The sequence below is a fragment of the Micromonospora craniellae genome, from assembly GCF_014764405.1.
In the GTDB taxonomy this organism is placed as follows: Bacteria; Actinomycetota; Actinomycetes; order Mycobacteriales; family Micromonosporaceae; genus Micromonospora; species Micromonospora craniellae.
Window position 1 is genome coordinate 5,164,171 of the sequence record NZ_CP061725.1, and the last position, 115,343, is coordinate 5,279,513.

Genomic DNA, 115,343 nt, shown 5'->3' on the forward strand with positions numbered 1-115,343 from the left:
CCGTCGAGCCGACCTGGTCGGCCGCGTTGACCACCTCGTGCCGGCACTCCGGGTGCACCAGCACGTTCACGCCGGGCACCCGATCGCGGACGTCGTTGACGCTGTCGAGGGTGAACCGGCCGTGCACCGAACAGTGCCCCCGCCAGAGGATCATCCGCGCGTCGCGCAACTGCTCGGGCGTCAGCCCGCCGCCCGGCTTGTGCGGGTCGTAGAGCACGCAGTCGTCCAGCGAGAAGCCCATCTCCAGCACCGCCGTGTTGCGGCCCAGGTGCTGGTCGGGCAGGAAGAGCACCTTCTCGCCCTGCTGGTACGCCCACTCCAGGGCCCGCTTGGCGTTCGACGAGGTGCAGACCACCCCGCCGTTGCGGCCGACGAAGCCCTTGATGTCGGCCGACGAGTTCATGTAGGTGACCGGGACGGTCCGGGCGGCGATGCGCAGCTCGGTCAGGACGTCCCACGCGCTCTCGACCTGCGGCAGCGCGGCCATGTCCGCCATCGAGCAGCCGGCCGCCAGATCCGGCAGGATCACCTGCTGCTTGTTCGAGGTGAGGATGTCGGCGCTCTCGGCCATGAAGTGCACGCCGCAGAAGACGATGTACTCCGCGTCCGGCCGCGCGGCGGCCTCGCGGGCCAGCTTGAACGAATCACCGGTCACGTCGGCGAACTGGATCACCTCGTCGCGCTGGTAGTGGTGGCCCAGCACGAAGACCCGGTCACCGAGCGCCGCCTTGGCCGCCGCCGCCCGGGACACCAGATCGGGGTCGCTCGGTGCCGGCAGGTCACCCGGACACTCCACGCCACGCTCGGTGGCGGGGTCGCTGCCACGGCCGAGAAGCAGCAGCGCAGTCGCGGTGTTGGAGGGCTCAACCCAGGTCGACGTCACGCCCACCATGGTCCCACAGCATGACCGGCGCGCCGCCCGTGCCGGTGTGGGCTGCCACACTGCCAGGCATGCGCGTACTGCTCTGTCCGGACAAGTTCGCCGGCACGCTGCCGGCACCCGAGGTCGCCGCTGCGGTGGCCGACGGCTGGCGGGAGATCGCGCCCGGCGACGATCTGCTGGTCAGGCCGCTGGCCGACGGCGGGCCGGGTTTCCTCGACGTGCTCGCCGGAGCACTGCCCGGCACGCGGGTGCCGGTGCCGACGACCGACCCGCTGGGCCGCCCGGCGGCCGGTGAGATCCTGCTCACCGACGACGGCGCGACCGCCTGGCTGGAGAGCGCCCAGGCGTGCGGACTGCACCTGCTCGACGCGGCCGAACGCGACCCCAGGGCCACCACGTCGTACGGGCTGGGCCAGTTGATCGCCGCCGCGGTCGAGGCGGGCGCCCGGACGGTGGTCGTCGGACTGGGCGGCTCGGGCACCAACGACGGCGGCGCCGGGATGATCACCGCGCTGGGCGCGGTCCCGCTGGACGACACCGGCAACGCCCTGCCGTACGGCGGTGCCGCGCTGGCAGCGGTCGCCACGCTCGAAGGGGCACCCCGGCTGCGCGAGGCCCGCCTGATCGCCGCCACCGACGTCGACAACCCGCTGCTCGGGCTGCACGGGGCGAGCAACGTCTTCGGGCCGCAGAAGGGCGCCGACCGCGCCGACGTGCTGCTGCTCGACGCCGCGCTCGGACGCTGGGCCGAGGTGCTCGAACGCGACCTGCCGGGCTGCCCGAGCGGACTCGGCGCGCTGCCGGGCGGGGGCGCGGCTGGTGGCGTCGGTGCCGCGCTCCTGGCGCTCGGCGGGCGGTGCGAGTCCGGCATCGGTCTGGTCAGCCGGGCGATCGGGTTGGAGGCGGTGCTCGACGAGGTCGACCTGGTGGTCACCGGCGAGGGCAAGTTCGACCACCAGTCGCTGCGTGGCAAGGTGGTGGCCGGGGTGGCGGGCGCCGCCCGGGACCGGGGCGTACCGTGCGTCGTGCTCGCCGGTCAGGTCAGCACCGGGCGGCGGGAGGCGGCCTCGGTCGGCGTGACCGACGCGTACAGCCTGGTGGAGCACTTCGGCGGCGAGGAGCACGGCGGGCTGACGGTGGCGATGGAACGTCCGGCGCAGGGGCTGCGGGAGCTCGGCTCCCGGCTGGCCCGGCAGTGGAGCCGCTGACCCCGGGGCGTCCCCGGACCGCCCCGGTGTCCGGGGTGCGCCGGAGTGGCTGGTCACGCTGCCGGGTCACCCGGCGATCGGCGGCCTACAATCAGAAGCTGGACCGCTGTGGGAATCGCTGACCGGCGACTGACGTTGGCCAGGGGAAGACCACTTCGAACGCGCAGGGAGAATTCCACGTGACCACGCCAGCGCAGACCGAGTCGACCGAGGCCAAGGCCCCCACGTCCGTCGTCCTCACCGACGTCGCGGCGGAGAAGGTCAAGGCCCTGATCGAGCAGGAAGGCCGCGACGACCTGCGGCTCCGCGTCGCCGTGCAGCCGGGTGGCTGCTCCGGCCTGCGGTATCAGCTCTTCTTCGACGAGCGTTCGCTCGACGGTGACGTCGTCACCGACTACGACGGTGTCGAGGTGGTCGTCGACCGGATGAGCGCCCCCTACCTGGCCGGCGCCACCATCGACTTCGCCGACCGGATCGACGCCAACGGCTTCACCATCGACAACCCCAACGCAGGCAACTCCTGCGCCTGCGGCGACTCCTTCAGCTGAGTCTCCAACCTCCGACGGCGGAACGGCCCCCCAGCCGTTCCGCCGTCGCGCGTTCCACCCCCACCAACCCCCACCCCCACCCCCACCCCCGCTCCGCGCTCCCGCCCACCCCCGCCTGCCGGCGGTGATCAAGAGGTTTTGGTTACTTAAGGGCGGCCGGGAGGGCGAGAACTCCTTGATCAACCTTGCGGGCCGGGGTGGGTACGGGGGTGTGGTTGGTGGGTTGACCGGGGCGGGATGGTTTGGGGTGATGGGTGGGTAACTGGGCGGTGGGGGAGGTTGGGCGGGCTGGTCGCTCGGTGAGCGTGGTGCCGGTAGGCTGACCGCGCCCCGCTCCCGACCCCGAGGGTTGCCATGAAGATCGCCGTGACCGGCTCGATCGCCACCGACCATCTGATGAGCTTCCCGGGCCGGTTCGCCGACCAGCTCATCGCCGACCAGCTGCACAAGGTCTCGCTCTCCTTCCTGGTGGACGATCTGGTGCTGCGCCGGGGCGGAGTGGCGGCGAACATCGCGTTCGGCATGGGGCAGCTCGGTCTGCGCCCGGTGCTGCTCGGCGCCGTCGGCGCCGACTTCGCCGACTACCGCTCCTGGCTGGAGCGGCACGGGGTGGACTGCGACTCGGTGCACGTCAGCGAGGTGGCGCACACCGCCCGCTTCGTCTGCACCACCGACACGGACATGTGCCAGATCGCCTCTTTCTACGCGGGCGCGATGAGCGAGGCACGCAACATCGAGCTGCACCCCGTCGCGCAGCGGCTCGGCGGGCTGGACCTGGTCCTGGTCGGCGCCAACGACCCGGAGGCGATGCTGCGCCACTCCGCCGAGTGCCGCGAGCGCGGTTACCGGTTCGCAGCCGACCCGTCTCAGCAGCTCGCCCGCATGGAGGGCGAGGACGTGGTGGCGCTCATCGACGGCGCCGAGTACCTGATGACCAACGACTACGAGAAGTCGCTGCTGCAGAGCAAGGCCGGGCTGAGTGACGCGCAGTTGTTGGACCGGGTCCGGATCCGGGTCACCACGCTGGGCAAGCACGGGGTGGAGATCGCCGGGCGGGACTTCGCCCCGATCCACGTGCCGATCGCCCGGGAGGCTCAGGCGATCGACCCCACCGGCGTCGGCGACGGCTTCCGCGCCGGCTTCTTCACCGCGCTCTCCTGGGGCGTCGGGCTGGAGCGTGCCGCGCAGGTCGGCTCGCTGCTGGCCGCCCTGGTGCTGGAGACCGTCGGCACCCAGGAGTACCAGGTACGCCGCGACCTGTTCGTCAAGCGCCTCGCCGAGTCGTACGGCGACGAGGCCGCCGACGAGGTCCGCCCGCACCTGCTGCCCTGACCACTGCACCGTCGGTATGGCGTCCCGGCTCTCGGTCCTGAGCGGTTCCGCTGCGGCGGGCGGGATCGAGAGCCGATCGTCGTGGCGGTTACCCGAGATCAGCCGGCTGGCGATGCGTGGTGATGTCGGTGACGAAGACCGACCATTGGCTGTGCGAGAAGACGAGCACCGGGCCGGAGCGATCCTTGCTGTCCCGTACCGCCATCGCGGCGGGCAGGATCGCGCACTCGACGCAGTCGCCGTTGTTGGCGCTGCGGCTGCTGGTGAACCAACGGGCGGCGGAGAGGTCGCGGGTGGACACGGTGGCCTCCGGGGGCTAGGCCGCGCCGGCCAACTCCCTGATCAATGCGCGCGACTCGGCGGGCGAGAGGGCGACCTGGCGCAGGTTGTCGGCCACCATTCTATAAGTCCGTACGCCGTCCGGGTCCTGCACGTACATCGCCCCGTCGAGGACCTCGGTGTAGGCGATCGGCCGGACGTGGGCGAAGTCCAGCAGGACGAACTTGCCCAACGGAGTCGCGGCATGCGGGCCGTCCTCGGGGCGCAGCACCTGCACCGTCACGTTCGGCAGCTCCGACATGGCCGCCAGGTGGGCGAGCTGGGCCTGCCGCGTCTCGTCCCCGTTGACCCGCAGGCGTTGCGCGGCCTCGCCGAGCACCGCGTGCAGGGTCAGCGGATCGTCGTCGGTCAACCGCTGCGCCCGCGTCTGCCGGAACGACACGAAACGCTCGGCGTGATCGGGACGGACGAAGCCGGTGCCGAGAGTCAGGGCCTGGGCGTAGCTCTCGGTCTGAAGCAGGCCGGGGATCACCATCGACTCGGAGACGAAGGCGCCGTCGGCGAGACCTTCCAGGCCGACGTACGTCTTGAACCAGTCCGGCATCACGTTGGCCCACGGTGCCCACCAGGTCTTGGCGTCCGACCGGGTGGCGAGCGCGGTGAGCCGGTCGATGGCGGGCTGGTCCCCGCCGCAGGCGCTCAACACGGCCGCGATGTCGTCGGGGAACTGCTGGTAGCGCCCGGTCTCCATGTGGCCGAGCTTCGGCTTGCCGATGCCGGTGCGGTCCGGAGCCCGGACACCGCCGTACGCATCTCTTCCCGTGCCGGTCGTCGGGCTGCGACTGCTCTGGGTCGACGCGCCGTCGCGGTGTTAGGTGCGGTGTTAGTAGGGGGCCCTTCCTATGCACGAGGCGTTAATAAGGTGCCCTTCCTTTCACCGCGTCCGGCGGACGTCGCCTTTCACGCCGACCGGCGGACGTCGTAGCCGGGGCCGGGTGCGGCGCCCAGGAACTCCTGCTGGCGCATCCGGCACCAGGCCGGGATGTCGACCGCCGCCGCCGGGTCGTCGGCGAGCACCCGGATCACCGCGCCGACCGGGAGTTCGGGCAGTCGGCGGGCCAGTGCGATCACCGGCAGTGGGCACCGCTGACCGAGGCAGTCGAGGACCTCGTCGGGGGTCGTCACAGCCCCACCACCCCCGCCTCGGCCCGCAGATCGGCCACGATCTGCGGCAACTCGGCGAGGAACCGCTCCACGTCCGCCTCGGTGGTGTTCCGGTGCAGCGAGACGCGGACGTTGCCGTGCGACAGCGCCCCCATCGCCTCCAGCACGTGCGACGGGCGCAACGTCGACGAGGTGCAGGAGGAGCCCGACGACACCGCGAAACCCCGCCGGTCCAACGCGTGCAGCAACGCCTCGCCGTCGACATAGAGGCAGGAGAAGGTGACCAGGTGCGGCAGCCGCCGCTCGGGATCGCCCACCACCTCCACGTCCGGCACGTCGGCCGCCACCCGGGTCCGGATCCGGTCCACCAGCGGCGTCAGCCGGACCGCCTCGGCGTCGGCGTCGGCCGCCGCCGCGCGCAGGCTCGCCGCCGCCGCGACCACCGCCGGCAGGTTGACCGTGCCGGGCGTACGCCCCGACTCGTGCTCGTCCGCCGGCCATGGCGACTCCCAGCGGGTGCCCTTGCGTACCACCAGCAGCCCGACCCCGGGCGGCCCGCCCCACTTGCGGGCGCTCGCGGTCAACACCGACCAGCCGGCCGGCACCGGTACCCGGCCCACGACCTGGGCGGCGTCGACGTGCAGCGGCACCCCCGCCTCGGCACAGTCGGCCGCAGCGGCCTCGACCGGCTGGACGGTGCCCACCTCGTGGCTGGCGGCGATCAGCGCGGCCAGCGCCACCCCGGGTTCCGCCACCGCCGCCGACCAGGCGTCCAGATCCAGCCGGCCGGACCGGTCGACCGGCACCTCGGTCGCGGTACCGCCCCGCGCCACGTGCTGCTCGGCGGCGTGCAGCACGGCCGAGTGCTCGATCGCCGAGTGCACCAGCCTCGCCCCGGCACGTCGGCGACCGGCCAGGCCACCCAGCACGGCGGCGTGCGAGGCGGTCGTACCGCTGGAGGTGAAGGAGAGTTCGTCGGGGCGTACGCCGAGGGTGTCCGCCGCCGCCTCGCGGGCGGCGTCGAGCAACTGGCGGGCGCGGCGGGCCTGGGTGTAGAGCCGGCCGGGGTCGGACCAACCGTCGTCGAGGGCGGCCAGCAGCGCCTGCCGGGCGACCGGATGCAGCGGCGCGGCGGTGGCCGCGTCCAGGTAGACCGGGGAAGGAATCACGTCTGCCCACGCTATCGCCTCGGTCGGCGCAAGATCCCCCGTCCAGGGCGGAGACTGACCCCAACCGGGTCGAGCCCGTCATAGTCGAGTAATCTGCGACCGTCGGTGACGCCTTTGCCGCTGGTGCGGTGGCTCCGCCCGGCGGAGCCGGCCGGATCGAGGAAGCACCGCGGCGCGCTAGGGAGGCAGGACCAGGTGGTCGCAAGGAGTTCGGAGGTACGGCCGACGGCCGTACGGCGCAGCGCATCCCCAGGAGCCGTCGGGCGTCGGGGGCGTCGCGCCGGGCGTCTTACCGGGCTCGGCTTCGGTGGGGCGGCGCTGCTGGTCCTGCTCACGGGTTGTGACGTCGGCGCGGCGTTCGGCGGCTTCGGCTGGCCCCAGGGCGGCATCACGCCGGAGTCCCGGCGGATGTACGACCTGTGGATCGCCTCGTGCATCGCCGCGCTGGTGGTCGGCGTCTTCGTCTGGGGCCTGATCTTCTGGTGCGTGGTGCGCTACCGCAAGCGCGGCAACGAGCTGCCCGTGCAGACCCGCTACAACCTGCCGATGGAGTTTCTCTACACCATCGCGCCGGTGCTGGTGGTGGCCGTGCTCTTCTACTACACCGCGGTCGTGCAGACCGACGTGGTGAAGACCACCAACAACCCCGACGTGACCGTCGAGGTGGTCGCCTTCAAGTGGAACTGGCAGTTCAACTACCGCGACGGCCAGGGTGTGGACGCCAACACCACCGCCTCGGTGCTGGGCACCAGTGAGGTCATCCCGATCCTGGTGCTGCCGAGCAACCGGTCCATCCGGTTCGAGGAGACCAGCAAGGACGTCATCCACTCGTTCTGGGTGCCGGAGATGCTGTTCAAGCGGGACGTGATGCCGGGCAGCATCCGCAACGTCTTCGAAGTTTCCTCGCTGGAGTCCGAGGGCGCGTACGTGGGCCGTTGCGCCGAGCTGTGCGGCAGCTACCACGCCTTTATGAACTTCGAGCTGCGGGTCGTCTCGCCGGAGAACTTCGCCCGTTTCCTCGCCGCCAAGCAGGACGGCGCGTCGACGCAGGACGCGCTGACCTCGATCGGTGAGGACCCGTACGCGGTGACCACCAAGCCGTTCGAGACGCGCCGTACCCAGGACAACTTCAACCAGGCCAGCACCACGGCCGGCGCGGGAAGCTGAGGTAACGCCGGATGAAGACCGAGTGGCGCATCTTCCTCATCATCGCCGCGTTCCTGCTCTTCGCGACCGCCCTCTACGGTGGCTGGACCTATGCCGAATCGGGCGGTCGGGTCGAGTGGATCGGTACCGTGGCCCTGCTGCTGTCGTTCCTGCTCTGCTCGATGTGCGGCGGCTTCTTCTGGTTCGTCTCCCGCCGGATCGACCTGCGTCCGGAGGACCGGCCCGACGGTGAGATCGCCGACGGCGCGGGCGAGATCGGCTTCTTCAGCCCCGGCAGCTACTGGCCGTTCGGGCTGGCCCTGGCCGCCGCGATCGCCGGCCTCGGCCTGGTGTTCTGGCAGCTCTGGCTGCTCGTGCTCGGCATGGTGGCAGTGGTCTCCGCCACCTGCGGCCTGCTGTTCGAGTACTACAGCGGCACCCGGCGCACCGCCGAGCACTGACCCGCATCACGACCTGGTGAATGGGCTGGGTCAGGCGGTGGCGACCTCGATCCAGCGGTCGAGCGTGCGGGCGGCGTTGCCGGAGTCGATCGACTCGGCGGCCCGGTGCAAACCGGCGCGCAGGGCGGTGGGCAGGTCACCGTCCAACGGGCCCTGGGTGGCCAGCGCCGCAGCGGCGTTGACCAGCACGGCGTCGCGTACCGGGCCGGGTTCGCCGGCGAGTAGCCGACGGGCCACGGCGGCGTTGTAGGCGGCGTCTCCGCCACGCAGGTCGCTGAGGGTGGAGCGGGGCACCCCGAGGTCAGTGGCGTCCACCACGGTCTCCCTGACGGTGCCGCCCTGCGCGATCCAGAAGCGGGTGGGCGCGGCGGTGGTGAACTCGTCGAGCCCGTCCTCGCCGCGCATCACGACGACCGAGTCGCCCCGGGCGGCGAAGACGGCGGCCATCACCGGTGCCATGGTCGAGTCGAAGCAGCCGACGGCACCGGCAGGGGGACGGGCCGGGTTGGTGAGCGGGCCGAGGAAGTTGAAGGCGGTGGGTACGCCCAGCTCACGGCGGACCGGACCGGCGTGCCGCATGCCGGGGTGGAAGCGGGCGGCGAAGCAGAAGCCGATGCCGGCCGCCTCGACGCACCGGGCCACCCCCTCGGGACCGAGGTCCAGCGGGATGCCGAGGAATTCCAGCAGGTCGGCCGTGCCGCAGGAGGACGAGGCGGCCCGGTTGCCGTGCTTGACCACGCGTACACCCGCCCCGGCTACCACCAGCGCGGTCATCGTGGAGATGTTCACGGTGTGCGCCAGGTCGCCACCGGTGCCGACCACGTCCAGCGCGGTGGCGCGTACCTCCTCGGGCAGCTCGACCGGGACGGCCTGGCCGAGCATCGCCTCCACCAGCCCGGTCACCTCGGCCGGGGTCTCGCCCTTGGCGCGCAGCGCCACGGCGAAGCCGGCGATCTGGGCGGGCGCGGCCGAGCCGGACATGATCTCGCCCATCGCCCAGGCGGTGTCGGCGGCGGAGAGTTCCTCGCCGCGCAGCAGCGCGGTGAGCAGGTGTGGCCAGGTCCGATCGCCCATGACGGGCCTCCCGAGCAGACGAGTGCGGGTGGGACGGGACCGGCGCCGGCTCGCCCGGCGCCGTGGCGGTGCCGGAGTCGGGCGAGCGTCAGGCGGGTGCGTGCGTCCGCAGGACCTCGGCCACCGTGGCGGCGGTGGTCACCGGGTCGAGCGGGTGGACCAGGGTGGCGTCGACCTCGGCGTACGCGGCCAGCCATCGGTCGGCGGCGCGGGCGATCACCACGCAGGTCGGCGGGGCGTTCTCGTAGTCGTCCTTGACCTGCCGGGCGATGCCGAGACCGCCACCGGGGCTGGCCTCACCGTCGAGCAGCATCAGGTCGATCTCGTAGTCGTCGACCACGCGGACGCACTCGGCGTAGGTGGACGCCTCGACGAACTCGACGCGCAGGTCGGACGCGGGGCGGGTGCCCACGGCGAGCCGCATCCTGTCCCGCACCTGCGGGTCGTCGCTGTAGAGCAGGACGGTGCACAGACGCTCACTCATGCCGACACTCCGCTTCGCTCCGTGCCGTCCGCTGGCACCACCGCACCGAGTCCGATGACTCGCTCGCCACGCTCGCTCATGGTCAGACTTGCTCCCACCTCGTAGCTGCGCCGCCGATCGTACCGGTCGTGCCGACGCCCGGGACACGCCGCCCCGCGCGCCCCGCCGACCGGCTCAGGTGGGGGAGCCGGCGGCGGACTCCGCGGCGCGTTGCCGGGCCTCCTGGCGGTCCAGCTCGCGGTCGACCCGGCGGGCCTCCCGCTCGGCCGAGCGCATCCACTGCACCACCAGGACGCCGAGCATCGTCACGCTGACGAACTCGCCGCCGGCCCAGAGGATGCCACCGGCGAGGACCTGGTCGTCCCACGGGTCGGCCCAGGTCAGCCCGAGCGAGGGGTACCAGTCGCCGCCGAAGAGCGTGCTGCTCTGCATGACGGTCAGCCCGAGCACGGTGTGGAACGGCACCGACAGCAGCATCAGCAGGGCGCGGCCCGGGTACGGCCAGCGCCCGGGCAGCGGGTCCAGGCCGACCAGGGGCCAGAAGAACAGGCAGCCGGTCATGATGAAGTGCGCGTGCACCACCTCGTGCGCCCAGACGTGTTCCAGGGTGTAGCGGTACAGGTCGGTGAAGTACAGCGCGAACGGGTTCACCACGAAGATGGCGAACGCCACCAGCGGGAACGTCCAGATCCGCACGATCCGGCTGTGCAGCACCGCCAGCAGCCGCTTGCGGGGGCGGGTCGGCAGCGTACGCAGGGCCAGCGTCACCGGCGCGCCCAGCGCCAGGAAGATCGGCGCGATCATGGAGAGCGCCATGTGCTGCACCATGTGCACCGACAGCAGCGTGGTGTCGTACGCGTGCAGCCCGCTGACCGTGACCGAGGCGATGCCGCCCAGGCCGGGCCCGAGGAAGAAGACCGTCCGGGCGATCGGCCAGCGGTCCCCGCGCAGCCGCAGCCGGTGCACTCCGTAGAGGTAGAGGGCGGCGGCGACGACCAGGACGACGGCGAGCCAATTGTCCAGCCTGGCCTCGGTGACCACGGCGGTGATCTGGAAGGGCGGCAGGCCGGCGTCGGCCGCGAGCCACCCGGCACCGCCGGTCACCGGGACCGTCGCCGGGCTGATCGCGCCCGCCGTCAGCTGCGGCGCGGCCGATGCGGCCAGCGTGATCGGGTCGGTTTCCAGCACGCCAATCAGCCTAGGCCAGGCGAACCGGACGGTACCGATCGGGCCACTCCGACCACGGGTTTCACCCCCCGCTGATCGCCGGCCGTGGTCAACGGCAATAATGACCGCGTGACTGCGGCCCCAGCCATTGACAAGAGCCGGATCCACTCTCTGACGCGGCCCAACATGGTCAGCGTCGGGACGATCGTCTGGCTCTCCAGCGAGCTCATGTTCTTCGCGGCGCTGTTCGCCATGTACTTCTCCATCCGCGCGGCGGCGCCGGAGCAGTGGGCGATGCACACCGAGGTCCTGAACGTCCCGTACGCGACGACGTTCACGACGATCCTGGTGCTGTCCTCGGTGACCTGCCAGATCGGCGTGTTCGCCGCCGAGCGGGGCGACGTGCACGCGCTGCGGCGCTGGTTCACGATCACCTTCGTGATGGGCCTGATCTTCATGCTCGGCCAGCTCTACGAGTACCGGGAACTGGTCAGCCACGGTGTCAAGATCAATGCCGATGGCTACGGGTCGATGTTCTACCTGACCACCGGTTTCCACGGCCTGCACGTGGCCGGAGGTCTGGTCGCCTTCGTGATCTTCATGATCCGCAGCACCATGGGCCGGTTCACGCCGGCCCAGGCCACCTCGGCGATCGTCGTGTCGTACTACTGGCACTTCGTCGACGTGGTCTGGATCGGGCTCTACGCCATGATCTACTGGCTTCAGTGATCTTGGCGCGTCTCGCGCCGTGCCGCTGCTTCACCCCCGCAGACAAGGTCCAACCGGTTAAGGACACAGGTCATGACTTCTGACAACGACCGCCGACGCGGCCTGCTCGCGCGGCTGCGCGGGCGGCCCGTGGCGCCCAGCAGGGGCCGCCGCCGGCTGGGTGCCGCGGTCCGGCTGGTCGCCGCGCTGATGCTGGCCGGCGGTGCCTACACCGTCCTCGCCCCGAGTGCGTCGGCGCAGGAAAACCCGCCGCTGAGCAGCGCCGCCGCCGACGGCAAGGCGCTGTTCGACGTGAGCTGTGTGACCTGTCACGGTCGCAACGCGCAGGGGGTCGAGGGGCGCGGGCCGAGCCTCATCGGCGTCGGCGCGGCCTCGGTCGAGTTCCAGGTCAGCTCGGGCCGGATGCCGATGGCCCGGCAGGAGGCCCAGGCGGCACGCAAACCCGTGGTGTTCAGCCCGGACGAGATCGACCAGCTCGCCGCGTACGTCCAGGAGCTCGGTGGCGGCCCGGTCGTGCCCGCCGGCGACAATCTCCACGAGGACGGGAACGTCGCGATCGGCGGCGAGCTGTACCGGATCAACTGCTCGCAGTGCCACGCCTTCAGCGGCGGTGGCGGCGCCCTCTCCTCCGGCAAGTACGCGCCGAGCCTCGCGCCGGCCACCGACCGGCAGATCTACGCCGCGATGCTGAGCGGCCCGCAGAACATGCCGGTCTTCGGTGACAACCAGATCACGCCGGAGCAGAAGGCCGACATCATCGCCTACATCCAGCAGACCCTGAATTCGGACGGCGACCCGGGAGGGTTCAACCTGGGCCGGTACGGACCCTCCACCGAGGGGATTGCGATCTTCCTGGTCGGCATCGTCGCGCTCGTCTTCGCCAGCCTGTGGATTGCGGGCAAGTCGTGACCGAGCGAACGAGCACCCACACCGAGCAGCCGGCCCGCTCGGGCCACGACACGGTGGACGTGAACGACCCGGCGCTGAGCCGGTTCGACATCGTCCGCGAGGGCGCCCGCCGGGACGACATCGAGATCGTCCACTACGAGGAGCAGGTGGTCCCGGGCAGCAAGGCCGAGCGCCGGCTGGTCCGTACGGTGGCCGCGATGTTCCTGATCACCGGCCTGGCCGCGACGGCCTTCCTGGTGGTCTACATCTGGTGGCCCTGGGAGTACCAGCCGGGTCGCGGCGGGGACAAGTACTTCACCCCGCTGCTCGGCACGACCCTCGGCATCGCCCTGCTCGGTATCGGCTTCGGCATCCTCACCTGGGGCAAGAAGCTGCTGCCCAAGGAGGTGTCGATCCAGGACCGGCACGAGGGCGTCTCCGCCGAGGACCAGAAGATCACCGGCCAGACCATGCTCTACATGGCCGACGAGCTGGGCGTGAAGCGCCGCCCACTGCTCGGCATGTCGCTGCTGGCCGGTCTGGTGCCGGTCGGCGCGGTCGCCGCGGCGCCGCTGGTCGGTGGCCTGATCTCCGACCCGCACGCGAACGACCAGATGATGACCACCGGCTTCGCCCCGCAGGACGGCCAGAAGATCCGGCTGGTCCGCGAGGACGGCCGGCCGATCCGCCCCGCCGACATCAGCGTCGGCGGCCAGATCACCGTCTTCCCGGGCATCGAGCACGGGGTGAGCAACCGGTACGCCGACTCGCCGACCCTGCTGATCCACCTGCGGGACGCCGACGCCGAGATCTCGCGCCGCAACAACGAGCGCGAGGGCCACGGCGACTACATGTGGGGCAACTACGCCGCCTACTCGAAGATCTGCACGCACGCCGGCTGCCCGGCGAGCCTCTACGAGCAGCAGACCAACCGCCTGCTCTGCCCGTGCCACCAGTCGCAGTTCCTGATCACCGACAACGCCAAGCCCATCTTCGGTCCGGCCAGCCGGCGGCTGCCACAGCTGCCGATCGAGGTGGACTCCGAGGGCTACTTCGTGGCGACGTCCGACTACACCGAACCCGTCGGGCCCGACTTCTGGGAGCGGCCGTGAAGCGGCGCAAGTTTGACGTAGCAGCGGTGCCGGGCAACACCGCCCGGGCGGTCGACGACCGCTTCCAGGCGGCCACCCCCCTGCGTAAGCTGCTCAACAAGGTCTTCCCCGACCACTGGTCGTTCCTGCTGGGCGAGATTGCGCTGTTCTCGTTCATCGTCCTGCTGCTGACCGGTGTCTTCCTGACGTTCTTCTTCGAGCCGACGATGACCGAGGTCATCTACAACGGCAGCTACGCCCCGCTGCGGGGTACGCCGATGTCGGCCGCGTACGCCTCGACGCTGGACATCTCGTTCGACGTCCGGGGCGGCCTGATCATGCGGCAGATGCACCACTGGGCCGCGCTGCTGTTCATGGCGGCGATCGTGGTGCACATGCTCCGGATCTTCTTCACCGGTGCGTTCCGCAAGCCGCGTGAGACCAACTGGATCATCGGTTCGCTGCTGTTCTGGGTGGGCTTCCTCGCCGGCTTCACCGGCTACTCGCTGCCGGACGACGGCCTCTCCGGCACCGGTCTGCGGATCGCTTCGGCGATCATGCTGTCCATCCCGGTGATCGGCACCTGGGTGACTGCGGCGGTCTTCGACGGCGAGTTCCCCGGCACGATCATCATCAGCCGGTTCTTCATCGCCCACGTGCTGCTCATCCCGGCTCTGCTCGTCGCGCTGATCAGCGTCCACCTGGGGCTGGTCTTCAAGCAGAAGCACACCCAGTGGCCCGGCCCGGGCCGGACCAACAACAATGTCGTGGGCGAGCGGATGTTCCCCCGGTACGCGATCAAGCAGGGCGGCTTCTTCATGGTCGTCTTCGGCGTGATCGCGCTGATGGGTGGCCTGATCCAGATCAACCCGCTCTGGCTGTTCGGACCGTACGAGGCGTGGGTGGTCTCGGCGGCCAGCCAGCCCGACTGGTATGTCATGTTCCTGGACGGTTCGACCCGGTTGATGCCGGACTGGGAGATCACCCTACCCATCGGCGACGGATACGTGATCCCGCCGCTGTTCTGGCCGACAGTGGTGCTACCGGGCATCCTGGTCGGGCTCTCCATGCTCTATCCGTTCATGGAGGCCCGCTACCTCAAGGACTACCGGAGCCACAACCTGCTCCAGCGTCCCCGCGACGTGCCGTTCCGGACCGGCCTGGGCGCCATGGCCATCACCTTCTACGTGATCCTGACGCTCTCCGGTGCGAACGACGTCATCGCCGACAAGTTCCATATCAGCCTGAACGCGATGACCTGGGGGGGCCGGATCGGTCTGCTGCTCCTCCCACCGCTGGCGTACTACGTGACCTACCGGATCTGCCTCGGTCTGCAGCAGCACGATCGGGAGGTGCTGGCCCACGGCGTGGAGACCGGCATCATCCGGCGCCTGCCGGACGGTCGGTTCGTCGAGGTGCACCAGCCGCTGACCACGCCCGACGAGCACGGGCACACCGAGCTGGAGTACGCGGGCTGGGTGGTGCCGAAGAAGATGAACCGGCTCGGAGCCCTCGGCCCGGCGATCCGGGGCTTCTTCTACCCGATCGAGAAGCCGGCCGAGGCGCCGGTCTCGCCGGGCCACCCGCCCGTCGAGCCGCGCGCCGAGCGCGAGGAGATCGGCAGCGGCGAGTCCCGCCGCTGAGGTCCGTCACCGTGACGTGGCGCCCGCCGGAGTCCTCCGGCGGGCGCCACGCCCGTTGTGGGCCTTCCGCACCCCCGGCAGGGCTTCCCGCCCGTCGTCGGATCGCAGGAATAACCCCGGCCAGCCGGGTATCCGTGCGGTCCAACGTCTCAACGGGGAGGAAGCATGTTGGGTATCAAACGCCTCGGCCTGCTGGCCGCACTGGTGCTGGTGGGCGTCGCGCCCGCCGCGGCAGCGCAGGCGGCGGCGCAGCCTTCGGAGCAGGACACGCAGTACCTGCAGGCGATTCACCAGGTCAATCTGTACGAGATCGCGGCTGGTGAGCTGGCTCAGCAGAAGGGCCAGAACCAGCAGGTCAAGGACCTGGCGCAGCAGTTCGTCACGGACCACACCGAGCTGGACCAGTCGGTGCAGGACGTGGCCGGACAGCTCAACGTCCAGTTGCCGAACGAGCCCACCCCTGATCAGCGGACGGCTCTCGACCAGCTGAACAACGCCAGTGGTGAGGAGTTCGACCGGCTCTGGGTGACCCAGGGCCTGGCCGGTCACCTGCAGGCCATCCAGGCGACCCAGACGGAGATCTCGCAGGGCACCGAGACGCAGGTGGTCCAGCTCGCGCAGACCGCGCTGCCGGTGTTGCAGGCGCACTACGACGCCCTGGTGACGCTGGCGGAGGAACTGGGCATCCCGGTCCCGGAGGCCAGCGCCAGCGGCACACCGAGCCCGGGTGGCACGGCACCGGCTCCAGGTGGCACCACCCCGGCTCCGGGCGTCACCGAGCAGGCCCCGGGCGGCACGGAGTCGCCGGTGCCGGGTGGCACCGAGGTTCCGGTGCCGCAGCAGAGCTGATCCGGCGGTGAACGCGGCGAGTCGGTCCGTCCCATGGATGGACCGGCTCGCCCCGTCGTGGCAGGAAGCGGACCGCGTCCTCACCTCGGCGTCGGGGCCGGGAGCGGTGTGGTGACGCCTCAGTCGGTGGCGCCCAGACCGATCGCGAACGCCTCCTCCAGGTCGTGCCGGGAGTACGCGCGGAACGCGATGTGCGACTCGGTGTTGAGCACTCCGGGCACCTTGGAGATGCTGCCGGCGATGATCTGCGCGATCTCCTCGAACTCGCGGACCCGGACCATGGCGATCAGGTCGACGTGCCCGGCCACCGAGTAGACCTCGCTGACCCCGGGCAGGTCGGCCAGCGCCTCGGCCACCTCGGGGATCGAGTCGGTGGCGCAGTCGATCAGGACGATCGCGGTGATCACGGCAGGTCTCTCCGTTCGTCGGCGTCGCTGCCCATGCTATGGCCTGCCCACCGGACCCGCGCCGGAGTGCCGGACCCGCTCCCGAGTGCCGGACCAGCCCCCGGAGTGCCGGACCAGCCCCCGGAGTGCTGGAGCCTCGCCGGGTGTCAGGCGGCCGGGACGGTGAGGCCGGTGGCGGTGCGGATCACCTCGTGCAGCCGTTCGCCGGTCTCGACGGTGGCCCCCGGCCAGACGACGCTGCGGGTCACCTTGCCGGCCACGGTGGCGCCCGCGCCGACGACGCTGCGGTGGCAGCCGCCGGTGACGGTGGCGGTCGGGTCGACCAGGCTGCCGTCGCCGGCCGCGTGCAGGTTGGCGGCGAGGTAGTCGGCCGGGGTGCCGGTGTCGACGAAGGTTCCCCGGTAGGGGACCACGGTCAGTCGGCCGTCGGCCTCGGCCGGCCGCCAGACCGTCCGGACCAGGTCGCCGAAGACCGCGGGCAGGTCGCGGACCAGCCGCCAGGGGAGCAGCGAGAACCCGGTGAAGACGTGACCGTCGAAGGTGCCCGGTGCGGTGGGGTCCGGTGCGGGCTGGCCGAGCAGGCGTACCGAGTCGCCGTCCCAGCCCCGCAGCAGCGCGGCGATGTCCGGCCCGGGCGGTGCCGCCGGGTCGGCCAGGTACGCGTCGGCGTTGCCGACCAGTACGCCCCGCCCGGCGATCCAGTCCCGCAGCTTCCCCACCCCACCGGCGGTGCCGAGCGGGCCGTCCGGTTCGACGGAGAGGTGGGCGCGCGTACCGACCCGCTCGACGACCTGCTCGCCGAGGTAGCTGGCGTTGACGGCGACCGCCTTCGGCCCGGTCAGGTCGAGATTGGCGAGCCGGGCCAGGGCCCGGTCGAGCAGCGACACGTTGCCCACCGGGCAGAGCGCCTTGGGTACCCGCTCGGTCAGCGGGCGCAGCCGGGTGCCCTCCCCGGCGGCGAGCACCACCGCGCAGATCCCGCCGGCAGGTGGGTCGGTGCGGCCGGAGTCGGGGCCGCTCATGGCGCGGTGTCCGGCAGTGGCGGCGGGAACTGCCCGGTCAGCGGGCCGATGCCGTAGTAGGCGAGCAGTCGGGCGGTGGGCCAGGTCAGCTTGGGCAGGTCGTCCAGCGGGTGCCAGACGGCCTCGAAGACCTCCGCCCCGTCCACCTTCAGCTTGGTGGTCGAGGCCGGCACCTCGGCGGTGAAGACCATGTCGACCCAGCCCTTGGCGTGCACGATCGCGTTCGGCGTGGCCGGGGTCAGCCGGGCCGGAGCGAGCCGGACGCCGGTCTCCTCGTGCAGCTCACGGGCCGCGCCGACCGCCGGGTTCTCGCCGCGTTGCAGCAGCCCGGCGGGGAGCGTCCACCCCCGACCCGGCGGCTGGCGCAGCAGCAGCAGCCGACCGGCACCCTCGGCCTCGCTGTCGCGCAGCAGCGTGACGGCGCCGACGATGTACTTGGGTACCGCCATCCGGACCAGTTGACGACGTAGCGGCAGGGGCAGCCGATAGAAGACCTGGTACGCGACGGCGCGTGCGGCGCGGCGCGAGCGGGGGATCATGGTTCCAGGCTAGTGGCCGTACGCCGGGCGCGCGTCGCGGGACGGCCGGCCGGTCACTGCCGGTGGTCGACCAGGTCGATGAGCTGGCGTACCACGGCGTCCGGCTCGATCACCCGGTCGAAGACCGCGACCAGCAGGGTCTCCAGGTCCGGGTAGCCGAGCTCCTCCGACAGCCGCAGCAGCGGCAGGTCACTGGCCAGACCCCGGTTGTGCTGGCGCAGGGCCAGCCCGATGGTGGCCCGGCCGAGGCGCACCTTGTCGCTGATCGAGATGCCCGGCTCGCTGTGGTCGGCGAACCACCTGTTGATCTGCATCTGCGCGTGCGGCGACTTGACGAAGCCGAGCCACTCCCGGCGGGGGCCGCGCGGGGCGACCTCGGCGTCCAGGCCGCTTTCCGCGTCGGTCTCGGTGAAGATCTCGACCACGTCGCCCTCCTCCAACTCGGAGGAGAGCGGCACCAGCCGGCCGTTGATCCGGGCGGCAAGACAACGGTCACCCCGGTCGGTGCCCAGCTCGTACGCCAGGTCGACCGGGGTGGCCCCGGCGGGCAGGACGATCTGCCGGCCGTCGGCGACCACCTGGATCTGCGCCTCGGACAGGTCGCAGCGCAGCGACTGGAGGAACTGCGCCGGGTCGGCGGCGTCCTGCTCCCAGTCGAGCACCCGGCGCAGCCAGTCGAGTTGCTCGGCGCGGGCGGTGGCACCGCCGGAGCGCGGGAAGCGGAAGTCGGCGACCACGCCGTACTCGGCGGAGCGGTTCATCTCCACGGTGCGGATCAGCACCTCGACGGTGCGGTTCTTGGGGCCGCAGACGGTGGTGTGCAGTGAGCGGTACAGGTTGTTCTTCGGCGAGGCGATGAAGTCCTTGAAGCGGCCCGGCACCGGCCGCCACAGCCCGTGGATCGCGCCGAGGGCGGCGTAACAGTCGGTGGGCGGGCCGTCCACCACGACGGTGATCCGGGGCAGGTCGTACGGCACGGTGTGCGCGCCGGCGACGGTGTCCTTCCAGATCGAGTAGAGGTGCCGGGGGCGGGGGGCCACCGTGGCGTCCACCCGGCCCCGGCGCAACGCCACTCGGGCCTGGGCCACCACCTCGGCGAGGTAGCCGTCCCACCCGGGGCGGTCGTGCACGTGACGGGCGATGCGGGCGTGCTCGTCCGGCTCCAGGTGCAGCAGCACCACGTCGTCCAGTTCCCGTTTGAGGGTCTGGATGCCGAGCCGGTCGCAGAGGGGCACCAGCACCTCCTGCGTCTTGCGGGCGATCCGCTCTCGTGACGCCGCCGAGCGCACGCCCAGGGTACGCATGTTGTGCAGGCGGTCGGCGAGCTTGATGACCAGCACCCGGACGTCCTTGCCGGCCGCGATGATCATCTTGCGGATGGTCTCCGCCTCGGCGGCCTTGCCGTAGAACGCCTTGTCGAACTTGGTCACCCCGTCGACCAGGTGCGCCACCTCGTGACCGAAGTCCTCGGCCAGCGCCTGCAGCGTGTAGCGGGTGTCCTCCACCGTGTCGTGCAGCAGTGCCGCGACCAGGGTGGTGCTGTCCATGCCCAGCTCGGCGCAGATCTCGGCGACCGCGAGCGGGTGCGTGATGAACGGCTCCCCGCTCTTGCGGAACTGCCCCCGGTGCATGTTCTCGGCGATGGTGTACGCCCGGCGCAGCACCGCCGGGTCGGTGCCGGTGTGGATGGCACGGTGCGTGCGGACCAGTTGGCCGACCGGTTCGGTCTCGGCGGTGGGCCAGGTCAGCAGCGAGCGGAGCCGGCGGGTCAGGGGCAGTTCACCCGGCTGTGTCGGAAGCGCACCGCCCAGGGCGGCGCCGTGTCCGGCGTCGACGTCCACCTGGGACACCCCCTCACGCCCGCCCCGCGAGCGCCGGGAGACCGGCAACCGGGAACAGACCCTCGAAACGGGCAGGACTGCACTCCCTTAACAGAGTAAGTGAGCCGACGTAGTCCGATCGGTCAGTTGCTCATGAGCGTTCGGACCGGAGTTGGTGGGAAGCGCCGCTCTCGGCCTTCTCCAGCAGGTCGCGGAACCGGCCCGCGCCGGCCACCGGGGAGGCCCAACCGTCCGACATCTCGACCAGCCGGGTCTCCGGTCGTTCCAACCAGGACAGGATCCGTTCCGACTCCTCCGGGCTGGCCGCCGGGACCGGACCGTGACCGGGCGGCACCGTCTCGGCGGTCGCCCGGATCGCGGAGAGCGTCGGTCGAGGGTGGACGCCGGCCGGGGAGACCCCGGCACCGGCCAGCCGGCCGTGCCGCACCAGCGCCAGCTCCCAGCCGCCCCCGGCGGCCGGTCGGGCGGCGGCCAGCTCGGCGATCCCGCTCAGCGCGGCGAGCCGCTGCATGCGGACGGTGGCCCGCAGCACCGCGGCCAGCCGGGACCGCAGCGTCGCGGCCTCCTCGTAGCGCTGGGCGGCGGCGAGCGCCTCGATCCGGGCGAGCAGGGCGTCCACTACCGGCTGCGGGTCACCGGTGGTGGCGGTGGCGAACGGCTGCACCGCGCGGGCGTCGTACTCCTGCGGGGTGATCCGGTGCTCGCAGGGCGCCGGGCAGCGACCGAGCTCGGCAAGGGCGCAGGCGGGGGTGACCGTGCGCAGCGACAGCCGGTGGGTGCACTGGCGCAGCGGCACCGCGTCGTGGAAACCGGCGGCGGCCAGCTCGGCGACGCGCCGAGAGGTGAACGGACCGAGGTAGGCGCGGTCGTCGGGGGAGATCTCCCGGACCACCGACAGCCGGGGGTACGGCCCGTCGGTCAGCTTCAGCCAGACCACCCGCTCCGGGAACTTCGACCGCCGGTTGTACGGCGGCGCGTGCGCCCCGATCAGCCGCAGCTCGCGCACCTCGGCCTCCAGCGAGTGCGCGCACTCGACCGCCTCGACGCGCTCGGCGGCGGCCAGCATCTCCGACATCCGGGCGCGTTTCTCGGCGGCGGTGAAGTAGCTGCGTACCCGGGTGGCGATGTCCCGGGACGTGCCCACATAGAGTGGCCGGTCGTCGGCGGCCCGGAAGATGTAGACGCCGGGGGACCGGGGCAGCCCCTCGGCGAGGTGTCGCTTGCGACGCTGGGTCGGGGTGACCGCGCGGGAGAACTCGATGGCGTCGCCGATGGTGTCGACCCGGTGGCCGCCGAGCCGGCCGATGAGCCCGTGCAGGACGTCCACGGTGGCCCGCGCGTCGTCCAGCGCCCGGTGGGTCGGCTGGGTGCCGGCCCGGAAGTACGCGGCCAGGGTGGCGAGCTTGCGGTTGGGCACCTCGTCACGCAGTAGCACCCGCCGGGCCAGCGCGGCGGTGTCCAACACCCGCGGGTTCGGCCAGCGGTGACCGTGCTCGGCACAGGCGGCCTTGAGGAAACCGACGTCGTACGGCGCGTTGTGGGCGACCAGGACGGCGTCCGCGACGAACTCCAGGAAGCTCGGCAGCACCTGCTCGATCGGTGGCGCGGGCAGCAGCATCGCCTGCGTGATGCCGGTCAGCACGGTGATGAACGGCGGAATCGGCACCCCGGGATTGACCAGGGTCCCGAGCACCCCCAACTCCTCGCCACCCCGGACCTTGACCGCGCCGATCTCGGTGATCCCGCCGCCGTCCGGGGCCCCGCCGGTGGTCTCCAGGTCGACCACCACGAACGTCGTCGCGTACAGGGGCAGCGCCGGGTCGATGCCGTCGACGGTCGGGTTGAGCCCGGCCAGCGCCGGCTGGAGGTACTCCTGCTGTGCCATCGCGGGCACGCTAACCGGACGGTGCGACACTCCCGTCCCGGGCGTCCCAGCGGCTCCGCGCGCCACCCCCGGTCTAGGATGAGAGATCGGCTCACTCACCAGGCGGTGGGCCCGGTCGCGGTGGGAGACTTGCCACATGCCCCTCACCGAGCCGTCCGACGACAACCTCCCGCAGGAGGAGCAGGTCGTCGAGGTGACGGCGGCTGGTGAGGCGGGTTCGGCCGACGGGGCGGCGACCACCGACGAACCGGTGGAGCCGGAGCCGAGCCTGCCTGAGCCGGTCCGGCAACGGATCGTCTCGCTCACCGCCGCCGTGCTGCCCAGCCTGCCCGCCGACGAGGTGCCCGTGCCGCTGCGCCGGGTCGCCAAATTCGCCCCCAACCGCCGGGCCCGACTCGGCGCGCCCGTGATCGCCGCCCAGCTAACGGCCGATCCGCTGTTCCGGCAGCGGGTCACCGCCCGGGTTCTGGCCGACGCCGGTGACCTCGGCACCGCCGTGGTGGAGGGGACCGCACCCGCCGCCGCCGACCCGGTCGAGGTGGCGGCCCTCGCCTACCTGGCCCGACCCCGTGGCTGGCGGGAGTTGATCGACGCCAGCGGCGCGGCGGTCCGGGCCGAGGCGGACAGCGCGGTGGTGGCCGAGCTGGTCCGCCTGGCCGAGCAACGGGCCACCCGCGCCGAGCACGACCGGGCGGTGGCCCGGGTCGAGGCCGACAAGCTGCGCGACGAGCTGGCCCGGGTCCGCGAGGAGCTGGGCCAGCTTCGGGAAGAGGCCCGCCAACTGGCCCGTACGCTCCGGGAGACCCAGGCCCGCGAGCGCCGGGCGGGCGAACTGCTCGCCACCGAGCGGGGCCGGGCCGCCCGCGCGACGGCCGACGTCGACGCCGAGCTGCGCCGGGCCCGGGCCCGGCTGGCCGAGGCCGAGGCGGCGGCCGGGGTGGCCCGCGCCAGCGCCAAGGAGGCCCGCTCGGTCGACGACGCGCGGCTGTGGCTGCTGCTGGAGACCATCGGTCAGGCCGCCCTCGGGCTGCGCCGCGAGCTGGCCCTGGACCCGGTCGACAAGCTGCCGGCCGACTTCGTCGCGGACGCCTACGCCGACTCGTCGACGGTCACCGCCGCCGGTGCCGCCGCCCGCGCCCAGGACACCGACGACCCGGGCCGGTTGGACCAACTGCTCGCGCTGCCCCGGGCGCACCTGGTGGTCGACGGGTACAACGTGACAAAGCGCGGCTTCGGCGAGATGTCCCTGGAGCAGCAGCGCAAGCGCCTGATCACCGGGCTCGGCGGCATCGCGGCACAGACCGGTGACGAGGTCACCGTCGTCTTCGACGGCGCCGAACGAATGCACGGCCTGCCGCCCACCCCACGCGGGGTGCGGGTGCTGTTCTCCCGTAAGGGGGAGACCGCCGACGAACTGATCCGCAGGCTGGTACGCGCCGAGCCGCCCGGCCGGGCGGTGGTGGTGGTGTCCTCCGACCGCGAGGTCGCCGACGGGGTACGCCGCCACGGCGCGTACCCGCTGGGAGCGGATTCGCTGCTGCGGCGGCTGTCCCGCTCCTGACCGGGCCGGATGTGCTCGGCCGGGGCGGTGCGATCGGCTGGGGCGGGCCCCGGTCGCGGCGGGCAATAGGATGAGCGCCCATGGCGACAGGAGGGGCGAGATGAGGCGCACGGCGGGCGTCGTACCCGGTGCCGGCCGTGATCACGGCGGGGTGACGCGGTGAGTCCACGCGGCTGGGCGGTGCTCACTCTGGCCTTCCTCGGCGTCGCCGTGGTGCTGGCCGCGCTGGTGCTGATCCCGTGGCACCGCCCGCCAGCGCCCCGGGCCGACCAGCTCGCGGCGCTGCGTGACCTGCCCGCCGAGCAGGTCGAGCGGGCCCGCGAGTTCCGCGCGGCGTTGCGCCCCGGCCGTTGGGCGGCGCTGGGCATCGGGCTGCTGGTGGCGCTGGCGCTCGGGCTGACCCCGCTGGGCAGTCGCCTGGTCGAGCTGGCCGGGCGCCCCTTCGGTGACCACTGGATCGCCCAGGCGATCCTCGGCGGGCTGGCCGTGGTCCTCGTCGCCGACCTGTTGACGCTGCCGTTCTCCGCCTGGCGGCACAGCGTGTTCACCCGCTACGGGCTGGCCACCAACGGGTGGGGCGGCTGGACGGTGGACCTGCTCAAGTCGTACGCGGTCAGCGCGGTGATCGGCGCAGTGGCCCTGCTCGGCTTCTACACCGTGATCCGGCTGGCACCCCGCTGGTGGTGGGCGTTCGGCGCGGTCGGCGCGGCCACCCTGGTGGTGCTGCTCTCCTTCGTGCTGCCGGTGCTCGTCGAACCGGTGTTCAACCGGTTCAGCCCGATGGAACCGGGCCCGTTGCGTACCGAGCTGATGGAACTGGCCGAACGCGACGGCGTGCCGGTGCGCGACGTGCTGGTGGCCGACGCGTCCCGCCGCACCAGCGCGGTGAACGCGTACGTCTCCGGGCTCGGCCCGACCCGGCGGGTGGTGGTCTACGACACGCTGCTGCGCGAGGCGACCCCGGCCGAGGTGAAGGCCGTCGTGGCGCACGAACTGGGCCACGCCCGCGACCGGGACGTACCGATCTTCACGAGCACCGGTGCGCTGGGCGCGGCAGCCGCCGTGGTGGCGCTCCACCTGATCGGCTCCTGGCCGCCGCTGCTGCGCATGGCCGGAGTCGACTCGGTCGCCCAGCCCCGCGCGTTCCCGCTGCTGCTCGCCCTGGCCACGGTGGCCGGACTGGTGTTCACACCGGTGCAGGCGCTGATGTCGCGGCGACTGGAGGCACGCGCCGACGCGCACGCGTTGGCGCTGACCGGCGACCCGGCCGCGTTCGAGGCGATGCAACGCCGCATCTCCTCGGTCAACCTCGGCGACCCGGACCCGCCCCGCTGGGAGTACCTCTACTCCGCCACGCACCCGTCCACCGTGGAGCGGATCGCCGCCGCCCGCGCCCACGCCCGAGAGGCCGGCCGATGAGCCGCACATTGTTGATCACGAACGACTTCCCGCCCCGGCCGGGCGGGATCCAGTCCTTCGTGCACAACCTCGCGGTGCACCAGCGGGCCGGCTCGGTGGTGGTCTACGCGTCGAGCTGGCCCGACGCCGACAAGTTCGACGCCGACCAGCCGTTCGAGGTGGTGCGCGAACGTACCAAGGTGCTGCTGCCCACCCCGCTGATCGCCCGGCGGGCGGCGCGGCTGGCCCGCACGTACGACTGCGACACGGTCTGGTTCGGCGCGGCGGCCCCGCTCGGCCTGCTCGCGCACGGACTGCGCCGCCGGGCCGACGTCCGGCGGGTCGTCGCCCTCACCCACGGGCACGAGGTGGGCTGGGCGGCACTGCCGGTGGCCCGGGCCGCACTGCGACGCATCGGCCGGGACTCCGACGTGGTGACCTACCTCGGCGAGTACACCCGCACCCGGTTGGCGCGGGCTCTGGACGGGCTGACCGACCTGCGCCGGCTCGCTCCCGGGGTGGACGTCGACCTCTACCACCCGGCGGTCGACGGCAGCGCGGTACGGCACCGGTTGGGGCTGTCCGACCGGCCGGCGGTGGTCTGCGTGTCCCGGCTCGTGCCGCGCAAGGGGCAGGACATGCTGATCCGGGCGCTGCCGCTGATCCGCCGCCGGGTGCCCGACGCCGCGCTGCTGGTGGTCGGCGGTGGCCCGTACCGGGCGGCGCTGGCCCGGCTGGCCCGCCAGTCCGGGGTGGAGCGGGACGTGGTCTTCACCGGTTCCGTCCCGGCGGCCGAGCTGCCGGCGCACTACGCGGCCGGCGACGTCTACGCGATGCCCTGCCGCACCCGCAACCGTGGGCTGGACGTCGAGGGACTCGGCATCGTCTACCTGGAGGCGTCGGCGGCCGGCCTGCCGGTGGTGGCCGGCGACTCCGGCGGCGCGCCCGACGCGGTCCGTGCCGGGGAGACCGGGTACGTGGTGGACGGTCGGGACCTCGTCGACCTGACCGACCGGTTGGTCACCCTGCTCACCGACCGGGATCTGGCCCGCCAGTTCGGCGCGGCCGGTCGGGCCTGGGTGGAACGGGAGTGGCGCTGGCAGACCCAGGCCCGCCGCCTGTCCGACCTGCTCACCGGCTCGGTGTAAGGAAGGGCCCCCTACTAACGCCTGGTGTATAGCAGGGGACCCCTCCTAACACCCCAGCGCATGCGGGAGAGACACCTCAGCGCATGCGGGCGAGGACGTTCTCGGCGGGGGCGGGACGGCCGAAGTGCCAGCCCTGGCCGGCGTCGCACCCGATCGCGCGCAGCCGTTCGGCCTGCCCGACGGTCTCCACGCCCTCGGCGGTCACCGTCAGGTCCAGCGCGTGCGCCAGCGAGACCAGCGAGGCGAGGATGCGCTCGTTGGCCCGATCGTCCGGGTCGCGCAGGCCCCGGACGAACTCGCCGGCCACCTTCAGCTCGGTCACCGGCAGGTCGCGCAGGTACGCCAGGTTGCTGTAACCGGTGCCGAAGTCGTCGATGGCGATGCGTACGCCCAGGTCGGCCAGGGTCCGTAGGGCGCGTACCGGCTCCTCGGCGCTGCTCATCATGGTGCTCTCGGTGATCTCCAGTTGCAGCCGGTGCGCCGGCAGCCCGGTGCGCCGCAGCAGGGCGCGTACCTCCTCCACCAGGCCGGGCCGGCGGACCTGGCGTACCGCGAGGTTGACGCTGACGTACGGCGGTTCGCCGGTGGCGGCCGTCCAGCCGACCGCCTCCCGACACGCCTCGGCGAGGACCCAGGTGCCCAGCGGCACGATCAGCCCGGTCTCCTCGGCCAGCCCGATGAAGCTGTTCGGCCGCAGCACCCCCAGCTCCGGGTGGCGCCAGCGCACCAGCGCCTCGACGCCGAGCATCGAACCGTCGTGCAGCGACGTCAACGGCTGGTAGTCGAGGTAGAACTCGCCGCGCTCCAGGCCGGCGGGGATCGCCGCACTCAACGCCTGGCGGGCCTGTTCGCGGCTGTCGCGCTCGGCGTCGTACAGCGCCCAGCCCCCGCCACCGGCCGTCTTGGCCCAGTGCAGGGTGCTGCCGGCGGCCCGCAGCAGGTCGTCGGGGGAGGTGTCGGCGGCCCGCCGCTCCACGACCCCGACGCTGGCGGTGACCGTAACGTCGTGCCCGCCGACCACCACCGGCTCGGAGAGCGCGCCGAGGGCCGCCTCGGCGACCGCGACCACGTCACCGGTGCCGGTGGAGCGCTCCACCAGCACCACGAACGCGTCTCCGCCGAGCCGGGCGACCAGGTGCGGCTCCACCGCCCGGGACAGCCGCCGGGCCGCCGCCACCAGCGCCCGGTCGCCGATCGAGTGGCCGTACGAGTCGTTGACCCGCTTGAAGCGGTCCAGGTCCAGGAAGCACAGCCCGACGCGCCGGCCACCGCCGGACGTACCGTCGAGCGCGGCGTCCAGCCGTTCGGCGAACAGTGTGCGGTTGGGCAGGCCGGTGAGCGGGTCGTGGGTGGCCTGGTGGCGGAACCGGGCCTCGCTGGCCCGCAACGCCCGTTCCGCGTCGACCCGGGCGGTCAGCGCGGCGCGGCGGATCGACTCCTGCTCGTCCAGCGTCCGGTCGTGCAGTGCCCGGGCGTAGCCGGTGGCGATGGCGGCCAGCAGCCGGGCCATCCGGTCCTCGATGTCGTCGGCGGCCAGGTCGAGGTCGCGGACCAGCCGGAGCTGGATCACCTCCACGGTACGGCCGAGCGCCTCGGCGGAGGCGATGTGCGCGGCGACCAGCTCGTTGGCTACCCGGTGGCCCACCCGCAGGTCGAGCGGCTCCGCCCGCAGCGCCTCGGCGAGCTGGTCGGTGAGCCGCTGCAACACCAGTTCCAGCTGGGCGTGGGGCATCGGCAGGTAGCTGGTGCCGGAGACCGCCTTGGCCCAGGCACGGGCGAACGTGCCGGCGCAGGATCGGCCGTCCGGCGGCTCAACCACCGAGCCGCCCGACCCCACCCAGGAAGACCGCCTGCTCGGCGTTCTCGGCGCTCTCCGGCGTCTCCGGGCGCCACTGCGGCACCCACACCACGCCGGGCTCGACCAGCTCGAAGCCGTCGAAGAACGCGGTCAGCTCGGCCCGGCTGCGCACCCACAGCGGATTGTCGGTGCGCTGGTAGACATCCTCGGCCTCGGCCCGCTGGGCCTCGTCGCGGCCGTCGTCGCTGGCCTGCGAGATCATCAGGTGACTGCCGGGGGCCAGCGCCTCGCGCAGCGTACGCAGCACGTCGGCGGGGCGGTCGTCGTCCGGCACGAAGTGCAGCACCGCGACCACCAGCACGGCGACCGGCCGGGAGAAGTCGAGCAGAGCGTTGACGTCGGGATGCGCGAGGATCCGCTCGGGATTGCGGAAGTCCTCCTGCACGACCGTCGCCTGCTCGTTGCCGGCCAGGATCTCCCGGCTGTGCGCCACCGCCACCGGGTCGACGTCGACGTAGACCACCCGGGAGTCGGGAGCGTGCCGCTGGGCGATCTCGTGCACGTTGCCGACGGTCGGGATGCCCGACCCGATGTCCAGGAACTGCCGGATCCCGGCGGTGGTGAGGTACTGCACGGCCCGGCGCAGGAAGGCGCGGTTGGCCTGGGCCATCAGCGGCGCCTCCGGCACCGCCGCCATCATCGCCCGGGCCGCTGCCCGGTCGGCGGCGAAGTTGTGCGAGCCGCCGAGATAGTAGTCGTACATGCGGGCGACGCTCGGTCGTTCGACGTCGATCGTCTCGGGTGACCAGTCCGGCCGCTGCATGCCACACCCCTTCGCGCCAGCCGGGGCGACACCGCCCCGGCCGGTATTCTGCCCCGCCTGGGCGCGGGAGGCCATAGCGCGATCACCGATGCGGCCATTGACGTGCAGAAATGTAATTTCGATCGAGGGTGGACGCGGAGACCCGGCGGTGAGGACGTGCCTCGACGCCGGGTGCTACGACGGTCGGTCAGAACTTCGGGGCGTCCGGGGCCTCGAGCAGACCGAGCCGCAACGCGGTCATCAGCGCCTGGGCCCGGTTGGCCGCACCCAGCTTCTCGTACAGCTTGGAGATGTGGGTCTTGGCGGTGGACTCGCTGACGAAGAGCTGCTTGGCGATGCCGGCGACGCTCATCCCGTCGGCGAGCAGGCGCAGCACCTGACCCTCGCGGGGGGAGAGCTGCGGACCGGACGGCGCGAGCCGCCGCTTCATCGCCTCGGCCAGGTCGGCGGCGGTGAAGGCGCTGGGGGAGGAGGCGGCGTGCCGGGCGGCGGCGACCACCTCGTCGGCGGGCGCGGTCTTCGGCACGAACGCGCTGGCACCGGCCTCCAGCGCGCCGAAGAGCTGGTCGTCGCCCGCATACATGGTGAGCACCACGATGCCCATGGTGGCGCTGGACTTGCGCAGCGCGCGGGTGGCCTCCAGGCCGCTGCCGTCGGGTAGCCGCAGATCCATGATCACAACGTCCGGCTGCAACGCGCCGGCCTGTCGCACGCCCTCGGCCGCGGTCGCCGCCTCGCCGACGACCTCGAACTGCCGGTCACGCTCGAAGGCGTGGCGCAGTCCCTTACGGATCAAGTCGTGATCGTCGACAAGGAGGACCTTGGTACGTGTGGCCGGTGTCGGGCTTGTGGTCATCCTCGGGTTACTCCCCTTCTGCTGCTACGGCGCTACCGCGAACGTTATCGCGCCGGGGCGACGAACCGACCACAACCGCTACGGTCGTCCCGCTCGGCTGTCGCGGCCTGATCTCCAACCGGCCTCGGATACGTTCCGCTCTCTCGGCCATGATCGCAAGACCATAGTGCCCGTCCGAGCGCTGGTCACCCATGCCGTGACCGTCATCCGACACTTCGATCTGTGCGTACGGGGGATCCACCTCACAGGTGACCCAGAGGTTGGACGCCCCCGCGTGCTTGCGCGCGTTGGTGACCGCCTCCTGGGCGATGCGCAGCAACTCCGCCTCGGTGGCGGCGGGCAGCCGCGCGGTCGACTCGTCCAGCGACAGGTGCACCCGCAGCCCGCCAGATGCGCCGACGGTCCGGGCGTACTCGGCGATGGCCGCGGCCAGGCCACCGTGCCGGTCCACCTCGCTGCGCAGCTCGAACAGGCTCAGCCGCAGCTCGGTGATCACCCGGGTGACCTCCTGGCGCAGCGTCTGCAGCGAGTCGGCGGTCTCCTCGGCGTCGTCGTGCACGGTGGCGAGGGCGTTGTCGATGCCGTAGCCGACCATCACGAGTTCCTGGGCCACCCCGTCGTGGATCTCGCGGGCCAGCCGCTGCCGTTCCTCGTTGGTGGCCAGCGAGCGCACCTCGTCGAAGAGCAGCGCCGCCTCCAGGCGCAGCGCCGCCGGGCCGGTCAGCGCGGTCACCCGGGCCACCACCGACGGCGGGTACGCCTGCCCGGCGTCGGCCTCCAACACCACCAGCCCGACCGTACGCAGCCCGGCGACCAGCGGCACGATCAGCGCGGAGACGTCCCCGCCGGTGTGCGAACGCGACTGAGAGCGGGCCGCGGTCTGCGGCTGCTGGCTGGCCCAGGCGTCGGCGATGGCCGAGTCGGCGTCGAGCGTGGTCTCCCAGTCGACGCGGTCGGCGCCGATCTGGGCGAGCACCACCAGCCGCCCGCCACCGCTGGCGGAGAGCACCGCACCCCGGTCGGTGCGGGCCACCGTGCGCAACTCCTCCAGCAGGTGCTCGGAGATGCCACCGGGGTCCAGGGTCGCCCCGGGCAGCTGCCGGGCCACCGTACGGAGCTGGGTCAGCAGGCGGGTCGCCTCGGCGTACGGCTGCGGCTTGCCCTCCTGCCGGATCTGCATCACCCGGTGCAGGGTGCTGGCCGCGTACAGGCCGAGCGCGGCCAGGATCAGCCACTGGGCGCAGACCGCCAGGTAACCGGGCTGGGCCAGTTGCCGTACCCCGCCGACCTCGGTGAGCGCCCCGGCGACCAGCAGGGTCCCGGCGACGACGGCGATCAGCGTGGCGCCCTCGCGGAAACGCCGCCGCAGCGCGGTCACGGTGACCGGCACGGCGAGGTAGGGCAGCACAGCGGAGGCGCCCAGCCCACCGATGTGACCACCGACGGTGGCGACCGCCGCGACCTGGCTGGCGGCCAGGCCGAGCACCATCACCTCGGCCACCCGGCTCAGCGGCCCGACCAGGCGGTGCTGCGGCGCCAGCAACGCGGGCAGCCCGGCGGCCGCCAGCAGGGCGATCCACCACAGTTGCGCCACGTCGTGGGTGGCGAGCAGGGTGAGGACGGCGACCAGCGCGAGCACGACCACCCGCGCCGCCGCAGCGAGCGGGTGGGAGCGGGCCGGGGCCGATGTCGAGGCGGGCACGTGACGGATGGTAGTCAGGCGCCGTAGATGTCGGCGATCTCCGCCGCGTACGTCTTGTGGACGACCTGGCGCTTGACCTTCATCGACGGGGTCAGTTCGCCGGTGGCCTCGGTGAAGTCGCGGGGCAGGACCCGGAACACCTTGATCGCCTCGGCCTTGGAGACCGACTGGTTGGCCTTGTCCACCGCGGTCTGGATCTCCGCCCGCAACGCCTCGTTGCCGCGCAGCGAGTCGACGTCGGTGTCGGCCGGCAGCCCGGCCGACTCCAGCCAGGCCGGCAGGGCCTCCTCGTCGAGGGTGACCAGGGCGGCGATGAACGGCTGCCGGTCGCCGACCACCAGACACTGGCTGACCAGGCGGTGCGCCCGGACCTGGTCCTCCAGCACGGCCGGGGCGACGTTCTTGCCGCCGGCCGTCACGATGATCTCCTTCTTCCGGCCGGTGATGGTCAGGTAGCCGTCGCCGTCGAGCGAGCCGAGGTCGCCGGTGTGGAACCAGCCGTCGGCGGTGATCGCCTCGGTGGTGGCCGCCTCGTTGTGCCAGTACCCCTGGAAGACGAGGTCGCCGGCGATGAGGACCTCGCCGTCGTCGGCGATCCGGATGGTCACGCCGGGCAGCGGGCGACCGACGGTGCCGATCCGGGTGTAGTCCGGCAGGTTCGCCGAGGCGGCGGGGGAGGTCTCGGTCAGGCCGTACCCCTCGCAGACGGTCACCCCGACGCCCCGGAAGAAGTGCCCCAGCCGGGCGCCGAGCGGCGCGCCACCGGAGATCGCGTCCCGGCACCGGCCGCCCAGCGCCGCCCGCAGCTTGGCGTAGACCAGCTTGTCGAAGAGGGCGTGCTGGGCGCGCAGGCCCAGGCCCGGACCGGACGAGGTCTCCAACGCCTCGCTGTACGCGATGGCGACCGCCTCGGCCCGGGCGAAGATCTTGCCCTTGCCGGCGGCCTCGGCCTTCTGCTTCGCGCCGTTGTAGACCTTCTCGAAGACCCGTGGCACGGAGAGCACGAAGGTCGGCTTGACCTCCTGCAACTCGGCGACCAGGTGCTTGGGGTCGGCGCAGTGCGCCATGGTCACCCGGGCGTGCACCACACCGATCTGGATGAGCCGGGCGAAGGAGTGCGCCAGTGGCAGGAACAGCAGGGTCGACGCGTTCGGGCGGAACAGGTTCGGCAGCACCGGCACCGCGTTGGCGATGTCGGCGTACATGTTGCGGTGGGTCAGCACGCAGCCCTTGGGCCGGCCGGTGGTGCCGCTGGTGTAGATGATGGTGGCGACGTCCGAGGAGCCCAGGTCGGCGCGTCGCCGGTCGATCTCCGCCGGTTCCGCCGCCGCGCCCGCGGCGACCAGCTCGTCCACGCCGCCGAGGTCGATCTGCCAGAGGTGGGCCAGGTCGGGCAGATCGTCGCGGACGCCGGCCACCAGCGTGGCGTGCGCGGTGGTCTCCACCACGGCGCCCACCGCACCGGAGTCGGCCAGGATCCAGGCGGCCTGCTCGGTGCTGGAGGTCTCGTAGATCGGCACGGTGACCGCGCCGGCCGCCCAGACGGCGTAGTCGACCAGGGTCCACTCGTAGCGGGTACGGCTCATCAGCGCGACCCGGTCACCGGGCCGTACCCCGGCCGCTACCAGGCCCCGGGCCACCGCCACCACCTCGTCGCGGAACTGCCGGCAGGTCACGTCTACCCAGCCGCCGGAGTCGTCGCGCCGGATGAACTGGACCGAGTCGGGGGCGGCCTCGGCGTTGTCCCAGACCGGGTCGGTGAGGTTGGCGGAATCGCCGACCGTGACGATCGGCGGGACGGAGAACTCGCGCACCTGCACTCCCTCGTGCTCGCTGGCCGGATCGGCCGCCCTCGCGGCTGGTGTGAAACCTACCGTCTGACCGGCGTACGAGCACATCTCAGGTGGGGCGGCGCGGCGCGGCGCCCGCCACTGGACGGGTAGCCTCCCCCCATGGCGGACTCCTCCACCCAGTCGATCACCATCGGCGCGCCACCGGACCGGGTGGCGGCGGTGATCTGTGACTTTCCGAGCTATCCCGAGTGGGCCGAGGCGGTGCGGCGGGCCGAGGTCGTCGAGGAGTACGAGGACGGCTACGCCAGCCAGGTCCGGTTCGTCCTCGACGCCGGGGTGATAGCCGACGAGTACGTGCTCGCCTACGGCTACTCCGAGGACCTGTCCCACATCGAGTGGCAGCTGGTGGCGCCCTCGAAGATGCAGAAGGCCCAGCGCGGCTCGTACGACCTGGTGGCCGATGCCGACGGGGGCACCACCGTGACGTACACGCTGGAGGTGGAGCTCGCGGTCGGGATGCTCGGCATGTTCCGTCGCAAGGCCGAGAAAATGATCATGGACGCCGCGTTGAAGGAGCTCAAGCGCCGGGTAGAAACCCTCGGTTCGGCGCAGTGACGCATCCGGCGACCCGGTCGCCACGGTAGAGGAGCCCAGCATGGGTGCGACAGGTCCGGGTTCGGCCCGGGAAGAGGCGGAGCGGCTGGTCGCCACTCTGCTGGCCGGCGTACGGCTGGCCGCCGCGAATCCCGGCGCCGGGCCGTTCGGCCCGCTCGGTGGGATGGTGACCAGTGTCCTCGGTCACAAGGACGCCCCCGCCGGCCGGGGTGGTCACGCCGAACCCGTCGGCGCCGGTTTCGCCACCGGTGCTGCGGAATGCTGTGTCTGTCCGGTCTGTCGAGGTATCGCCGCCTTGCGTGACCCGAGTCCGGAGTTCGCCGAACGGCTGGCCACCGGCGCCGGTGACCTGGCCGCCGGTCTGGCCAGCTTCCTGCGGGCCTTCAACACGGCCGACCCGCACGCCGACCCCGCCGCACCTCCCTCCGCCCCGCCCCGGCCCGATCCCGGCCACGCCGGGTCCCCGTCCAGCCCTTCCGCGCCCACCGGCGGCCCGTCCGAGCCGACCGGACACAGGCCGGACGGCGATCACGTGTGGCGCGAGGCGACCCGTACCGGGCATGATTCTCAGCCGGCACCGGAGCGGGACGTCTGGTCCGCCGCCACGCGGGCGGAGGACGACGCCGCGCCGGAGGCGGAGGCCGTGCCCGGCGGCGGGCAGTAGGGCGAGCCAGGCGACGGGGCCTGACCAGGGAGGACCCGTGCCACCGGCGAGGGCAGGTGCGCGGGGTGGCACAGCAGAGGGGAGTGGCAGCGGTGACGCTGACCATCGGAGTCGACGTCGGTGGCACGAAGGTGGCCGGCGGTGTCGTCGACGACACCGGCAGGGTTCTCGTGCAGACCCGACGGGACACCCCCGCCGACGACGTCGGCAAGACCCGGGACGTCATCATCGAACTGGTCACCGAACTCGCCTCCGGATACGAGATCCAGGCGGTCGGCGTCGGCGCGGCGGGCTGGATCGACGCCGGTCGCTCGACTGTCCTGTTCGCCCCCAACCTGGCCTGGCGCGACGAGCCGCTGCGGGCGTACGTCAGCGCGGCCGTCGGGCTGCCGGTGATCGTGGAGAACGACGGGAACGTGGCCGCCTGGGCCGAGTTCCGGTACGGCGCCGCCCGGCAGGCCGACGACTCGATGGTCATGTTCACCATCGGCACCGGCGTCGGCGGCGGCATCGTGCTCGGCGGTGAACTCGTCCGGGGCGCCAACGGCATCGCCGCCGAACTGGGTCACATGCTCACCGTGCCGGACGGCCACCAGTGCGGCTGCGGGCGGCTGGGCTGCATCGAGCAGTATGCCAGCGGCAGCGCCCTGGTCCGCTTCGCCCGCGCCGCCGCCCGGCAGGAACCGCAGCGCGCCACCGCGCTGCTGGAACTGGCCGACGGCGAGGCCGAGGCGATCACCGGCCCGATGGTGACGGCTGCGGCCAAGGGCGGTGACCCGGTGTCGGCCGAGGCGTTCGCCCAGGTCGGACGCTGGCTCGGCACCAGCCTGGCGGACATGGCGCAGATCCTCGACCCGCAGGTCCTGGTCGTCGGCGGTGGCGTCATCGACGCCGGTGAGCTGCTGATGGGCCCGACCCGTCGCTCGTTCGCCGAGGCGCTCGCGCAGCGCAGCCGGCTGCCGGTGGCCGACATCCGCCCGGCCGAGCTGGGCAACTCCGCCGGTGTCATCGGCGCGGCCGACCTGGCCCGACGGATCTGAGGATGAGCGGTTCGGGCGTGCCGCTACGCGTCGTGTCGTACAACGTGCACGGCCAGCGCGACGACACCGCCGCGCTGGCCGAGGTGGTCCGCGCGACGGCACCGGACGTGGTGGTGGTCCAGGAGGGCCCGCGTCGCTTCCGGTGGCGGGAGAAGTCGGCGGCGCTGGCCGAGTCGTTCGGCCTGGTGGTCGCCGCCGGTGGGCTGCCCGCCCTGGGCAACCTGGTCCTGACCGACCTGCGGGTCCGGGTGACCGGCGCCCGCTGCCGGCGGTTCCCGCTCACCCCGGGGCGGCACCTGCGCGGCGCCGCGTACGCGGACTGCGTGGTGGGTCGGTCCGCCCGCTTCACCGTGGCCGGCTCGCACCTGTCCACCGACCCGGCCGAGCGGCCCGGCCAGGCGGAGCTGTTCCGGCGGGACCTGGCCGCCGCGCCGTACCCGGTGATCGCCGCCGCCGACCTCAACGAGGAGCCGGGCGACCCGGCCTGGCGCACGGTGGCGGAGGGGCTGACCGACACGGCGGTGGCCGCGGACCGGGCCGACCGGCTGACCTACTCCTGCGCGAACCCCCGGCGGCGCATCGACGCCCTCTTCGTCGACCCCCGGATCTCCGTGGTCGACTACGACGTGCTCGACACCCCGTTGACCCGCAGGGCCAGCGATCATTTTCCGCTCCTGGTCGACCTGCTGATTCCCGCCGCAGGCTGACCTGCGGCGGCTCCGACGGGCTGGACATCCCGCTCCGTTGTGGAGAGGATTTCGCCCGACCCGGCACCCGTGCCGAGACGAAGGAGACCCCGGTGCCCACCCCCACCGAGCACCACGGTCGGTCCGAACCGGAGACGACCCCCCTCGCCCGCAGCCGTGACGGCCGCCCCGTCTCCGACCGGGGCGACACCGTCTGCGTCATCGGCGCGGGCGCCAGCGGCCTGACCGCCGTCAAGAACCTCGCCGAGCACGGCTTCGGTGTGGACTGCTACGAGCGCGAGACCGGCATCGGCGGCGCCTGGAACTGGCGGCACGACCGCAGCCCGGTGTACGCCAGCACACACCTGATCTCGTCGCGGCCGTTCACCCAGTTCCCCGACTTCCCGATGCCCGACGACTGGCCCGACTACCCGCACCACAGCCAGTTGCTGTCCTACTTCGAGCGGTACGCCGACCACTTCGACCTGCGCCGGCACATCTGGTTCGGCACGGAGGTGGTGCGGGTCGAGCCGGTCGACGACGACCGCTGGGACGTCACCACCCGCAGCACCGGCGGGTACGGCCCGGAGCGCACCTCCCGGTACGCCGCCGTGGTGATCGCCAACGGACACAACTGGTCGCCGAAGCTGCCCCGGTACGAGGGACTGGAACAGTTCCGGGGCGAGGTGATGCACGCCTCGTCCTACAAGGACCCGGCCCAGTTGCGCGGCAAACGGGTGCTGGTGGTGGGCGCCGGCAACACCGGGTGCGACATCGCGGTGGAGGCCGCGCAGCAGGCGGCACGCTGCTGGCACTCCACCCGCCGGGGCTACTGGTACGCCCCGAAGTACGTCTTCGGCCGTCCCGCCGACCAGGTCAACGACACTCTGCTGGCGTTGCGGGTGCCGCTGCGGGTACGGCAGTGGCTCTATCACCGGACGCTGCGGCTGACCGTCGGCGACCTGACCCGTTTCGGCCTGCCCCGGCCCGACCACCGGGTGTACGAGACGCACCCGATCGCCAACAGCCAGCTGGTCTACTACGTCGGCCACGGCGCGATCACCCCGGTGCCGGACGTGACCCGGCTCCACTCGCACTCGGTGGAGCTGACCGACGGCCGGCAGATCGACCCGGAGGTGGTCGTCTTCGCCACCGGCTACCTGCCGCGCTTCGATTTCCTGGACGCGAAGATCCTCGGCGACGACGAGGGCGTCGGCCGTCCCCGGCTGTGGCTCAACGCCTTCGTGCCGGAGCACCCCACCCTCGCGGTGACCGGCCTGGTCCAACCGGACTCCGGTGTGTTCACCCTGTCGCACTGGCAGGCGGTGCTCTTCGCCCGGCTGCTGCGGCTGCGGACCACCCGGCCGGACCGGGTGACGGCGTTCGCGGCACGGGTCCGTGCCGGCGCCGGTGAGCGCTATTCGGGTCAGGTCAAGGACTCGACCCGGCACTGGTTCGAGGTGGGCCACGCCGACTACCTGCGTGTGCTGGAACGCGCGCTGCGCGACCTGGAGGGCAAGTGAGCGAGCGGGGCAGCGGCGTGAGCGAGCGAAGCGAGGCGACGGCGTGAGCGAGCTCGTACGTGTGATGCGGGCCTGGGAATGGGCACGTCCGGTGCGCCCGGTCCGCCGTGAGGTGCTCAGCGCCACGCCCGAGCTGGAGGAGGGGCGGCCACCCCTGCTGTTCGTGCCCGGGTATGGACACGGCGCCTGGGTGTACGCCGAACACTGGCTCGGGCACGCCGCCGCGCGCGGTTTCCCCGCGTACGCGGTGAGCCTGCGCGGGCACGGCGGCAGCGGCCCGGCGCCGGACGCGACGCTGCGCGCGTACGCCCACGACGTGGTGCAGGTGGCGGCGGGCCTGCCGCGCCAGGCGGTGCTGGTGGGGCACGGGGCCGGGGCCCTGGTGGTCGCGCACGCCCTGGCCCGGTATCCGGCCCGGGCGGCGGTGCTGGTGGCGCCGGTCCTCGGTGGGTGGGCGACGTTCGGTGCCGCGATGCGACGCAACCCGTTCGGCACCCTGCCGGCGGTGTTCGGCGGCGGGCTACGCCTGCACCGCCGCCAGTTGTTCAGCCGCGAGCTGCCCGAGGCCGACGCACGGCGCTACACCGGCCGGCTGGGGCGGGCGGCCCGGCGGGCCCAGTGGCGGCTGCTGACCGGGGCCGAGCCGGAGCCGCCGGTGGGGCGCCCGCCGGTGCTGGTGCTGGGCAGCCCGGACGACCTGGTGGTGCCGCCGTCGGCGCTGACCGGCGCGGCCCGCCGGTACGACTCGGCCCCGCTGCTCTTTCCCGGCATGGGACACGACCTGATGCTCGACGCGCGCTGGCAGGAGCCGATCGACGCGATCCTGGACTGGCTGGACAAGGGCCCGGCCCGCGACGACCGCCCCTGATGCGCGCGATCCCGGCCCGGTCCGCGTGGTCCGGGCCGGGGCCACCCACCTCAGCCGGTGGTGAGGTGGGTGACCAGCTCGCCGTTCTGGTCCAGGGTGGACAGGTAGGACCGGGCCCAGGCCCGGATGTCGTGTCGGTGCAGGTGCTCGCGCATGGCCCGCATCCGCGTCCGGACGTCCGCCGGGTCGGCCCGCAGCGCCGCGAGCAGGCCCTGCTTGAGCCCCTCCAGGTCGTGCGGGTTGACCAGGTACGCCTGCGGCAGCTCGGCCGCCGCCCCGGCGAACTCGCTGAGCAGCAGCGCGCCCGCGTCGTCCACCCGGGCGGCGACGTACTCCTTGGCGACCAGGTTCATCCCGTCCCGCAGCGGCGTCACCGCCATCACGTCGGCGACCCGGTAGAGCGCGGCCAGTTCGGCCCGGTCGAACGGCTGGGTCAGGTAGTGGATCGCCGGCTCGCCGACCCGACCGAACTCGCCGTTGATCCGTCCGACCTCGCGTTCGACCCGGTCACGGAGGATCTGGTACTGGCCGACCCGCTCCCGGCTGGGCACCGCGACCTGCACCAGCACGGTGTCGCGGACCTTGACGTGCCCTCCGGCCAGCAGCTCGCTGTACGCCTTGAGCCGCTGCTCGATGCCCTTGGTGTAGTCCATCCGGTCGACACTGAGGATCACGTGGTCCGGGCTGCCGAGGTCGTGTCGCAGCCGCCGGGCCCGGTCCGCAACCGCCGGTCGGCCGGCCAGCGCGGCCATCTCGGCGGTGTCGATGGAGACCGGGAACGCGCCGATCCGGACCACCCGGTCCGCGACCGCGATCCGCCGGTCGGTGGCCGGCAGGTCCAGCACCTTGGAGACCAGTTGGGCGAAGTTGTGCGCGGCCTGGGCCCGCTGGAAACCGACCAGGTCCGCGCCGAGCATGCCCTGTAGCAGTTCGGCGCGGCGGGGCAGCTGCATGAACAGCTCCGGCGGCGGGAACGGCACGTGCAGGAAGAAGCCGATGCGCAGGTCGGGCCGGAGCGTGCGGAGCAGCCCCGGCACCAGTTGCAGGTGGTAGTCCTGCACCCAGACCACCGCGCCGGTCTCGGCGACCTCGGCGGTGGCCTCCGCGAACCGCTGGTTGACCCGCTGGTACGCGTCCCACCAGCGCCGGTGGTGCTGCGGCTGCTCGACCGCGTCGTGGTAGATCGGCCAGAGAGTCGCGTTGGCGAACCCCTCGTAGTGGTCGCGCAGGTCCTCGCCGGTCAGCGGCACGGCGTGCATCCGCACCCCGTCGACATCCGGCAGGCTGGGCGCGGGACCTGTCCCGCCCGCCCAACCGACCCACGTGGCCGGGGTGTGTCGCAGTAGCGGGTGTAGCGCACTCACCAGCCCGCCTGGGCTGCGGCGCCACTCACAGGCGCCGTCGAGCGCCACGTTGTCGTCGATGGGGAGGCGGTTGGCCACCACCACGAGAGAACTCTGTCGCATCTCGGGCATTCCGATCAGCAGGGGAGTGACCGCCACGAGAAAGGAACAACCGGGCAGTCGGCGGGTGACGTGACGTACTGCGGTATTCCTACTGACAGTAAGTTACACCACTGTTACGCCCCCCTGGTGCGGGCGGTGCGCGTCCCGGTATCCGGGCGGCTACGGTGCGCGGTGGGTGGAAGGCGCCGGGGCGACCTGCACCGGCTCAGACGACCGCGCCGTCGTCCGGACCGCGGTCCTCGGCGTCACCGGGGCGCAGCCGCCAGACCAGCGTGACGAATCCGGCCAGGATGCTGGTGAAGCCGAGCAGCGTCACGATGCTCGGGTCGGCGGGGAGCAGGTCCGGGAAGAGGAACAGCACGAAGCCGAGCATCACGGCGAGGACGCCCGCCACGGCGTACTTCGACACCCGGGGCAGGGGCGGGGGCGGCGGCGGGACGTAGCGTTCGTCGTCGTCGGGGTGGTCGGGCAGGTCGGCGCCGAAGGTGTCCAGGCCCTCCAGCAGCGACGGGCCGTCGCCGTCACGAGGGCCCCGCCCCACCGAGATGCCGGAGACGTCGGCCGCGTAGGGCAGCCGGCGCACGTCGGTGGCGGTCGGGCCGGACGGCTCCTCGGGCGTCGGCCGGGGTGCGGTCATCGTGCCGCCGCCGTCGGGCTGGTCGTCCACGTTCTCCGCGGCGGGCCACGGGTGGTCCCCGCTGCCCGGCGAGCGGTGGAAACCGGCGACGATCCGTTCCCACTCGGCGTCGATGTCCGGTTCCTCGTCGGCCCGGGCGGGGGTGCCGGACTCGTCGGCGAGCTGGCTGAGGTAGTCCCGAGCGGTGCTCAGATGAGAGCGGTCCACGTAGAGCCGGTCGACCGGCCGGGCCGGGACCGTGGTGGTGCGGGTGACCGGGTTCAGGTCGGCCGAGGGTTGCAGATAGGCGGCGATACCGCCGGCGGCCAGCACGTCGAGCAGGTGCTCGCCGACGCGCGGGTCGACGTCGCCGGCGATGGCGTACTCGCTGGCGTCGAGCCCGTTGTCCCGCCGTCCCCGGCGGGCCCCACCCGCTGACACCGGACCATCCTCCTCATCGCGCCCGCCGGCGCGCGCCCGCTCCAGCCCCTCGGCGCGCCCCCGCACGCCGTGCTCTGAATCGTGACACGTCCAGGGTCGGTTCGGGGAGTGCCTTGTGGCGTGGGGTATGAAGTCGGTGTCCGTGCCGCTGGTCGCGGCCGTGCCCCTATGTCCGTTCTTGCTCGGTGCGTGCCAGGGGACACGGTGGTCACGACGCCCCGGCCGGGAGGCGGGTCGGCCCGCCCGGACGTTGTGGCGGGCGGTGGAGGTTCGTAGGCTTCCTGCCATGACCGCCCGGCCAGGCCGTGCCGTCGCGACGACCGCCTCGCCGAAAGGACGCCGGTGCTGTACTGGCTCTTGAAGTACGTGTTCCTCGGCCCGCTGCTGAGAGTCATCTTCCGGCCGCAGGTGGAGGGCCTGCACCACGTACCGGCGACCGGCCCGGTGATCCTGGCCAGCAACCATCTCTCCTTCTCGGACTCGATCTTCACCCCGCTGATCGTGCCGCGGAAGGTCACCTTCGTGGCCAAGGCGGAGTACTTCACCGGCAAGGGCGTCAAGGGCTGGTTGACGAAGATGTTCTTCGTCGGCACCGGCACCATCCCGGTGGACCGCTCCGGCGGCCAGGCCGCCCGCGCCGCGCTGGACACCCAGCTCACGGTGCTGCGTGCCGGTGGCATCGCGGGCATCTACCCGGAGGGCACCCGGTCACCCGACGGGCGGCTCTATCGGGGCAAGACCGGTGTGGCCCGGCTGGCGCTGGAGAGCGGCGCGCCGGTGGTGCCGGTGGTGATGCTCAACCTGGACGAGATCCAGCCGCCGGGCACGATCATCCCGAAGCTCGCGCGGGTGCGGATCCGCTTCGGCCCGCCGCTGGACTTCTCCCGGTACGCAGGCCTGTCCGGTGGCCGGTTCGTCGAGCGCGCCGTCACCGACGAGATCATGTACGAGCTGATGGAGCTCTCCGGCCGCGAGTACGTCGACGTGTACGCGCAGAAGCTCAAGACCCCACCCACCCCGGCGGCGTCGGTCGCGGCCTGATCCGCACCGGCGCCGGTCAGGAGGCCAGCGTCCGGGCGCCGGCGTCCGGCGGGTTAGCCAGGCGGAGCAGGCCGGGCGCGCCGTTGCGGTGCGCGAACGCGCGTACCTCGGTCAGCGGCCCGCTGCTCGCCGCCGGGTCCTCCGCCGCCGCCGACTCCCGCACCGCGAAGGTCAACGCCAGCATCCGGTCGGTGACGTCGGGGATCCCGGCGTAGATCTCGGCGGCGGCCAGGTGCAGCTCGGCGGCGCGCCGATGGTCGCCGTCGGCACCGGCCACCGCGCCGGCCACGGTCCGCAGCGCCGCCTCCGACCAGGGGGTACGGTGCCCCACCTGGTCCAGCATCGCGCGGACCCGGGCGGCCGGCTTCCGCCCGGCCAGGGTGGCCGCCCAGCCGGCGGCGGCGATCCACTCGCCGCTGGCCAAGGCGGGCACCGCCGTCCACGCCTCGGCCAACTCGTCGACGAGCGCGGCGGCCTCCTCGGTGCGCCCCTGCAACGCCCGGCACAGCGCGCCCATCGCCACCATCGTCCAGTGCAGCCGGTGGAAGCCGCTACGTCGGGCGGTGTCCAACGCCGCCGCCACGTCGTCACCGGGCGCCTGGGCGGCGGCGCCCGGGTGGCCGGGCGGCCCGGCGGCCGTCGGCACCGGCTGGCCCCGCAGCACCAACAGGCACGACCGCAGCCCGCGTACCTGCATGTCCCAGCTGCCGGTGGGGGTGTCGACGAACGCCTCGGCGGCGGCGAGCAGGCGCGGGAAGTCCCCCTCGAACCAGGCCCGCATCGCCTCACCGGAGTAGCTGGTGGTCAACGTCTGCCCGCTGGCGGTGCGGGCCGGCGCCGCCGAGAGCAGCGCGTCGGAACGTAGCCAGTCGCCCTCCTCACGGACCGCGTACGCGAGGTTCTGGGTGGCTCGGGGCAGCGCCAGGAGCTGGCCCGCGCGGCTGAACTCGACGAGCGCGTGCAACTCGTCCAGGCCGGCCCGGTCACCGGCCTGGTACCGGGCGGTCGCCGCGGTGATCCGCGCGTTGGTGCGGATCTCGGTCAGCCCGAGCCGCTCGCCGATCTCGGCGGCGGCGGCCGCCGCCGTCACCGCCGGATCGCGCTCGTAGTTGAGCATGTGCAGCCGACCCAACTCGGCGAAGGCGTCGGCCTTCTGGGCGCTGTCCGGCAGCGGCTCGAACAGCCGGACCGCCCGGTCCAGGCAGACCAGCGCCGCCTGCCGGTCGGCCCGCAGCCAGGCCGCCTGGCCGAGCAGCGTCCAGGCCCGTGCCGCGCACGCCTCGTCACCGCAGGCCAGCAGCCGGTCGGCCAGCGTCTGCACCTGCTCCGGCCCGCCGCCGGCGAGGAACGCGTTGCCGTCCCGGTAGAACGAGATCTCGGTGCTGAGCAGCTCCAGTTGCAGCCGGCCCACCGGGTCGGAGTCGTCGGCGAGGCCGAGCGCGCGGGCCGCGTGGCTGGCGGCGGCGTCCAACCCGTGCAGGGCGTACGCCCTGCGGGCGGCCCGGTGCAGCGCGGCCCGGGCCGGACCGGCGTAGCGACGGGTCTCCAGGTCCAGTGACCGGGCGATCTCGTGTGCCGCCCAGCGGTGGTGGGCCAGCACCTCGGCCAGGTCGGTGTCCCGGCTCTGCGACAGGGTGTCCAGCCAGTCGGCCGTCCGGTCGTGCCGGGCCACCCGCTCGGTACGCGGCAGCCGCTGGTAGCACACGTCGCGGACCAGCACGTGCCGGAAGCGGTACTCCGGCTGGCCGGCCATCGTGGACGCGGCCTGCTCGTGCACGAAGTCCCGCTGCTCCAGCCGGCGCAGCGCGCGTTCGACCGCCTCCACCGGCTGCCCGACGGCGGCGGCCACCGCACCGGGCCAGAACTGCACGCCGACCACCGCCGCGGCCAGCAGCACCGCCCGGTCCTTCGGGTCGAGCAGGTCGACCCGGTTGGCGATGACCGCGTGCACGCTCTCCGGCATCGGCAGGTCCAGGTGCTTCTCCAGCGACCAGCCCCGCCCCGACTGCCGCAACGCGCCCTGCTCGATTAGCATCCGGACGTACTCGTGCGCGTAGAGCGGGTTGCCGCCGGCCACCTCGATCAGCGGGGTCAACAGGTCGGCCGAGAAGGCGGCCTGGCCGAACATGTGCGCGTACAGCGCGGCGATGCCGGTGTCCCGCAGCGGCGGCAGGGTGATGGTCACCGAGCCGGTGATCGTCCCCGCCCAGCTCGGGTCGCGGTCGACCAGCTCGGGACGGGCGGTGCAGAGCAGCAACAGCGGCACGTCCCGGGCCGCCGCCCCCAACAGCTCCACGAACCGCAGCATGGCGTCGTCGGCCCAGTGCAGGTCCTCGAAGACCAGCACGGTCGGTCGGCGTGCGGCCAGCGCCAGCAGGAAGCGTCGCCAGGCCGACTCGGCCTCCTCGGCGGGCAGCGGCGTACCGGCCAGACCGACCAGGGGACGCAACGCGTCGGCGACCCGGTCGCGCTCGCCGGGCCCGACCAACTCGGCGACCGCCCCGGCGAGCCGCTGCGCGGCACTGGTGGCCGGATCGGTGTCCAGGATGCCCGCCTCGGCCTTGACGATGTCGGCCAGCGCGGCGAACGTGACGTTCTCCCCGAACGGCGGGCAGCGCCCGATCCGCCAGGTCAGCGGCTCGTCCACCAGCCGGCCGGTGTGCCGGTGCAGTTCGCGTACCAGCCGGCTCTTGCCGATGCCGGCCCGGCCGAAGACGGTGACCACCTGCGGGCGGCGGTCGCGCAGGCTGCGGTGCAGCGCGTTGACCAGCATGCCCAGCTCGTGCTCGCGGTCGATCAGCGGAGTGGTGTCCGGCTCCCGGTCGGTGGCCTGCTGGCGTACCGCGGACAGGGCCAGCCACACCTCCGTCGGCGCGGACCGGCCGCGCAGGGTGACCGGGGGCTGCTCGTCGTAGCGGATGGTCTCCCGGGTGAGCGCGTGCGTGGTCCCGTCCACCAGCACCCCGCCGGGCGGTGCCACGGACTGCAACCGGGAGGCGGTGTTCACCACGTCGCCGGCGACGATCGCCTGCCCGCCGTCGCGGGCGGCGGCCACGTCGACGAGCGCCTCGCCGGTCGCCACGCCGACCCGGAAGCGCAGCCCGTCGGTGCCGGTGGGGGTGAACCGGGTCAGCACCCGTTGCAGCTCCAGACCGGCGCGGACACAGCGCAACGCGTCCGTCTCGGTGGCCACCGGCGCGCCGAACAACGCCATCACCGCGTCGCCGATGTACTTCTCGACCACCCCGCCGTACTGCCCGACCACCCGGCGGGCGGCGGAGAAGAAGCCGGTCTGCATGCCCCGGACCAGCTCCGGGTCGGCCCGCTCGACGTACGGCGTGAAGTCGATCAGGTCGACGAAGAGGACGCTGACCCGACGCCGGTCCTCCTGCGGAATGGCCGCGGGACGGTCGCTGCCGGCCCGGGGGGTGCCGCAGGAGGTGCAGAAGGCGATGTCGGCGGCGAGTGGGTGGAGGCAGTGCGGGCAGACGGCACCGAGCTCCCTGCCGCAGCCACCGCAGAAGCGGTCGCCGTCGGCGGCGGTGCGTCCACAGCGATCACACTGTGCGGTGATGACACCCTCCACTGGCGAGCCCCCGACGCCCGGGGGCGCAGGTCCGAGTATCGCTGCCCGGCGGACTGTCGGGTACCGGGCTGTTGGCTTGTGGACACTCCTCCGGGCGGTCCGACGTGTGTCGAACGGCTAGATTCAGGCAGCCGATCTCATGGAACACGCTGATCAGGGGGACAGCCTCATGGTGTACGTCATGTTGAAGAGTGACTGGACCGACGGTAACGGAACCACCCACCCCGCCGGTGACTCGGTGGACGTGGACGCCGCCACCCTCGCGCTCCTGCAGGCGCAGGGCATCGTCGGTGAGGTGCCGGGGTCGGGCAAGGACGGCACCGACTGGGCCGGTCCGGGCGGTACGGACTGGGCCGGTCCGGGCAGCACCAAGCCCTGACCTGGAGGGTGCGCGGGCGGGGCCGGGGACGATCGTCCCCGGCCCCGCCCGTTCGTCGTTTCCGCCTCGGCGCGGTGGGTCAGCGGTCGCTCATGCCCGCCCGGCGGCGTAGCGCCGGCACGTCGGTGACCACGATCCGGCGACCCTCGGTGCGCAGCCAGCCCCGGTTGGCGAACGACCCGATCGCCTGGTTGACGCTCTGCCGCGAGCCGCCGGCCATCTCGGCGAGCTGGCTCTGGTTCAGCTCGATGGTGATCATCGGAGCCTGGCTCTCACCGGCGAGCCGGACCAGTGTCTTGGCGACCCGACCGGGCAGGTCGAGGAAGACGTGGTCGGCGTTCTGCTCGGTGAGCCGGCGGATGAGCGCGCCCAGGGAACGCATCACCGCGTCCAGGATGCGCGGATTGGAGTGCACCAGCTCCATGAAGGCGCCCCGGGACAGCGCGAGGGCGGTGCAGTCCTCGATCGCCTCCGCCGAGGCGGACCTCGTGGAGGCGTCCAGCAACGAGACCTCACCGAGGACGTCCGGCGGTCGGATCACCGACAGCACGGCCCGTTCGCCGGTCGGCGCGGTGCGGAACACGGCCACGGCTCCCCGTCGCAGCACGATCAGCGACTCGCCGGGGTCGTTCTCCACGAACAGCAGCTGACCCTTGCGGTACGTCCGGGGCACCGCAGCGGCGATGACCCGCTGACGCACCTCCGGCTCCAGCCCGGCGAACATCTCCACACCCGTGAGCGCGTCGCCCGGCTCCGGCAGGCGCATCTCCACGGCCCCACCCCTCCCCCGGTAAAGGACCCCACTCGCTCACCGGGTGAGCCTGGCGGCCCCTGACGAGGTGGTCTGACACCCGTGCGGCGTCCGGCAGCGGTACACATCAGATCATGACGGTCCGGTCGCTTGCTGTACACCCCTCAAATCACTTCCGTGACAGCTTCGAGCTGCGGTGATCTTCCCACAGGGTTCTTGGAAGCGCTCCCGGGTAGGTGACCCGGGCGTGACGCCCCGGCGGGCGTCGGCGAGGATGGCCGGGATGGCCTACCGCTACTTCTACGACTGCGAATTCATCGAGGACGGCCGGACCGTCGAGCTGGTCTCGATCGGCGTCGTCGACGAGTACGACCGCGAGTTCTACGCGGTCTCCACCGAGTTCGACGCGACCCGCGCCGTGCCCTGGGTACGTCGCCACGTGCTGGACAAGCTGCCCTCTCCGGCGGACCGGGCGTGGCGCTCGCGGGAGCGCATCCGCGACGAGCTGTACGACTTCCTGGTCGAGCCGATCCGCGACCGGCCCGGTGAGGAACTGGAGCTGTGGGCCTGGTACGCCGCGTACGACCACGTGGCGCTGGCGCAGCTCTGGGGGGCCATGCCGGCCCTGCCCCGGGAGATCCCCCGTTACACCAAGGAGTTGCGGCAGCTCTGGGAGGAGCGGGGGCGGCCACGGCTGCCGAACGCCGACGCGGCCCGCCACGACGCCCTGGTCGACGCCCGGCACAACCTGGCCCGGTGGCGGGCGATCACCGGTTCGTAGCGCCGGTGTCCGGTATCGCCTGGGACGGTCGCACCACCGGTCTGCTCGGGTCGGCGGGTCCGGCGGCGGGCGGCGGCCCGGTGGGTGCCGGTGACGGCGGCTACTGACTGGTAACCGGGGCGCGGTGTGAGGTGGACCGGCACGGCGACTACAGTTTGCCGGGACGGCCCGCCCCGGGCCGGCAACGGTGCCGAGGTCTGACCTGACACGTATCCTGGGGCTTGATCGGGCTTGACCGAATTGCTCCCCAGGAGGATGAGCGGATCATGCGTATCGGCGTGCTCACCGGCGGCGGCGACTGCCCGGGTCTCAACGCGGTCATCCGGGCGGTGGTCCGTAAGGGCGTCGCCAGCTACGGCCATGAGTTCGTAGGGTTCCGGGACGGCTGGAAGGGCCCGCTGGAGGGTCTGTCCCGTCCGCTGGGCATCGCGGAGGTCCGTGGGATCCTGCCGCGCGGCGGCACCATCCTCGGCTCCTCGCGGACCAACCCCTTCAAGATCGAGAACGGCGTCGAGCGGATCAAGGAGAACCTGGCCGCGCAGGGCGTCGACGCGCTGATCGCCATCGGCGGCGAGGACACCCTCGGTGTCGCCACCAAGCTGCACGAGCTGGACGTCAAGGTCATCGGCGTGCCGAAGACCATCGACAACGACCTCGGCGCCACCGACTACACCTTCGGCTTCGACACCGCGGTCAACATCGCGATGGAGGCGATCGACCGGCTGCACACCACCGCCGAGAGCCACCACCGCACCCTGGTCGTCGAGGTGATGGGCCGGCACGCCGGCTGGATCGCTTTGCACGCCGGCCTGGCCGGTGGCGCCAACGTGATCCTGCTGCCGGAGCGGCAGTTCGACGTCGAGCAGGTCGCCGGCTACGTCGAGAAGCGCTTCCAGCACCAGTACGCCCCGATCGTCGTGGTCGCCGAGGGCGCCCAGCCGCTGGAGGGCCAGATGGTCCTGCAGAACCAGGAACTGGACTCGTTCGGCCACGTCCGGCTCGGTGGCATCGGCCAGTGGCTGGCCGAGCAGCTGGAGGCCAAGACCGGCAAGGAGGCTCGCACCGTCGTGCTCGGGCACATCCAGCGCGGTGGCACCCCGACCGCGTTCGACCGGGTGCTCGCCACCCGGCTCGGCCTGCAGGCGATCGATGCCGTGCACGAGGGCGACTGGGGCAAGATGGTCGCGATGCAGAGCACGGACATCGTCCGCGTCCCGCTCGCCGACGCCACCCGCGAGCTGAAGACCGTGCCGCTGGAGCGGTACGCCGAGGCCGAGGTCTTCTTCGGCAGCTGATCGTCGTCCCGGTGTCGCGGCGGGCCACCCGGTCCGCCGCGACACCGGCACCCGAAGGGGGTACGTCAGGTGTCAGCCGGGGTGCACACCGTCGCCGTGATCGGCGCGGGCAAGATCGGCGAGCTGATGCTCTCCGGCCTGCTGCGGTCCGGCTGGCCGGTGGACCGGCTGCTGGCCACCGCCCGCCGGCCGGCACGCGCCGAAGAACTCGCCGCCCGCTACGGCGTCCGGGTGGTGGACAACCTCACCGCCGTCGACGAGGCCGACGTGCTCGCCGTCTCGGTGAAGCCGCAGGACGCCGCCGCCCTGCTGGACGAGATCGGGCCCAAGGTGCCCGCCGACAAGCTGGTCATCTCGCTCTGCGCGGGCCTGCCCAGCGGCTTCTTCAGCCGCCGGCTGCCCGAGGGCACCCCGGTGGTCCGGGTGATGACCAACACCCCGGCCCTGGTGGACCAGGCGATGACCGCCATCTCCGCAGGGGCACATGCCACCGGTGCACACCTGGCGCTGGCCGAGGAGATGTTCAAGCCGCTCGGCGCGACGATCCGGGTCCCCGAGACCCAGCAGGACGCCGTCACCGCGCTCTCCGGCTCCGGCCCGGCGTACTTCTATCTGCTGGTCGAGGCGATGACCGACGCCGGCATCCTGCTCGGCCTGCCCCGGCAGGTGGCGCACGACCTGATCGTGCAGACCGCGATCGGCTCCGCGGTGATGCTGCGGGACTCCGGCGAGCACCCGGTGAAGCTGCGCGAGGCGGTCACCTCACCCGCCGGCACCACCATCTCCGCCGTACGCGAGCTGGAGAACCACGGCGTACGCGCAGCGCTGCTGGCCGCCCTGGAAGCGGCCCGCGACCGGGCCCGCGAACTGGCCGCCCAGGCTGAGTGAACGGCACCGGCCGGACGGGCTGGCCGACCCGGCGACACCGGTCCGCGGCGGACTCGTTCCGCCGACCGCCGTGCCGCATACTGTCGCGGTGTTCACACTCGCCCAGGCCCGACACCTGGTGGCCACCCTGCACCCGCGCATCGACGAGCTGATCCGGGTCCGGGCCGACCTGGCCGAGTTGCAGACCGACCTGGCCCACCACGGGCTGAGCGCGCTCGGCGGCCGACCCGAGGTGAAGGGGCTGGAGGCCCGGCTGCACGCCATCCTCGACGACATCCGGCAACACGGCATCGAGATCAAGAACGTCGCGCCGGTGCTGCTCGACTTCCCCGGCGAACGGGACGGCCGCCAGGTGCTCTGGTGCTGGCTGGAAGGCGACAGCGACGTGCGCTGGTACCACCGTGCCGACTGCGGCTTCGCTGGCCGCCGCCCGATCTGATTCGGCCCCCTATCGTTCAGCATGCAATCTACCGTCTAGGAGGTACTGGCCTTTATTGTGCAATGCTGCGGTGAGGGCAAGACCTGGGTCGACGCCGGCTTCAAGAACCGCGTCGTCGAACACGGCGCCGCCCTCGGCGTCGACGTCGAGATCGTCACCAAAGACCCCCAGGTCAAAGGCTTCAGCGTGGTCAAACGCCGATGGGTCGGCGAACGCGCCATCGGCTGGCTCATGCACCACCGCCGCCTCGTCCGCGGCTATGAAGCCCGACCCCACAACTCCGCCAGCATGATCACCCTCGCCATGATCGACAACCTCGCCAAACGCCTCACCACCGAAACTACCCCAACCTGGCGAGAACCCCTAAAAACACAAAACACGCAAAATACGTGAATCGGACGTCCTCTGACGGCTGGTGCTGATGAATCCGTGATGTCCGAGCGAGGGGATGACGGCTCAGCGCAAGCCGCTCGGGTCGATGTACCCACGCTGCACGGCGCGGACGAGGCGACGGGGAACGTGATAGGTCATGCCGCCGACCTGGACGGGCACGAGGTCGACCGGAGCCGCTTTCCAGTTGGCGCGGCGGTGACGGGTGTTGCTGCGGGACATACGACGCTTGGGAACGGCCATCAGGACTCCTTCAGAAAGTGGAACAATTACCAAATCAGGCTACGTGGGAGATCGGCCCGAGCCAGGGTTCGAGCCCATCCCACGGCTCGTTCCACAGCCGGCCCCGACTCGCCAGCTCCTCATCGGTGAGCAGGCAACGGTTGAACGCCTGAACGATCTCGGCAGCACCGTCGTCGAGACCGACGACGGTGATGCGGGTCATCGGCTGACCCCCTTTCCATGTCTGACCGGCTCCGATGCTCGCCTGGCCGCCGGCACCGTCCCACACGCAGACGGCGTTGGGTCGGGTGGGCACCCAGAAACAGCCCCGGGAACGGCGTGGCCCGCCGCCGAGGTTGACTATCTCGTCCTGAAGCCGGAGGGGGTGGAACGACCGGTCGGAACGCAGGTCGAGCCGCCAGACACCGCTTGAATCGAGCGGCGGGAGGGCACCGCGTCGTACGTTCGACACCCAGTGCTCGACCGATTCGTGGTGGCGGATCCCAGTGGTCAGGGCAACGGCGTCGAGCGCCGACAGGTCGGTTACCACCGGTACCCGAGGTCGGGCCAACGCCCGGACGAGCGCTGTCTCGTCCGGATCGGGCTCGCAGGTAAGGCTGACCAGGTCGGCGTACTCGACCATGGCGCTGGACACCTCGGCAACGCCACGTCGGTCGTCCTCGGCGGTGGCGATACCCCGTTCATCGAGCAGGTCGTCGCCGAGCAGGTCGCCCGCGACCGTAGTACCGTCGAGCGCGGTGACGACGGCGGCGATGGCGACGTGGGGAGCGTTGCGTGGGGCCCAGCATACGACCCGGCAGACCTGGACTGCTTCAGCAGCGATCGGTAGGCAGGCGACGATGCTCTTCCATCGGCCCTGCGCGGCGACCCGTTCAAGGGTGGGCACGATGTCTTCGCGGATCGCGCAGGAAACGCAGGCGTGAGCGAGGTTTATCTCCTCGTGCTCGACGATGCCTGTCACGTCGCTGACGACGCGAGTGAGAACCTGCCGCCCGACGTCGATGGTATGGCGCACTGCGACGGCTTGCGGCAGTCCGAGCTGGAGCGACAGGGAAGCCGCCAACATCGCACTTTCCTGCACGCCAGTGACCAGGACAACCGGAATCCGGCGCCGGGAGAGACGCGGGCGGACCTTGTCAGCCATGCGGATGCGCCGCAGCGGTTGCCGGTGATGTGGCAGCGTTCGCCCCCCGACCGGAGCCCCGCCCCGGACCCGCGGACGCCCATGGGGCAGAAGGCCCATCTGCCCAGCTGGGGACGGAGTCATCGGGGTGACAGAGGTGTTGCTTCACGGTGCACTCCAAAGCGAGTTAAGGGTAACGGTTTTCATTGTACTCAAGGGTGAGGGGCGTGGATCCAGCTGGACGGCAACTCGGGGCGCACAGTTCCGCCGACCGCACCATTGCGCTCTCGCTGAGGTGCCCTCGCTCGGTTCCGGCCACAGCCCAGCGGATGGGCCCGGACCCAGATGGGTACGAAGGTACCCGCATATCCGGATCTTGGACCCCGATCAGCCGGTCGCTCCTACTCCGTGCGGTGGTTCAGCCGCACGGCGCGTAGCACGACGTCGTTGACGTGGTGGGTGCTGATCGCTCCCGGGGGGCGGGGGCGGGTCTCGTTCACGTCGATGCGCCAGTCGCCTGAAGCCAGGATCTCGGCGACGATCTCGTCGATGCCGACGTACGCCTCCGGGTCGTACATGCGAGTCTGCTCGCCGGGGTCCGACGGGTGCTGAAGCCAGGTCAGGTCGTGGCCGACGACGAGCAGCGTCCCACCGACGGCCACGGCGTCGAGTAGGTTGCGCAGCCCGCGCTGCTCAGGGGTGCGCTGGAACGAACCGTACTGCAGGGAGACGAGATCATAGGTCTCGTCCGCATACGCGGCGGGGTCGTTGGCGTCGCTGTGCAGCGTGCGGACCTTGAGCCCGCGGCGTTCCGCTTCGGCCCGGATGCGGTCGAGTGCCTTGTTGGAGACGTCGGAGGCGGTCACCCGCCAGCCTCGTTGGGCCAGCCAGAGCGCGTCGGCTCCCTCCCCCGCGCCGACGTCGAGCGCCCGCCCGGGGGGCAGGTCCGTCGCCTCCGCCGTGAGGGTGCCGTTCGGGTTGGCGCTCCACATGCGTTCCTGATCCCCGTATCGGCCGTCCCATTCGATCGCGACGCCGGAGGGGCGGACACCCGCTGTGGTGTCTTCGGCGGCGAGGCTGAAGGCGATCTGGGCACCGATCCAACTACCATTCGCCGCAGACTGCAGGACCTGGGCGCTCGGGTCCGTCAGGTTCCCGGCGGCGAAGAGGCCCTCGACATTGGTCCGTCCAGTGGGGTCGACCGCGACGAAGTTACCGAGTCCATTGGGGTGGGCGGTGGTGTCGATACCGAGCCCGGCGAGCATCTCGACCCGAGGACGGAACCGGGCCCCGGTGAAGACCGCGTCGGCCGGCAGGCGGTGGCCGTTGGTGAGCTCCACGATGAGTGACCCGTCCGGGTCGGCGTCGGCCACCCGACGCACCGCGCCCTCGACCACCGGGACCCCAGAGGCGACGAGGGACTGCACCGTGGCCGGGTCGATGCCCGTCGCGTCATGCAGAACCACGGTCAACTGGTCGGTCAGGTGCCGCATCAGCGGGGTCGGGTGCAGACCGATCCCCGTCGTGACGATCTGCACGACCCGCAGGTCGCGGACCTCCCAGCCGTGGCAGAACGGGCAGTTGAACACCTGACGGCCCCAACGCTCGGCGAGGCCGTCAATGTCGGGAAGCTCATCGAGGATGCCGGTCGCGGCCAGTAGCCGCCGTGCGACGAGGCCGTGACCGCCCGAGAGTTCGAGGTGGAAGCCGTCGTCTTCCTTCCGCGCCGCTAGGACACGGCCGGTGAGGATGTTGCCGCCATAGCTACGGACCTCTTCCCGCCCGATAGCGCGCATCGCCTCCGGTGGGGTGCCCTCGCGTCCGAGGTAGCCATGCATGTGCGCTGCCGGAGCGTTCCGCGGCGTGTCGTCGTCGACGACGACGACCGAGCGTCGCTGACGGGCAAGCTGCAGCGCGGCCGCCAGACCGGCCGCCGATCCGCCGATGACGGCGACATCGCACCTGCGCACGATGCTCTGGTGCGGTGCGTGTTCGTGTCTTCCGTGGGCATGGTCTGTCATGTGTCCAGCGTAGGATGCCAAGCGGGAAGTGAAAGGGAGATTGCGGAATCTGCAAGGTTCCCGCATGCTGGGGACATGAGCAACCGCAGTGAGGTGGAGCGTCTGGCCCGCGCCCGGTTGCGGAGCATCCGCACCACGCTCGGCTACTCCCTGGACGAGCTCGCTCGGCGCAGCAACCTCAGCCCGTCGACGATCAGCCGGGTCGAGACGGGTAAACGGACGCTCAGCCTCGATGTGCTGGTGCCGCTGGCCGGCGCGCTACAGATCAGCCTCGACGTCCTCTTCGAGGCGCCCAGCGACGAGGACGTGGTGATCCGTCCCGTGCAGCACCGTTCGGGATCACGCGTCACCTGGCCGCTGAGCCGCGTCGATGGGCGCACCATGGCGATGAAGGTCCGGTTGGAGCCCGAGGCGACCATGCCCGCCCAGCGGGTCCATCCGGGGTACGACTGGTTCCTGGTGCTTGAGGGCAGGGTGCTGTTGTGGCTCGGTGAGCGGCAGATCGAGGTCGCAAAGGGCGAGGCAGCCGAGTTCTCGACGATGACACCGCACTCGATGACAGCGCTCCACGGGCCGGCCGAGCTAATCATGATCTTCGACCGAGAGGGACAGCGCGCGCATCTACACCAGTGAGAGCGCGTGCCAGAAGGCGACGTCGGGCTGGTCGGGCGACGGCCGCTGTGGTGTCGCCTGTTCAAATCCACCCGGTAGTGGCTCGGCAGCTTGGGTAGGTGCGGACCTCGCATCCGCCTCCGCGCAGGTAGCCGACGAGCCGATCAAGGTCATCGGTGCCCACCATCTGAGGTCATGGACCGGATCGAGTCCCGGCCTGGTCAGCATGGCGGAGATGCCCGCCGTCAGGCCGGTGCGGGTCTGGTGCAGGTCGGCGAGCAAGGCGCTTCCGTGGTTCCGGGCCTCACGAAACCTTTACAAGATCACGACCCCGTGAATATCCAGGGCTTACTTCTCGTGGCAATTGGTTGACGCTCCAAGATCTGAAAATCTACAAGGACGGCTGACCGGTAAACTTTAGGGTCACTTCGCCGGCGGGGAGGAGCTGTCGTGCCCCAATGAAGCGTCGGGCCACCAACAAGCCAGCATCATGGGCGGCTTGGCCGCCGTGGCTGGCTGAGGCATCTGTCACGAGCCATGGGGTGAGATCTCGCTCGAATGCGTCTACGGCTGACTTGAGCACGCAACTCTCGGTGGCCACACCGCAGAAGAAGAGGTGCGTCCAGCCCTCCCGGGCGGCGAGGTCAGCGCCCTCGCTCGTGAAGTATGAGTAGATGCGCTTGTCGACCACAGCCCGTGCCCGAGCGGCGTGTTGGCTCAGCTCGGGCACGATCTCCGTCTCCGGCGCGTGCTGTACCGCCGACCAGTGGATTAGACGCTCGAACGGGCTGCCCGGGTAGTTATGGTAGCGGGTGAAAACGACGGGTTGGCCTGTCGCCTCCCAGCGTTCGACCAACTCCACGACCTTGGGGATGACGTGCCGGCTTCGGTCGTTGATGAAGCCGTTCTGCATGTCGATGACGATCAGGGCGGCACGTGTGCTGCTCATGCGGTGACTCTGCCACCTATCATCTCGGCCTCGCGAAGCGCGGTCTGCGCCTGCGTCAGCCGCTCCGGTAGGCCACTCGTCGTGACGGCGGCCTGACGCAACAAGCAGTGCTGCGCCGTCTCCTGAGCGCGTGCCGTGGTGAGCCGCGAGTGCGCAGCCCTCAGGAAGCGCCAGCCGAACCTCGGCGACATCACCGGGTCGCGACCGTCCTCTACGGCCCGTTGGATGTGTCGGCAGTAGGCCCATAGCATCTGCACATCGCCCTCAAGCGAGACGAGTTCGTCAACCGTGAGTGCTCGCTCGGGAGAGAGCGGATGGTAGGCCAGCCCTGACCACGTCGCGAAGCCGACGGATACGCCAGGTATCCCGAATGATTCAACGCTAGGTTGATCGAATCCCTCGGCCAACAACTGGGCCTCGACATGTTGCCAACTGGCTGTGGCCGAGGCGACGCGTGGCGGTTGACCAGCACGGATGGGAGGCTCAAGAGGCGAACCGCGTTCTCCAGGTCCTCGCGGCGGCACCCTGGCTCGTGCAGGAGGTACATCGACATCACGTACTCAGGCATCGCTGCCTGGCTGTCGGGCTGCTTGGGCAGAAGCTGATCGATCTGCTGGGCTGCCCAGGGCAGATCACTCTCGTAGCTGGCGTATCGCCATGCTGCGAATTCCCGTTGGCCCCAATCCCTTGACACGTTCCGGATCGGGTGGGGTTGTCCTGCGTCGATCGCAATCTATAGGCCGCTGGCAGCACCATGAGTGATCTTCGTGTCACTCGGTGTCAGCTCTGGGTTCTGTCGACCTGGGGAGGCCGGACATGGCGGTGTTGTACCCAGCGGTGCAGGTTTCCGGAGGGCTGCTGCCCGGCGGTGTGCTTCAGCGGATCGGCGAGGGCGACCCGGATGTCCCGGGCATCGATCCGGTCTCCTACGATTTGGGCCGCCAGTGAGCCGGTGCGCCGCCTGGCCAACGCCAAGTACCTGTACCTGCGCGAGACGTACGCGGATTTCACCAAGCGGAGGAACCGGGGCGTCGGCTCCATCGCGCGGCTGGCCCGCGACGAGTGGCTGGGCCGGGCCGCCGGACCGGCGGGTGCCGCGCCGCACGCCATGGTCCAACAGTTGCTCAACCAGAGCGACCGGCACCTCTGGGCGGTGCTCTCCAACGGCCAGCGCCTGCGGCTGCTGCGCGACTCGACAAGTCTGGTCGGCTCGTCGTACGTCGAGTTCGACCTTCAGTCGATCTTCGAGGGGGAGCTGTTCGCGGACTTCGTGCTGCTGTTCCGGATGGCGCACGCCACTCGGCTCAAGCCCCAGGACGAAGCGGTCGGCCCGCCGTCCTGCCTGCTGGAACAGTGGAGGGCGTATGGGGCCAAGCAGGGGGAGCGGCTCTCACCCGGCTGCGTGGCGGCGTCGAGGCCGCGCTGGAGATCCTCAGCCTGCTGTCGAGCTACACGGCCCGCGACCTCACGCCGTACGCCCGGGACCTCGGCGACCAGGGGGCGCCGTTCGGGTGGGATCCCCGGCGGCGGGAGCTGATCCGTGCGGAGCTGGAGGCTGCCTACTTCCACCTTTATGGCCTTACCCGCGACGAGGCCGACCATGTCCTCGACACCTTCGCCGTCTTCAGACAGCGCGAGGAACGCACATACGGTGAGTACCGGATGAAGCGTCTGATCCTTGATCGCTACGACGCCATGGCCGAGGCTGTCCTCATGGGACGATCTCGTTTGCCGCTCCTCGACCCGCCACCCGGCCACGGGCCACACCACCGGGTGCGATCGGAAGAATCGTGGTGACGGGTTACGGCAACATCGACGAAGCAGGCCGGCGAATACCGCGGCGGGACATGACCAGCCGCCCGTTCCCTGACCTGACCGGGCAACAGCCCTCGGCCATCCTGAACAGCCTGCGCGAATGGGCGGAGGGCCAGGCTGAGGACACGATCGCGTGGTACCTGCGCGACAAGGCGGCGCGCCGCAGGATCTCCCGCCTGCTTCGCGGGTGCGCGATCCTGCTGGGCATCGCCGGGGGAGTGGTGCCGCTACTCAGCGCGGCGAGCGCCGGTATCGGTGCGAGCTGGGGCTACGTGCTGCTCGCCATGGCGGGTGGGTGCCTGGCGTTCGATCATTTCTTCGGGTTGTCATCGGCCTGGATGCGCGACATCGCCACCGCGCAGGCGCTGCAACGAGCGCTCACCGAGTTCCGGCTGGACTGGGCGACCACCGGTCTGCGTACTGAGGCCAACGGTGGATACGGCCCGGTCGGGCCGGAGGTGGCGCGGCAGCGTGAGGAACTGATCCGGGTGCTGGTGACGCGGACCGCCGAGCTGGTGGAGGCGGAGACCGGCGAATGGCTGAGCGAGTTTCGCACAAACATCGGTGACCTGAACCGGCGAAGCGAATGGACGGCCTCGTCAGCTCAGCCCTCCGCCGACCCCGCCCTGAGACAGCCGGGCTCCAGCTGAGCCGCCTTCGAATCGGCAGGTGCGGCAAAGGTGTAGTGTTCGCGCAGCTCATCGAAGGCGTCCAGCGTGACGTCCGGCGCGTACTGCGATGACTCGGCGTCCGCGCTCTCGGCTGCCCTGACGGCCGCTGGCTCCCAGTGGGGCAGCCGCAACGATGTCGGCCTGCCGCCACCCCGTCTCGGCCATCCCCAGCGGCATGTCAAGGCCGATCACGGGGTGCTGCTGGTGTCGTTCGACGCGGCGACCGGGGTCTGCGAGGCGGGCTGCTGGCTGGAACCGGCGGCCGAGGGGCGTGGCCTGGTGACTCGCGCGGTCGAACGGATCATCGACTGGGCGCTGGTGGAGCGCGGCCTGCGCCGGGTCGAGTGGCGCACCGACGCCGGCAACGTCCGCAGCATCGCGGTGGCCCGTCGGCTCGGCATGCGGCGCGACGGCGTACTGCGGAAGGTGTTGTCCCGCCCGGGCGGGCTCGACGGCCGACGGCTGACGGGTGCGGGCCCCGGCCAGGAGGGCTCAGGGAGAGGCGGTCAGAGGGCGAAGCGGATGGCGAGGGTGCCGTCCATAGTGTCCCGAGAGTGCTGTCCATAGTGTCCGCAGCCGGCATTGACGGGCTTAATGAAAATCAGTATCGTTTTCATGTCCTGCTGGTAGCCGGCAGACCACTCTGCCGGTCGTTCGTCCCGAGACAGGAGTTTGCATGCTCAAGATCCGACACGCCCGGCGCACCATGATCGCCGGCCTCGTCGGCCTCTCGGTTGCGTTGGCCGTGCCCGCCGGGCCGGCAGCCGCCGATGTCTACGCCACCAACGACATCACCGCCGGTCACATCGACATCGTCAACATCGAGTGCCCGTCGAGTCCCTCCCTCGCGTTGACCACCAAGCTCGATTCGGGGACCCCGATCAACCCGACCGACCTGCACAACTACGCCTTTGTGCACCAGGACGCGGCCAGCCCCTACGTGTCCTGGGTGCCGACCACGGGTACGGCCGGTTACTGGCAGGTCAGCATCTCCTCCGCCACGATGGGGTCGGCGCCCTGGGTCGGCTTCAACTTCAACGGCAGTTGCGCGGGCAGCGGCAACGTGTGGCTCAGCCAGGCGAGCGCCGCCAACCCGGGCCGGGTGGAACTGCGCAACTCCGGCGGATCGGTGGCGCTGAGCACGGCTACCAGTGCGACGTACGCCCTCGTCTCCGGCCAGCATACGCACTTCGAGTGGCGGTTCTACGCTTCGTCCAAGCCGACGACGGCCGCCACGTACCGGCTGTACTTCGGGTTCGGTAGCAACGGACCGCCGCTGAGCACGCAGAACTGGCTCGAAGCCGAGTTCGTCATCGTCCCCTGAGGTCCGTCAGCGACACCCGGTGCCCGGAATCATCCATGTTTCCGGGCACCATCCCCTGTCCTCACCCCTGCACCACGAGTCCTTAGGGTTGCCATGTTCTCGCACCTCCGTCTCGGACAGACACGGCTCTCCGCCCACGTTGTCGTACTCTCCGCCGTTGTCGCGGTCGGCCTGGCCGGGCTCGCCGCAGTGCCGCTGCTCGCGTCGGCCGCCGATCCGCTCCCGGCGCAGACGCCAGCGGGCAGGTATCAGCTCACGGCGTATCCGGACGAGAGCGGTGCGATGAACATGGCGCTGTTGGACGATCAGACCGCCGAGATCGTCACGGTGAATCCCGACGGTCTGGCGTTCCGGGTCGCGTCGGACGCCGTCACCGAGGTGCCGGCGGATGAGTCGTACGCCTGGCTGGGGGAGGCGGGCGCGACCGGCTTCACCACCCGGGGGGCCTCCGACCCGGCCGCCGACGGCCTGGTGTTGTCCTTCAGCGCGAACGGTCCCCTCGACTACTACTACGACCACCTGATCCCGGCGGGAGCCCAGGTCTCCTTCACGGCGACCGACGTCGTCGGCCCGGGTGCGTTCGCCTACTACCAGACGGCCATGCCCTGGGAGAATCCGGACGCCGACGTTCCGATCGGATTCCGCTTCGGCACCGGGGCCCAGCGGGACGGCACACCACAGTCGACCGTTCCGACGGAACTGGATCCCTACAGCTACAAGCCGACCCGGTTCCGGTTCGACGCAGCCGGAATGTACTGCCTCACGATGACCGCGCAGACGCCACTGCTCGACGGCGGCACGGCGGCGAGGTCGCTGTCGATCCGGTTCGCGGTGGGCGACACGACGCCGGCCGACGCCGCATGCGGTTCCGCCGCACCGACCGGCCCGCTGCCCACTCCCAGCGGTTCCGCCGAACCGAGCCCGACCGGTTCTCCCAGCCCCAGCCCCAGCCAGCCCACCGACCCGACGGTCGCCGACTGGGTGGTCCGGGAAGGGCACATCGACGCGATCGCCGCCCAGCTGGACGACGACGGGTTGTCCCTGCGGGCGAAGTACGACGTTCCCCGGGAGGCCCGGCAGGCGTGGATCGAGTACGACGACCTGGTGCTCGCCACGCCGGACACCGCCAGGCACACCACCCCGACGGCCTACTCGCCGGGCGACGACTGGAGCTTCATCGCACCGCCCGGCAGCACGTACTGGAACCTCCCGCTCGACCAGCAGGCGGGCATGCCGTGGGCCGGCCTCAGCACCGAGTCTCCGACCCTTGCCGCCCTCGGGGACAACAGTGTGTTGTGGCGGGTCGATGCCGTCACCGGTCCCGGCGGCGCCGCCGCACCCGGGGAGTTCACGCTCTGGCAGGGCGAGCCGCAACGGGGGCAGCAGGCCGTCGACCGGCAGGACCTGCCCGAGGCGAGCACCCGGCTCGGCCTGCCGGCGGCGCAGTGGGTCCCGTTGCACCGGCACGCGCACTACAACTGGTCCTTCACCGCACCCGGTGTCTACTGCGTGGCGATGAGCCTTCGAGCCGAGACGTCGGCCGGGCAGCGCCTGACCGATTCCGAGCAGCTCACCATCGCCGTCGGTGATGCGACCGACGCCAACGCCGTGACCCCCTGCGGGCGGACGCAGCCCTATCCCGAGGCGGTTCCCGCCAGCCCGACCCCGGTGCCCGGTCACGGTCCGGTCGTGCTCGACGCCGGTGTCACTTCGATGGTGAGCACCCTCGACGCGGACGGCCTGAACACCCGGCTCAAGGTCTTCGATGCGGCCGCCGCCGGATGGGGTGCCACCCGCAACCTCGACGAGGTGATCTTCCACCGTCCCGCAGCCCTCTCCGGCGCCGCGCACCACGTCCCCGGTTTCCCCACCCCGGTGTACGGCTGGTCGCTGCCGGCGACCCGCTGGGACCTCACGGGCATACCGCCGCACCAGGTTTCCGGTGACATCCGCTGGTCCCTCGCGGCCCTGGCCGGCCCCGGTGACGTGGCGCTGTCCGCGGGAGAGACACAGCGCGGGCCGTACGTGTTCAACACCGCCACCGGACACCGCGACCCGTACGCCCTGTGGGCCGGTTCTGCCGGCGGTGCCGCGAACAGCGCCTTGTCCTGGTCGTTCTCGCGTCCCGGCAAGTACTGCATCACGATGAAGTGGCAGGCCGACCTGCCCGACGGCGGCGGCACCGTCGCCGACACCAGGATCCTCACCTTCGTGGTCGACGGACCGCTGGACCCGACGACGCGCCGCGACGGCTCCGGGAACTATCCCGGCCCGGCCTTCCGGCATGGCGCGCACACCCTTGCCACCACCTGCGCCCAGGGCGGTGCGGCGACCACGCCGGAGGAGGTGCCCCTACCCGGAGGCCCGCCGGTCGAGACCCCGTGGGACGTGCCGAACTGGTCCCAAACGGACAGTGGTGCGGTGATCCTCAACGACGGGCACGTCGATGTCGCCTCGGTCCACCGCGACGGCGAACTCACGACCCGGGTGAAGGACACCACGGTGGAGGGCCTGGCCAACAAGCCGGCGGACGAGCCGGCCTACTGGCACGACCCCTCCGATGTGGTGCTGCAACTGCTGCCGGAGTCGAAGATGCCGGTGCCGGACGATCCGCGGTACACCTTCCTCGGGACGCCGGGAAGCTCCGTCTGGAGGCTCCCCCAGACCCAGCAGGCCGGTCTGCTGTGGCCGGGCTGGTCGACCGAGCACCTCGAACCGGGCGCCTATCCCGAGGGAATCCGGTGGACGTTGACCGCAGCTCGGGGCCCGGGACACTTCGTCCTCTACACCGGCGGTGGGGTCAGTCCGATCACCCAGGTCTTCAACTCTGCGGACGGGTCGCCCGACCACTACACGATCCCGCCGGCCACACATGCCCACGGCAACTGGGTGTTCACCGCCGAAGGCGTCTACTGCCTCGACTTCGAGCGTGCCGTCGGCGAACCGTCGCAGGCTCACTCGTTCACCCTCGCGGTCGCCGTCGGCGAAACCGACCCGCGACTCGTCGACCCGTCCCGGTGCGTCGACGCCGGTCCGGGGCGCACCGTACCGGAGCCGCCGAACGCGCCGGCCGCCGATGCACGCGGCGACGCCGTCACCGTCACCTGGACCGCACCGGCGGACGGCGGATCCCCCATCACCGGCTACACCGTCCGGCTGCACGGGGGGCAGAGCCCGCTCGTCCAGGAGACCACCGCACAGACCACGGCTACCTTCACCCGCGTACCCGCTGGCACCTACACCGCCACCGTCGCCGCGAGCAACATGATCGGTACCTCGACATCGTCTGCACCGTCCCCACCGGTCGTGGTGGGGTCCGGCACCAGCCAGCAGATCATCGTCGCGCTGGACCCGGCGCACGGTGGCCTGCTGATCTCCGTCGACCCCGACGACCGGCAGGTGGTGTTGCCGGAGGCCGTCCTGGCGCCTTCGGGCGACCGATGGCAGGCCGCCGGGCAACTGCGGCCGGTCACCGTCACCGACACGCGTACGACGGCACCCGGTTGGAACGCCTCCGGCCAGGTCGGCGACTTCACCTCCGCGAGCGGCCCGGTCAGTGGCACCTATCTCGGTTGGACGCCGCGCGTCCTCACGCAGGCTCCCGGACAGGGGGTGACCCCCGGTCCTGCGGTGTCGGGTGCCCTGTCCGGTGGCGCGGGCCTGACGGCTGGCAGCGTCCTCGGGTCGGCGTCATCCGGCGCCGGCCGTGGAAGTGCCAAGCTGACCGCGGACCTGCAACTGGAGCTGCCCACCGACACCGCTTCGGGTACCTACACCGCCACCGTCACCCTCACCGCCATCTGACCTGCGACAATATCTATAATGAAAACCCTTATCACTAAGGAGGGGGTGGGTAAGTATGGCTGGAGGTCAGCAGACGCCGGTGACTGACACGGGAGCGGGTCCGGACACCCGGGGTTATCTGGACTATCTGCTCACGAACCGGAACTTCTCGGCACCCGCCGTGGCCGCCGCGATTGCGGCAATAGAACTGAACGTCCCCAATCGGCCGCTACGGGTGCTGGATGCCGGTACGGGAGCGGGCGGTGCATTGCCGGAGTTGATCGCTGCGGTACGGGGGCGAAGCGGGCACGGCGGAACGGTGGTGGCGGTGGACGCCGCCGCGCGGGCGGTCGAGGCCGCCGGGCGTCGACTCGACGATCTGGACCTCGACGGGGTGACGGCCGATCTGCGGGTGGGTGACCTGCGTGACGTGGTGGCCGAGGCCACGGCAGCCGGTGACCGGTTCGACCTGATCTGGTCGTCCGACGTGATCTGGCCAGCCACGTTCGATGATCCTGCCGCCGTGGTGCAGGCCCTCGCCGAGGCGCTCGTTCCCGGTGGAACGTTGGCGTTGTTCACCTCGAACTACTACCAGTCGATGTTCCTTCCCGGGCACTCGCGGCTGGAGCGGCTGATCCGGACGGCATCGGAGCTCACCTGGAGGCTGCCCGGCGACGGGCCGACTCATTACGAACGGTTGGGAGCCTGGATGCGAGCCGCTGGCCTGGTCGAGGTCACCATCGGGGTCCACCCGATCGCCGCCCCGGTCTCCGATCCTGCGGCACGGGCGTTCCTGGAGCAGACCGTGTGGCCGGAGATGCGCCACGCGGTGTCCTCCAACGGACGTGCCGCAGGCATGAGCGAGACCGACATCGCTCGCGCCGGAGAACTGCTCGATCCCGACAGCTCCGCCTGGGTCGGTAACGACCCGGACGGCTATGTCGTCCAGCCCGCCCTGCTGTGGACCGGGCGGAGCACCATCGGATGAGCGGCGACATCGAGCAACCCCACCAGGAGGCCGAGCGGGGCAGCGGGCCGGACATCGACGGCACGCAGCACCTGAGCGCGCTCGCCGCTCCCGGGGCCCTGGCTGACTGGCGCCTGGCGCTCTGCTTCGAGACCGCCCACGACGCCGGCGTACTCGACGGTCTGCCGGCCACCGCCCCGCAGATCGCGGCCGCGAGGCGTCTGGACGAAGCCGCGGTCCGGGCGATCCTGTACGTGCTCGTCGCCTGGGAGTACGCGACCGTCGACGACAACGGCGTCTTCAGCGTGGGACCGCGTGGCACCGGTCAGCAGGAGCGGGCGGCGTTGGCTCAGCACGGCGCCTGGATACGTCGCTGGGCGACGTTGGTGCCCCGTCGCGTGCACGACCGGCAGGCTGCTGCACCGGACGAACCGCCGAGGCCCGATCCGGCGGTGGGCCTGGCGTTGCTGGAATCGGCCAGTCGCCCCTACCACGGTCCGGTCACGCAGGCCTGCCGGTCGGCGTACGCGGACGGTGTGGCGGCACCGGCGAACATGCGGGTGCTTGACCTCGGCGGTGGACACGGCGCCTACGCGCTGGAGTTCGCCCGCCACGGTTGTGTCACGACGATGCAGGACCTTCCAGGAGTGATCGACCTCGCCCGGACCGATGGACGGTTGGCGAGCGCCGGCGTCGAACTGGTCGCCGGAGACGCATTCGTTGAACTCCCGGCTGGTCCGTTCGATCTCGTCCTGTGCGGGACGTTGACGAACATCTTCGATATGGCCCGGGTGCGGGACCTCCTCGGGCGGCTGCGAGGGATCCTGGCGTCCGACGGTCAACTCGCCATCGCCACGTGGGTGCGTGACCGTGGCCCGGTCGGCGCCGCCTTCGGTGTGCAGATGCTCGTCGCCACCCCCGGCGGCGACGCCCACAGCGAGGACGACTACCGAGCCGCGCTGGGCGATGCCGGCTACTCCGACATCCGGGTGACCGAGCACGGCGACCCGCCGCTCGCCCTGATTCTCGCCCGGTGCGGCGAAGTCCTGCACGCCCGCTCCTGAGCGGGAGGAAGCGACCTGGCCCGGCCGAGGCTGGACGCGCGGAACGACGGGTGCGGCGTGGCTTCCGGGAGACGGATCCGCCGCCGGTGACGGGGCCACATTGGCCCCGTCACCGGCGACGGTGTCGCTCAGTGCCCGGTCAGGAGGTGGCAGCGTCGAGCGTGCCGGCGTAGTCCGGGTTGGCCTTCAGCCACTCCTCTACGGCCTTCTCCTCGTCGTTCTGGTGCACGTTGAACATCAGATCTTCCAGCGAGCCGAGCTGCTGGTTGTCCATCTTGAACTTCTTCAGCATCTCGGCGACCTCGGGGAAGTCCGCGCTGAAGCCCTGACGGGCCAGGGTGTTGACCTCTTCGGTTCCGCCGAGTGTGCCCTTCGGGTCCGCCAGGTCCTTCAGCTGGTAGTTCGCGTAGGCCCAGTGCGGGTGCCACAGGGTCACCACGATCGGCTTCTGCTCCTTGATCGCGCCGTCCAGCGCGGCCAGCATGGCCGGGGTCGACGAGGTCTTCAGGCTCAGCTTGCCGGTCAGACCGTACTCCGGGATGACCTTGTCCTGGGTGGCGGCGGTCAGGCCGGCGCCGGGCTCGATGCCGATGATCTCGCCGTTGAAGGTGTCGGCCTTGTCGGCCAGGTCCTCCAGCGAGTTGACGTCGCTGACGTACTCGGGCACGGCGATGCTCAGTTTGGCGTTGTCGTACCAGACGCCGAGCTTCTCCAGGTTGTCGCCGTACTCCTTCATGTAGTCGGCGTGCGTCTGCGGCAGCCAACTGTCGAGGAAGAGGTCGATGTCGCCCGTCGCGAGACCCTGGTAGACGATCCCCGCCTCGACGTTCTTGAGCTCGACCTCGTAGCCCTTCTCCTCCAGCAGGTTCTTCCAGAGGTACGAGGCGGCGATGGCTTCGTCCCAGGACATGTAGCCAATGGTGATCTTCTTGTTGTCGCCGCCGGAGCCGCCGGCCGAATCGTCGGAGTCGCCGCAGGCCGCGGCACCGGTCAGCGCCAGGGCGGCGGTGGCCGCCAGCGCGACCCGGCGCACCAGTTTACTGCTCCACATGTGGAGTTTCCTTCCTCGTTGCTCTGCACCGGCGGAACTCGCGGTAGCGAGGCAGGGCACCGGCGACGAGACTTCCCTGCGTGGGTCAGGACGGGGGATCAGGCTCGTTGCATGGCGCGTTGCGCCTTCGCGGACGCGGTACGCGCGCCGATCGAATCGGTGAGGCGGTCGAGCACCACCGCCAGGATCACCACGGCGATGCCGCCCTCGAAGCCTGCGCCGACCTGGACTCGGGCGAGTGCCGTCATGATCACCTCACCGAGACCGCCGGCACCGACCATCCCCGCGATGACGACCATCGACAGCGCCAGCATGATGACCTGGTTGACGCCGGTCATGATGGTGGGCAGGGCCAGTGGCAGTTTGGTGCGCAGCAGGATCTTCCACGGCGAGGCGCCGAACGCCTCACCGGCCTCGATGACCTCGCGGTCGACCTGGCGCAGGCCCAACTCGGTCAGGCGTACCCCGGGCGGCATGCTGAACACCACGGTGGCCAGCACGCCGGGCACGGCACCGACACCGAAGTAGAAGATGGCCGGGATCAGGTAGACGAATGCGGGCATCGTCTGCATCAGGTCGAGCACCGGTCGGATGATTGCCGAGGCGCGGCGGTTCTCCGCGATGAAGATGCCCGTCGGCACGGCGAGCAGCAGGGCGAGTCCGCTGGCCACCAGGACCAGCGCCAGGGTGCTCATGGTCTGGTCCCAGATCGGCATCCCGGCCACCATGCCGAGTCCGAGCGCGGTGCCGAGGGCGAACTTCCAGCCTCGCAGCCACCAGCCGAGGCCAGCGAAGATCAGCACCATGACGATCGCCGGGGGCGCGGTCAGCAGGTCCACCAGCGGCTCGACCAGCGCGTCGACGGTGGCGGCGATGCCGTCGAAGACAGCGGACAGATGCTCTCTCGACCAGTCGACGGCGGTTTTGAACGCGTCGCCGATCCGGATGTACGGCAGCATGTCGTCGAGACTGTCGGCGTGGTTCATGCGGGCTCTCCCGTGAGGCGGCCCGACGGCTCGGCAACCACCTGGACCGGTACCGGCGCGGTGTCGCTTCCGGTCGGCGTCGTGTCGGCCGGCTCCGGCGTGGCGGTGTGCTCGCTTGCATCAGCGCTGATGCTGCCCAGGGCGCTCAGCAGCGTGACCCGCGGAATCACGCCGGCGAGCCGCCCGGCCGCGTCGACCACGGCGACAGGTGCCGGGCTCTCGGCGCAGGGCGCGAAGATGTCGGCCACCGGCGTGGTGTCGTCGACCTTCCGAGCGTACCCGGTCGACACGATCTCCTGGAGGTTCGTCAGCCCGTCCCGGACTGCCCGGGTGGCGTCGTCGGCGGTCACGGTGCCCAGGTACCGCTTGTCGCGGCCGGTGATGTAGACGGCTGACGTCTGGGTCTCGCGCAGCACGCGGGCGGCCACCCGCGGGCCGGAGTTCACGTCCACGACGCCGAGCGGCCGCTCCATGACCGCCGACGCGGTGAGGATCCTGGTCCGGTCGACATCGGCGACGAACTGGGCGACGTAGTCGTTGGACGGGTCGGTGAGGATCTCCTCGGCGGTGCCGATCTGGACGATCCGGCCGGCGCGCATGACCGCGATGCGGTCGCCGAGGCGCATCGCCTCGTTGAGGTCATGCGTGATGAACACGATCGTCTTGCCGAGCTCGGCCTGTAGTTCGAGAAGCTGGTCCTGCACCTCGCGGCGGATGAGCGGATCGAGCGCGGAGAAGGCCTCGTCCATGAGCATGATGTCGGTGCCGGCGGCGAGCGCGCGGGCCAGGCCGACCCGCTGGCGCATGCCGCCGGACAGTTCCTGCGGCAGCTTGTCCGCGCAGTGGTCCAGGCCGACCATCCGCAGCGCCTGCAGTGCCCTCTCCCGGCGTTCGGCACGAGGCATGCCCGCGACCTCCAGCGCGTAGCTGGCGTTGTCCAACACCGACCGGTGTGGCTGGAGCGCGAAGTGCTGGAAGACCATGCTGATCTTCTCGCGGCGTAGCTTGCGCAGTGCGGCGGGCTTGAGCGTGGTGATGTCGACTCCGTCGACCTCCACCGTGCCGTGCGTGGGGGGCAGCAGTCCGTTGAGCATCCGGATCAGGGTGGACTTCCCCGAGCCGGACAGACCCATGACCACGAAGATCTCGCCGCGTCTGACCTCGAAGTTCGCGTCGACGACTGCGGCCGTGACCGGCAGCCCGGCCAGCTTCTCGTCCCGGCCTGCGCTGTTCCTGAGGATTTCCATCGCCTTGTCGGCGCGGTTCCCGTAGACCTTGTACAGGGAGTTCACTCTGAGTGCGGACACGGTCTCCATTCCAAGGGCATATGGTACGACGTCATTCTCGGGCGACGTACGCGCATCTATCGATAATCTGTCGTGCCGTGGGCCGCCGGAGGCAGGACAGTCCCAGGTGAGCGAGACACGACCCTACCCGACGGGTTTCCGTTGACGAAAACCTCGTTGCCGTCCCGTGCGGGAAGCGGAGCGATTGGAATGCGTTACGGCGGCGGCCATTGCGGGCAGTATTGGTGGCAGAGGTGCAGTTCTGGGATGGAGAATCGGGTAACTGGCGGGACCTCCGATGGCGGATATCTCTGGGCAAACCGGTCGATATTGAGGGCCGCAGCGGTCACGGTTCGTAGTCGTGGTGTGCCGATGGCTTCTGCTTGTCCGTGTGGCCCAGCGCACCTCCCGAGTCCGGCGGCACCAGATTCTTGTCTGGGGGCTCGGTGCGTCGTTGCGCGGGATTAATTCGACCGATGTGGATATTCATGGATTCGACATGGAACCTTCGTGAAACTGAGACAAAATCTCCATGGGATCTACACGCTTCCGGCGGGCCCTGAATTCCCGCGGCCGGCCGCAGGGTCGACAATCGACAGATGTCGATCGATATTGGGTGAGATCCCGGCGGCGGGGCTCGATGCCGCCATCGACCCGACGGCTGCGAACGGGATGCCGGGCGCCGGGCCTGCCGGCGCGCTCCGGGGGCGATGCGGGTCCTGGTCGCGTCGGGAGATCGAGACATGCGCATCTTGACGAAGTGGTGACGTGTGAGTAGCGTCTCCTCATCCTTTTGGGAAAGTTTCCTAACTGTTTGGAGACGCCACATGAAGAGATCGCTCCGCCGGGCCCTCTGGGTCGGCGCCGTGGTCGCGGTGACCGTCGCCACGGTCCCGATGGCCTCGGCGTTCGGCGCCGGAAGCGTGACCACCTCGTTCAGCCGGGTGTCGGACTGGGGGACCGGTCACGAGACGCGGGTCACCGTCACCAACGGCTCGACCGCCGCCGTCAGCACCTGGCGCATCGAGTTCGAGTTGCCCTCCGGCACCAGCATCAGCAGCTCCTGGGACGCCGACGTCACCCGCAACGGCAACCGCTACGTGGCCGTCAAGAAGAGCTGGGCCGGCGGGCTGGCCCCGGGCGCCTCCTTCAGCTGGGGCTACAACGGCACCGGTGCGTACCGCGCGCCGTTGAACTGCACGGTCAACGGCGTGGCCTGCGGCGGTGGCACCCCGCCGCCCACCACGACGCCGCCGACCACCACCCCGCCGACCACCGCTCCGCCCACGACTCCGCCCCCCACCACCCCGCCCCCGACCACGCCGCCGCCGAGCGGCCAGAAGGTGGTCGGCTACTTCACCCAATGGGGCGTCTACGGTCGCAACTACCATGTCAAGAACATCCACACCAGCGGCTCGGCGTCGAAGCTCACCCACATCCTGTACGCCTTCGCCAACACCACCGGCGGCCGGTGCACCATCGGTGACAGCTACGCCGACTACGAGAAGGCGTACACCGCGGCGGAGAGCGTGGACGGCGTCGCCGACACCTGGGACCAGCCGCTGCGGGGCAACTTCAACCAGCTGCGCAAGCTCAAGCAGATGTACCCGCACATCAAGGTGATCTTCTCGGTCGGTGGCTGGACCTGGTCCGGCGGCTTCACCCAGGCCGCGCAGAACCCGGCCGCCTTCGCGGAGAGCTGCTACAACATGGTCGAGGACCCGCGCTGGGCGGACGTCTTCGACGGCATCGACATCGACTGGGAGTACCCGAACGCCTGCGGCCTGACCTGCGACGCCAGCGGCCCGAACGCGTTCAAGAACGTGATCAGCGCGCTACGTGCCCGGTTCGGCCCGTCCGCGCTGGTGACCGCCGCGATCACCGCGGACGGCAGCAACGGCGGCAAGATCGACGCGACCGACTACGCCGGTGCCTCGACCCACCTCAACTGGATCATGCCGATGACGTACGACTACTTCGGCGCCTTCAACGCGCAGGGGCCGACCGCCCCGCACTCGCCGCTCTACTCGTACACCGGTATCCCGCAGCAGGGCTTCTGGTCTGACGCGGCCATCCAGAAGCTCAAGAGCAAGGGCATCCCCGCCAACAAGCTGCTGCTCGGCGTCGGCTTCTACGGCCGGGGCTGGACCGGGGTGACCCAGACGACGCCCGGCGGCACCGCCACCGGCCCGGCCCCCGGCACCTACGAGCAGGGCATCGAGGACTACAAGGTGCTCAAGAACACCTGCCCGGCCACCGGCACCGTCGGCGGCACGGCGTACGCCAAGTGCGGTAGCAACTGGTGGAGCTACGACACCCCGTCGACCATCGGCGGCAAGATGACGTACGCGAAGAACCAGGGCCTCGGTGGCGCATTCTTCTGGGAGCTCTCCGGAGACACTAGCAACGGTGAGCTGATCAGCGCCATCAAGGGCGGTCTCGGCTGAGCCGAAGGCCGACGCGTCACCCACACGACGGGGAGGAGCCGCACCGGCCCCTCCCCGTCCGCGGCCGTAGGTGTAAGGAAGGGACCCTTCCTATACAAAAGGCGATAGGAAGGGTCCCTTCCTTACATCGAGGGTGGGTGTGACAGACTCGCCGATCGACCCGGGTGGGAGGTAGCGACAGCGATGCCAACGAGACTCCGGCGGTCGGTCGTCACCGCCGTGCTGCTCGCGACCATGCCGTCCGCGCTGGTCGGCTGCGGCCTGCTCGGCGGGGAGGACGAGGCCGAGAAGCCCGGTCGGGCTCCCGCCGAGGAAGCCATGCTCAAGGCCCGTGAGCGGGTGCAGGCGTACCTCGACGCGATGGCGGCCAAGGACGTGGCTGCCGGGCGTAGCCAGCTCTGCACCGTGCTGCACGAGGCGTTCGACGTTGCCGCCACCGGTCCCAACGGTGACTTCGCCGACCACTTCGAGGTGCCCCGTTCCGAGATCGTCGACATCCGGCCCGGAGAGGCCGGGCAGGAGGTCAGCGTCTCGGTCACGGTGACCACCGGTCGTCGCGAGGCGACCCGCGCGCTGCTGTTCACGGTCACCAAGGACGGACTCGACTGGTGCATCTCCGCCGAACGGCCGGGCGGGAACAGCCCCGCCCCGGTGGTGCCCGACGGCAGCGCCTCGGCGCCGACTCCGTGACCTCTGCGGTCGCCTGATCCGTCCATCTGCCGGAACCCGGCCCCTCGCCGGTCGACCATCCGGCCGGTCGCCGTACGCTGGGATTCATGCGCCATGAGTGGCATCAGTTGAGCCATCCGTCGGTGGGCAGCCCGGTGTTGCAGACCAGCCGTCCGACCGTGAACTCCGCCGAGGACGACGCCCTCGGCCTGGACCGCTGGCGGGAGCTGCCGCGGGCCCAGACCCCACCCTGGCCGGACCCGGCCCAGGTGGCCGAGGTCTGCAAGGTGCTCGACAGGGTGCCGTCGGTGGTCGCGCCGTACGAGGTCGACCAGCTCCGTCGGCGCCTCGCGCTGGTCTGCGAGGGCAAGGCGTTCCTGCTCCAGGGCGGTGACTGCGCGGAGACCTTCGCCGACAACACCGAGAGTCACCTGCTGGCAAACGCCCGCACGCTGCTCCAGATGGCGATCGTGCTCACCTACGGCGCGTCGCTGCCGGTGGTCAAGGTGGCCCGGGTGGCCGGGCAGTACACCAAGCCGCGGTCGCTGCCGACCGACGCCCGGGGGCTGCCGGCCTACCGCGGCGACATGATCAACTCGCTGGAGGCCACGCCGGAGGCGCGCGTCGCCGACCCGCAACGCATGATCCGGGCGTACGCGAATTCGGCCGCCGCGATGAACATGCTCCGCGCCTATCTCTCCGGCGGCCTGGCCGACCTGCACGCCGTGCACGACTGGAACAAGGGCTTCGTGCGCAACTCCCCGGCCGGCGAGCGGTACGAGGCGATCGCCCGCGAGATCGACCGGGCGCTCGCCTTCATCCGGGCCTGCGGGATGACCGACGAGGAAGCGCTGCGCACGGTCACCCTCTACTGCTCCCACGAGGCCCTCGCGTTGGAGTACGACCGGGCGCTGAGCCGGGTCTCCGACGGGCGGCCGTACGGGCTGTCCGGGCACTTCCTGTGGATCGGCGAGCGGACCCGGCAGATCGACGGGGCGCACATCGACTACATCTCGCGCATCGCCAACCCGATCGGCGTCAAGCTCGGTCCGACCACCACGCCGGACGAGGCCATCGAGCTGTGCGAGAAGCTCAACCCGGACAACATCCCCGGGCGGCTGACGCTGATCAGCCGGATGGGCAACCACAAGGTCCGGGAGGCGCTGCCGCCGATCGTGGCGAAGGTGACCGCGGCCGGGGCCAAGGTGGTGTGGCAGTGCGACCCGATGCACGGCAACACCCACGAGTCGTCCAACGGCTACAAGACGCGGCACTTCGACCGGATCGTCGACGAGGTGCTGGGCTACTTCGAGGTGCACCGGGGGCTGGACACCCACCCGGGCGGCCTGCACGTCGAGCTGACCGGCGAGGACGTCACCGAGTGCCTGGGCGGCGCGCAGGGCATCGCCGACCTGGACCTGCCCGGCCGGTACGAGACCGCCTGCGACCCCCGCCTGAACACCCAGCAGTCGCTGGAACTGGCGTTCCTCGTTGCGGAGATGCTCCGTGGCTGACGCAATGACAGTGGCTGACGCGAGGAGTGAGCTTGCGAGCCCTGCAGTCGGCGGCCGAAAGGATGACTGTGGCTGATTTGTTCATCGACCTGAGGTCGGACACGGTGACCCGGCCGACCGCCGGGATGCGGGAGGCGATGGCCACCGCCGAGGTCGGCGACGACGTCTACGGCGAGGACCCGACGGTCAACGCGCTGGAGGCCGAGGTCGCCGCGCTGTTCGGGCACGAGGCGGCGCTGTTCTGCCCGAGCGGGTCGATGGCCAACCAGATCGCCCTGCAACTGGTGGTGCCGCCCGGCGCGGAGCTGCTCTGCGACGCCGACGCGCACGTCATTACGTACGAGATGGGTGCGGCTGCCGCGTACGGCGGGATCACCTCGCGGACCTGGCCGGCGGTCGGCGCGGAGATCGCCCCCGACGTGGTCGCCGGCATGGTCCGTCCGGACGGCTACTGGACGGTGCCCACCCGGGCGATCGCCGTGGAGCAGACCCACAACCGGGGCGGCGGCGGGGTGATCCCGCTGGACACGCTCCGTGCGTTGCGTGAGGTGGCCGACGCCGCGCAGGCGGCGCTGCACTGCGACGGTGCCCGGATCTGGCACGCGCACGTCGCCGACGGAGTGCCGCTGGCCGGGTACGGGGCGCTGTTCGACACGCTGTCGGTCTGCCTGTCGAAGGGGCTGGGCGCACCGGTCGGCTCGCTGGTGGTCGGCAGCGCCGAGCGGATCGACCGGGCCCGGGCGATCCGCAAGCGGATGGGGGGCGGGCTGCGCCAGGCCGGCATCCTGGCCGCCGCCGGACGGTACGCCCTGGCCCACCATGTCGACCGGCTCGCCGAAGACCACGCGAAGGCGGCCCGGCTGGCCGAGGCGATCGCCCCGTTCGGGGTGCTGGCCGGCGTCGCGCGGACCAACCTGGTGCCGTTGGACCTGACCAAGGCGTCCCTGGACGCGCCGTCCCTGGCCGCCGCCGCCCGCGCCGACGGTGTCCTGATCTCGGTGCTCGGTCCGCGTACCGCCCGGTTGGTGACCCACCTGGACGTGACCGACGACGCCGTGGACCAGGCCGCCACCGTGCTCGCCCGCGTCCTGCGCCGCTGACCCACCCGCCGCCGCCTTCGCGCGCGGCCGCGGGTCGCGGGTACGGCCCGGTCGTCGCCGGTCAGGCGGGGACGAGGCGGCGCAGGGTGGCGATGTCGGCGGCGTGGCCCTCGTGCCCCTCGGTGGGCGTCTCCACCAGGATCGGGACGCCCGCGGTGGCCGGGTGACGCATCAGCTCGGCGAAGGCCGGCTCACCGATCATGCCCTTGCCGATGTTCTCGTGCCGGTCGCGGGTGGAACCGCACAGGTCCTTCGAGTCGTTCGCGTGCACCAGCCGCAGGCGGTCGGTGCCGACGGTGGCCACCAGGGCGTCCAGCGTCTCGGTCATCCCGCCCTCGGCGGCCAGGTCGTGCCCGGCCGCCCAGGCGTGGCAGGTGTCGAAGCAGACGCCGAGCCAGGGGTGGCGGTCCACCGCGTCGAGGTACGGACCGAGATGCTCCACCCGGCAGGCCAGGGACCGCCCGCCACCGGCGCTCGGCTCCACCAGCAGCATCGGTCCGCCGCTGGCGGCGGCCGAGTCCAGCAACGGCAACAGCGACTCGCGTACCTGCCGCATCGCCGCTTCGGCGTGCCCGGCGTCGACCGCGCTGCCGGCGTGGAACACCACCGCCCGGGCACCGATCGCGGTGCCCCGGCGCAGCGCGTGGGCGAGGGTCTGCACCGAGCGCTCGACCGTGGCCTCCGTCGGCGAACCCAGGTTGACCAGCAGCGACGCGTGGATGTAGGCGGCCACGCCGCGTTCGGCGCAGCCGTCGCGGAACAGCGCGTCCTGCACCGGGTCACCGGCCGGCGTCGCCCAGCCACGGGAGTTGCCGACGTAGACCTGCGTCACCTCGGACCCGGCCGCGTCGACGTACGGCAGCGCCGCCTTCGCCAGACCACCGGAGGTGGGCGTGTGCGAGCCGAGCGGCCGGTGGCCGGGGTGTCCGGTGGTCATCAGAAGCACCCGATGGTGACCTGGCTGCCGGGCGGCACCTGGGTGTTCTCGCCCGGGTTCTGGAACCGGGCGACGGCGTTCGGGTTGAACTGCACGGACACCTGGAAGCCCTGGCTCTCCAGCGTCTGCTTGGCCTGCTGGCAGGGCAGGTCGACGACCCGGGGCACGGTCACCTGCGGCGGCCCCTCGCTGACCTCCAGCCGGACCTGGGCGCCCTTCTCCACCCCGCTGCCGTCGGCCGGGCTCTGCCCGAGGACCTCGTCGCGCGGCTTGTCGGACTCCTTGTAGGTCGGTTCGACCAGCACCAGGCCGAGCTGGCCGATGATCCCGCGGGCCTCGTTGAGGCTCTTGCCGACCAGGTTCGGCACGGTGATCGGGGCCCGTCCCTTGCTGAGGAAGACAGTGATCTCCTGCCCCGGCTTGACCTCCTCGCCCGCCTCCGGCCTGGTGGCCACCACCATGCCCTCCGGCAGGCCGTCGTCGTACCGGGTGGGGCCCTTGACGACCTTGAGCTGCACGTTGTCGAGGTCCGCCTCGGCCAGGTCGAAGTCCTTGCCGACCACGTCGGGCATCGGGAACCGGTCCGGCCCCAGCGACAGGGTCAGGGTGACGGTGCCGCCCTTGAGGATGCGGGCGGCGGAGGCCGGCTCCTGCGCCAGCACGCCGTCGCGCGGGACCTCGTCGTCGTGCCGGGGTTCGGCGTAGCGCACCGTGAAGCCGCCCTGGGACGCCTGGGACTCCGCCTCGACCTTGCTCATGCTCACCAGTTCCGGCGCGGTGGTGTACCGGCCGACCCCGAACCACCAGCCACCGAGCGCGGCCACCAGCCCGAGCACCACCACGACGGCGGCGATGGCCAGGCGTCCGCCGGAGTCCCCGCCGGACAGGCGGGCCCGCAGCGCGGCCACCTGGGCAGGCAGGCCGTCGCCGCCGCTCGGCGCGGCCCGGCGTCGGCCCCGGGGCGGGGTGCCGCCCTCGGGCAGCCGGGCCCAGGTCGGCCGATCGGGCGGGCGGACCGTCGAGACCACCATCGTCGGCTGGGAGACCGCCGGCCCGTCTGCGATCGACGGCAGCATGGCGGTGTGGCTGTTCGCGGTGCCGAGACCGTCCCGGGCCACCTGCACCTCGGCCAGCAGGGCGGCGGCGTCGGCGGGGCGGGCCGCCGGGTCGCGTCGGGTGGCCCGGGCGACCAGGTCGTCGAGCACCCTGGGCAGGCCGGGGACCAGCGTCGACGGTGCCGGGACGTCCCGGTCGACGTGCTGCCAGGCGATGTCGATCGGCCGGGCGCCCTCGTACGGCACCCGGCCGGTGAGCATCTCGAACAGCACGATGCCCGCCGAGTAGACGTCGGTGCGGGCGTCCGCGCGGCCGTCGGTGACCAGTTCCGGGGCGACGTACGCCACGGTGGCCATCAGTTGGCCGCCGTTGTCGTGGTCGGTGCTGGCCTCGACCGCGCGGGCCAGCCCGAAGTCGGTGACCTTGACCACCCCGTCGACGAGGTTGGCCGGGCCGCCGCTGGGCGCCTCGGCGACCAGCACGTTCTCCGGCTTGATGTCGCGGTGCACCAGCCCGGCCCGGTGGGCGGCGGCGATCGCCGCCAGCATCTGCTCGGTGATGGCCAGCGCCTCGTCCGGGTTGAGTCGGCGCCGCTCGGCCAGCACCTCGCGCAGCGTGCGGCCGCGCACGTACTCCATCACCAGGTAGGGCATCCCGGCGTGGGTGCCCTGGTCGTAGACCGCCACCACGTTCGGGTGGGTGAGCCGGGCGATGGTCTTGGCCTCGTCGGTGAAGCGGTCGACGAAGCCGGCCAACCCGGGGCGTCCCGGAGCGCCGGCGGTGGCGTGAATGGTCTTCAAGGCGACGGTGCGTTCGAGCCGCTCGTCGGTGGCGGTGTACACGGTCGCCATGCCGCCACGAGCCACGCGACCGCGGATGCGGTAGCGCCCGTCGATCAGCGAGCCCAGCAACGTGTCGGCGACCTGTGTGTCCATCGGCAGGGAGTCTATGTGTCCGGGGGGAGAAGGTAGAACCGGATGTTACCGCCGCAGGCACGTCCGTGGGGTCACCACGCGTACTCGGGATGCCGCCGTCCCTGTTCAGCGCGCTGACGGGAGGTCGTTGACCCGGGGGGAGGGTGGCATGGCAGGGTGTTCCGGTGACCGACTCCGTACCCGCCGACGGCACCGCGCCCGAGGCCGGCCCCGCCGACTGGCTGACCCTGCCGGATGTCGCCGAGCGGCTCGACCTGCCGATCAGCAAGGTCCACCAGCTGATCCGGGATTGTGAGCTGATCGCGGTCCGCCGCGACGGTGTCCGGCGGATCCCCGCCGGCCTGGTGGCCAACCGCACCGTGCTCAAACACCTACCTGGCGTCCTCAACCTGCTGGCCGACGCCGGCTACGACGACGAGGCCGCGCTGCGCTGGCTCTACGAGCCCGACGCGTCCCTGCCCGGCGGTACCCCCGCCGCCGCCCTGGCGGGCGACCAGGCCCGCGAGATCAAGCGCCGCGCACAGGCCCTCGGCTTCTGACCCGACCGCGACCGACCGCGTCCGGGCGACCGCGACCGACCTGACCAACCCGACCCGCCGCGACCGAGCCGACCGTGACCGGGCGGCCGGCCGGCCCGGTCGCGTGGTCGCGCCGGTCAGTCGGCCCGGCGGGTGGCGGCGATGGCCAGGTCCACCAGGGCCTGCCGCGCCTCGGTGTCAAGGTCCACGGCGGTCAGCGCGGCGAGCGCCGCGTCGGTGAGCGTGACGATGCGTTGCTCGGTGCGGGCCAGCGCCCCGGTCGAGGTGATCAGCTCGCGTAGCCGGGCCACGCCCTCGGTGTCCAGGTCGGCGTCGCCGAGCCCGGCCAGCAGCAGCGCGCGTCCGGCCTCGTCGGTGGCTTCCAGCGCCGCCGCGACCAGGTAGGTCCGCTTGCCCTCGCGTAGGTCGTCACCGGCCGGCTTGCCGGTCTGCGCGGGGTCGCCGAAGACACCCAGCACGTCGTCGCGCAACTGGAACGCCTCGCCCAGCGGCAGCCCGTACGCCGAGTAGGCGATGCGGACGTCGGCGGGCGCGTCGGCCAGGGCCGCGCCGAGCAGCAGCGGCCTTTCCACGGTGTACTTCGCCGACTTGTACCGGGCGACCTTGCCGGCCCGTTCCAGCGAGGTGTCGCCGGTGGCCTGGGTCACCACGTCCAGGTACTGCCCGACGGTGACCTCGGTGCGCATCTCGTCGAAGTCCGGGCGGGCGCGCGCCACCGTCCGGGGGTCCAGCCCGGCCGAGTGCAGCAACTCGTCGGACCAGACCAGGCAGAGATCACCCAGCAGGATCGCCGCCGCGTCGCCGAAACCGTCCGGGTCGCCGCCCCAGCCGGCCGACCGGTGTCGGGCGGCGAACCGACGGTGCACCGCGGGTTCACCCCGTCGGGTGTCCGACCGGTCCATCAGGTCGTCGTGGATGAGGGCGCTGGCCTGGACGAACTCCAGCGCGGCGAGGGCTGTCACCACCGGATCGGTGTCCACCCCACCGGCGCCCCGGTAGCCCCAGTACGCGAAGGCGGGCCGCAGCCGCTTGCCGCCGCCGAGCACGAACGCCTCGATCGCCTCGGCCACCGGCACCAGCGCGTCGTCGACACCGGTCATCCAGGCCCGGCGGGCGGTGAGGAAGTCGGTCAGTGCCTTGTCGACGCGTTGGCGCAGGCCGGCACGGTCGACGGGGGAGACAGGAGCAGCGTGGGTCACGTCCCGACGCTAGTGGGTCGGGGCCGGACACGGCGAACCACCTACCGTCCGGCGCGCCGTGGTTCACCTGCGTACCGACTCCTCGGGCGGGTGCCGGCCACGTCCCCACCCCTGGGAAGGTGCTGGGGGTACGGGGGACCGACCGCTAGAGTCGGTGCGTGGCGCTTGGACTTCCCTCGATCCTCCCGAACTCGCAACCGGCGATCGGGGAGTTGGTGCGCGACTGCCAACCGACCTTCTCCTTCGAGTTCATGCCGCCCAAGACTGAGCAGGGCGAGCGGCAGCTCTGGCAGGCCATCCGCGAGCTGGAGCCGTTGCGCCCCTCCTTCGTCTCGATCACCTACGGCGCCGGCGGTTCGACCCGGGACACCACGGTCGCGGTCACCGAGCGGGTGGCCACCGAGACCACCCTGCTGCCGATGGCCCACCTGACCGCGGTCAACCACTCGGTGGCCGAGTTGCGGCACGTGATCGGTCGGCTGGCCGGTGCCGGGGTGCGCAACGTGCTGGCGGTGCGGGGCGACCCGCCCGGCGACCCCAACGGCGAGTGGGTGCCGCATCCGGACGGCGTGCACTACGCCGAGGACCTGGTCCGCCTGGTCCGCCGCTCCGGCGACTTCAGTGTCGGCGTCGCCGCCTTCCCCTACCGGCACCCGCGTTCGCCGGACATCGACGCCGACACCGAGCATTTCGTCCGTAAGTGCCGGGCCGGTGCCGACTTCGCGATCACCCAGATGTTCTTCGACGCCGACGAGTACCTCCGCCTGCGTGACCGGGTGGCCGCCGCCGGCTGCGACACACCGATCCTGGCCGGCGTGATGTCGGTGACCAAGATCGGCACGATCGAACGCTCCGAGCAGCTGTCCGGGGCACCCTTCCCGCCGGCCCTGGCGGCGCGGTTCGAGCGGGTCGCCGACGACCCGGACGCGGTCCGCCGGCTCGGCATCGAGCAGACCAGCGAGATGTGCCGGCGACTGCTCGACGAGGGCGTCCCCGGGATCCACTTCATCACCTTCAACCGCTCCACCGCGACCCGTGAGATCTGGCAGAACCTGCGGGTGGGCGCCGCTACGTGAGGCGGCGGGCGCGACACCTCCGCGCCGTCGGGTCGGTTGAACCGTGGTGGGCAGACAGCTGAACTGGAACGAGTACGCCACGGCGTGGGCCCGGCTGCACGGCGGGTTCGACCCTCGGGCGGCCACCCCCGTGGTACGCGGCTGGCTCCGTTTCGCCTACCATGTCGGGTTTCTGCTGGGTCGGCTCCGGGTGGGCCCTACCGCGGTCACCGTCTTCGGCGTGCTGCTCTGCCTCTGCGTACCGCTGTTCGCCGGGCGGCCGGGCGACGGGCCGTTCCTGGCCGCGCTGTTCGTGCTGCTCGCCTCGGTGGCGGACAGCGTCGACGGCGCGGTGGCGGTGGTCACCGGCCGCACCACCCGGCTCGGCTACGTCTACGACTCGCTTGCCGACCGGCTCGGCGAGGCAGCCTGGCTGGTGGCGTTCTGGCTGGTCGGTGCGCCGGGCGGGTTGGTCGCCGCAGCCGGCGCGCTGTCCTGGCTGCACGAGTACGTCCGGGCCCGCGCGGTCGCGGCCGGGATGCGGGAGATCGGTGCGGTGACCGTGGGGGAGCGGCCCACCCGGGTCTGCGTGGCCGTCGCCGGGCTGCTCCTGGCCGGCCTGACCGGGCTGATCGAGCTGGACCTGGCGGCCGGCACCATCACCATGGCGACCGCGGTCTGGGTGCTGCTGGCCGCCTTCGGCCTGGGTCAACTGCTCTCCGCCGTCCGCCGGGCCCTGATCGACGCGGACTGACCGCCCGTCGACTGACCGCCGTCGGCCCGCCGGTCGGTGTTAACAAGGGGCCCTTTCTCTACCGCAGGCGTTAAGAAGGTGCCCTTCCTTACATCCCCACCCCTACCAGGCGGGGCCGATCTCGTCGGCGACGATCTGCGCGGACAGGGTCACCATCGGCAGCCCGCCGCCCGGATGGCTGGAGCCGCCGACCAGCCACAGACCGTGCGCCGCCCCCCGGTTGGCGGGGCGGAGCAGACCACCGGCCGTACCGTAGATGGCTCCACCAGGCGCGCTGGTGGAGTCGGCCAGATCGGCCGGGGTGCGGATCTCGCGGAACACCAACCGGTCCCGCACGTCCATGCCCCGCTCGGCCAACACGTCGAGGATCCGGTCGGCGTACGCCTCGGCCAGCCCCGGCCGCCGCCAGTCCACCGCCCCGGGCACGGTGCCGTGGCGGGCGGCGTTGACCAGCACGAACCATGCCTCGTGGTCGGTCGGGCGGACCGCCGGGTCGTCCGCCACCGTGACGAAGACGGTCGGGTCGGTCGCCGGACGGGCGCGCACCCCCCGCCCCGGAGCACCGAAGATCGCGTCGAACTCGGCGTCGTAGTCGCGCGGGAAGAAGACGGTGTGGTGGGCCAGCCCGGAGTTCCCGCGTACGCCGAGCAGCAGCACGAAACCGGCCAGGCTGCGGTCGGCGAGACCGGCCAGCCGACGCGGGTCGGGCAGCAGGTCCCGGTAGACGGTGAGCGCGTCGACGTTGGCCACCACCACGTCGGCCGGCACCGGGGCGGCCTGCCCGTCGACGCGTACGCCGTGCGCCCGCCCGCCCGCCGCGTCGATCCGGATGACCGTGGCGCCGGTCCGCACCACCACCCCGAGGTCCAGGCAGCGCGACAGCAGCGCGTCGGCGAGGCTGGACAGCCCGCCGCGCAGGTACCAGCCGCCGAAGGCCAACTCCGCGTACGGGACCGCGACCAGCGCGGCCGGCGCACGGCGCGGATCGGCGCCGGTGTAGGTGGCGTACCGGTCCAGCAGCATCCGCAGCCGGAGGTCGGACAGGTGGGCGCGACCCAGCCCGCGCAGGCTCTGCCCGGGCCGGATGGCGGTCAGGTCGCCGAGCCGCCAGGCCAGCCGGGTCAGGTCCCGGGGCGAGTCGACGCGGCGGCGCAGGATGTCGCGTTCGGAGGCCCGCCACACCCGGTCGGCGCGCCGCCACAGCCGCTGCCAGTCGGCGGCCGCCCGGTCGCCGAGGGCCGCGCCGATGCGGGCGGTGAACTCCGCCGGGTCGGCGCAGGAGTCGAGCACCGGACCACCGCCGGGGAAGACGTGCCGCACGATCGGGTCCAGCGGGACCAGGTCCAGGTACTCGTCGAGCTTGGCCCCGGTCGCCTCGAACAGCTCGTGGAAGATCCCGGGCAGGGTGAGCAGGCTGGGACCGGTGTCGAAGTGGAACGGCCCGGAGGCGGTGTCGTGCGTGTACCGCCCGAGTTTGCCGCCGACCGTGTCGGCCCGTTCGAGGACGGTCACCTGGTGCCCGGTGACGGCCAGCCGGGCGGCGACCGCCAGTCCACCCACTCCGGCGCCGACGACCACGATCCGCGCCATGCGATGTCCTCCCAGAGGGCCTACCCGGGCCTAGCCGACCGGTCGGCCGCGCCAGGACAGGCGCCGCCGCTTGCGCAGATGGTACGACCGTACGGTCAGCCAGCCGAGGACCGCGACCGACACGGGGTGGCCCAGCGCGTCGGGCCAGGCCCGCCCGCCGGTGGCGCGTGCGCTGACCACCCGCCCGGCCACCCCCAGCAGGTACGCCGACAGCGCGAGCCCGGCCACCACGGGCGCGCCGGCCAGCACCGCGCCGACGGCGACCAGCGGCGGCGCGGTGTAGAGCAGGAGCAGCAGGATCGTCACCACGGCGGCGGCGAGCGGATGCCCGAACGAGGCCCAGAGCGACTTGGTGTAGCCGTCGCGCAGTTGCGGCCAGTCGTCGTACATCCGGCAGGTGGCCAGCCGGGAGCCGTCGGCGAGGGCGATCCGGCCGCCGGACCGCTTCACCGCCCGGGCCAGCTCGATGTCCTCCAGCACCCGGTCGGCGACCGCCGCGTGCCCACCGGCCCGCAGGTAACCGGCCCGGTCCACGACCAGGAACTGACCGCCCGCCGCGGCCAGGGACGGCCGGGGCGAGCGTTCCATCGCGCGCAACGGCAGGAAGGTCAACCACAGCCACTGCAACAGCGGCTGCACCAGCCGGTCCGCCGCCGTCCGCACCACGATCTCCGGGTACGGCGACAGCAGCGTCGCCCCGGCGGCCCGCAGCTCGGTCACCGCCGCCGCCACCGCGTACCGGTCGAGCACCACGTCGGCGTCCACGAAGACCAGCGCGGTGGTCGACGGGTCGGCGCGGTCGGCCAGTTGCCAGCAGGCGTGCGGCTTGCCCAGCCAGCCCGGCGGCGGCGCGTTCCCGGTGACCAGGATGACCCGGGGATCGTCGCCGACCACCGCGCGGACCACGTCGGCGGTGCCGTCGGTGGACCCGTCGTCGAGCACCACCACCCGCAGCCCGGGTACGCCGCGTTGGGCGAGCAGGGACCGCAGGCACGGGGTCACCCGGGCGGCCTCGTCGCGCAGCGGCAGCAGCACCGTCACCGCTTCGGTGACCTCGACCGGCCCCGGCGTGGGTCGGCGCAGCCACCGGCCGACGTTGACCAGGGTGTGCCCGGTCAGCACGACGAGCACGCCGAGCCCGGCGAGCGACAGGGCCGACGCCGCGCTCATGCCGGCGCGCGGTGCCGCAGCAGGCTGACCGCCAGCGGCACCGCGACGATCGCCATGCCCGCCCCGCCCCACAGCGCCGAGGCGGGCAGGTCGAGGAAGACCGCGTGGGCCAGCACGCTGGAGCCGTACGTCCACAGGTAGAGCGCGTACAGCGGATGGTCGGTGGTGTCGGTGGTGTCCACGGCCGGTCCGGCGAGCGGGCGCAGCGCGGTCATCATGAGCACCGCGAACAGCAGCCAGCCGAGGTAGTTGCTGATCGGGATGCCGGGCAGGCCGGGCAGCGCCGGGGTCGGGTCCCGCCACACCCAGTGCCCCTCGGCCACCATCTGCGGGTCGAGGAAGAGGTCCCAGGTGGCCAGGCCGACGGTGGCCAGCGCGATCCGGGTCGGCCACCGCCAGCGGCCCGCCGCCACCCTGATCCGCGCGGTGAGCCGGGTCGCCACCAGCCACGCCGGCCAGGCCATCCAGGTCCAGGCCAGCGGGATGATCAGCGGTACGCCGGCCAGCTTCGGGCCGAGCTGCCCCGAGTAGTCGTAGCTGCCGAACGGGAAGCCGGTGGCGACGCCGAGCGCCTCGATGGCGAGCCCGCCCCCGGTCGCCGTGGCGATCAGTGCCGCAGCCGTGCGCGGTCCACGGGACAGCAGCGCGTGGCCGACCGAGAGCAGGTAGCCGAGCACGACGGTGGCCACGGTCAGCCGGGCCCGGGTCGTCCCGTCGGTCAGCGGGTAGCCGATCTGGGCCAGCACCAGCAGGGCGAGCATCGACCAGGCGTAGACCCGGGCGCGGTGGGCGGACAGGGTCACGGCTGTCCCGGACGGGCCGGCGGCGTCGGCGCCGGCAGAGGAAGATCCCGACCGAGTACGCCGAACGGGCGCTCGTCGCCAGGGAACCGGAAGTCGCGCAGCACGTCGACGAAGCCGAACCGGCGGTACAGCCGCCAGGCACGCGAGGTGCTCTCGTCGGCCTCCGGGGTGGACAGCAGCGTGGTGGCGCCCTCGGCCATGGTGAGCAGGGCACGCAGTTGACCGGCGCCCAGGCCGTGCCCCTGCGCCGGTGGCCGGACGTGCAGTTCGACCACCTCGAAGCAGTCGGTCAGCCAGCGTTTCCGGCGGTCCTGGTCCAACGCCCGCCAGACCTGGTCGTGCCACCACTGGCCGGGCCCGCCGACGTAGCCGTAGCCGAAGCCGGCCAGGTGACCCTCGCTGGTCAGGCTGGCCACGGCGCGGAAACCGGGCCGGCGTACGTGGGTGGCGATGTAGCCACGGCGGGCCTCCAGCAGGTCGGCGCGGTATCCCATCGCCTCGCCGTAGACGGCGACCACGTCGTCCAGCCGCCGGAGGAGATCGTCCGGTGTCCACCGCACCAACCTCATGCCCGTTCACCCTTCGCCGGGTCGTCCGCGTCGCCGACCCACCCCAGTACCGTCCGGTCACCGACCACGTCACGTACCTCGAATCGCGCGAAGAGTTCCTCCGCGTACCACCGCTCGGTCGGGGTGCGGGTGATCGCGGCCCGGTGCTCCGGGTGACGGTACGCGAACGCCACCAGATCCGCCGGTTCACGCCACACGCTCACCGTGCCCTGCCAGCCCAGAGGCGCCTCACCGACGCCGAATCGGGCCAGCAGGCCGGGTGCGGTGTGCAGGGCGGCGGCGACCGGCGGGACCGCCCGCCAGAAGGTGAGCGTCCGTGTCGGACGCAGCCGGGCCCGGGTCAGGGCCAGCACCGGCCCGTGCACCGGCCCGCCGGTGGGCTCGCCGAACGGCTGCCGGCCGGACCACTCGCCCCGGCTGGTCAGCGGGCGCAGGTCGAGCCGGACCTCGGACCGGGCGATGCCGGACCAGGCCCGCTCCACCCGCGAGCCGGCGAACCGGGCGGCTGCGGCGGGGGAGTCCCACACCGTCAGCGCGGCCCAGCGGGTGAGGTCGGCGTCGCCCGGCCCGAAACCGGTGCCGGTCCCGGTGCCGAGCAGCTTGCCGAACCGTACGCCGGGCAGCGCGCGCAGCCGGCGCGGGTCGAGCGCCATCCGGCCCAGCGCCCGGCCCACGGCGGCCCGGGGGATCCGCCACACGTGCAGGGTGACCAGCTCGGGAACGGTCGCTGCGGTACTCACGCCACGTCGGTCGGAGTCCCGCGGGTGACCCGCAGCAGTTCGGCGTACGTGGTGGGGAAGACCGCCTGCGGCACGCCACCGGCGGCCCAGATCTCGTCGTACGCGCCCACGTCGACCCCGAGCGCCTCAGCGGCGGCCGCCGCGGTGTGCACCGCGTCGGGCAGCAGGCGGACCAGGGCCCGCTTGCCGGAGCCGTTACGGGTGTACGGGCCGTCGAGCGCGTCCTGCACCGCCTGGACGTTCGGGTGTGACTGCATCCCGCCATTCTTCCCGGTACGCCGACGGCCGGCGTACCCGGCCACACCCCTGCCGACCGGCGTCGGGTCACTCCGGCAGCCCGGCGCGTCACACGTTGCGTTTTCGTCGGGGGGAAGGTGTACTGTCAGCAGTAGTTAGAACGAGTGTTCGATTGCCGGTGTTGCTGGCGAACATTGAACGTTCGTTCCAACCCCTCGGGGGCGGGTGTTTCGCGGCACCGGCTCCCGGCAGGTGCGGTGCCGCGGATCGCACCTGGGCTCCGGGCAGTCGCGAGTCCGGACCCGTCAGGCAGGCCGTCGGCCGCCGCCCACGACCCCCGGGCGGCGGCCGACGGACCCGCCGGTAACGCCGGCCGGGTGTGGTGTGGGGAAGCTCCGCACCCGGCCGGCCACCCACCCGGTGCGTCTTCCTCCGCACCACCCGCCGCGGGCGTACCGCGCCGACGGGTCCGACTCCGTCGCGCGACCGCCCGCTTCGGCCCACGTGGAGGAGACCATGCCGACCAGTCCGGCCCAGGCGCCGACGGTGCCCGCGCACGTGCTGCCGCACCGCACTCCCGCCCAACTGCTCACGGTGGCCCGGCAGAGCCTCGCCGAGGCCGCCCGGACCGGCCCCGACGGCCTCCGGTACGCCGCCGCCCACCTCGCGGCGCTGCGCGCCGCCGCCGCGGTGCTCGCCGCCCGCGCCCGCCCCGCACCCACCCGACGCAACCGGATCACCAGCGTCTGGGTTCTGCTCGCCGTCGTCGCCCCCGAACTCGACGAGTGGGCCGCCTACTTCGCCCTCGGCGCCGGCAAGCGCGCCGCCGCCGAGGCCGGCATCCCCCGGGTGGTCACCGCCCGGGAGGCCGACGACCTGCTCCGCGCCGCCGAGGAGTTCGTGACGGTGGTGGAGGCCGCGCTCGGCCTGGCACATCAGCCGGCGATCGACGGTCTCGTCGCCTGACCAGCACCACCCACCGGCGGGCATCCGGTGGCGACACGACGGGGGGTAGGTCCGATGGCGGGCCGCATGGTGGTCGGTTCCGCCGCGCTGGCCGGGTTGGTGCGCCCGGCCAGCGCACCCGACCCGGCGGGTGGACACCGGATCCTCCCCGTCCGGCCCGAGCTGACCGGGCTGCTGCCCGGTCGTGGGCTGCGACGGGGCAGCACCATCGCGGTCGGTGCCGGACAGTCCCGGCACAGCGGCACCATCTCGCTGCTGATCGCCCTGCTCGCCGAGGCATCCCGGGCCGGTTCCTGGTGTGCCGTGGTCGGGATGCCGACCTTCGGGGTCGGTGCGGCGGCCGAGGCCGGGATCGCCCTGGACCGGCTCGCCCTGGTGCCGCAACCCGGCCCCGAGTGGCCCACTGTCGTCGCCGCGCTCATCGACGGGGTCGACGTGGTGGTCACCGCGGTACCCGCCACCGTCTCCACCTCGGTCGCCGCCCGGTTGGCCGCACGGGCCCGCCAACGCGGCAGCGTGCTCGTGCCGTACGGCCGGTGGGACGGCGCGGACCTGACACTCCAGGTGGTCCGGGGGGCCTGGGAGGGACTCGGGCCGGGGCGGGGGCGGCTGCGTCGCCGGGAGGTGACCATCTCGGCGCACGGGCGGGGTGCCGCCGCCCGTGCCAAGGAGATCACGGTGTGGTTGCCCGGCGACGAGCTGACCCGGGTCATTCCCCGGTCCGCCGCCGGCCGGTCACGTCCCGGACGATTCCGTGTGCTGACGTCCCCCGACGGCGCGGAGCGCCGGCATGAGTGAGCGTGAGCGAGCGAATCATCGGCTTCGTGGTGTCTCATGGCGGCGCGGAGCGCCGGCATGAGCACGCCGACTCGGACGTTGCTGCTCTGGTGCCCGGACTGGCCGGTGCTCGCCGCCGAGATCGTCGACGGGGTGCCCGCCACCGGGCCGGTCGCGGTGCTGCACGCCAACCGGGTGGTCGCCTGCTCCGAACAGGCCCGGGCCGAGGGGGTCCGCCGGGGACTGCGCCGGCGGGAGGCGCAGGGGCGCTGCCCGGGACTCACCGTCGTCGACCACGATCCCGGTCGGGACGCCCGGGCGTTCGAGCCGGTGGTGGCTGCGGTCGAGGAGGTGGCGGTCGGGATCGAGGTGGTCCGCCCCGGTGCCTGCGCGCTGGCTGCCCGGGGGCCGGTCCGGTACCTCGGCGGTGAGGAGGCGGCCGCCGAACGGATCGTCGAGCACGTCGCCCAGAGCTGCGCGGTGGAGAGCCAGGTCGGCATCGCCGACGGGGTGTTCGCCGCCGGGCTGGCCGCTCGGGAGGGGCGGATCGTGCCGCCCGGTGGGACGCCGGAGTTCCTGGCCGTCCAGCCGGTCGAGGCACTCGGGCGGCCCGCCCTGGCCGACCTGCTGCGCCGGCTCGGAGTGCGTACGCTCGGCGACTTCGCCGCGCTGGCCGCCGGTGACGTGCTGGCCCGGTTCGGATTCGACGGGGCGCTGGCCCACCGGTTGGCCACCGGCGGCGACGAACGGCCGCTGGCGGTCCGGCGACCGCCCGTGGACCTGACGGTCACCGCCGACCTGGACGAGCCGATCGAGCGCGTCGACGTGGCGGCGTTCGCGGCCCGGACGCTGGCCGAGCGGCTGCACGAACGGCTCGCCGAGTACGGGCTGGCCTGTACCCGGCTCGGCATTGAGGCGGTGACCGCGCACGGCCAGGAACTGCACCGGGTCTGGCGGCACGACGGGCTGCTCAGCGCGGCGGCGATCGCCGACCGGGTCCGCTGGCAACTGGATGGCTGGCTCTCCGGTGGTGGCCGGCGGGGCGGCGATCGCCCACCCCGTCCCACCGCGGGGATCGTCCGGCTGCGGCTGGTGCCGGACGGGGTGCTGGCCCAGGCGGGCCTGCAACCGGGGCTGTGGGGCGGGACCGGTGCGGAACGCGAGCGGGCACACCGGGCGCTGAGTCGGGTGCAGGGCCTGCTCGGCCCGGAGGCGGTGGTCACCGCCGTACTCGGTGGGGGCCGGTCGCCGGCCGACCAGACACGGCTGGCGCCCTGGGGTGACGAGCGGTTGCCGGCCCGTCCCGGCGCCGCGCTGTCGCCGGGCGAGCCCGCCGAACGCCACGGCGGCACGTCGTGGCCGACCGGAACCGGCGGGGCCGCGACACCTGTCCCGGTCGGTGCCGACCGTGGCACGCAGCGCGCCCGTTCCGGGCCGGCCGTACCGTCCTGGCCGGGACGGCTGCCGCCGCCTTCGCCGGCCGTGGTGCTGCCCACCCCGCTCGCCGTGAGCGTGCTGGACGCCACCGGTGCACCGGTCGTGGTGAGCGCGCGATTGACGGTGAGCGCCCCACCGGCCCAGTTGATCATCACGGTGCCCGGCGCCCATGTCACCAGGAACGGCGCACCGGCCGGGACTACCGGCAGGGGCGGTGCGTGGGACGGGATCACTGGCAGGGCTGGGGTACCGGTCGAGATCGTCGGGTGGGCCGGCCCGTGGCCGGTCGACGAGCGGTGGTGGGCCCCGGCCGAGGCGTGCCGGCGGGCGCGTTTCCAGGTCCGACTGGCCGACGGCAGCGCCCTGCTCCTCGCCGTCGAAGCCGGCCGGTGGCTCCTGGAGGCGGTCTATGACTGAGGTGAAGGTGAGTTTCCACAATTCTCGGCTGCCCTGGTCGGAGCTGGAGCGGGTGCTCTCCGGGCGTACCGGGGAGGGCGAACGACACCTGCGGGTGGTGGATCCCCTCGCGGTCGACGCCGACGGCGGCGACTCGCCGGCCTGGAGCCGGAGCCGGGAGCAGTACCGTCCGCCCGAGCTGGCCCGCCCCGACGGTGTGGTGCCGTACGCCGAACTGCACGCGCACACCAACTTCAGCTTCCTCGACGGGGCCAGCCATCCGGAGGAACTGGCCGAGGAGGCGGTCCGGCTGGGGTTGACCGCGCTCGCCGTCACCGACCACGACGGTTTCTACGGCGTGGTGCGTTTCGCCGAGGCGGCCCGCGCGCTGGACCTGCCGACGATCTTCGGGGCGGAGCTGTCCCTCGGCCTGCCCGGCCCGCAACAGGGCGTACCCGACCCGCACGGCAACCACCTGCTGGTGCTGGCGCACGGCCACGAGGGGTACGCCCGGCTGGCCACGACCATCGCCCGGGCCCAACTACGTGGCGGTGAGAAGGGCCGCCCGGTCTACGGCGAACTGGAGGAGGTGGCCGACGCCCTGCGCGACCACGTGCTGGTGCTGACCGGCTGCCGCAAGGGGCACGTGCCGGCCGCCCTGCTCACCGAGGGGGTCGACGCGGCGGCCCGGGAGCTGGACCGGCTCACCGAACTGTTCGGCGCGGAGACGGTGGCGGTGGAGCTCACCGACCACGGTCACCCGGTCGACGGCGACCGCAACGACGCGCTGGCCGAGTTGGCCGCCGACGCCGGACTGCCCACGGTCGCCACGAACAACGTGCACTACGCCACCCCCGGCCGGCGTCGGCTGGCCACCACCCTCGCCGCGGTGCGGGCCCGGCGCAGCCTGGACGAGATCGACGGTTGGCTGCCCGCTGCGGGCACCGCCCACCTGCGCAGTGGCGCCGAGATGGCGGCGCGGTTCGCCGCGTACCCGGGGGCGGTGGCCCGGGCCGCCGAGTTCGGCGCGGAACTCGCCTTCGATCTCCAGCTCGTCGCGCCCCGGCTGCCGGCGTACCCGGTGCCGCCGGAGCACACCGAGATGAGCTGGCTGCGTCACCTCACCGAGGCCGGCGCGCGGGAACGCTACGGCCCGCGCGAGGCGCACCCGCAGGCGTACGCGCAGCTCGACCACGAGCTGAACATGATCGAGGAGTTGGGCTTCCCCGGCTACTTCCTGGTGGTCTACGACATCGTCGACTTCTGCCGGCGGGCGGACATCTACTGCCAGGGCCGGGGTTCGGCGGCGAACTCGGCGGTCTGCTACGCGTTGCGGATCACCAACGTGGACGCGGTCCGGCACCGGCTGCTGTTCGAGCGCTTCCTGGCCCCGGAACGCGACGGTCCGCCCGACATCGACGTGGACATCGAGTCCGACCGCCGGGAGGAGGTCATCCAGCACGTCTACTCCCGGTACGGGCGGGAGCACACCGCCCAGGTGGCCAACGTGATCTCCTACCGGCCCCGGTCGGCGGTGCGGGACGTGGCCAAGGCGTTCGGTTTCTCGCCGGGGCAGCAGGACGCGTGGAGCAAGCAGATCGACCGGTGGGGCGACGTGGCCACGGTGGACGTGCCGGAGATCCCCGAGCAGGTGATCGCGTACGCCAACGAACTGACTGGTGGCTCGGGGAGGTGGACGGGCTTCCCCCGGCACCTGGGCATCCACTCCGGCGGCATGGTGATCTGCGACCGGCCGGTGATCGAGGTCTGTCCGGTGGAGTGGGGCCGGATGCCCGGCCGCAGCGTGCTCCAGTGGGACAAGGACGACTGCGCCGCCGTCGGCCTGGTCAAGTTCGACCTGCTCGGCCTGGGCATGCTCTCCGCGCTGCACTACGGGTACGACATGATCGGGATGAGCCTGGACCTCGGCGACATGTCGCTGGAGGATCCCGAGGTCTACGACATGCTCTGCCGGGCCGACTCGGTCGGGGTGTTCCAGGTGGAGAGCCGCGCCCAGATGGCCACCCTGCCCCGGCTGCGTCCCCGGACGTTCTACGACCTGGTGGTCGAGGTGGCGCTGATCCGGCCCGGCCCGATCCAGGGCGGCTCGGTCCATCCGTACATCCGGCGCAAGAGCGGTCAGGAGGAGGTGACCTTCCCGCATCCGCTGATGCGTAACGCGTTGGAGAAGACGCTCGGCGTGCCGCTGTTCCAGGAGCAGCTGATGCAGCTCGCCATCGACCTGGCCGGGTTCGACGCGGCTGGGGCCGACGAGTTGCGTCGCGCGATGGGTGCCAAACGGTCGGTGGAGCGGATGGCGAAGATCGCCGACCGGCTCTACGGCGGCATGGCGGAGCGTGGCATCACCGGTGAACTGGCCGAGGACGTCTATCGCAAGCTCACCGCGTTCGCCAGCTACGGCTTCCCGGAGAGCCACGCGATGAGCTTCGCCTACCTGGTCTACGCCAGTTCCTGGCTCAAGCGCTACCACCCGGGCCCGTTCCTGGCCGCGTTGCTCAGCGCCCAGCCGATGGGCTTCTACTCGCCGCAGACCCTGGTCGACGACGCCCGCCGGCACGGTGTGGAGGTACGCCGCCCGGACGTCAACGCCAGCGGCGCGAAGCCGGTGCTGGAGTCCACCCCGCAGACCCGGTGGGGCAGCCAGCCGGGGGAGCCCCCGCACGCCTGGGGGCTGGGCGGGCCGGCCGTACGGCTGGGGCTGTCCAGTGTGCGTACCCTCGGCGATCCGGTGGCCGAGCGGATCGAGGCGGAACGGGCGGCGCACGGGCCGTACCGCGACATGCCGGATCTGGCCCGGCGGGTGGGTCTGACCGTGGCCCAACTGGAGGCGCTGGCCACGGCGGACGCCTTAGCCTGTTTCGGGCTGAGCCGGCGGCAGGCGCTCTGGGCGGCCGGCGCGGCGGCGCAGGACCGGCCGGGTCGCCTGCCCGGCACGGTGACCGGCGCGACCGCGCCCACCCTGCCCGGCATGGAGGAGGTGGACCGGCTGGTCGCCGACGTGTGGGCCACCGGGCTGTCCCCGGAGCACCACCCGGCCCGGTTCATCCGTCCCCGGCTGGACGCCCTGGGCGCGGTACCGATCGACCGGCTGGGGCGGGTGGAGCCGGGTCGGCGGATCCGGGTCGGCGGGATCGTCACCCACCGGCAGCGCCCGGCGACCGCAGGCGGGGTCACCTTCCTCAACCTGGAGGACGAGACCGGCATGCTCAACGTCACCTGCTCGCCGGGGCTGTGGCAGCGGCACCGGCGGGTGGCCCGGACCAGCGCCGCGCTGGTGGTGCGCGGGCTGTTGCAGCGGCACGAGGGAGTGGTCAACCTGGTCGCCGACCGGCTGGACGCGATCGAGCCGCCGGTCAGCCCGGTGTCCCGTGACTTCCGCTGACCGGCGCGCGCCCGGACGGCGTGCCTCGCCGTACGTGATCGGCGGGGCAGGCCCTAGACGAGTAGTTCCGAAGTCAGGGGTCGATGTCTGGGCATGAAGAGAGGGCATCCAAGATCATGGTGTGACGCAAGACCTGGATACCCTCTTGACCGCACTGTACGTGAAGATCGACGACAGCATCCGCACCCCCCGGTGGCGGGGACGGCCGCCGCTACTGACCGACTCCGAACTGGTATGCCTCGCGGTGGCGCAGGTCCTGCTCGGTGCCCGCTCTGAGGCGCACTGGATCCGCTACGCCCGTATCCACCTGCGCCCCTGGTTTCCCTACCTGCCGCAGCGGCCGGGCTACAACAAACGGCTCCGCGCTGCCCTGCCGCTGATCAAAAAGGTCATCCGGGACCTGGCCCGCGACAGTGACTTCTGGTTCGACCACCACTGGATCGTCGACTCCACCCCCATCCCGTGCGGCATGTCCCGCCCCACCGCCCAGCGCTCAGACCTCGCCGGCTGGGCCGGATACGGCTACTGCGCCTCCCATTCCCGCTTCTTCTGGGGACTCCGGCTCTACCTGGTCTGCACCCCGACCGGGATGCCGATCCTGTGGGCCCTCGCGAACCCGAAGATCGGCGAGCGAGAGGTCCTCGCCGCGATGCTGGACGTCGAGGCCGGCGTGGTGGCAGAGCACGACAGGATCCTGCTGATCAGCGACAAGGGATTCGCCTCCAAGCCATTCGAGCGGCAGTTGGCCGAGCAGGGCATCGAACTGCTGCGCCCGTCCCGCAAGAAGGAGAAGGCCCGCTACGGCGAGCCGATGCTCAAGAAGGTCCGCCAGTTGATCGAGTCGGTCAACGACACCCTCAAAGGCCAGCTTGACCTGGAACAACACGGCGGACGAACCTTCGACGGTGTGGCCGTCCGGGTCGCCCAACGCCTCCTCGCCATGACCGCGGCGATCTGGCACAACAACAAGACCGGCGCACCCGTCACCCGGTCACTGATCGCCTACGACCACTGACCGCAATTCGGAACAACTCGTCTAGGCTCGACCGGGTGGAACAGACCCCGAATCTGGCCGGGCCGCCGCTCACTCCCCGTACCGCCGTGGTCTGGTCGGTGCTCCGCGCCGAGTTGGACCGCCGGCCCGCCACCGAGCTGACCGTGCTCGACGTCGGCGGCGGCACCGGTGGCTTCGCCGTGCCGCTGGCCCGCGCCGGGCACCGGGTCACCGTGGTGGACGCCAGCCCCGACGCGCTGGCCGCGCTCAGCCGCCGGGCCGCCGAGGCCGGGGTGGCGCAGCGGGTACGCGCGGTGCAGGGCGACGGTGACGCGCTCGCCGGACTGGTCGAGCCGGCCAGCGTCGACCTGGTGCTCTGCCACGCCGTCCTGGAGGTCGTCGACGACCCGGCGCCGGTGGTGGCCGCGCTGGCCGGGGCGCTGCGGCCGGGCGGCGCGGCCAGCGTGCTGGTCGCCGGGCGGGCGGCCGCGGTGCTGGGTCGGGCGATGAACGGCCACCTGGACGTGGCGGCGGCGCTCGCCGCCGACCCCGACGGCAGCGCCGGCCCCCGCGACACGCTTCGTCGACGCTTCGACGCCGACGGTGCCACCACGCTGCTGGCCGCCGCCGGCCTCGCCGTCGAGGAGATCCACGGCGTACGCGTGCTCGCCGACCTGCTGCCCGCAGCCGTGGCGGACGGCCAGCCGGGTGCCCTGCTCGAGCTGGAACGGGCGCTGGCCGCCCGGCCGCCGTGGCGGGACCTGGCGGCGCAGCTGCACCTGTTCGCCCGCCGTCCGGCATGACCGGCCCGGAGGAGTCGGCCGTGCGCCCCCCGGTGTCAGGAGGGGGCCCTTCCTATGCGCCAGGCGTTAACAAGGTGCCCTTCCTTGCACCTGTCGCGCCGGAGTACGGCGGGGGGAGCATCGCCGACGTGCTGCCGAGCGCGCTCGCGGTGCTCGGTGTGCCCGGTGCCGCCGACCTGCTCGACCTCGGTGCCGACCTGTCCGGCGTACGCCGGATCGCGGTGCTGCTGGTCGACGGGCTCGGCTGGTACCAGATCCCGACCGCCGCGCCGTACGCGCCGACCCTGGCCGGGCTGACCGCAGCAGCCGGTCGACCACTGACCTGCGGTTTTCCCTCCACCACTCCGGTCAGCCTGGTCACCCTGGGCACCGGGGCGGCACCCGGCGCACACGGGGTGCTCGGCTTCACGCTGCGCGTCCCCGGCACCGAGCGGGTGCTCAACCACATCGAGTGGTCCGGCGACCCGGCGCCGCTGCGCTGGCAGCCGGTCGCCACCCAGTTGGAGCGGGCCTGGGCCGCCGGGGTGGCGGTGACCGTGGTCAGTCGGCCGGAGTTCGGCGGCAGCGGCCTGACCCTGGCCGCGAACCGGGGCGGGGACTACCGGGGCGCGGCCGGGGTCGACGCGGTGGCCACCACGATGCTGGCTGCGCTGACCGCCGGCAGCGGCCCCACCCTGGTCTCCGGCTACCACCCGGACGTGGACCGCGACGGGCACCTCAGCGGTGTCGACTCGGTGCCCTGGCGGGCCTCGGTGGCCGAGGTGGACGGTCTGCTGGCCCGATTGGTGGACGGGCTGCCGTCGGACGGGGCGTTGCTGGTCACCGCCGACCACGGCCAGCTCGACGTGCCCGCCGGGCACCGGTTCGACCTGGACACCGACCCCCGGCTGACCGACGGGGTGCGGGTGGTCGCGGGTGAGCCCCGGGTGCGCTACCTGCACACCGCGCCGGGTGCCACCGCCGACGTGGTGGCCGCCTGGTCGGCCGTGCTCGGCGACGCCGCCCGGGTGCTGCTGCGGGACGAGGCGGTGGCCGCCGGCTGGTTCGGGCCGGTGCCCGAGGCACACCTGGAGCGGGTCGGCGACGTGGTGGTGGTCTGCAACGACACGTACGCCGTGCTGGCCAGCCGGTCGGAGAGCCCGGTGGTGTCCCGGCTGGTGGCCTTCCACGGCGCGGACACCGCGGCCGAGATGACGATTCCGCTGCTGGTGCTGCGGGGCTGACCGGCCGTCCTGTCCCACCTCGGGGTTAACCTGCCGGGGTGGGACGCAGCCAGTCGTTGCCCCGGGGCGGCGATCCCCGGTTCGGGCCGGACGCCGACGATGCCGGGTGCCCGATCCTGCACGTCGACATGGACGCCTTCTTCGCCTCGGTGGAGGTGCGTCACCGGCCGGAGTTGCGCGGCCGGGCCGTCGTGGTCGGCGGGGTCGGCCCGCGCGGCGTGGTCAGTTCGGCCAGCTACGAGGCCCGGCGGTACGGCGTACGCAGCGCGATGCCGACGATGCGGGCCCGGGTGCTCTGCCCGCACGCGGTCTTCCTGCCGCCCGACTTCAGTCGCTACTCGGCCGCCTCGCGGGCGGTCATGCAGATCTTCCGGGACATCACGCCGCTGGTCGAGCCGCTCTCCCTGGACGAGGCGTTCCTGGACGTCGCGGGTGCCCGGCGGCTGTTCGGCCCGCCGGCCGCGATCGCCCGTCGGATCCGCGAACGGGTCGCCGCCGAGCAGGAGCTGACGTGTTCGGTGGGGGTGGCGTCGAGCAAGTTCGTGGCCAAGCTCGGCTCGACCCGGGCCAAGCCGGACGGCCTGCTCGTGGTCCCGGCCGCCCAGGTCCTCGACTTCCTGCATCCGCTGCCGGTCGCCGCCCTGTGGGGAGTGGGGGAGCGGGCCGAGCAGAGCCTGCTGCGGCTCGGTCTGCGTACCGTCGGCGACCTGGCCCAGGCGCCGCTGGGGATGCTGCGGACCGCGGTCGGTGCGGCGGCGGCCACGCACCTGCACGAGTTGGCGTGGGGGCGCGATTCGCGTCGGGTCAGCCCGGAACACGCGGAGAAGTCGGTCGGCGCGGAGGTCACCTTCGACGTCGATGTCCATGATCCGACCGAGATCCGGCGCACCCTGCTGGCGCTCGCCGAGAAGGTCGGTGGCCGGCTGCGTGCCGGCGGGCAGGTGGGGCGCACCGTGTCGCTCAAGGTGCGGATGGCCGATTTCCGCACCGTGAGCCGGTCGCGCACCCTCGACGTGCCCACCGACGTGGCGCGGGAGATGTTCGACACGGCCTGGTCCCTCTACACCGCTCTGGCCCCGGGTGAGCAGATCCGCCTGGTCGGCGTCCGGGCGGAGGGTCTCACCCCGGCGGACGAGACACCCCGGCAGCTCGCGCTCGGTGCGCCCGAGCGGGGCTGGCGGGAGGCGGAGGTCGCGGCCGACGCCGCGGCTGCCCGATTCGGGCGGTCCGTCATAGGACCGGCCAGTCTTCTCCGCGGGCGTGATCCCCGGCGAAATGAAAATCCGACGCGGCCGTAGGTCGTCCCGCTTTCCGACGCGCGAGGGCCCTCGTAGACTTGGGGGTAAGCAGCCGGTTGGCTGCCACGGTCTGTCGGTCCGACCGGACCGACCAACGTGACCGGGGAGGAGTGCCGTGCCGCTCTCGGAGCACGAGCAGCGGCTGTTCGAGCAGATCGAGCGGTCGCTTGCCGAGGACCCCAAGTTCGCCTCGGCCGTGCGCGCCAGCGACCCGCGTTTCCACGCGCGGCGTCGCCTGCTCGTCGCTGCCGGCGTGATCGTCGCTGGCCTGGCGTTGTTGGTCTATGGCGCGGTGATCAAGACTCCGCCGTTGGCAGTGGCGGGATTCGTTCTCATGCTGGCCTCGGCTGCGTTCGCGGTGCAGTCGCACCGTCGGGCGCAGTCACCGGACCTGCACGTCGTCGGAGGCACGGCGAGTCGTCGCCGGTCCCGAGGACGGTCCGGCCGCCGATCGGGTGGTTTCCTCGATCGGATGGAGGACCGGTGGCGTCAGCGCCCGGAGGGGCACCGCTGACCCGCTGCTCCTCCACGGCGGGGCATCCGTCCCGGACCTGACCGGTCCGGGGCGTTCCGGCGCCTGGCGGACGTGATGTCGTCCGGGTGCCGGTCAGGGTGCTCGGGCGGAGACGACGACGTGGCGCGCTGACGGTTGCCCACCGGGCGGTGATCTGAGAGACCACAACGGGCCGGGTGCCGGTGGACGTCCACCGGCACCCGGCCCGTCTCGTCTGCCCCGGTCCGGGCGGTCGCTCAGCGGCTCATGCGGTTCGCGATCAGCCGGCGCGGACTGAACCGCAGTAGCCGGTGGCGTACCTGACCGCCGGAGTTCACCAGCCGCGACGAGGCGTCCGCGACAGTGGTGCGCCAGCGCTGCAACACCGACGGCGGCAACACGGTCGCCATCAGCCGGGTACGCCGATCGGCCCGCTCGGCCAGGGCACCGCGTACCGTCCGCAGGGCTGCGGGCAGCGGTTCCCCGGTCAGCGGGTCGCGCGCGTACCGGGCCCGCTCCTCGGCGCGGCCGAGCAGGCGGGCCGCCGACCCGGCCCCGGTCTCCGGGTCGAGGGCCTCCCGGACCAGCCGGTCGGCGGTCGCCCGGGGGGTCTCCGTCCGGTCCACCCGGATCCGGTAGTCGACCAGGGTGTCGAGCAGTTCGTCCCAGGCGGCGTGTGCGTCCGCCCGCGCCCGGTCCGGGTCGGCGCCGACCGTCACCGCCGGCCGGTGCTCCCCGGTGGCGCTCGCCTCCGACGCGTCGACCGTCCGGATCACCGGTGCGGGCCGGCCCCGACGGTGGCGCAGCGCGAGCCGGCGCAGCGCCGGCACGGCGAGCAGGGTCAGCAGGGCGAGTACGCCGACGGCGAGCAGCCAGGGCCACCGCGGCGCCTGCTGCGTGGGCGTGCCCGGGGCGGCGCCGACGGTCGGGTCGTCGCCCTCCTCGAACTGGTTCGGTCCGGCGTCCGGCCCGGCCGACGGGTCGTCCGCGTCGGGCGTGTCCGTGGCGTCGGTCTGCGGGGTGTTCTCCTCCGGGGCGTCGACGTCCGGTGCCCAGGCGGAGCGGGCCGAGCCCGGCACGCCGTAGGTCGGGGTGGCGTCGAACGGCACCCACCCGATCTGGTCGAAGTACACCTCGGTCCAGGCGTGCAGGTTCCGGTTGGTCAGGGTGAGGGTGTCCCCGGTGCGCCGGTTGCCGTTGGTGAACCCGAAGGCCACCCGGGCCGGGATGCCGGCGTCGCGGACCATCCAGGCCAGTGCCGCCGCGTACTGCTGGCAGTAGCCGGCCTTGTTCTCCAGGAAGTCGAGGATCTCCTGCCCGCTGGTGCCCTGTTCGGTGCTGAGCTGGTAGGTGAAGCCGTTCTCTTCGGAGAAGTAGTCGTAGATCGCGCGCACCTTGTCGTACTCGGTGCGCTTGCCCCGGATCAGTTCGGCCACCAGCGCCCGCACCTCGGGCACGTCGGGGGTGACGGTCTGCTGGACCCGCAGGGGGGCGTCGGCCGCCAGTTGCCGGGCGGAGCGCAGGGCCTGCGGCGTGAACGTCGAGCGGACGTAGTCGAACGAGTACGACTTCTCCCGGGAGTTCTCCCGGTTCGAGAAGACCACCTGCAGGTCCTGGTCGTAGAACCAGCTCCGGTTCAGGTCGGTGAAGTCGACCGGCTCGGCGTACACCGGCAGCAGCGGCATGGCCAGGGCCCGGGTCACCTCGACGGTGGCCTCGTGCCGGGTCCGTTCGACACCCTGGATCGGCTGTGCCGACGGGTCGGGCAGCTCACCGGTGACCTGGCGGCCGTTCGGGCCGCGTACCCGGAAGCCGTCGCCGCGCAGCTCGTCGGCGACGCCGAAGCGCAGATAGAACGGATCCTCCTCGGTGGTGGTCACCTTCACCAGGTCGGTGGTCTCGGACTGGTTGAGCGTGCCGCTGAGCGCGGCGAACAGGTCGACCCGGCCGGGAGAGCCGCCGAAGCCCTGCCCGCCCAGGCCGTTGCCGACGCCCGAGTTGAAGTTGTTCATCAGGCCGGAGGTCATCCCCGGCACGGCCAGCGGCACCAGCACGGCCAGCGCGAGGCCCACCACCGCCAGCCGCCGTCCGGCGGCGGCCAGCGGGGACGCCTCCCAGACGTCGACGTCGCGGCCGTCCCCGGTGAACCGCCGGCCGAACCGCCGGACCCGGTCGACGTTGTCGGTGACCAGCAGCCAGAGGAAGCCGGCGGCGCCGATGGCGAACGGCAGCGGCGGGACGCTGTCCACGTAGACCGCCACCGGCACCGAGTAGATGGCCAGCATCGGCAGACCGGCCAGGGCGGGCCGGCGCAGCCCGACACAGAGCACGTCCACCAGCACCGCGACGCCGCCGACGCCGAGCACCGTGATGAACAGCAGCGGGTCGGTGTCCGGCACCTTCACGCCGTGCGAGCGCATGTCGTCGACCGAGTTGCTGAGCAGCTCGGCGAAGTGCCCGAAGGTGGCCGGCGTGGGCAGCACCGCGAGCAGTTCCTCGCCGCTGGGAAAGAGCCAGGTCAGGGCCAGGGCGAGGCCGGCGACCATGGCCAGGATCTGCGCCCACAGCGGGGTCCGGCCGAGCCGGGCCAGGGCCGCCGCGGCGGCCACCGCGGCCACCGCGATGACGGCCTGCACCAGCCAGGTCCACCGTTCGAAGATGGCCGACAGGGGCGCGGCGGCGAGCAGGGTCGCGGCGGCGGCCACCAGACCCAGGTTCCGATGGGCGATCATGAGGGGGACCTTCCGTTCATCGCACGCCGCCGGCCACCGTCTCGGCCATCGCGGCCCGCAGGGCGAAACCCTGCGAGCCCCGGCCGGCCTGCGGCCAGAGCGCTGGCAGCCGACCGCCGTGGTCGACGCCGATCACCCGCCAGCCGGACTGCATCAGCGCCAGCGCGGCGGTGTCGTGTGCCTGGTCGGCCTCGGTCCGGGCCTGCGCCGGCAGGTTCAGCCAGGCGGAGCTGTCCAGCAGGAAGCAGACGCAGGTGGCGCCGTTGGCCCGCAACCCGGACAGCACCTCCGCCTCGGCCGTGCTCAGCGACCCGAAGACGCCGATGATCAGGCCGCCGTCGGAGCGCTGCCGGACGTGCTGCACCAGGGTGGTGATCTCGACGCGTTCGTCCAGCCGGACCTCCGCGAGATGGTCGAGCAGCAGGCCGTCACCGGCGCCCTCGGTCGCGTCCACGTCCGCGCCGGAGCCGGTGACCAGGCGCAGCTTGTAGCCGCCCTGACGCAGGTGGACGGCGATGCTGGCGGCGGCCGAGACCGCCCACTCGAAACTGGCCGTCGGGCCGTCGCCCTGGTGGCCGTACGCACGGGTGTCCAGCAGGACGGTCGCGCGGCTCTCCCAGGGCTGTTCCTCCCGGCGCACCATCAGATCCCCGGTGCGCGCGGTCGACTTCCAGTGCACCCGGCGCAGGTCGTCGCCGCGCCGGTACTCGCGGGTCGCCGCGTCGTCCTCGCCGTGCACCGCCACCGAGCGGGCCCGGCTCTCGCCGCTGCCGGCGTACTCACCGGGCAGCCGCACCGCCGGCAGCGGCGCCACCTGCGGCACCACGGTCAGCGAGTCGGTGCCCGGGAAGGCCCGGCTCAGTTCGCACAGACCGAACGGGTCGGTCATCCGGACCACCAGCGGCCCCACCTCGTACCGGCCGCGCACGTCGGCCCGCACGGTGTACGCCACCGAGCTGGCCTGGTGCGCGCCGAGCCGTTCCAGCACCACCCGGGGCCGGCTGCCGAGCGCGTACGGCAGCCGGTCCTCCAGCAGCAGGGTGCCGGTCGGCAACCGGGACAGGTTCTGCAACCGCAGCACCATCCGGGCGGTGGCGCCGACCGGCGCCCGGTGCGGGTCCAGTGAGCGGTGGCAGGCCAGCTTGTAGCGGCTGCGACCGACGTAGAGCGCGGCGAGCAGCGGGAGGACGGCCAGCAGCACGGCCACCCGCAGCAGGTCCTTCTCGCCGAGGATGCCGGCGGAGACGGCGGCCGCCAGCGCGGCGGCCAGGAAGGAACGACCGCGGGTGGTCAGGCCGCGTAGGCCGTCTCGCACGTCACGGCCTCCGGGGTTCGAACGGAGCCCGGCCGTTGCCGGCCGGTGGCCGGGTGTCGTACGGCGAGCGGTTGCGGTCGTGCGGCAGCGGCAGCCGGTGCACCAGGTCCGCCACGATCGCGTCGGTGGTACGCCGGGCGAGCTGGGCGTCGGCGGTGGGGATGAGCCGGTGCGCCAGGACCGGTACGGCGAGCACCTGGAGATCGTCGGGGAGCACGTAGTCGCGCCCGTCGAGGGCGGCCACGGCACGGGCGGTGCGCAGCAGTTGCAGGGTGCACCGGGGGGACGCGCCGAGTCGCAGGTCGGGTGCCTCGCGGGTGGCGGTGACCAGGTCGATCGCGTACTGCTTGACCGCGTCGGCGACGTGCACCTGCCGGACGTGACCGATCAGCCGGCGCACGGTGTCGGCGTCGGAGACCGGGCGCAGTGCCGGCAGCGGGTCCACCGCGCCGTGGCCGTCGAGCATGGCCAGCTCGGCGTTCGGGTCCGGGTAACCCATCGCGATGCGGGCGGTGAACCGGTCCCGCTGCGCCTCCGGCAGCGGGTACGTCCCCTCCATCTCGATCGGGTTCTGGGTGGCGATCACCATGAACGGGGTCTGCAACTGGTACGTCACCCCGTCGACGGTGACCTGCCGCTCCTCCATGCACTCCAGCAGCGCGGACTGGGTCTTCGGCGAGGCCCGGTTGATCTCGTCGCCGACGACCAGGTTGGCGAAGACGGCACCCGGCCGGAACTCGAAGTCGTGCGTCTCCTGGTTGTAGACGCTGACCCCGGTGACGTCGCTGGGCAACAGGTCGGGGGTGAACTGGATGCGGCGTACGGAGCAGTCGATGGACCGAGCCAGTGCCTTGGCCAGTTTGGTCTTGCCGACACCGGGCACATCCTCGATGAGCAGATGACCCTCGGCGAGCAGGACGGCCAGAGCGAGCCGCACGGTGGCGGTCTTGCCCTCGATGACCTGTTCGATGTTGGCCACGATGGCATCGCTCGCTGCGCGGAACTCGTCGTGCGGCAGCAGTCCGCCAACTTCGTCCCAGGTCTGTTGAGTCACGGGCCTCCTCCTCGTCGCCGTCACGGCAGCTCTGTATTGAGCACCTGGACCCGCCGTTGGGTTCGCGACGTGCGAGCCTCGTCTGCCGCAACAATCTCACTGGCCTCTCAGGCTAACCATGTTTCTCGCCAACGCCGACTGGCGCAGGTGTTTGGGCGCTTACAGAGCGATTTGTCGTTCACGCAGCGCATGTCGCCGGTTCTGCCGGGTAAGGAGCTCGGACCCGTCATCTGCGACAGGAGGGACATGTCGGAGACCACCTTGCCGATCAATCTCGGAACATGGCTGCTCGCGATCAGCCCCATCCTGCTGCTTCTCCTGCTACTCGCGGTGCTGCGATGGAAGGCGCCGCAGGCGGGGCCGGTCGGCATGTTCCTCGCCGTCGCGGTCGCCCTGCTGTTCTTCCGTGCGCCCTGGGAAGCGGTCGCGGTGGGCGCACCCTGGTCACTGCGGCGCTGTTGGCCCCGGTGACCCTGATGGCGGGCGCGACCATCGCGTGGATGGCCGGCAAGGGGCCGGCGTTGCGGCTGGCCTGGCCGTTCATCTTGATCATCTCCGCGATCCACGCCGGCCTCCAGTTCGTCATCATGTACTGGGAGCCGGTGCTGTCGACCTTCCTGGCCGCCACCGTGGCGCTGGTGGCCCTCTACCCGCTGTCCCGCTGGTCCCGCTATCGCGAGCCGGCCCAGGACGTCTCGGAGCGCCCGGCGATGAAGGAGGAGACCGAGACCGCCGAGGAAGAGGAGGAGCAGGCGCCGACGATGAGCCTGTCCTGGGCGCTGCTGCCGTACGCGGTGCTCACCGCCGTCGCGGTGTTCACCCTCGCGGTCCCGCCGGTCGAGGCGGCACTGGACCGCATCCAGTTCGGCTTCCCCTTCCCGGAGGTCGGCACCGGCTACGAGGTGGCCACCGAGGCGGAACAGCCCTACTCGGCGATCGCGCCGTTCACCCATCCGGGTTTCTCGTTGATCGTCGCGGTGCTGGTGACATGGATCGTCTTCCGCGCCAAGGGTTACTTCGCCGCCCGGGCCAAGCAGGACGGGCAGCAGCCGGTCTGGTCGAGCCTGGCGTCCGACGCCACGCCGGCATCGGTTGCCATCCTGTCCTTCCTGGTCCTGGCGGGCGTCATGGAGCACTCCGGGCAGACCGACGTGCTCGCCCAGGGCATCGAGCGGATCTCACCGCCCCTGCTGTACGCCTTCGCCGCCAACCTCATCGGCCTGGTCGGTGCCTTCATGACCTCCAGCAACACCGCCTCGAACGTCCTGTTCGGGCAGCTGCAGCAAGGCGTGGCGACGGGCACGGGACTGTCCGAGAGCGCAGTCATCGGGGCGCAGAGCGCCGGTGGCGCGATCGGCAACGCCATCGCCCCGGCCAACATCGTGCTCGGCACCGGCACCGCCGGCATCGTGGGCCAGGAGGGTGCGGTGCTGCGCAAGACCCTGCGGTGGACCCTCGCCGCGGCCGGGGTGATCGGCCTGCTGACCCTGCTGTTCGTCTGACGGAAGGAGTCGAGAATGACCGAACTGCGTTGGCTGCTGGTGGCGATGGTGCTCTTTCTTGCGGCGCTGCCCGCCTTGAGCCTGGGTACCGACGGCGACGTGCCGGCGCTCTGGGTCGCCGGGCTGGTCCTGGTGGCCGTCGCCGGCGCCATCCCGGTCGTACTGAGGTTCGCGCCGTCGGGCGGTGAGGACTGACATGGCCGACTACCGGGAGATCTACCGCAGGACCGACGACGGCGGGGTGCAGTTGGGCGCCAGTGCCGACCGTTGGTACCTCTACGAGGACCACGTCCATCTGGCGCCGCACCACACGGAGGGACAGCTTGTCCGGTTCGACGCCGAGCTGCTGCCGTTCGTCGACAATCTGAACCGGGGCGCGCTGGCTGTCGTGGACATGCAGAACGACTTCTGCGCGCCGGGTGGCTGGACCGATCGCTCCGGGCTCGACTACGAAGCATGCCGAGCTGCCATCCCGGGCGTCCAGCGGGCGATCGACGCCGCGCGGCGACACGGCATGTTCGTCATCTGGATCTACTGGCACAACCGTCCAGACCTCCGCAACCTCGGTGCGCCGACGCTGCACTCCTTCAAGCACCGCCTCGACCAGGTGGGTATCGGCGAGGAACTGGACAACGGCGCGGTGCTCACCGCCGGATCCTGGGGCGCGGAGATGGTCGACGAGCTGACGGGCTACATGGCTGACGACGACATCCACGTGGAGAAGGTGCGGATGAGTGGCTTCTACGGCACGCATCTGGACCAGGTTCTGCGTACCCAGGGCATCCAGACCCTCTACGTCTGCGGGGTCAACGCCGACCAGTGCGTCAGCACCACCCTGGAGGACGCCTACTTCCGCGACTACAACCCGGTGCTCATCGCCGACGCCACCGCCACCTCCAGTCCCGCTTACTGCAAGGACGCGGTGCTGTTCAACACCAAGCAGTGCTGGGGATTCGTCACCACCACCGAGGCCTTCGCCAACCCGCAGCCGTATCCGACGAAGGGGAGGACATGACCGCAGCGCACGGACCCCGTACCGGCCGACCGCCCACGCGCGCCGACCGAGGCATGGTCTCCTCGCCGCACTACCTGGCCACCGGCGCCGGCCTTGCCGCGCTGCGTGCCGGAGGTAGCGCGGTGGACGCCACGATCGCGGTCAACGCGCTGCTCTGCGTCGCGTACCCGCACATGGCGGGCCTCGGCGGCGACGGCTTCTGGCTGCTGGCCGATCCGGACGCGACGGTGCACGGGCTGAACGCCTCCGGTCCCGCGGCGCGGGCGGCCACCCGCGACTACTACGGCGAGCGGGGCCACACCGACGTGGTGCCGTCGCGGGGTGCGCTGTCGGCGCTGACCGTGCCGGGCGCGGTCGACGGCTGGCGGCTGGCCCACGAGCGGTACGGCCGGTTGCCCTGGGCGGACCTGTTCGACGATGCCATCCACTACGCGCGACACGGCGTCCCGGTGGCCCGATCCCTCGCCGACTGGCTGGTGGAGGACCTCGACCTGCTCAACGCGGAGTCCTCGACCGCGCGGTTGTTCGCGCCGGAGGGCCGGGCACGGCGTGAGGGGGAGCGGATCGCCCAGCCGGAACTGGCCCGCTCGCTGGAACTGATCGCCGCGCAGGGTGCCCGCGCAGGCTTCTACGAGGGCGACCTCGGCCGGCGTTTCTGCGCCGGAATCGCTGCGCAGGGCTCGCCGCTGCATCCGGACGACCTGGCGGCCTATCACGCCCACTGGGAGGAGCCGATCGCCACCGACTACCGTGGCCACACCGTCTACGAGATGCCATCGAACACGCAGGGCTTCGCCGTCCTACAGATCCTCAACGTGATCGAGGGCTACGACGTGACCGGCTGGGGTGACGGCACCCCGGACTACTATCACCACCTGGCCGAGGCGGTGAAGCTGGCCTTCGCCGACCGGGACGAGTGGCTCACCGACCGGCACTGGGTGGACATCCCGGTCTCCGAGTTGCTGGACAAGGCGTACGCGGCACGGCGGCGCGAGCTGATCCGGCCGGATCGGGCGATGGTCATGGCCGAGGTCGAGCCGGGAATCCGCTTCGGCCCTCAGGCGCGTCGGCGGGCGCCTCTCGGCGACACCTGCGCGTTCAGCGTCGTCGACGACCGAGGGCTGGTCGTGTCCGCCATCCAGTCGATCTACCACGATTTCGGCGCCGGGCTCGTCTCCGGTGACACCGGGATCATCCCGCAGAACCGGGGTTCCTTCTTCTCGCTCGACGAGGGACACCCCAACCGGATGGAGCCGGGGAAGCGTACCTTCCACACCCTGATCCCGGGGCTGGTCTGCGTCGACGGTCGTCCGTGGCTGGCCTTCGGTTCGATGGGGGGCGAGGGGCAGCCGCAGAGTCAGGCGGCGCTGCTCACCTGTTTGATCGACTTCGGGTACGACGTGCAGCAGGCGATCGAGGCACCTCGATGGTTGATGGGTCGGGCCTGGGGGACCACCGCCCAGGACATGTCCCTGGAGGGGCGCATCTCCGACGAGGTGGTGCGTGAGCTGCAACGCCGTGGTCAGCCGGTGCGGATGCTGCCGAACTGGGACGACAACATGGGCCACGCCCAGGCGATCCGGATCGACTTCGAGCGGGGCCTTCTGGAGGCAGGCGCCGATCCGCGTGGCGACGGTGCCGCCATCGGTTACTGAGCCGGGCGGGACGGCGTGATCCTCGCCGTCGTACTTGCCTGGCAGGTCGGCGTGGCCGCTGCTGTCCCGCTGCTGACCCGGTGGCTCGGCCGCAACGCCGGCTATCCACTGGCCGTCGGCTATCTGGTCGCGGCCGGCCTGCTGCTCACCCGGTTGCCGACGATCCTGGACGACCGGTACGTCGCCCTCGGCTGGCAGTGGCTGCCCGGGCTCGGAGTCGACGCCGCGTTGCGGATGGACGCGCTCGGCATGGTCTTCGCGCTGCTGGCGCTCGGCGTCGGCGCGCTGATCATGGCCTACTGCCCCCGCTACCTGAGCGTCGACGACGACGGGCAGGAGCGGGTGTACGTCACCATGACCCTCTTCGCCGCCGCGATGCTGGGCCTGGTGCTCGCCGACGACCTGCTGGTCCTCTTCGTCTTCTGGGAGCTGACCTCCATCCTCTCGTTCGTCCTGATCGGACAGGGCGGACGCCCGGCCGCCACCGGGCCGGCCGTGCAGGCGCTCCTGGTCACGGTGGCCGGCGGGCTCGCCCTGCTGACCGCGATCGTGCTGCTGGCGGTGCACGTCGGCACCACCAGCCTGGCCACGCTCGTCGCCGAGCCGGAGCGGCTGAGCGGCGGACCCGGCTGGGCGGCCGGGGCGCTGATCGTGTTCGCCGCGTTCACCAAGTCGGCCCAGCTGCCGTTCCACTTCTGGCTGCCCGGCGCGATGGTGGCGATCACCCCGGTGAGCGCGTACCTGCACGCGGCGACGATGGTCAAGGCCGGCATCTACCTGCTGATGCGGTTCTCCGCCGTGTTCGGCGGCACGTCGGCGTGGGACCTCACGCTGATGTCGGTCGGGCTGCTCACCGCGATCGTCGGCGCGCTGCTGGCCCTGCGCCAGTACGACCTCAAGGCGCTGTTGGCGTACTCCACCGTCAGCCAGCTCGGCCTACTGGTCGGAGTGATCGGTGTCAGCACCCCGGCGGCCGACGCGGCGGCGATCCTCTACACCGTCGCGCACGCGCTGTTCAAGGCGACACTGTTCATGCTGGTCGGCATCATCGACCACCAGGCGGGCAGTCGGGACGTGCGGGAGCTGTCCGGTCTGCACCGGGTGATGCCGGTGACGGTCTGGCTCACCGCGCTGGCCGCGATGTCGATGGCCGGGCTGCCGCCCACCATCGGATTCGTCGGCAAGGAGGCGATCTTCGAGTCCCTCGGCGAGACGCGCGGCGTCGGCTGGGTGGCCGCCGGATTCGGGGTGCTCGCCTCGGTGCTCACCTTCGCGTACGCGGCCCGCCTGGTGCACGGGATGATCGAGGGGCCGACCCGGCAGCGCCGGCTGCGCGAGCCGTCCTGGGCGTTCCTCGCCCCGGCCGCGCTCGCCGCGGTGACGGCGACCGTCCTCGGGCCGGCGGTGGCGGTGCTGAGTCCACTGGTGGAACGCGCCGCCGACGCGGCCCGCCCGGAGGGCACACCGCCGTACCTGGCGTTCTGGCACGGCTTCACGCCGGCGCTGGGCCTCAGCGCCGCCACCGTGCTGCTGGGCACGCTGATGTTCGTCGGCCGGGTCCGGGTGGACCGGCTGCTGCGGGCCGTACCCACCACACCACCCTTCGCCGAGTTGGCCGAACGCGGCCGGCAACGGCTGCTCAAGGCCGGCGCCGTGGTGGCCCGACCAGCACACGCCGCCGGGCCGGCGCCCTACCTGGTCCGGCCGCTGCTGGCCGTGGTGGTGCTGGCGGCGTGCGCCGCGGTGCTGCCCGGCGTCGCGCCCCTGCCGCACGTCGACCAGGCCCGTCCTGGCGACTGGCTGCTGGTCGGCCTGCTCGTCACGACACTCGCCGGCCTGCTGGCGGCGCGCTCCGCGCTGGCCGCCATCGGGCTGACCGGGGTGGTGGGGCTGCTGCTGTCGGCCTGGTTCCTGACCGTCGGCGCGCCGGACGTGGCGCTGACCCTGATGCTGGTCGAGGTGCTCACCGCGGTCGTCGTGATGCTGGCCCTGCGCCAGCAGCCGGACCGGCTGGCCCCGGTCGGGCGGCGCTGGTCGGTGACCGCCGCCGCCGCGCTCGCGGTGGCGACCGGTGTCGCCGCGGCGGCCGGCACCGCCGCGCTGACCGGCCGGGGCGAACCGTCCGGCCCGGGACGGTGGTACCTCGACCGGGCGGAGGAGCTGACCGGCGGCGCTAACGTGGTCAACACCATCCTGGTCGACTTCCGCGCCCTGGACACCCTGGGCGAGGCGGTGGTGCTCGCGGTGGTGGCCCTCGGGCTGGTCCGGCTCGGCGGCGACCGCCGGGTCCGTCCCGACGCCGCCGACCCGGCCGAGGACGACGTGGTCCTCGTGCTCGCCTACCGGGTGCTGGCACCGGTGATGCTGGTCGTCTCGGCGCTGTTGTTCCTACGCGGGCACGAGGCCACCGGCGGCGGATTCATCGGCGCGTTGCTGGCCGGTACGGCGGTCGGGCTCGGGCAGCTGGCCCACCCCGGTGGAGCGCCCCTGCTGGGCCGGTTGCCGGCGGTGCCGCTGGTGGCCGCCGGGTTGCTGATCGCCGTCGGCGCCGGGGCGGCCCCGCTGGCCGTCGGCGAACCCCTGCTCACTCCGCTCGGCCTGAGCACGCCCGACCCGCTGCCGACGCTCTCCACCGCGCTGCTGTTCGACCTCGGCGTCTACCTGATGGTCCTGGCACTGGTGGTGGCCGCCGTGCGGCGGCTCGGCCTGCCCTCCGCCGCCCCGCCCTCCGCGGCCCCGACCGCCCGGGTCACCCGATGAGCGCCGCGGTGCTCGTCGGCACGCTGGTCGCCGCCGGGGTGTTCCTGCTGCTACGGCCGGGACACCTGCGCGTGGTGCTGGGTTTCGTCCTGCTCGGGCACGCGGTCAACGTGGTGCTGCTGGCGGCCGGTGGGCTCGGTCGCCGCACGGCGGCGGTGCACGAGGTGGGCCCGGACACAGCGGATCCGCTGCCGCAGGCGTTCGTGCTGACCGCCATCGTGATCACCTTCGGTGTCACCGTGTATCTGCTCAGTCTGCTGCGTCGGGGCACGGCGGACCCGGACGCCGACGACGACGGTCCCGGTGGGCTCACTGACCCGGACGGCCCGGGCGAGACCGACGCCGACGAGCGTGACGGGGACGGCGGTCCCTGGGCGGGTCCGGCCAGGACCGGACCGGACGGGGGACGGCGGTGACCCTGCTGCTCCTGTTCCCGGTCGCCGGGCCCCTACTGGTGGCCGGTGGGCTGCTCGCCCTGCCGGGTCGGCTCCGGACCCACCGGGTCGCCGCACTGGTGACCACCGTCGCCGTGCTGGCGGCGGGCGTGGCGCTGCTGGTGACCACCACCGTCGCCGGGGACATCCCGGTGCTGCGGGTCGGCGGCTGGCCGCCGCCGGTGGCCATCAGCCTCGCCGCCGACGCGTTCGGCGCCCTGCTGGTCACCGTGTCGGCGGTGGTGGTGCTCTGCTGTCTGGTGTCGGCCGTCGGCTCCGGCGACGACCGCCGCCCGTACTTCCTGCCGCTGGTGCTGGTGCTCTCGGCCGGGGCGTACGGCGCGTTCCTCACCACCGACCTGTTCAACCTGTTCGTGCTGATCGAGGTCATGCTGGTGCCCTCGTACGTGCTGTTGAGCCTCACCGGAGGCATCGGGCGCGGCGGCGCGGGCCGGGTGTACGTGTCGACGAACCTGCTCGGCTCCACCCTGCTGCTGGGCGGGGTGGCGCTGGTCTACGGCATCACCGGAGCGGTCGGACTGGGGGACCTCGCCGGGGCGGCCCGCGACGAGCCGGCTGTGGCGGTGGCCGGCGGCCTGGTGCTGCTCGCCCTGGGCGTCAAGAGCGCGCTGGTCCCGGTGCACGACTGGCTGCCCCGCACCTATCCGGTGGCCTCGCCGGTGGTGGTGGCGATCTTCTCCGGCCTGCTGACCAAGGTGGGTCTCTACGCGGTCATCCGGATCTACGCGGTGGTGTACGGCGGCGACTCGGCGTACCACTGGCTGCTCGGCGCGGTGGCGCTGCTGTCGATGGTGGTCGGCGTGCTCGGCGCGGTCGGCGAGGGTTCGATGCGCCGGATCCTCGTCTTCCACATGGTCAGCCAGATCGGCTACGTGCTGCTCGGCGTGGCGCTGTTCACCGCCGCGAGCCTGGCCGCGGCGGTGTACTACCTGGCCCAGTACGTGCTGGTGAAGGCGGCGCTGCTGCTCTGCGCGGCGGCGGTACGCGTCGGCGGGGGCACCGACCGGCTGGACGGTACCGGTGGCCTCGCCGTGCAGCGCCCCGCGTTGGCCCTGGCCTTCGCCGGTGCGGCGCTGTCGCTGGCCGGCCTGCCGCCGTTCTCCGGCTTCCTGGCGAAGTTCCTGCTGCTGCGGGCCGCCGCCGAGGTCGACGCGTGGTGGGCGATGACGGTGGCGGTGCTGGTCAGCCTGGTCACCCTGCTCTCCATGCTGAAGATCTGGAGCGCGTTGTTCACCGGTGAGCCGGCCACCGACACGGTCACCGGCCGGATCGGGCGGTCGCTGGTCGTCCCGCCGCTGGCCTTGGCCGTGCTCTCGCTGGTCGCGGGGCTGGCCGCGCAGCCGCTGCTGGCGGTGGCGGACACGGCGGCGGACGGCCTGCGCGACCCGGCCGGCTACGTGCGGGCGGTGACCGGGCGATGAGCGCGACACCGGAGCTGGCCCGCCGGACGGTGGTACGCCTGGGCCGGATCCTGCGGTTCACCGGCTACTTCGCGGTCCGGCTGGTGCAGGCGAACCTGGCCGTGGCGTGGGAGATCCTCACCCCGGGGTCGCGACTGGAACCGGCGGTGGTGCGGGTGCCGCTGCGGGCCGGCACCGACGTCGAGGTCGCCGCGGTGGCCCTGGCGGTCAGCCTGACCCCGGGCACGCTGACCCTGGCGATCCGGCGGGAGCCAGCGACCCTCTGGGTGCACGGCGTGTACGCGGCCGACCCGGTCGCGTTCCGCCGCGAGGTCACCGAACTGGAGTGGCGGGTGCTCGCCGCGATCCGCCCGGCCACGCACCCGGTCGGCGGCGGCCGACCCGACGACGACGGCTCCTCCGACGACGGTGGTCCGTCCGAGAACGACCCGCCCGAGACGTGGAGATGGCGATGATCCTGCTGGACGTGGTGCTGGTGGTGCTGGCGTGCGCGATGGCGGTGGTGATCGGCCGGCTGGTGCGTGGCCCGACCGACGCCGACCGGGCCGCCGCGCTGGACCTGGGCTTCTTCGTCTTCCTGGCCGCCCTGGCGGTGCTCGCCGCCCGGCTGGACGCGCCGGACCTGCTGGACCTGGTGCTCACCGGGACGCTGGTGAGTTTCCTGGCCACGGTGGCGATGGCCCGACTGGTGCACCGGGGGCGGCGATGATCCGCACGGCCCTGGCCTTGGCGCTGCTGCTGCTCGGCACCGCGCTGATCTCGATCAGCGCGGTGGGCCTGGTCCGCCTGCCCGACGTCTACCACCGGATGAACGCGGTGGCGAAGGCGGCCAGCCTCGGACTCAGTTGCGTCCTGCTCGGCGTGCTGCTGCTGATCCCGAGCGTGCGTACCGCCGTGGTGGTGCTGGTGGCGGTCGGCCTGCAACTGTTCACCGCCCCGGTGGGTGGCTACGCGCTGGCCCGCGCGGCGTACCGGGCCGGTGCGCCGCTGGCCCCGATCACCCGCTACGACGAGCTCGACGGCCGGGTGGTCGACGGCCGCCCCGACACCGGCTGACGGGGTACTGGGCGGCAGTGCCCGAGGGGTCGCGGTACACTGCCGGTCATGGCCGGAGTCTTCCTGCTTCTTACCGAGCCGTGCTGATGCGCTGACGGCGCGACAGCACGGCGGCCCCTCCTGCGTGAGGGGCTTTTTCGTGCCCGCCGCCGGGCCCGGGGCGGGCCGCCGAGCACCAGACACGAGACCAGCCAGCACGGAGAAGACCCCGCCGGTCGACGCGAGGAGAAGGCCATGACCGAGGCAGCCGCCAACGACACCCCACCGTTCCGCTACACCGCGGCCATGGCCGACGAGATCGAGCGCCGCTGGCAGGACTTCTGGGAACGTGAGGGCAGCTTCCACGCGCCGAACCCGTCCGGTCCGCTGGCCGACCCGGCCCACCCGCGCTCCGGCGCGGAGAAGCTGTACGTGCTGGACATGTTCCCGTACCCGTCCGGCGCGGGGCTGCACGTCGGGCACCCGCTGGGCTACATCGGCACCGACTGCTTCGCCCGCTACCAGCGGATGGCCGGTCGCAACGTGCTGCACGCGATGGGCTTCGACGCGTTCGGCCTGCCCGCCGAGCAGTACGCGGTGCAGACCGGCACCCACCCCCGGACGACCACCGAGGCCAACATCGGGCGGTACCGGGAGCAGCTGCGGCGACTGGGTCTGGCCCACGACCAGCGGCGCTCGGTGGCCACCATCGACACCGACTTCTACCGCTGGACACAGTGGATCTTCCTGCAGATCTTCAACTCCTGGTACGACCGGGACGCCGGTCGGGCCCGCCCGATCAGCGAGCTGATCACCGAGTTCGACGCCGGCATCCGGACTACTCCGGACGGCCGCCCGTGGACCGAGCTGTCGCCCGCCGAGCGTCGTGGGACCGTCGACGACCACCGCCTGGCGTACGTGTCGCAGGCGCCGGTGAACTGGTGCCCCGGGCTGGGCACGGTGCTGGCCAACGAGGAGGTCACCGCCGACGGCCGCTCCGAGCGGGGCAACTTCCCGGTCTTCAAGCGCAACCTGAAGCAGTGGATGATGCGGATCACCGCGTACGGTGACCGGCTGCTGGACGACCTGGACACGCTGGACTGGCCCGAGCCGATCAAGCTGATGCAGCGCAACTGGATCGGCCGGTCCACCGGTGCGCACATCGACTTCCCGACCTCCACCGCGCCGATCCGGGTGTTCACGACCCGTCCGGACACCGTCTTCGGGGCGACCTACATGGTGCTGGCCCCCGAGCACGAACTGGTCGACGCGCTGGTGCCGGCGGCCTGGCCGGAGGGGACCCGGGACGCATGGACCGGCGGGCACGCCAGCCCCCGGGCCGCCGTCGAGGCGTACCGCAAGTCGGCCGCGGCCAAGACCGACGTCGAGCGGCAGGCCGACACCAAGGAGAAGACCGGCGTCTTCATCGGCGCGTACGCCACCAACCCGGTCACCGGCGGGCAGATCCCGATCTTCATTGCCGACTACGTGCTGGCCGGCTACGGCACCGGCGCGATCATGGCGGTACCCGCGCAGGACGAGCGGGACTGGGACTTCGCCGAGGTATTCGAGCTGCCGATCGTGCGTACCGTGCAGCCGCCGGAGGGCTTCGACGGCACGGCGTACACCGGGGAGGGGCCGGCGATCAACAGCGCCGCGCCTGAGCGCGGCCTGGACCTGGACGGGCTGGGGGTCGCCGACGCCAAGGCCCGGATCATCGCCTGGCTGGAGGCCGACGGCGCCGGTCAGGGCGCGGTGACCTACCGGCTGCGGGACTGGCTGTTCAGCCGGCAGCGGTACTGGGGCGAGCCGTTCCCGATCGTCTACGACGCCGACGGCGCCGCCATCGCGCTGCCCGAGGAGATGCTGCCGGTCGAACTGCCCGAGGTGGACGACTTCTCGCCGCGCACCTTCGACGCCGACGACGCCGACAGCGACCCGGAGACGCCGCTGTCGCGCCGCCGCGACTGGGTCGAGGTCGAGCTGGACCTGGGTGACGGGCCGAAGCGGTACACCCGGGAGACCAACGTGATGCCGCAGTGGGCCGGCTCCTGCTGGTACGAGCTGCGCTATGTGGACCCGACCAACGGCCACCGGTTCGTTGACGCGGACAACGAGCGGTACTGGATGGGTCCGCGTGGCGAGGGCGACTGCGGCGGCGTCGACCTGTACGTCGGCGGCGCCGAACACGCCGTGCTGCACCTGCTGTACGCCCGGTTCTGGCACAAGGTGCTGTTCGATCTGGGTCACGTGTCGTCGTTCGAGCCGTTCCGCAAGCTGTTCAACCAGGGCTACATCCAGGCGTACGCGTACACCGACGCCCGGGGCGCGTACGTGCCGGCCGAGGAGGTCGCCGAACGCGACGGCGGCTGGTTCCTGGGCGACGTCCAGGTCAACCGCGAGTACGGCAAGATGGGCAAGTCCCTGAAGAACATCGTCACCCCGGACGAGATGTGTGCCGCGTACGGCGCCGACACGTTCCGGGTCTACGAGATGTCGATGGGGCCGCTGGAGGTGTCCCGCCCGTGGGAGACCCGGGCGGTGGTCGGCTCGTACCGGTTCCTGCAGCGGGTGTGGCGGGCGATCGTCGACGAGCAGACCGGCGAGTCGCGGGTCACCGACGCACCGGCCGACGAACAGACCCGGCGGCTGCTGCACCGGGTGATCGACGGCGTCCGGGGCGACATGGAGGACATCCGGTTCAACACCGCGATCGCCAAGCTGATCGAGCTGACCAACGCGCTGACCAAGCTGGCGACGACCCCGCGCGAGGTCGCCGAACCGCTGGTGCTGATGGTGGCGCCGCTGGCCCCGCACATCGCCGAGGAACTGTGGCGGCGGCTGGGCCACCAGACCTCGCTGACGTACGCGGACTTCCCGGTCGCCGACCCGGCGCTGCTGGTCGCCGAGACCGTGACGTACCCGGTGCAGGTCAACGGCAAGGTTCGGGGCCGGGTCGAGGTGCCGGCCGACGCCGCCGAGGACGACGTCCGGTCCGCCGCGCTGGCTGCGGTGTCCGCCGCACTGGCCGGCAGGGAGCCGC

Annotated in this window: 102 protein-coding genes and 3 pseudogenes (2 of these 105 only partly in view); 64 read left to right on the forward strand and 41 right to left on the reverse strand. The window is 72.1% G+C overall.

The window, feature by feature from the left end:
* Positions 1–883: the 5' portion of a quinolinate synthase NadA gene (gene nadA, locus ID554_RS23440; RefSeq protein WP_117228458.1), read on the reverse strand. The gene continues 293 nt to the left of window position 1, outside the view; 883 of the gene's 1,176 nt are visible here — the first part of the coding sequence; it begins with the start codon at positions 881–883; the stop codon falls past the left edge of the window.
* Positions 884–951: 68 nt separating this feature from the next.
* Here nadA and ID554_RS23445 point away from each other — a divergent pair, with 68 nt between their 5' ends.
* The 3 genes from ID554_RS23445 to ID554_RS23455 all read left to right on the forward strand — a co-directional run bounded on the left by ID554_RS23445 (position 952) and on the right by ID554_RS23455 (position 3,971).
* A complete protein-coding gene (locus ID554_RS23445) occupies positions 952–2,091 on the forward strand; it encodes a glycerate kinase family protein (RefSeq protein WP_117228459.1) in 1,140 nt (379 codons plus the stop codon).
* A gap of 179 nt (positions 2,092–2,270) precedes the next feature.
* Positions 2,271–2,639 (forward strand): iron-sulfur cluster insertion protein ErpA, encoded by a 369-nt coding sequence (gene erpA / locus ID554_RS23450; protein WP_117228389.1) that lies wholly within the window; start codon positions 2,271–2,273, stop codon positions 2,637–2,639.
* 354 nt (positions 2,640–2,993) lie between these two features.
* Positions 2,994–3,971, forward strand: a complete 978-nt coding sequence (locus tag ID554_RS23455) for a carbohydrate kinase family protein (RefSeq protein ID WP_117228390.1) — start codon at positions 2,994–2,996, stop codon at positions 3,969–3,971.
* 88 nt (positions 3,972–4,059) lie between these two features.
* On the opposite strand, the gene ID554_RS23460 is transcribed toward ID554_RS23455, so the two are convergent.
* From ID554_RS23460 to ID554_RS23475, 4 genes are all read right to left on the reverse strand, one after another.
* Positions 4,060–4,272: a DUF397 domain-containing protein gene (locus tag ID554_RS23460; protein WP_117228391.1), complete on the reverse strand. Its 213-nt coding sequence runs from the start codon at positions 4,270–4,272 to the stop codon at positions 4,060–4,062.
* 15 nt (positions 4,273–4,287) lie between these two features.
* Positions 4,288–5,001 (reverse strand): DUF5753 domain-containing protein, encoded by a 714-nt coding sequence (locus ID554_RS23465; RefSeq protein WP_199489196.1) that lies wholly within the window; start codon positions 4,999–5,001, stop codon positions 4,288–4,290.
* Between the two features lie 209 nt (positions 5,002–5,210).
* Positions 5,211–5,435, reverse strand: coding sequence for a sulfurtransferase TusA family protein (locus ID554_RS23470; RefSeq protein ID WP_117228392.1), 225 nt, complete (start codon positions 5,433–5,435; stop codon positions 5,211–5,213).
* Positions 5,432–6,583, reverse strand: a complete 1,152-nt coding sequence (locus ID554_RS23475) for a cysteine desulfurase family protein (protein ID WP_117228393.1) — start codon at positions 6,581–6,583, stop codon at positions 5,432–5,434. Before ID554_RS23475 ends, ID554_RS23470 begins: the two co-directional genes overlap by 4 nt.
* A gap of 195 nt (positions 6,584–6,778) precedes the next feature.
* Between ID554_RS23475 and ctaC the strand changes: the two genes are divergently transcribed.
* Both ctaC and ID554_RS23485 read left to right on the forward strand, forming a co-directional pair.
* Positions 6,779–7,750, forward strand: coding sequence for an aa3-type cytochrome oxidase subunit II (gene ctaC, locus ID554_RS23480; protein ID WP_117228394.1), 972 nt, complete (start codon positions 6,779–6,781; stop codon positions 7,748–7,750).
* An 11-nt stretch (positions 7,751–7,761) separates the two neighbouring features.
* Entirely contained in the window at positions 7,762–8,190 is a 429-nt protein-coding gene (locus ID554_RS23485) for a cytochrome c oxidase subunit 4 (protein WP_117228395.1), read from the forward strand.
* 30 nt (positions 8,191–8,220) lie between these two features.
* On the opposite strand, the gene trpD is transcribed toward ID554_RS23485, so the two are convergent.
* From trpD to ID554_RS23500, 3 genes are all read right to left on the reverse strand, one after another.
* Positions 8,221–9,264, reverse strand: a complete 1,044-nt coding sequence (trpD, locus tag ID554_RS23490) for an anthranilate phosphoribosyltransferase (protein WP_117228396.1) — start codon at positions 9,262–9,264, stop codon at positions 8,221–8,223.
* 88 nt (positions 9,265–9,352) lie between these two features.
* Entirely contained in the window at positions 9,353–9,748 is a 396-nt protein-coding gene (locus ID554_RS23495) for a response regulator (protein WP_117228397.1), read from the reverse strand.
* A gap of 174 nt (positions 9,749–9,922) precedes the next feature.
* Entirely contained in the window at positions 9,923–10,936 is a 1,014-nt protein-coding gene (locus tag ID554_RS23500) for a cytochrome c oxidase assembly protein (RefSeq protein WP_117228398.1), read from the reverse strand.
* 108 nt (positions 10,937–11,044) lie between these two features.
* On the opposite strand from ID554_RS23500, the gene ctaE reads away from it, so the two are divergent.
* The 5 genes from ctaE (at position 11,045) to ID554_RS23525 (ending at position 16,115) form a co-directional block, all read left to right on the forward strand.
* Complete coding sequence (gene ctaE, locus ID554_RS23505) at positions 11,045–11,644, forward strand: aa3-type cytochrome oxidase subunit III (RefSeq protein WP_191088617.1); 600 nt, start codon at positions 11,045–11,047, stop codon at positions 11,642–11,644.
* Positions 11,645–11,716: 72 nt separating this feature from the next.
* Positions 11,717–12,553, forward strand: coding sequence for a cytochrome bc1 complex diheme cytochrome c subunit (qcrC, locus tag ID554_RS23510; protein ID WP_117228400.1), 837 nt, complete (start codon positions 11,717–11,719; stop codon positions 12,551–12,553).
* Positions 12,550–13,644, forward strand: coding sequence for a cytochrome bc1 complex Rieske iron-sulfur subunit (qcrA, locus tag ID554_RS23515; protein ID WP_117228401.1), 1,095 nt, complete (start codon positions 12,550–12,552; stop codon positions 13,642–13,644). The genes qcrC and qcrA overlap by 4 nt, the downstream gene beginning before the upstream one ends.
* Positions 13,641–15,266, forward strand: a complete 1,626-nt coding sequence (gene qcrB, locus ID554_RS23520) for a cytochrome bc1 complex cytochrome b subunit (RefSeq protein WP_117228402.1) — start codon at positions 13,641–13,643, stop codon at positions 15,264–15,266. The genes qcrA and qcrB overlap by 4 nt, the downstream gene beginning before the upstream one ends.
* A gap of 165 nt (positions 15,267–15,431) precedes the next feature.
* Entirely contained in the window at positions 15,432–16,115 is a 684-nt protein-coding gene (locus tag ID554_RS23525; protein ID WP_117228403.1) for a DUF4142 domain-containing protein, read from the forward strand.
* A gap of 119 nt (positions 16,116–16,234) precedes the next feature.
* Here the strand turns inward: ID554_RS23525 and ID554_RS23530 are convergent, their stop codons facing one another.
* The 5 genes from ID554_RS23530 to ID554_RS23550 form a co-directional block, all read right to left on the reverse strand.
* Positions 16,235–16,522, reverse strand: coding sequence for an Lrp/AsnC family transcriptional regulator (locus ID554_RS23530; protein ID WP_117228404.1), 288 nt, complete (start codon positions 16,520–16,522; stop codon positions 16,235–16,237).
* A 146-nt stretch (positions 16,523–16,668) separates the two neighbouring features.
* The gene (locus ID554_RS23535; RefSeq protein WP_117228405.1) at positions 16,669–17,544 is read right to left on the reverse strand and encodes a nucleotidyltransferase family protein; all 876 of its coding nucleotides are present in this window, start codon (positions 17,542–17,544) and stop codon (positions 16,669–16,671) included.
* Positions 17,541–18,083: an NUDIX hydrolase gene (locus ID554_RS23540; RefSeq protein ID WP_117228406.1), complete on the reverse strand. Its 543-nt coding sequence runs from the start codon at positions 18,081–18,083 to the stop codon at positions 17,541–17,543. Before ID554_RS23540 ends, ID554_RS23535 begins: the two co-directional genes overlap by 4 nt.
* 53 nt (positions 18,084–18,136) lie before the next feature.
* Entirely contained in the window at positions 18,137–19,924 is a 1,788-nt protein-coding gene (locus tag ID554_RS23545; protein WP_117228461.1) for a RelA/SpoT family protein, read from the reverse strand.
* A gap of 130 nt (positions 19,925–20,054) precedes the next feature.
* Positions 20,055–21,809 carry a DEDD exonuclease domain-containing protein gene (locus ID554_RS23550; protein WP_117228407.1) on the reverse strand — a complete coding sequence of 585 codons (1,755 nt, stop codon included), beginning with the start codon at positions 21,807–21,809 and terminating at the stop codon, positions 20,055–20,057.
* 136 nt (positions 21,810–21,945) lie between these two features.
* On the opposite strand from ID554_RS23550, the gene ID554_RS23555 reads away from it, so the two are divergent.
* From ID554_RS23555 to ID554_RS23565, 3 genes are all read left to right on the forward strand, one after another.
* Positions 21,946–23,370, forward strand: a complete 1,425-nt coding sequence (locus ID554_RS23555; protein WP_117228408.1) for an NYN domain-containing protein — start codon at positions 21,946–21,948, stop codon at positions 23,368–23,370.
* A 159-nt stretch (positions 23,371–23,529) separates the two neighbouring features.
* Positions 23,530–24,789, forward strand: coding sequence for a M48 family metallopeptidase (locus tag ID554_RS23560; RefSeq protein WP_117228409.1), 1,260 nt, complete (start codon positions 23,530–23,532; stop codon positions 24,787–24,789).
* A complete protein-coding gene (locus ID554_RS23565; protein ID WP_117228410.1) occupies positions 24,786–25,916 on the forward strand; it encodes a glycosyltransferase family 4 protein in 1,131 nt (376 codons plus the stop codon). The genes ID554_RS23560 and ID554_RS23565 overlap by 4 nt, the downstream gene beginning before the upstream one ends.
* 76 nt (positions 25,917–25,992) lie before the next feature.
* On the opposite strand, the gene ID554_RS23570 is transcribed toward ID554_RS23565, so the two are convergent.
* The 5 genes from ID554_RS23570 to ID554_RS23590 form a co-directional block, all read right to left on the reverse strand.
* Positions 25,993–27,648 carry a putative bifunctional diguanylate cyclase/phosphodiesterase gene (locus tag ID554_RS23570; RefSeq protein WP_117228462.1) on the reverse strand — a complete coding sequence of 552 codons (1,656 nt, stop codon included), beginning with the start codon at positions 27,646–27,648 and terminating at the stop codon, positions 25,993–25,995.
* Positions 27,649–27,727: 79 nt separating this feature from the next.
* Positions 27,728–28,537 carry an SAM-dependent methyltransferase gene (locus tag ID554_RS23575; RefSeq protein ID WP_117228411.1) on the reverse strand — a complete coding sequence of 270 codons (810 nt, stop codon included), beginning with the start codon at positions 28,535–28,537 and terminating at the stop codon, positions 27,728–27,730.
* A 187-nt stretch (positions 28,538–28,724) separates the two neighbouring features.
* A complete protein-coding gene (locus ID554_RS23580; RefSeq protein ID WP_088972416.1) occupies positions 28,725–29,393 on the reverse strand; it encodes a response regulator transcription factor in 669 nt (222 codons plus the stop codon).
* A gap of 7 nt (positions 29,394–29,400) precedes the next feature.
* Positions 29,401–31,095 (reverse strand): sensor histidine kinase, encoded by a 1,695-nt coding sequence (locus ID554_RS23585; RefSeq protein ID WP_117228412.1) that lies wholly within the window; start codon positions 31,093–31,095, stop codon positions 29,401–29,403.
* Positions 31,096–31,109: 14 nt separating this feature from the next.
* Positions 31,110–32,909 (reverse strand): AMP-dependent synthetase/ligase, encoded by a 1,800-nt coding sequence (locus ID554_RS23590; RefSeq protein WP_117228463.1) that lies wholly within the window; start codon positions 32,907–32,909, stop codon positions 31,110–31,112.
* A 138-nt stretch (positions 32,910–33,047) separates the two neighbouring features.
* On the opposite strand from ID554_RS23590, the gene ID554_RS23595 reads away from it, so the two are divergent.
* The 6 genes and pseudogenes from ID554_RS23595 (at position 33,048) to ID554_RS23620 (ending at position 38,284) form a co-directional block, all read left to right on the forward strand.
* Positions 33,048–33,503, forward strand: coding sequence for an SRPBCC family protein (locus tag ID554_RS23595; RefSeq protein WP_117228413.1), 456 nt, complete (start codon positions 33,048–33,050; stop codon positions 33,501–33,503).
* Positions 33,504–33,543: 40 nt separating this feature from the next.
* Positions 33,544–34,252, forward strand: a pseudogene (locus tag ID554_RS23600) (hypothetical protein); the annotation flags it as partial.
* Between the two features lie 7 nt (positions 34,253–34,259).
* Positions 34,260–35,207 (forward strand): ROK family glucokinase, encoded by a 948-nt coding sequence (locus ID554_RS23605; protein ID WP_117228464.1) that lies wholly within the window; start codon positions 34,260–34,262, stop codon positions 35,205–35,207.
* A 2-nt stretch (positions 35,208–35,209) separates the two neighbouring features.
* Positions 35,210–35,914 carry an endonuclease/exonuclease/phosphatase family protein gene (locus ID554_RS23610; protein ID WP_117228414.1) on the forward strand — a complete coding sequence of 235 codons (705 nt, stop codon included), beginning with the start codon at positions 35,210–35,212 and terminating at the stop codon, positions 35,912–35,914.
* Positions 35,915–36,006: 92 nt separating this feature from the next.
* The gene (locus tag ID554_RS23615; RefSeq protein WP_117228415.1) at positions 36,007–37,416 is read left to right on the forward strand and encodes a flavin-containing monooxygenase; all 1,410 of its coding nucleotides are present in this window, start codon (positions 36,007–36,009) and stop codon (positions 37,414–37,416) included.
* A gap of 64 nt (positions 37,417–37,480) precedes the next feature.
* The gene (locus ID554_RS23620) at positions 37,481–38,284 is read left to right on the forward strand and encodes an alpha/beta hydrolase (protein WP_396888563.1); all 804 of its coding nucleotides are present in this window, start codon (positions 37,481–37,483) and stop codon (positions 38,282–38,284) included.
* 50 nt (positions 38,285–38,334) lie between these two features.
* Here the strand turns inward: ID554_RS23620 and ID554_RS23625 are convergent, their stop codons facing one another.
* Together ID554_RS23625 and ID554_RS23630 are read right to left on the reverse strand one after the other, a co-directional pair.
* Entirely contained in the window at positions 38,335–39,750 is a 1,416-nt protein-coding gene (locus tag ID554_RS23625) for an alpha,alpha-trehalose-phosphate synthase (UDP-forming) (protein ID WP_117228465.1), read from the reverse strand.
* A 205-nt stretch (positions 39,751–39,955) separates the two neighbouring features.
* Complete coding sequence (locus tag ID554_RS23630) at positions 39,956–40,807, reverse strand: DUF308 domain-containing protein (protein WP_117228466.1); 852 nt, start codon at positions 40,805–40,807, stop codon at positions 39,956–39,958.
* Positions 40,808–41,149: 342 nt separating this feature from the next.
* On the opposite strand from ID554_RS23630, the gene ID554_RS23635 reads away from it, so the two are divergent.
* The gene (locus tag ID554_RS23635) at positions 41,150–41,848 is read left to right on the forward strand and encodes a lysophospholipid acyltransferase family protein (protein ID WP_117228417.1); all 699 of its coding nucleotides are present in this window, start codon (positions 41,150–41,152) and stop codon (positions 41,846–41,848) included.
* Positions 41,849–41,864: 16 nt separating this feature from the next.
* Here the strand turns inward: ID554_RS23635 and ID554_RS23640 are convergent, their stop codons facing one another.
* Complete coding sequence (locus ID554_RS23640; RefSeq protein ID WP_117228418.1) at positions 41,865–45,434, reverse strand: ATP-binding protein; 3,570 nt, start codon at positions 45,432–45,434, stop codon at positions 41,865–41,867.
* Positions 45,435–45,615: 181 nt separating this feature from the next.
* Between ID554_RS23640 and ID554_RS23645 the strand changes: the two genes are divergently transcribed.
* A complete protein-coding gene (locus ID554_RS23645) occupies positions 45,616–45,813 on the forward strand; it encodes a hypothetical protein (RefSeq protein WP_223884219.1) in 198 nt (65 codons plus the stop codon).
* Positions 45,814–45,892: 79 nt separating this feature from the next.
* Here ID554_RS23645 and ID554_RS23650 read toward each other — a convergent pair whose 3' ends face one another.
* Positions 45,893–46,585, reverse strand: a complete 693-nt coding sequence (locus tag ID554_RS23650) for a Crp/Fnr family transcriptional regulator (RefSeq protein WP_013735136.1) — start codon at positions 46,583–46,585, stop codon at positions 45,893–45,895.
* A gap of 262 nt (positions 46,586–46,847) precedes the next feature.
* Here ID554_RS23650 and ID554_RS23655 point away from each other — a divergent pair, with 262 nt between their 5' ends.
* The 5 genes and pseudogenes from ID554_RS23655 to ID554_RS23675 form a co-directional block, all read left to right on the forward strand.
* Positions 46,848–47,345, forward strand: coding sequence for a polyadenylate-specific 3'-exoribonuclease AS (locus ID554_RS23655; RefSeq protein WP_117228419.1), 498 nt, complete (start codon positions 46,848–46,850; stop codon positions 47,343–47,345).
* Between the two features lie 266 nt (positions 47,346–47,611).
* Positions 47,612–48,640: a 6-phosphofructokinase gene (locus ID554_RS23660; protein ID WP_117228420.1), complete on the forward strand. Its 1,029-nt coding sequence runs from the start codon at positions 47,612–47,614 to the stop codon at positions 48,638–48,640.
* 69 nt (positions 48,641–48,709) lie between these two features.
* Positions 48,710–49,528 (forward strand): pyrroline-5-carboxylate reductase, encoded by an 819-nt coding sequence (gene proC / locus ID554_RS23665; protein WP_117228421.1) that lies wholly within the window; start codon positions 48,710–48,712, stop codon positions 49,526–49,528.
* A gap of 88 nt (positions 49,529–49,616) precedes the next feature.
* The gene (locus ID554_RS23670) at positions 49,617–49,967 is read left to right on the forward strand and encodes a DUF2203 domain-containing protein (RefSeq protein WP_117228422.1); all 351 of its coding nucleotides are present in this window, start codon (positions 49,617–49,619) and stop codon (positions 49,965–49,967) included.
* Between the two features lie 78 nt (positions 49,968–50,045).
* Positions 50,046–50,360 (forward strand): annotated as a pseudogene (locus ID554_RS23675) (IS5 family transposase); the annotation flags it as partial.
* 63 nt (positions 50,361–50,423) lie between these two features.
* On the opposite strand, the gene rpmF reads toward ID554_RS23675, so the two are convergent.
* The 3 genes from rpmF to ID554_RS23690 form a co-directional block, all read right to left on the reverse strand.
* The gene (rpmF, locus tag ID554_RS23680; protein WP_012015354.1) at positions 50,424–50,600 is read right to left on the reverse strand and encodes a 50S ribosomal protein L32; all 177 of its coding nucleotides are present in this window, start codon (positions 50,598–50,600) and stop codon (positions 50,424–50,426) included.
* 34 nt (positions 50,601–50,634) lie between these two features.
* The gene (locus tag ID554_RS23685; RefSeq protein ID WP_223884220.1) at positions 50,635–51,561 is read right to left on the reverse strand and encodes a GTP-binding protein; all 927 of its coding nucleotides are present in this window, start codon (positions 51,559–51,561) and stop codon (positions 50,635–50,637) included.
* 563 nt (positions 51,562–52,124) lie between these two features.
* On the reverse strand, positions 52,125–53,693 hold the full coding sequence (locus ID554_RS23690; protein ID WP_199489197.1) for an FAD-dependent oxidoreductase: 1,569 nt from the start codon (positions 53,691–53,693) through the stop codon (positions 52,125–52,127).
* Between the two features lie 126 nt (positions 53,694–53,819).
* On the opposite strand from ID554_RS23690, the gene ID554_RS23695 reads away from it, so the two are divergent.
* Positions 53,820–54,377 (forward strand): helix-turn-helix domain-containing protein, encoded by a 558-nt coding sequence (locus tag ID554_RS23695; protein WP_117228425.1) that lies wholly within the window; start codon positions 53,820–53,822, stop codon positions 54,375–54,377.
* 174 nt (positions 54,378–54,551) lie between these two features.
* Positions 54,552–54,728, forward strand: coding sequence for a hypothetical protein (locus ID554_RS23700; RefSeq protein ID WP_158573736.1), 177 nt, complete (start codon positions 54,552–54,554; stop codon positions 54,726–54,728).
* Positions 54,729–54,747: 19 nt separating this feature from the next.
* On the opposite strand, the gene ID554_RS23705 is transcribed toward ID554_RS23700, so the two are convergent.
* Positions 54,748–55,305 (reverse strand): isochorismatase family cysteine hydrolase, encoded by a 558-nt coding sequence (locus ID554_RS23705; protein WP_117228426.1) that lies wholly within the window; start codon positions 55,303–55,305, stop codon positions 54,748–54,750.
* 816 nt (positions 55,306–56,121) lie between these two features.
* Between ID554_RS23705 and ID554_RS32525 the strand changes: the two genes are divergently transcribed.
* The 8 genes from ID554_RS32525 (at position 56,122) to ID554_RS23740 (ending at position 64,929) form a co-directional block, all read left to right on the forward strand.
* Positions 56,122–56,253, forward strand: a complete 132-nt coding sequence (locus ID554_RS32525) for a hypothetical protein (protein ID WP_263407303.1) — start codon at positions 56,122–56,124, stop codon at positions 56,251–56,253.
* Between the two features lie 4 nt (positions 56,254–56,257).
* Positions 56,258–56,842: a hypothetical protein gene (locus ID554_RS23710; protein ID WP_117228428.1), complete on the forward strand. Its 585-nt coding sequence runs from the start codon at positions 56,258–56,260 to the stop codon at positions 56,840–56,842.
* A gap of 310 nt (positions 56,843–57,152) precedes the next feature.
* Positions 57,153–57,770, forward strand: coding sequence for an SLATT domain-containing protein (locus ID554_RS23715; RefSeq protein ID WP_117228429.1), 618 nt, complete (start codon positions 57,153–57,155; stop codon positions 57,768–57,770).
* A 66-nt stretch (positions 57,771–57,836) separates the two neighbouring features.
* Positions 57,837–58,358 (forward strand): GNAT family N-acetyltransferase, encoded by a 522-nt coding sequence (locus tag ID554_RS23720; protein WP_396888405.1) that lies wholly within the window; start codon positions 57,837–57,839, stop codon positions 58,356–58,358.
* A 109-nt stretch (positions 58,359–58,467) separates the two neighbouring features.
* The gene (locus ID554_RS23725; protein ID WP_117228430.1) at positions 58,468–59,115 is read left to right on the forward strand and encodes a hypothetical protein; all 648 of its coding nucleotides are present in this window, start codon (positions 58,468–58,470) and stop codon (positions 59,113–59,115) included.
* 93 nt (positions 59,116–59,208) lie between these two features.
* On the forward strand, positions 59,209–62,919 hold the full coding sequence (locus tag ID554_RS23730) for a choice-of-anchor M domain-containing protein (protein ID WP_117228431.1): 3,711 nt from the start codon (positions 59,209–59,211) through the stop codon (positions 62,917–62,919).
* A 79-nt stretch (positions 62,920–62,998) separates the two neighbouring features.
* Entirely contained in the window at positions 62,999–63,886 is an 888-nt protein-coding gene (locus ID554_RS23735) for a methyltransferase domain-containing protein (protein ID WP_199489198.1), read from the forward strand.
* Positions 63,883–64,929 carry a class I SAM-dependent methyltransferase gene (locus ID554_RS23740; protein WP_147333458.1) on the forward strand — a complete coding sequence of 349 codons (1,047 nt, stop codon included), beginning with the start codon at positions 63,883–63,885 and terminating at the stop codon, positions 64,927–64,929. Before ID554_RS23735 ends, ID554_RS23740 begins: the two co-directional genes overlap by 4 nt.
* A 139-nt stretch (positions 64,930–65,068) precedes the next feature.
* On the opposite strand, the gene ID554_RS23745 is transcribed toward ID554_RS23740, so the two are convergent.
* From ID554_RS23745 to ID554_RS23755, 3 genes are all read right to left on the reverse strand, one after another.
* Entirely contained in the window at positions 65,069–65,980 is a 912-nt protein-coding gene (locus ID554_RS23745) for a glycine betaine ABC transporter substrate-binding protein (RefSeq protein WP_117228434.1), read from the reverse strand.
* A 98-nt stretch (positions 65,981–66,078) separates the two neighbouring features.
* Complete coding sequence (locus ID554_RS23750) at positions 66,079–66,966, reverse strand: ABC transporter permease (protein WP_117228435.1); 888 nt, start codon at positions 66,964–66,966, stop codon at positions 66,079–66,081.
* A complete protein-coding gene (locus tag ID554_RS23755; RefSeq protein ID WP_117228436.1) occupies positions 66,963–68,282 on the reverse strand; it encodes a quaternary amine ABC transporter ATP-binding protein in 1,320 nt (439 codons plus the stop codon). The genes ID554_RS23750 and ID554_RS23755 overlap by 4 nt, the downstream gene beginning before the upstream one ends.
* Positions 68,283–69,079: 797 nt before the next feature.
* Here ID554_RS23755 and ID554_RS23760 point away from each other — a divergent pair.
* The 4 genes from ID554_RS23760 to ID554_RS23775 all read left to right on the forward strand — a co-directional run bounded on the left by ID554_RS23760 (position 69,080) and on the right by ID554_RS23775 (position 73,982).
* Positions 69,080–70,699, forward strand: a complete 1,620-nt coding sequence (locus tag ID554_RS23760; protein WP_117228437.1) for a glycosyl hydrolase family 18 protein — start codon at positions 69,080–69,082, stop codon at positions 70,697–70,699.
* 183 nt (positions 70,700–70,882) lie between these two features.
* The gene (locus ID554_RS23765; protein ID WP_117228438.1) at positions 70,883–71,389 is read left to right on the forward strand and encodes a hypothetical protein; all 507 of its coding nucleotides are present in this window, start codon (positions 70,883–70,885) and stop codon (positions 71,387–71,389) included.
* 86 nt (positions 71,390–71,475) lie between these two features.
* Positions 71,476–72,882, forward strand: coding sequence for a class II 3-deoxy-7-phosphoheptulonate synthase (locus ID554_RS23770; RefSeq protein ID WP_117228439.1), 1,407 nt, complete (start codon positions 71,476–71,478; stop codon positions 72,880–72,882).
* Between the two features lie 68 nt (positions 72,883–72,950).
* Positions 72,951–73,982: a threonine aldolase family protein gene (locus ID554_RS23775; RefSeq protein ID WP_191088618.1), complete on the forward strand. Its 1,032-nt coding sequence runs from the start codon at positions 72,951–72,953 to the stop codon at positions 73,980–73,982.
* Between the two features lie 61 nt (positions 73,983–74,043).
* Here the strand turns inward: ID554_RS23775 and ID554_RS23780 are convergent, their stop codons facing one another.
* Positions 74,044–74,919 carry a deoxyribonuclease IV gene (locus tag ID554_RS23780; protein ID WP_117228441.1) on the reverse strand — a complete coding sequence of 292 codons (876 nt, stop codon included), beginning with the start codon at positions 74,917–74,919 and terminating at the stop codon, positions 74,044–74,046.
* Complete coding sequence (gene pknB / locus ID554_RS23785) at positions 74,919–76,910, reverse strand: Stk1 family PASTA domain-containing Ser/Thr kinase (protein WP_117228442.1); 1,992 nt, start codon at positions 76,908–76,910, stop codon at positions 74,919–74,921. Before pknB ends, ID554_RS23780 begins: the two co-directional genes overlap by 1 nt.
* A gap of 164 nt (positions 76,911–77,074) precedes the next feature.
* On the opposite strand from pknB, the gene ID554_RS23790 reads away from it, so the two are divergent.
* Positions 77,075–77,449 (forward strand): Rv2175c family DNA-binding protein, encoded by a 375-nt coding sequence (locus ID554_RS23790; protein WP_117228443.1) that lies wholly within the window; start codon positions 77,075–77,077, stop codon positions 77,447–77,449.
* 116 nt (positions 77,450–77,565) lie between these two features.
* On the opposite strand, the gene ID554_RS23795 is transcribed toward ID554_RS23790, so the two are convergent.
* Positions 77,566–78,648 carry a polyprenyl synthetase family protein gene (locus ID554_RS23795; RefSeq protein WP_117228444.1) on the reverse strand — a complete coding sequence of 361 codons (1,083 nt, stop codon included), beginning with the start codon at positions 78,646–78,648 and terminating at the stop codon, positions 77,566–77,568.
* 158 nt (positions 78,649–78,806) lie between these two features.
* Between ID554_RS23795 and metF the strand changes: the two genes are divergently transcribed.
* Both metF and ID554_RS23805 read left to right on the forward strand, forming a co-directional pair.
* Positions 78,807–79,724, forward strand: coding sequence for a methylenetetrahydrofolate reductase [NAD(P)H] (gene metF / locus ID554_RS23800; RefSeq protein WP_117228445.1), 918 nt, complete (start codon positions 78,807–78,809; stop codon positions 79,722–79,724).
* Between the two features lie 43 nt (positions 79,725–79,767).
* Positions 79,768–80,457, forward strand: a complete 690-nt coding sequence (locus ID554_RS23805; protein ID WP_117228446.1) for a CDP-alcohol phosphatidyltransferase family protein — start codon at positions 79,768–79,770, stop codon at positions 80,455–80,457.
* A gap of 102 nt (positions 80,458–80,559) precedes the next feature.
* On the opposite strand, the gene ID554_RS23810 is transcribed toward ID554_RS23805, so the two are convergent.
* Genes ID554_RS23810 through ID554_RS23835 form a run of 6 tightly spaced genes read right to left on the reverse strand, consistent with a single transcriptional unit; the run spans position 80,560 to position 85,586 of the window.
* Entirely contained in the window at positions 80,560–82,047 is a 1,488-nt protein-coding gene (locus ID554_RS23810; RefSeq protein WP_117228447.1) for a phytoene desaturase family protein, read from the reverse strand.
* A gap of 30 nt (positions 82,048–82,077) precedes the next feature.
* Complete coding sequence (locus ID554_RS23815) at positions 82,078–83,217, reverse strand: glycosyltransferase (RefSeq protein ID WP_117228448.1); 1,140 nt, start codon at positions 83,215–83,217, stop codon at positions 82,078–82,080.
* Positions 83,214–83,978, reverse strand: coding sequence for a carotenoid biosynthesis protein (locus ID554_RS23820; protein WP_117228469.1), 765 nt, complete (start codon positions 83,976–83,978; stop codon positions 83,214–83,216). The genes ID554_RS23815 and ID554_RS23820 overlap by 4 nt, the downstream gene beginning before the upstream one ends.
* A gap of 38 nt (positions 83,979–84,016) precedes the next feature.
* Entirely contained in the window at positions 84,017–84,589 is a 573-nt protein-coding gene (locus ID554_RS23825) for a GNAT family N-acetyltransferase (protein WP_117228449.1), read from the reverse strand.
* Positions 84,586–85,329 (reverse strand): monooxygenase, encoded by a 744-nt coding sequence (locus ID554_RS23830; protein WP_117228450.1) that lies wholly within the window; start codon positions 85,327–85,329, stop codon positions 84,586–84,588. The genes ID554_RS23825 and ID554_RS23830 overlap by 4 nt, the downstream gene beginning before the upstream one ends.
* Complete coding sequence (locus ID554_RS23835) at positions 85,326–85,586, reverse strand: YbaK/EbsC family protein (RefSeq protein WP_117228451.1); 261 nt, start codon at positions 85,584–85,586, stop codon at positions 85,326–85,328. The genes ID554_RS23830 and ID554_RS23835 overlap by 4 nt, the downstream gene beginning before the upstream one ends.
* Before the next feature lie 496 nt (positions 85,587–86,082).
* Between ID554_RS23835 and ID554_RS23840 the strand changes: the two genes are divergently transcribed.
* The 9 genes from ID554_RS23840 (at position 86,083) to ID554_RS23880 (ending at position 97,377) form a co-directional block, all read left to right on the forward strand.
* Entirely contained in the window at positions 86,083–86,532 is a 450-nt protein-coding gene (locus ID554_RS23840; RefSeq protein WP_117228470.1) for an SAV_6107 family HEPN domain-containing protein, read from the forward strand.
* 54 nt (positions 86,533–86,586) lie between these two features.
* Positions 86,587–87,330: a hypothetical protein gene (locus ID554_RS23845; RefSeq protein WP_223884221.1), complete on the forward strand. Its 744-nt coding sequence runs from the start codon at positions 86,587–86,589 to the stop codon at positions 87,328–87,330.
* Between the two features lie 57 nt (positions 87,331–87,387).
* Positions 87,388–89,163, forward strand: coding sequence for a Y-family DNA polymerase (locus tag ID554_RS23850; RefSeq protein ID WP_117228471.1), 1,776 nt, complete (start codon positions 87,388–87,390; stop codon positions 89,161–89,163).
* A gap of 7 nt (positions 89,164–89,170) precedes the next feature.
* Entirely contained in the window at positions 89,171–92,545 is a 3,375-nt protein-coding gene (locus ID554_RS23855; protein WP_117228472.1) for an error-prone DNA polymerase, read from the forward strand.
* Between the two features lie 121 nt (positions 92,546–92,666).
* Positions 92,667–93,560 (forward strand): IS982 family transposase, encoded by an 894-nt coding sequence (locus ID554_RS23860; RefSeq protein ID WP_191088568.1) that lies wholly within the window; start codon positions 92,667–92,669, stop codon positions 93,558–93,560.
* Between the two features lie 35 nt (positions 93,561–93,595).
* Positions 93,596–94,342 (forward strand): methyltransferase domain-containing protein, encoded by a 747-nt coding sequence (locus ID554_RS23865; RefSeq protein WP_191088619.1) that lies wholly within the window; start codon positions 93,596–93,598, stop codon positions 94,340–94,342.
* Positions 94,339–95,565: an alkaline phosphatase family protein gene (locus ID554_RS23870; protein ID WP_117227038.1), complete on the forward strand. Its 1,227-nt coding sequence runs from the start codon at positions 94,339–94,341 to the stop codon at positions 95,563–95,565. Before ID554_RS23865 ends, ID554_RS23870 begins: the two co-directional genes overlap by 4 nt.
* A gap of 38 nt (positions 95,566–95,603) precedes the next feature.
* Entirely contained in the window at positions 95,604–96,863 is a 1,260-nt protein-coding gene (locus tag ID554_RS23875) for a DNA polymerase IV (protein ID WP_117227039.1), read from the forward strand.
* A 115-nt stretch (positions 96,864–96,978) separates the two neighbouring features.
* On the forward strand, positions 96,979–97,377 hold the full coding sequence (locus ID554_RS23880) for a DUF3040 domain-containing protein (protein WP_117227040.1): 399 nt from the start codon (positions 96,979–96,981) through the stop codon (positions 97,375–97,377).
* 236 nt (positions 97,378–97,613) lie between these two features.
* Here the strand turns inward: ID554_RS23880 and ID554_RS23885 are convergent, their stop codons facing one another.
* The 3 genes from ID554_RS23885 to ID554_RS23895 are packed head-to-tail and all read right to left on the reverse strand — an operon-like array spanning position 97,614 to position 102,457.
* Positions 97,614–100,088, reverse strand: a complete 2,475-nt coding sequence (locus tag ID554_RS23885) for a transglutaminase TgpA family protein (RefSeq protein ID WP_117227041.1) — start codon at positions 100,086–100,088, stop codon at positions 97,614–97,616.
* 16 nt (positions 100,089–100,104) lie between these two features.
* A complete protein-coding gene (locus tag ID554_RS23890) occupies positions 100,105–101,403 on the reverse strand; it encodes a DUF58 domain-containing protein (RefSeq protein ID WP_117227042.1) in 1,299 nt (432 codons plus the stop codon).
* Between the two features lies 1 nt (position 101,404).
* Entirely contained in the window at positions 101,405–102,457 is a 1,053-nt protein-coding gene (locus ID554_RS23895) for an AAA family ATPase (RefSeq protein WP_117227043.1), read from the reverse strand.
* Positions 102,458–102,703: 246 nt separating this feature from the next.
* Here ID554_RS23895 and ID554_RS31900 point away from each other — a divergent pair, with 246 nt between their 5' ends.
* The 12 genes and pseudogenes from ID554_RS31900 to leuS form a co-directional block, all read left to right on the forward strand.
* Positions 102,704–102,928 (forward strand): L-lactate permease, encoded by a 225-nt coding sequence (locus tag ID554_RS31900; protein ID WP_199489153.1) that lies wholly within the window; start codon positions 102,704–102,706, stop codon positions 102,926–102,928.
* Positions 102,929–102,933: 5 nt separating this feature from the next.
* A complete protein-coding gene (locus tag ID554_RS23900) occupies positions 102,934–103,959 on the forward strand; it encodes an L-lactate permease (RefSeq protein ID WP_233527396.1) in 1,026 nt (341 codons plus the stop codon).
* Positions 103,960–103,974: 15 nt separating this feature from the next.
* Positions 103,975–104,154, forward strand: coding sequence for a hypothetical protein (locus ID554_RS23905; RefSeq protein WP_117227044.1), 180 nt, complete (start codon positions 103,975–103,977; stop codon positions 104,152–104,154).
* Position 104,155: 1 nt separating this feature from the next.
* Entirely contained in the window at positions 104,156–104,974 is an 819-nt protein-coding gene (locus tag ID554_RS23910) for a cysteine hydrolase family protein (protein ID WP_117227045.1), read from the forward strand.
* On the forward strand, positions 104,971–106,629 hold the full coding sequence (ggt, locus tag ID554_RS23915; protein WP_117227046.1) for a gamma-glutamyltransferase: 1,659 nt from the start codon (positions 104,971–104,973) through the stop codon (positions 106,627–106,629). Before ID554_RS23910 ends, ggt begins: the two co-directional genes overlap by 4 nt.
* Before the next feature lie 15 nt (positions 106,630–106,644).
* Entirely contained in the window at positions 106,645–109,389 is a 2,745-nt protein-coding gene (mbhE, locus tag ID554_RS23920) for a hydrogen gas-evolving membrane-bound hydrogenase subunit E (RefSeq protein ID WP_117227047.1), read from the forward strand.
* Positions 109,386–109,691, forward strand: a pseudogene (locus tag ID554_RS23925) (sodium:proton antiporter); the annotation flags it as partial. The gene mbhE and the pseudogene ID554_RS23925, both read left to right, overlap by 4 nt.
* Before the next feature lie 110 nt (positions 109,692–109,801).
* Positions 109,802–111,265: a proton-conducting transporter transmembrane domain-containing protein gene (locus ID554_RS23930; protein WP_117227049.1), complete on the forward strand. Its 1,464-nt coding sequence runs from the start codon at positions 109,802–109,804 to the stop codon at positions 111,263–111,265.
* A complete protein-coding gene (locus ID554_RS23935) occupies positions 111,262–111,720 on the forward strand; it encodes a Na+/H+ antiporter subunit E (RefSeq protein WP_117227050.1) in 459 nt (152 codons plus the stop codon). The genes ID554_RS23930 and ID554_RS23935 overlap by 4 nt, the downstream gene beginning before the upstream one ends.
* Complete coding sequence (locus ID554_RS23940; RefSeq protein ID WP_117227208.1) at positions 111,717–111,974, forward strand: monovalent cation/H+ antiporter complex subunit F; 258 nt, start codon at positions 111,717–111,719, stop codon at positions 111,972–111,974. The genes ID554_RS23935 and ID554_RS23940 overlap by 4 nt, the downstream gene beginning before the upstream one ends.
* The gene (mnhG, locus tag ID554_RS23945; RefSeq protein WP_117227051.1) at positions 111,971–112,321 is read left to right on the forward strand and encodes a monovalent cation/H(+) antiporter subunit G; all 351 of its coding nucleotides are present in this window, start codon (positions 111,971–111,973) and stop codon (positions 112,319–112,321) included. The genes ID554_RS23940 and mnhG overlap by 4 nt, the downstream gene beginning before the upstream one ends.
* 234 nt (positions 112,322–112,555) lie before the next feature.
* Positions 112,556–115,343 carry the 5' portion of a leucine--tRNA ligase gene (gene leuS, locus ID554_RS23950; protein WP_117227052.1) on the forward strand. The gene runs 47 nt beyond the window's last position, so the window shows 2,788 of its 2,835 coding nt (coding positions 1–2,788); its start codon is at positions 112,556–112,558; the stop codon falls past the right edge of the window.

Bases quoted from the DNA above. Each gene is read 5' to 3' on its own strand.
- ID554_RS23445 (WP_117228459.1), top strand. From the start codon at position 952: ATGCGCGTACTGCTCTGTCCGGACAAGTTCGCCGGCACGCTGCCGGCA.
- ID554_RS23455 (WP_117228390.1), top strand. From the start codon at position 2,994: ATGAAGATCGCCGTGACCGGCTCGATCGCCACCGACCATCTGATGAGC.
- ID554_RS23465 (WP_199489196.1), bottom strand. From the start codon at position 5,001: ATGGAGACCGGGCGCTACCAGCAGTTCCCCGACGACATCGCGGCCGTG.
- ID554_RS23485 (WP_117228395.1), top strand. From the start codon at position 7,762: ATGAAGACCGAGTGGCGCATCTTCCTCATCATCGCCGCGTTCCTGCTC.
- trpD (WP_117228396.1), bottom strand. From the start codon at position 9,264: ATGGGCGATCGGACCTGGCCACACCTGCTCACCGCGCTGCTGCGCGGC.
- ID554_RS23495 (WP_117228397.1), bottom strand. From the start codon at position 9,748: ATGAGTGAGCGTCTGTGCACCGTCCTGCTCTACAGCGACGACCCGCAG.
- qcrC (WP_117228400.1), top strand. From the start codon at position 11,717: ATGACTTCTGACAACGACCGCCGACGCGGCCTGCTCGCGCGGCTGCGC.
- ID554_RS23525 (WP_117228403.1), top strand. From the start codon at position 15,432: ATGTTGGGTATCAAACGCCTCGGCCTGCTGGCCGCACTGGTGCTGGTG.
- ID554_RS23535 (WP_117228405.1), bottom strand. From the start codon at position 17,544: ATGAGCGGCCCCGACTCCGGCCGCACCGACCCACCTGCCGGCGGGATC.
- ID554_RS23540 (WP_117228406.1), bottom strand. From the start codon at position 18,083: ATGATCCCCCGCTCGCGCCGCGCCGCACGCGCCGTCGCGTACCAGGTC.
- ID554_RS23550 (WP_117228407.1), bottom strand. From the start codon at position 21,809: ATGGCACAGCAGGAGTACCTCCAGCCGGCGCTGGCCGGGCTCAACCCG.
- ID554_RS23555 (WP_117228408.1), top strand. From the start codon at position 21,946: ATGCCCCTCACCGAGCCGTCCGACGACAACCTCCCGCAGGAGGAGCAG.
- ID554_RS23565 (WP_117228410.1), top strand. From the start codon at position 24,786: ATGAGCCGCACATTGTTGATCACGAACGACTTCCCGCCCCGGCCGGGC.
- ID554_RS23570 (WP_117228462.1), bottom strand. From the start codon at position 27,648: ATGCCCCACGCCCAGCTGGAACTGGTGTTGCAGCGGCTCACCGACCAG.
- ID554_RS23575 (WP_117228411.1), bottom strand. From the start codon at position 28,537: ATGCAGCGGCCGGACTGGTCACCCGAGACGATCGACGTCGAACGACCG.
- ID554_RS23580 (WP_088972416.1), bottom strand. From the start codon at position 29,393: ATGACCACAAGCCCGACACCGGCCACACGTACCAAGGTCCTCCTTGTC.
- ID554_RS23595 (WP_117228413.1), top strand. From the start codon at position 33,048: ATGGCGGACTCCTCCACCCAGTCGATCACCATCGGCGCGCCACCGGAC.
- ID554_RS23610 (WP_117228414.1), top strand. From the start codon at position 35,210: ATGAGCGGTTCGGGCGTGCCGCTACGCGTCGTGTCGTACAACGTGCAC.
- ID554_RS23620 (WP_396888563.1), top strand. From the start codon at position 37,481: ATGCGGGCCTGGGAATGGGCACGTCCGGTGCGCCCGGTCCGCCGTGAG.
- ID554_RS23625 (WP_117228465.1), bottom strand. From the start codon at position 39,750: ATGCGACAGAGTTCTCTCGTGGTGGTGGCCAACCGCCTCCCCATCGAC.
- ID554_RS23645 (WP_223884219.1), top strand. From the start codon at position 45,616: ATGTTGAAGAGTGACTGGACCGACGGTAACGGAACCACCCACCCCGCC.
- ID554_RS23655 (WP_117228419.1), top strand. From the start codon at position 46,848: ATGGCCTACCGCTACTTCTACGACTGCGAATTCATCGAGGACGGCCGG.
- ID554_RS23660 (WP_117228420.1), top strand. From the start codon at position 47,612: ATGCGTATCGGCGTGCTCACCGGCGGCGGCGACTGCCCGGGTCTCAAC.
- rpmF (WP_012015354.1), bottom strand. From the start codon at position 50,600: ATGGCCGTTCCCAAGCGTCGTATGTCCCGCAGCAACACCCGTCACCGC.
- ID554_RS23695 (WP_117228425.1), top strand. From the start codon at position 53,820: ATGAGCAACCGCAGTGAGGTGGAGCGTCTGGCCCGCGCCCGGTTGCGG.
- ID554_RS23700 (WP_158573736.1), top strand. From the start codon at position 54,552: ATGGACCGGATCGAGTCCCGGCCTGGTCAGCATGGCGGAGATGCCCGC.
- ID554_RS23705 (WP_117228426.1), bottom strand. From the start codon at position 55,305: ATGAGCAGCACACGTGCCGCCCTGATCGTCATCGACATGCAGAACGGC.
- ID554_RS32525 (WP_263407303.1), top strand. From the start codon at position 56,122: ATGGCGGTGTTGTACCCAGCGGTGCAGGTTTCCGGAGGGCTGCTGCCC.
- ID554_RS23715 (WP_117228429.1), top strand. From the start codon at position 57,153: ATGACCAGCCGCCCGTTCCCTGACCTGACCGGGCAACAGCCCTCGGCC.
- ID554_RS23725 (WP_117228430.1), top strand. From the start codon at position 58,468: ATGCTCAAGATCCGACACGCCCGGCGCACCATGATCGCCGGCCTCGTC.
- ID554_RS23730 (WP_117228431.1), top strand. From the start codon at position 59,209: ATGTTCTCGCACCTCCGTCTCGGACAGACACGGCTCTCCGCCCACGTT.
- ID554_RS23740 (WP_147333458.1), top strand. From the start codon at position 63,883: ATGAGCGGCGACATCGAGCAACCCCACCAGGAGGCCGAGCGGGGCAGC.
- ID554_RS23745 (WP_117228434.1), bottom strand. From the start codon at position 65,980: ATGTGGAGCAGTAAACTGGTGCGCCGGGTCGCGCTGGCGGCCACCGCC.
- ID554_RS23750 (WP_117228435.1), bottom strand. From the start codon at position 66,966: ATGAACCACGCCGACAGTCTCGACGACATGCTGCCGTACATCCGGATC.
- ID554_RS23755 (WP_117228436.1), bottom strand. From the start codon at position 68,282: ATGGAGACCGTGTCCGCACTCAGAGTGAACTCCCTGTACAAGGTCTAC.
- ID554_RS23760 (WP_117228437.1), top strand. From the start codon at position 69,080: ATGAAGAGATCGCTCCGCCGGGCCCTCTGGGTCGGCGCCGTGGTCGCG.
- ID554_RS23765 (WP_117228438.1), top strand. From the start codon at position 70,883: ATGCCAACGAGACTCCGGCGGTCGGTCGTCACCGCCGTGCTGCTCGCG.
- ID554_RS23770 (WP_117228439.1), top strand. From the start codon at position 71,476: ATGCGCCATGAGTGGCATCAGTTGAGCCATCCGTCGGTGGGCAGCCCG.
- ID554_RS23780 (WP_117228441.1), bottom strand. From the start codon at position 74,919: ATGACCACCGGACACCCCGGCCACCGGCCGCTCGGCTCGCACACGCCC.
- pknB (WP_117228442.1), bottom strand. From the start codon at position 76,910: ATGGACACACAGGTCGCCGACACGTTGCTGGGCTCGCTGATCGACGGG.
- ID554_RS23810 (WP_117228447.1), bottom strand. From the start codon at position 82,047: ATGGCGCGGATCGTGGTCGTCGGCGCCGGAGTGGGTGGACTGGCGGTC.
- ID554_RS23815 (WP_117228448.1), bottom strand. From the start codon at position 83,217: ATGAGCGCGGCGTCGGCCCTGTCGCTCGCCGGGCTCGGCGTGCTCGTC.
- ID554_RS23820 (WP_117228469.1), bottom strand. From the start codon at position 83,978: ATGCTCGCCCTGCTGGTGCTGGCCCAGATCGGCTACCCGCTGACCGAC.
- ID554_RS23825 (WP_117228449.1), bottom strand. From the start codon at position 84,589: ATGAGGTTGGTGCGGTGGACACCGGACGATCTCCTCCGGCGGCTGGAC.
- ID554_RS23835 (WP_117228451.1), bottom strand. From the start codon at position 85,586: ATGCAGTCACACCCGAACGTCCAGGCGGTGCAGGACGCGCTCGACGGC.
- ID554_RS23840 (WP_117228470.1), top strand. From the start codon at position 86,083: ATGCCGACCAGTCCGGCCCAGGCGCCGACGGTGCCCGCGCACGTGCTG.
- ID554_RS23845 (WP_223884221.1), top strand. From the start codon at position 86,587: ATGGCGGGCCGCATGGTGGTCGGTTCCGCCGCGCTGGCCGGGTTGGTG.
- ID554_RS23850 (WP_117228471.1), top strand. From the start codon at position 87,388: ATGAGCACGCCGACTCGGACGTTGCTGCTCTGGTGCCCGGACTGGCCG.
- ID554_RS23870 (WP_117227038.1), top strand. From the start codon at position 94,339: ATGACCGGCCCGGAGGAGTCGGCCGTGCGCCCCCCGGTGTCAGGAGGG.
- ID554_RS23885 (WP_117227041.1), bottom strand. From the start codon at position 100,088: ATGATCGCCCATCGGAACCTGGGTCTGGTGGCCGCCGCCGCGACCCTG.
- ID554_RS31900 (WP_199489153.1), top strand. From the start codon at position 102,704: ATGTCGGAGACCACCTTGCCGATCAATCTCGGAACATGGCTGCTCGCG.
- ID554_RS23900 (WP_233527396.1), top strand. From the start codon at position 102,934: ATGGCGGGCGCGACCATCGCGTGGATGGCCGGCAAGGGGCCGGCGTTG.
- ID554_RS23905 (WP_117227044.1), top strand. From the start codon at position 103,975: ATGACCGAACTGCGTTGGCTGCTGGTGGCGATGGTGCTCTTTCTTGCG.
- ID554_RS23910 (WP_117227045.1), top strand. From the start codon at position 104,156: ATGGCCGACTACCGGGAGATCTACCGCAGGACCGACGACGGCGGGGTG.
- ggt (WP_117227046.1), top strand. From the start codon at position 104,971: ATGACCGCAGCGCACGGACCCCGTACCGGCCGACCGCCCACGCGCGCC.
- ID554_RS23935 (WP_117227050.1), top strand. From the start codon at position 111,262: ATGAGCGCGACACCGGAGCTGGCCCGCCGGACGGTGGTACGCCTGGGC.
- ID554_RS23940 (WP_117227208.1), top strand. From the start codon at position 111,717: ATGATCCTGCTGGACGTGGTGCTGGTGGTGCTGGCGTGCGCGATGGCG.
- mnhG (WP_117227051.1), top strand. From the start codon at position 111,971: ATGATCCGCACGGCCCTGGCCTTGGCGCTGCTGCTGCTCGGCACCGCG.